The 112,261-nt window shown below is 58.0% G+C and carries 113 protein-coding genes (1 of these 113 only partly in view); 47 read left to right on the forward strand and 66 right to left on the reverse strand.

Annotation, left to right across the window (positions count from 1 at the left end; translation table 11 throughout):
- On the reverse strand, positions 1-1,148 hold a 1,148-nt coding region (locus GO007_RS29235), incomplete at its 3' end, for a sugar-binding domain-containing protein (protein ID WP_286141860.1).
- A 221-nt stretch (positions 1,149-1,369) separates the two neighbouring features.
- Between GO007_RS29235 and GO007_RS20860 the strand changes: the two genes are divergently transcribed.
- A complete protein-coding gene (locus tag GO007_RS20860) occupies positions 1,370-2,434 on the forward strand; it encodes a LacI family DNA-binding transcriptional regulator (RefSeq protein ID WP_095103298.1) in 1,065 nt (354 codons plus the stop codon).
- Positions 2,435-2,789: 355 nt separating this feature from the next.
- Here GO007_RS20860 and GO007_RS20865 read toward each other — a convergent pair whose 3' ends face one another.
- Positions 2,790-2,990, reverse strand: coding sequence for a hypothetical protein (locus tag GO007_RS20865; protein WP_095103300.1), 201 nt, complete (start codon positions 2,988-2,990; stop codon positions 2,790-2,792).
- A gap of 211 nt (positions 2,991-3,201) precedes the next feature.
- On the opposite strand from GO007_RS20865, the gene GO007_RS20870 reads away from it, so the two are divergent.
- Positions 3,202-3,420 (forward strand): ParD-like family protein, encoded by a 219-nt coding sequence (locus GO007_RS20870; protein WP_095103302.1) that lies wholly within the window; start codon positions 3,202-3,204, stop codon positions 3,418-3,420.
- Positions 3,401-4,180 (forward strand): type I methionyl aminopeptidase, encoded by a 780-nt coding sequence (gene map, locus GO007_RS20875; protein WP_095103304.1) that lies wholly within the window; start codon positions 3,401-3,403, stop codon positions 4,178-4,180. The genes GO007_RS20870 and map overlap by 20 nt, the downstream gene beginning before the upstream one ends.
- 64 nt (positions 4,181-4,244) lie before the next feature.
- Here map and GO007_RS20880 read toward each other — a convergent pair whose 3' ends face one another.
- The gene (locus GO007_RS20880; RefSeq protein ID WP_095103307.1) at positions 4,245-4,577 is read right to left on the reverse strand and encodes a winged helix-turn-helix transcriptional regulator; all 333 of its coding nucleotides are present in this window, start codon (positions 4,575-4,577) and stop codon (positions 4,245-4,247) included.
- A 111-nt stretch (positions 4,578-4,688) separates the two neighbouring features.
- Here GO007_RS20880 and gstA point away from each other — a divergent pair, with 111 nt between their 5' ends.
- Positions 4,689-5,333, forward strand: coding sequence for a glutathione transferase GstA (gene gstA, locus GO007_RS20885; RefSeq protein ID WP_095103309.1), 645 nt, complete (start codon positions 4,689-4,691; stop codon positions 5,331-5,333).
- A gap of 57 nt (positions 5,334-5,390) precedes the next feature.
- Positions 5,391-5,600 (forward strand): hypothetical protein, encoded by a 210-nt coding sequence (locus GO007_RS20890; protein WP_095103311.1) that lies wholly within the window; start codon positions 5,391-5,393, stop codon positions 5,598-5,600.
- A gap of 186 nt (positions 5,601-5,786) precedes the next feature.
- On the opposite strand, the gene GO007_RS20895 is transcribed toward GO007_RS20890, so the two are convergent.
- The gene (locus GO007_RS20895; RefSeq protein WP_095103313.1) at positions 5,787-7,202 is read right to left on the reverse strand and encodes an aminotransferase-like domain-containing protein; all 1,416 of its coding nucleotides are present in this window, start codon (positions 7,200-7,202) and stop codon (positions 5,787-5,789) included.
- 98 nt (positions 7,203-7,300) lie between these two features.
- Here GO007_RS20895 and GO007_RS20900 point away from each other — a divergent pair, with 98 nt between their 5' ends.
- Entirely contained in the window at positions 7,301-8,104 is an 804-nt protein-coding gene (locus GO007_RS20900; RefSeq protein ID WP_095103315.1) for an arylamine N-acetyltransferase family protein, read from the forward strand.
- Positions 8,105-8,206: 102 nt separating this feature from the next.
- Here GO007_RS20900 and GO007_RS20905 read toward each other — a convergent pair whose 3' ends face one another.
- The gene (locus GO007_RS20905) at positions 8,207-9,454 is read right to left on the reverse strand and encodes a diguanylate phosphodiesterase (RefSeq protein WP_095103317.1); all 1,248 of its coding nucleotides are present in this window, start codon (positions 9,452-9,454) and stop codon (positions 8,207-8,209) included.
- Positions 9,455-9,745: 291 nt separating this feature from the next.
- On the opposite strand from GO007_RS20905, the gene GO007_RS20910 reads away from it, so the two are divergent.
- On the forward strand, positions 9,746-10,354 hold the full coding sequence (locus GO007_RS20910) for a glutathione S-transferase (RefSeq protein ID WP_095103319.1): 609 nt from the start codon (positions 9,746-9,748) through the stop codon (positions 10,352-10,354).
- A gap of 128 nt (positions 10,355-10,482) precedes the next feature.
- Here the strand turns inward: GO007_RS20910 and GO007_RS20915 are convergent, their stop codons facing one another.
- A complete protein-coding gene (locus GO007_RS20915; RefSeq protein WP_095103320.1) occupies positions 10,483-10,944 on the reverse strand; it encodes a GNAT family N-acetyltransferase in 462 nt (153 codons plus the stop codon).
- A 146-nt stretch (positions 10,945-11,090) separates the two neighbouring features.
- Here GO007_RS20915 and pdxR point away from each other — a divergent pair, with 146 nt between their 5' ends.
- Positions 11,091-12,560, forward strand: a complete 1,470-nt coding sequence (pdxR, locus tag GO007_RS20920; protein WP_095103321.1) for a MocR-like pyridoxine biosynthesis transcription factor PdxR — start codon at positions 11,091-11,093, stop codon at positions 12,558-12,560.
- Between the two features lie 142 nt (positions 12,561-12,702).
- Here pdxR and GO007_RS20925 read toward each other — a convergent pair whose 3' ends face one another.
- Positions 12,703-13,491 carry a MipA/OmpV family protein gene (locus GO007_RS20925; protein WP_095103322.1) on the reverse strand — a complete coding sequence of 263 codons (789 nt, stop codon included), beginning with the start codon at positions 13,489-13,491 and terminating at the stop codon, positions 12,703-12,705.
- 124 nt (positions 13,492-13,615) lie between these two features.
- Between GO007_RS20925 and GO007_RS20930 the strand changes: the two genes are divergently transcribed.
- The 4 genes from GO007_RS20930 to GO007_RS20945 all read left to right on the forward strand — a co-directional run bounded on the left by GO007_RS20930 (position 13,616) and on the right by GO007_RS20945 (position 19,830).
- Complete coding sequence (locus GO007_RS20930) at positions 13,616-14,311, forward strand: response regulator (RefSeq protein WP_095103324.1); 696 nt, start codon at positions 13,616-13,618, stop codon at positions 14,309-14,311.
- Entirely contained in the window at positions 14,308-15,495 is a 1,188-nt protein-coding gene (locus tag GO007_RS20935; protein WP_095103325.1) for a sensor histidine kinase, read from the forward strand. Before GO007_RS20930 ends, GO007_RS20935 begins: the two co-directional genes overlap by 4 nt.
- Positions 15,496-15,583: 88 nt before the next feature.
- On the forward strand, positions 15,584-16,732 hold the full coding sequence (locus GO007_RS20940) for an efflux RND transporter periplasmic adaptor subunit (protein WP_095103327.1): 1,149 nt from the start codon (positions 15,584-15,586) through the stop codon (positions 16,730-16,732).
- Between the two features lie 8 nt (positions 16,733-16,740).
- The gene (locus tag GO007_RS20945) at positions 16,741-19,830 is read left to right on the forward strand and encodes an efflux RND transporter permease subunit (RefSeq protein ID WP_095103329.1); all 3,090 of its coding nucleotides are present in this window, start codon (positions 16,741-16,743) and stop codon (positions 19,828-19,830) included.
- 110 nt (positions 19,831-19,940) lie between these two features.
- On the opposite strand, the gene GO007_RS20950 is transcribed toward GO007_RS20945, so the two are convergent.
- A complete protein-coding gene (locus GO007_RS20950; RefSeq protein WP_095103331.1) occupies positions 19,941-23,063 on the reverse strand; it encodes a multidrug efflux RND transporter permease subunit in 3,123 nt (1,040 codons plus the stop codon).
- 78 nt (positions 23,064-23,141) lie between these two features.
- Positions 23,142-23,537, reverse strand: a complete 396-nt coding sequence (locus tag GO007_RS20955; protein ID WP_143350192.1) for a transporter — start codon at positions 23,535-23,537, stop codon at positions 23,142-23,144.
- Between the two features lie 514 nt (positions 23,538-24,051).
- Here GO007_RS20955 and GO007_RS20960 point away from each other — a divergent pair.
- Positions 24,052-24,756 carry a response regulator gene (locus GO007_RS20960; protein WP_095103335.1) on the forward strand — a complete coding sequence of 235 codons (705 nt, stop codon included), beginning with the start codon at positions 24,052-24,054 and terminating at the stop codon, positions 24,754-24,756.
- Positions 24,753-25,826 (forward strand): ATP-binding protein, encoded by a 1,074-nt coding sequence (locus GO007_RS20965; RefSeq protein WP_095103337.1) that lies wholly within the window; start codon positions 24,753-24,755, stop codon positions 25,824-25,826. The genes GO007_RS20960 and GO007_RS20965 overlap by 4 nt, the downstream gene beginning before the upstream one ends.
- 47 nt (positions 25,827-25,873) lie before the next feature.
- Here GO007_RS20965 and GO007_RS20970 read toward each other — a convergent pair whose 3' ends face one another.
- The 5 genes from GO007_RS20970 to GO007_RS20990 form a co-directional block, all read right to left on the reverse strand.
- A complete protein-coding gene (locus GO007_RS20970; RefSeq protein ID WP_095103339.1) occupies positions 25,874-26,758 on the reverse strand; it encodes an ATP-grasp fold amidoligase family protein in 885 nt (294 codons plus the stop codon).
- Between the two features lie 196 nt (positions 26,759-26,954).
- A complete protein-coding gene (locus GO007_RS20975; protein WP_095103341.1) occupies positions 26,955-27,623 on the reverse strand; it encodes an ATP-dependent Clp protease proteolytic subunit in 669 nt (222 codons plus the stop codon).
- Between the two features lie 427 nt (positions 27,624-28,050).
- Positions 28,051-28,590, reverse strand: a complete 540-nt coding sequence (locus GO007_RS20980; protein WP_095103343.1) for a GNAT family N-acetyltransferase — start codon at positions 28,588-28,590, stop codon at positions 28,051-28,053.
- 288 nt (positions 28,591-28,878) lie between these two features.
- Positions 28,879-29,085, reverse strand: a complete 207-nt coding sequence (locus GO007_RS20985; RefSeq protein WP_095103345.1) for a YdgH/BhsA/McbA family protein — start codon at positions 29,083-29,085, stop codon at positions 28,879-28,881.
- A 29-nt stretch (positions 29,086-29,114) separates the two neighbouring features.
- Positions 29,115-30,044: an aromatic alcohol reductase gene (locus GO007_RS20990; protein ID WP_095103347.1), complete on the reverse strand. Its 930-nt coding sequence runs from the start codon at positions 30,042-30,044 to the stop codon at positions 29,115-29,117.
- A 143-nt stretch (positions 30,045-30,187) separates the two neighbouring features.
- Here GO007_RS20990 and GO007_RS20995 point away from each other — a divergent pair, with 143 nt between their 5' ends.
- The gene (locus GO007_RS20995) at positions 30,188-31,090 is read left to right on the forward strand and encodes a LysR family transcriptional regulator (RefSeq protein ID WP_095103349.1); all 903 of its coding nucleotides are present in this window, start codon (positions 30,188-30,190) and stop codon (positions 31,088-31,090) included.
- A 27-nt stretch (positions 31,091-31,117) separates the two neighbouring features.
- On the opposite strand, the gene GO007_RS21000 is transcribed toward GO007_RS20995, so the two are convergent.
- Complete coding sequence (locus GO007_RS21000; protein ID WP_095103351.1) at positions 31,118-31,759, reverse strand: HD domain-containing protein; 642 nt, start codon at positions 31,757-31,759, stop codon at positions 31,118-31,120.
- A gap of 118 nt (positions 31,760-31,877) precedes the next feature.
- On the opposite strand from GO007_RS21000, the gene GO007_RS21005 reads away from it, so the two are divergent.
- Positions 31,878-32,837, forward strand: a complete 960-nt coding sequence (locus GO007_RS21005) for a GlxA family transcriptional regulator (protein WP_370525582.1) — start codon at positions 31,878-31,880, stop codon at positions 32,835-32,837.
- An 83-nt stretch (positions 32,838-32,920) separates the two neighbouring features.
- Here GO007_RS21005 and GO007_RS29240 read toward each other — a convergent pair whose 3' ends face one another.
- The 3 genes from GO007_RS29240 to GO007_RS21015 all read right to left on the reverse strand — a co-directional run bounded on the left by GO007_RS29240 (position 32,921) and on the right by GO007_RS21015 (position 34,137).
- Positions 32,921-33,130 carry a DUF6434 domain-containing protein gene (locus tag GO007_RS29240; protein WP_095103355.1) on the reverse strand — a complete coding sequence of 70 codons (210 nt, stop codon included), beginning with the start codon at positions 33,128-33,130 and terminating at the stop codon, positions 32,921-32,923.
- Positions 33,131-33,252: 122 nt separating this feature from the next.
- Positions 33,253-33,468, reverse strand: a complete 216-nt coding sequence (locus tag GO007_RS21010) for a DUF6500 family protein (protein ID WP_095103356.1) — start codon at positions 33,466-33,468, stop codon at positions 33,253-33,255.
- Between the two features lie 9 nt (positions 33,469-33,477).
- Positions 33,478-34,137: an epoxyqueuosine reductase QueH gene (locus GO007_RS21015; RefSeq protein ID WP_095103357.1), complete on the reverse strand. Its 660-nt coding sequence runs from the start codon at positions 34,135-34,137 to the stop codon at positions 33,478-33,480.
- Positions 34,138-34,584: 447 nt separating this feature from the next.
- Here GO007_RS21015 and GO007_RS21020 point away from each other — a divergent pair, with 447 nt between their 5' ends.
- Positions 34,585-35,670 carry a sensor domain-containing diguanylate cyclase gene (locus GO007_RS21020; protein ID WP_095103359.1) on the forward strand — a complete coding sequence of 362 codons (1,086 nt, stop codon included), beginning with the start codon at positions 34,585-34,587 and terminating at the stop codon, positions 35,668-35,670.
- A 330-nt stretch (positions 35,671-36,000) separates the two neighbouring features.
- Complete coding sequence (locus GO007_RS21025; protein ID WP_095103360.1) at positions 36,001-36,693, forward strand: EAL domain-containing protein; 693 nt, start codon at positions 36,001-36,003, stop codon at positions 36,691-36,693.
- A 645-nt stretch (positions 36,694-37,338) separates the two neighbouring features.
- Here GO007_RS21025 and GO007_RS21030 read toward each other — a convergent pair.
- The 4 genes from GO007_RS21030 to ftrA form a co-directional block, all read right to left on the reverse strand.
- The gene (locus GO007_RS21030; RefSeq protein ID WP_095103362.1) at positions 37,339-38,319 is read right to left on the reverse strand and encodes a GlxA family transcriptional regulator; all 981 of its coding nucleotides are present in this window, start codon (positions 38,317-38,319) and stop codon (positions 37,339-37,341) included.
- Positions 38,320-38,616: 297 nt separating this feature from the next.
- On the reverse strand, positions 38,617-38,712 hold the full coding sequence (gene mgtS / locus GO007_RS21035) for a protein MgtS (protein WP_004102377.1): 96 nt from the start codon (positions 38,710-38,712) through the stop codon (positions 38,617-38,619).
- Between the two features lie 169 nt (positions 38,713-38,881).
- On the reverse strand, positions 38,882-39,097 hold the full coding sequence (locus GO007_RS21040; RefSeq protein ID WP_095103364.1) for a DUF4177 domain-containing protein: 216 nt from the start codon (positions 39,095-39,097) through the stop codon (positions 38,882-38,884).
- 53 nt (positions 39,098-39,150) lie between these two features.
- Positions 39,151-40,164, reverse strand: a complete 1,014-nt coding sequence (ftrA, locus tag GO007_RS21045; protein WP_095103366.1) for a transcriptional regulator FtrA — start codon at positions 40,162-40,164, stop codon at positions 39,151-39,153.
- Between the two features lie 68 nt (positions 40,165-40,232).
- Here ftrA and GO007_RS21050 point away from each other — a divergent pair, with 68 nt between their 5' ends.
- From GO007_RS21050 to urtE, 7 genes are all read left to right on the forward strand, one after another.
- Positions 40,233-40,625, forward strand: coding sequence for a rhodanese-like domain-containing protein (locus tag GO007_RS21050; protein WP_095103367.1), 393 nt, complete (start codon positions 40,233-40,235; stop codon positions 40,623-40,625).
- Positions 40,626-40,820: 195 nt separating this feature from the next.
- Positions 40,821-41,924, forward strand: coding sequence for a cobalamin-independent methionine synthase II family protein (locus GO007_RS21055; protein WP_095103369.1), 1,104 nt, complete (start codon positions 40,821-40,823; stop codon positions 41,922-41,924).
- 174 nt (positions 41,925-42,098) lie between these two features.
- On the forward strand, positions 42,099-43,370 hold the full coding sequence (gene urtA, locus GO007_RS21060) for an urea ABC transporter substrate-binding protein (RefSeq protein WP_095103371.1): 1,272 nt from the start codon (positions 42,099-42,101) through the stop codon (positions 43,368-43,370).
- A gap of 98 nt (positions 43,371-43,468) precedes the next feature.
- A complete protein-coding gene (gene urtB / locus GO007_RS21065) occupies positions 43,469-45,034 on the forward strand; it encodes an urea ABC transporter permease subunit UrtB (protein ID WP_095103373.1) in 1,566 nt (521 codons plus the stop codon).
- Complete coding sequence (gene urtC / locus GO007_RS21070) at positions 45,034-46,107, forward strand: urea ABC transporter permease subunit UrtC (RefSeq protein WP_095103375.1); 1,074 nt, start codon at positions 45,034-45,036, stop codon at positions 46,105-46,107. Before urtB ends, urtC begins: the two co-directional genes overlap by 1 nt.
- Positions 46,107-46,904, forward strand: coding sequence for an urea ABC transporter ATP-binding protein UrtD (gene urtD / locus GO007_RS21075; RefSeq protein WP_095103377.1), 798 nt, complete (start codon positions 46,107-46,109; stop codon positions 46,902-46,904). The genes urtC and urtD overlap by 1 nt, the downstream gene beginning before the upstream one ends.
- Positions 46,905-46,913: 9 nt before the next feature.
- Positions 46,914-47,612 (forward strand): urea ABC transporter ATP-binding subunit UrtE, encoded by a 699-nt coding sequence (gene urtE, locus GO007_RS21080; protein WP_095103379.1) that lies wholly within the window; start codon positions 46,914-46,916, stop codon positions 47,610-47,612.
- 48 nt (positions 47,613-47,660) lie between these two features.
- On the opposite strand, the gene GO007_RS21085 is transcribed toward urtE, so the two are convergent.
- Together GO007_RS21085 and ydeE are read right to left on the reverse strand one after the other, a co-directional pair.
- Complete coding sequence (locus tag GO007_RS21085) at positions 47,661-48,131, reverse strand: helix-turn-helix domain-containing protein (RefSeq protein ID WP_095103579.1); 471 nt, start codon at positions 48,129-48,131, stop codon at positions 47,661-47,663.
- A gap of 116 nt (positions 48,132-48,247) precedes the next feature.
- Positions 48,248-49,444: an efflux MFS transporter YdeE gene (gene ydeE / locus GO007_RS21090; protein WP_095103383.1), complete on the reverse strand. Its 1,197-nt coding sequence runs from the start codon at positions 49,442-49,444 to the stop codon at positions 48,248-48,250.
- 193 nt (positions 49,445-49,637) lie between these two features.
- Between ydeE and eamA the strand changes: the two genes are divergently transcribed.
- Entirely contained in the window at positions 49,638-50,537 is a 900-nt protein-coding gene (gene eamA, locus GO007_RS21095) for an O-acetylserine/cysteine exporter (RefSeq protein WP_095103386.1), read from the forward strand.
- Positions 50,538-50,581: 44 nt separating this feature from the next.
- On the opposite strand, the gene marB is transcribed toward eamA, so the two are convergent.
- From marB to marR, 3 genes are read right to left on the reverse strand one after another with little or no spacing between them, the layout of a single operon-like run.
- Positions 50,582-50,788, reverse strand: a complete 207-nt coding sequence (gene marB / locus GO007_RS21100) for a multiple antibiotic resistance protein MarB (protein WP_095103387.1) — start codon at positions 50,786-50,788, stop codon at positions 50,582-50,584.
- Positions 50,789-50,818: 30 nt separating this feature from the next.
- Positions 50,819-51,199 carry an MDR efflux pump AcrAB transcriptional activator MarA gene (marA, locus tag GO007_RS21105; protein ID WP_004862191.1) on the reverse strand — a complete coding sequence of 127 codons (381 nt, stop codon included), beginning with the start codon at positions 51,197-51,199 and terminating at the stop codon, positions 50,819-50,821.
- Between the two features lie 17 nt (positions 51,200-51,216).
- Positions 51,217-51,651 (reverse strand): multiple antibiotic resistance transcriptional regulator MarR, encoded by a 435-nt coding sequence (gene marR, locus GO007_RS21110; RefSeq protein WP_041145638.1) that lies wholly within the window; start codon positions 51,649-51,651, stop codon positions 51,217-51,219.
- Positions 51,652-51,866: 215 nt separating this feature from the next.
- On the opposite strand from marR, the gene GO007_RS21115 reads away from it, so the two are divergent.
- Positions 51,867-52,535 (forward strand): MarC family NAAT transporter, encoded by a 669-nt coding sequence (locus GO007_RS21115; RefSeq protein WP_095103389.1) that lies wholly within the window; start codon positions 51,867-51,869, stop codon positions 52,533-52,535.
- Between the two features lie 61 nt (positions 52,536-52,596).
- Here the strand turns inward: GO007_RS21115 and GO007_RS21120 are convergent, their stop codons facing one another.
- The gene (locus GO007_RS21120) at positions 52,597-53,793 is read right to left on the reverse strand and encodes a sugar transporter (RefSeq protein ID WP_095103394.1); all 1,197 of its coding nucleotides are present in this window, start codon (positions 53,791-53,793) and stop codon (positions 52,597-52,599) included.
- Between the two features lie 201 nt (positions 53,794-53,994).
- Between GO007_RS21120 and GO007_RS21125 the strand changes: the two genes are divergently transcribed.
- Positions 53,995-54,786 carry a PhzF family phenazine biosynthesis protein gene (locus tag GO007_RS21125; RefSeq protein WP_095103401.1) on the forward strand — a complete coding sequence of 264 codons (792 nt, stop codon included), beginning with the start codon at positions 53,995-53,997 and terminating at the stop codon, positions 54,784-54,786.
- Between the two features lie 104 nt (positions 54,787-54,890).
- Here the strand turns inward: GO007_RS21125 and GO007_RS21130 are convergent, their stop codons facing one another.
- On the reverse strand, positions 54,891-55,835 hold the full coding sequence (locus GO007_RS21130; RefSeq protein ID WP_095103404.1) for an L-lactate dehydrogenase: 945 nt from the start codon (positions 55,833-55,835) through the stop codon (positions 54,891-54,893).
- Between the two features lie 145 nt (positions 55,836-55,980).
- On the opposite strand from GO007_RS21130, the gene GO007_RS21135 reads away from it, so the two are divergent.
- Positions 55,981-56,463, forward strand: a complete 483-nt coding sequence (locus tag GO007_RS21135; protein ID WP_095103405.1) for a GNAT family N-acetyltransferase — start codon at positions 55,981-55,983, stop codon at positions 56,461-56,463.
- Here GO007_RS21135 and ptrR read toward each other — a convergent pair.
- On the reverse strand, positions 56,417-57,295 hold the full coding sequence (gene ptrR, locus GO007_RS21140; RefSeq protein ID WP_095103407.1) for a putrescine utilization regulator PtrR: 879 nt from the start codon (positions 57,293-57,295) through the stop codon (positions 56,417-56,419). The two genes, GO007_RS21135 and ptrR, sit on opposite strands and share 47 nt — an antisense overlap.
- Before the next feature lie 118 nt (positions 57,296-57,413).
- Between ptrR and sad the strand changes: the two genes are divergently transcribed.
- The 7 genes from sad (at position 57,414) to GO007_RS21175 (ending at position 65,215) form a co-directional block, all read left to right on the forward strand.
- On the forward strand, positions 57,414-58,799 hold the full coding sequence (gene sad, locus GO007_RS21145) for a succinate-semialdehyde dehydrogenase (protein ID WP_095103409.1): 1,386 nt from the start codon (positions 57,414-57,416) through the stop codon (positions 58,797-58,799).
- 79 nt (positions 58,800-58,878) lie between these two features.
- Entirely contained in the window at positions 58,879-59,805 is a 927-nt protein-coding gene (gene glsB / locus GO007_RS21150; protein ID WP_095103411.1) for a glutaminase B, read from the forward strand.
- Positions 59,805-60,170: a DUF4186 domain-containing protein gene (locus GO007_RS21155; RefSeq protein ID WP_095103413.1), complete on the forward strand. Its 366-nt coding sequence runs from the start codon at positions 59,805-59,807 to the stop codon at positions 60,168-60,170. The genes glsB and GO007_RS21155 overlap by 1 nt, the downstream gene beginning before the upstream one ends.
- A 115-nt stretch (positions 60,171-60,285) precedes the next feature.
- Positions 60,286-61,698, forward strand: a complete 1,413-nt coding sequence (locus GO007_RS21160; protein WP_157349308.1) for a GGDEF domain-containing protein — start codon at positions 60,286-60,288, stop codon at positions 61,696-61,698.
- Between the two features lie 90 nt (positions 61,699-61,788).
- Complete coding sequence (locus GO007_RS21165) at positions 61,789-62,319, forward strand: GNAT family N-acetyltransferase (RefSeq protein WP_095103417.1); 531 nt, start codon at positions 61,789-61,791, stop codon at positions 62,317-62,319.
- Between the two features lie 103 nt (positions 62,320-62,422).
- Positions 62,423-63,874 (forward strand): tagaturonate reductase, encoded by a 1,452-nt coding sequence (locus GO007_RS21170; protein ID WP_095103419.1) that lies wholly within the window; start codon positions 62,423-62,425, stop codon positions 63,872-63,874.
- A gap of 282 nt (positions 63,875-64,156) precedes the next feature.
- Entirely contained in the window at positions 64,157-65,215 is a 1,059-nt protein-coding gene (locus GO007_RS21175) for an alpha/beta hydrolase family protein (RefSeq protein ID WP_463351421.1), read from the forward strand.
- Here GO007_RS21175 and GO007_RS21180 read toward each other — a convergent pair.
- Both GO007_RS21180 and GO007_RS21185 read right to left on the reverse strand, forming a co-directional pair.
- Complete coding sequence (locus GO007_RS21180; protein ID WP_095103422.1) at positions 65,154-66,179, reverse strand: helix-turn-helix domain-containing protein; 1,026 nt, start codon at positions 66,177-66,179, stop codon at positions 65,154-65,156. The genes GO007_RS21175 and GO007_RS21180 overlap by 62 nt on opposite strands.
- A 104-nt stretch (positions 66,180-66,283) precedes the next feature.
- The gene (locus GO007_RS21185; RefSeq protein WP_095103581.1) at positions 66,284-67,294 is read right to left on the reverse strand and encodes a LacI family DNA-binding transcriptional regulator; all 1,011 of its coding nucleotides are present in this window, start codon (positions 67,292-67,294) and stop codon (positions 66,284-66,286) included.
- Between the two features lie 246 nt (positions 67,295-67,540).
- On the opposite strand from GO007_RS21185, the gene GO007_RS21190 reads away from it, so the two are divergent.
- A complete protein-coding gene (locus tag GO007_RS21190) occupies positions 67,541-67,981 on the forward strand; it encodes a GNAT family N-acetyltransferase (protein ID WP_095103426.1) in 441 nt (146 codons plus the stop codon).
- 216 nt (positions 67,982-68,197) lie between these two features.
- Here GO007_RS21190 and GO007_RS21200 read toward each other — a convergent pair whose 3' ends face one another.
- The 5 genes from GO007_RS21200 to GO007_RS21220 all read right to left on the reverse strand — a co-directional run bounded on the left by GO007_RS21200 (position 68,198) and on the right by GO007_RS21220 (position 71,652).
- Positions 68,198-68,578: a tautomerase family protein gene (locus tag GO007_RS21200; protein ID WP_095103429.1), complete on the reverse strand. Its 381-nt coding sequence runs from the start codon at positions 68,576-68,578 to the stop codon at positions 68,198-68,200.
- Positions 68,569-68,883 (reverse strand): carboxymuconolactone decarboxylase family protein, encoded by a 315-nt coding sequence (locus tag GO007_RS21205; protein WP_095103430.1) that lies wholly within the window; start codon positions 68,881-68,883, stop codon positions 68,569-68,571. Before GO007_RS21205 ends, GO007_RS21200 begins: the two co-directional genes overlap by 10 nt.
- 153 nt (positions 68,884-69,036) lie before the next feature.
- Positions 69,037-69,801, reverse strand: coding sequence for a trans-aconitate 2-methyltransferase (tam, locus tag GO007_RS21210; RefSeq protein ID WP_095103432.1), 765 nt, complete (start codon positions 69,799-69,801; stop codon positions 69,037-69,039).
- Between the two features lie 141 nt (positions 69,802-69,942).
- Positions 69,943-70,233: a hypothetical protein gene (locus GO007_RS21215; RefSeq protein ID WP_095103433.1), complete on the reverse strand. Its 291-nt coding sequence runs from the start codon at positions 70,231-70,233 to the stop codon at positions 69,943-69,945.
- Between the two features lie 228 nt (positions 70,234-70,461).
- Positions 70,462-71,652: an MFS transporter gene (locus GO007_RS21220; RefSeq protein ID WP_095103434.1), complete on the reverse strand. Its 1,191-nt coding sequence runs from the start codon at positions 71,650-71,652 to the stop codon at positions 70,462-70,464.
- Positions 71,653-71,975: 323 nt separating this feature from the next.
- On the opposite strand from GO007_RS21220, the gene GO007_RS21225 reads away from it, so the two are divergent.
- Complete coding sequence (locus tag GO007_RS21225) at positions 71,976-72,413, forward strand: VOC family protein (RefSeq protein ID WP_095103436.1); 438 nt, start codon at positions 71,976-71,978, stop codon at positions 72,411-72,413.
- Positions 72,414-72,748: 335 nt separating this feature from the next.
- Complete coding sequence (locus GO007_RS21230) at positions 72,749-73,858, forward strand: YbfB/YjiJ family MFS transporter (protein ID WP_095103582.1); 1,110 nt, start codon at positions 72,749-72,751, stop codon at positions 73,856-73,858.
- Here the strand turns inward: GO007_RS21230 and GO007_RS21235 are convergent.
- The gene (locus tag GO007_RS21235; protein WP_095103438.1) at positions 73,855-74,697 is read right to left on the reverse strand and encodes a LysR family transcriptional regulator; all 843 of its coding nucleotides are present in this window, start codon (positions 74,695-74,697) and stop codon (positions 73,855-73,857) included. The genes GO007_RS21230 and GO007_RS21235 overlap by 4 nt on opposite strands.
- 92 nt (positions 74,698-74,789) lie before the next feature.
- On the opposite strand from GO007_RS21235, the gene GO007_RS21240 reads away from it, so the two are divergent.
- The gene (locus GO007_RS21240) at positions 74,790-75,848 is read left to right on the forward strand and encodes an NAD(P)H-dependent flavin oxidoreductase (RefSeq protein ID WP_095103440.1); all 1,059 of its coding nucleotides are present in this window, start codon (positions 74,790-74,792) and stop codon (positions 75,846-75,848) included.
- Positions 75,849-75,892: 44 nt separating this feature from the next.
- Here the strand turns inward: GO007_RS21240 and GO007_RS21245 are convergent, their stop codons facing one another.
- Genes GO007_RS21245 through GO007_RS21260 form a run of 4 tightly spaced genes read right to left on the reverse strand, consistent with a single transcriptional unit; the run spans position 75,893 to position 79,195 of the window.
- Complete coding sequence (locus tag GO007_RS21245; RefSeq protein ID WP_166646187.1) at positions 75,893-76,552, reverse strand: methionine ABC transporter permease; 660 nt, start codon at positions 76,550-76,552, stop codon at positions 75,893-75,895.
- On the reverse strand, positions 76,549-77,340 hold the full coding sequence (locus tag GO007_RS21250) for a methionine ABC transporter ATP-binding protein (protein ID WP_095103444.1): 792 nt from the start codon (positions 77,338-77,340) through the stop codon (positions 76,549-76,551). Before GO007_RS21250 ends, GO007_RS21245 begins: the two co-directional genes overlap by 4 nt.
- Entirely contained in the window at positions 77,337-78,143 is an 807-nt protein-coding gene (locus GO007_RS21255; protein WP_095103446.1) for a MetQ/NlpA family ABC transporter substrate-binding protein, read from the reverse strand. The genes GO007_RS21250 and GO007_RS21255 overlap by 4 nt, the downstream gene beginning before the upstream one ends.
- Before the next feature lie 23 nt (positions 78,144-78,166).
- Complete coding sequence (locus GO007_RS21260) at positions 78,167-79,195, reverse strand: isopenicillin N synthase family dioxygenase (protein WP_095103448.1); 1,029 nt, start codon at positions 79,193-79,195, stop codon at positions 78,167-78,169.
- Between the two features lie 289 nt (positions 79,196-79,484).
- Between GO007_RS21260 and GO007_RS21265 the strand changes: the two genes are divergently transcribed.
- On the forward strand, positions 79,485-79,772 hold the full coding sequence (locus tag GO007_RS21265; RefSeq protein ID WP_095103584.1) for a VF530 family protein: 288 nt from the start codon (positions 79,485-79,487) through the stop codon (positions 79,770-79,772).
- Between the two features lie 6 nt (positions 79,773-79,778).
- Here GO007_RS21265 and GO007_RS21270 read toward each other — a convergent pair whose 3' ends face one another.
- Both GO007_RS21270 and GO007_RS21275 read right to left on the reverse strand, forming a co-directional pair.
- On the reverse strand, positions 79,779-80,204 hold the full coding sequence (locus GO007_RS21270; protein WP_095103450.1) for a hypothetical protein: 426 nt from the start codon (positions 80,202-80,204) through the stop codon (positions 79,779-79,781).
- A 122-nt stretch (positions 80,205-80,326) separates the two neighbouring features.
- Positions 80,327-81,283, reverse strand: coding sequence for an AraC family transcriptional regulator (locus tag GO007_RS21275; RefSeq protein WP_095103452.1), 957 nt, complete (start codon positions 81,281-81,283; stop codon positions 80,327-80,329).
- Between the two features lie 109 nt (positions 81,284-81,392).
- On the opposite strand from GO007_RS21275, the gene GO007_RS21280 reads away from it, so the two are divergent.
- On the forward strand, positions 81,393-82,592 hold the full coding sequence (locus GO007_RS21280) for an MFS transporter (RefSeq protein WP_095103454.1): 1,200 nt from the start codon (positions 81,393-81,395) through the stop codon (positions 82,590-82,592).
- A 35-nt stretch (positions 82,593-82,627) separates the two neighbouring features.
- Here the strand turns inward: GO007_RS21280 and GO007_RS21285 are convergent, their stop codons facing one another.
- The gene (locus tag GO007_RS21285; protein ID WP_095103456.1) at positions 82,628-83,077 is read right to left on the reverse strand and encodes a helix-turn-helix domain-containing protein; all 450 of its coding nucleotides are present in this window, start codon (positions 83,075-83,077) and stop codon (positions 82,628-82,630) included.
- A gap of 69 nt (positions 83,078-83,146) precedes the next feature.
- On the opposite strand from GO007_RS21285, the gene GO007_RS21290 reads away from it, so the two are divergent.
- Entirely contained in the window at positions 83,147-84,373 is a 1,227-nt protein-coding gene (locus GO007_RS21290; protein WP_223261807.1) for an MFS transporter, read from the forward strand.
- A 15-nt stretch (positions 84,374-84,388) separates the two neighbouring features.
- Here GO007_RS21290 and GO007_RS21295 read toward each other — a convergent pair whose 3' ends face one another.
- Together GO007_RS21295 and GO007_RS21300 are read right to left on the reverse strand one after the other, a co-directional pair.
- Complete coding sequence (locus GO007_RS21295; RefSeq protein WP_095103460.1) at positions 84,389-85,282, reverse strand: dihydrodipicolinate synthase family protein; 894 nt, start codon at positions 85,280-85,282, stop codon at positions 84,389-84,391.
- A gap of 50 nt (positions 85,283-85,332) precedes the next feature.
- On the reverse strand, positions 85,333-86,223 hold the full coding sequence (locus GO007_RS21300) for a DMT family transporter (protein ID WP_095103462.1): 891 nt from the start codon (positions 86,221-86,223) through the stop codon (positions 85,333-85,335).
- A 104-nt stretch (positions 86,224-86,327) separates the two neighbouring features.
- Between GO007_RS21300 and GO007_RS21305 the strand changes: the two genes are divergently transcribed.
- Entirely contained in the window at positions 86,328-87,662 is a 1,335-nt protein-coding gene (locus GO007_RS21305; RefSeq protein ID WP_095103464.1) for an aminotransferase-like domain-containing protein, read from the forward strand.
- Positions 87,663-87,749: 87 nt separating this feature from the next.
- On the opposite strand, the gene GO007_RS21310 is transcribed toward GO007_RS21305, so the two are convergent.
- From GO007_RS21310 to nifL, 4 genes are all read right to left on the reverse strand, one after another.
- Positions 87,750-88,253, reverse strand: coding sequence for a nitrogen fixation protein NifQ (locus GO007_RS21310; protein WP_095103466.1), 504 nt, complete (start codon positions 88,251-88,253; stop codon positions 87,750-87,752).
- On the reverse strand, positions 88,253-89,659 hold the full coding sequence (gene nifB, locus GO007_RS21315; protein WP_095103468.1) for a nitrogenase cofactor biosynthesis protein NifB: 1,407 nt from the start codon (positions 89,657-89,659) through the stop codon (positions 88,253-88,255). Before nifB ends, GO007_RS21310 begins: the two co-directional genes overlap by 1 nt.
- 154 nt (positions 89,660-89,813) lie before the next feature.
- Positions 89,814-91,388 (reverse strand): nif-specific transcriptional activator NifA, encoded by a 1,575-nt coding sequence (nifA, locus tag GO007_RS21320; protein WP_095103470.1) that lies wholly within the window; start codon positions 91,386-91,388, stop codon positions 89,814-89,816.
- On the reverse strand, positions 91,385-92,872 hold the full coding sequence (nifL, locus tag GO007_RS21325; protein WP_095103472.1) for a nitrogen fixation negative regulator NifL: 1,488 nt from the start codon (positions 92,870-92,872) through the stop codon (positions 91,385-91,387). Before nifL ends, nifA begins: the two co-directional genes overlap by 4 nt.
- A 322-nt stretch (positions 92,873-93,194) precedes the next feature.
- Here nifL and GO007_RS21330 point away from each other — a divergent pair, with 322 nt between their 5' ends.
- Complete coding sequence (locus tag GO007_RS21330; RefSeq protein ID WP_095103474.1) at positions 93,195-93,725, forward strand: flavodoxin; 531 nt, start codon at positions 93,195-93,197, stop codon at positions 93,723-93,725.
- A 23-nt stretch (positions 93,726-93,748) separates the two neighbouring features.
- On the opposite strand, the gene nifM is transcribed toward GO007_RS21330, so the two are convergent.
- The 14 genes from nifM to nifH all read right to left on the reverse strand — a co-directional run bounded on the left by nifM (position 93,749) and on the right by nifH (position 106,971).
- On the reverse strand, positions 93,749-94,549 hold the full coding sequence (gene nifM / locus GO007_RS21335) for a nitrogen fixation protein NifM (RefSeq protein WP_095103476.1): 801 nt from the start codon (positions 94,547-94,549) through the stop codon (positions 93,749-93,751).
- 2 nt (positions 94,550-94,551) lie between these two features.
- Positions 94,552-94,992, reverse strand: a complete 441-nt coding sequence (locus GO007_RS21340) for a nitrogen fixation protein NifZ (RefSeq protein WP_095103478.1) — start codon at positions 94,990-94,992, stop codon at positions 94,552-94,554.
- A complete protein-coding gene (locus GO007_RS21345) occupies positions 94,989-95,249 on the reverse strand; it encodes a nitrogenase-stabilizing/protective protein NifW (protein ID WP_095103586.1) in 261 nt (86 codons plus the stop codon). The genes GO007_RS21340 and GO007_RS21345 overlap by 4 nt, the downstream gene beginning before the upstream one ends.
- Positions 95,249-96,391, reverse strand: coding sequence for a homocitrate synthase (gene nifV / locus GO007_RS21350; protein ID WP_095103480.1), 1,143 nt, complete (start codon positions 96,389-96,391; stop codon positions 95,249-95,251). The genes GO007_RS21345 and nifV overlap by 1 nt, the downstream gene beginning before the upstream one ends.
- Before the next feature lie 13 nt (positions 96,392-96,404).
- Positions 96,405-97,607, reverse strand: coding sequence for a cysteine desulfurase NifS (gene nifS, locus GO007_RS21355; RefSeq protein ID WP_095103481.1), 1,203 nt, complete (start codon positions 97,605-97,607; stop codon positions 96,405-96,407).
- Between the two features lie 30 nt (positions 97,608-97,637).
- Positions 97,638-98,462 (reverse strand): Fe-S cluster assembly protein NifU, encoded by an 825-nt coding sequence (nifU, locus tag GO007_RS21360; protein ID WP_095103482.1) that lies wholly within the window; start codon positions 98,460-98,462, stop codon positions 97,638-97,640.
- 195 nt (positions 98,463-98,657) lie between these two features.
- Positions 98,658-99,128, reverse strand: coding sequence for a NifB/NifX family molybdenum-iron cluster-binding protein (locus GO007_RS21365; protein WP_095103484.1), 471 nt, complete (start codon positions 99,126-99,128; stop codon positions 98,658-98,660).
- Positions 99,115-100,500 (reverse strand): nitrogenase iron-molybdenum cofactor biosynthesis protein NifN, encoded by a 1,386-nt coding sequence (gene nifN, locus GO007_RS21370; RefSeq protein ID WP_095103486.1) that lies wholly within the window; start codon positions 100,498-100,500, stop codon positions 99,115-99,117. The genes GO007_RS21365 and nifN overlap by 14 nt, the downstream gene beginning before the upstream one ends.
- 10 nt (positions 100,501-100,510) lie before the next feature.
- The gene (gene nifE, locus GO007_RS21375) at positions 100,511-101,884 is read right to left on the reverse strand and encodes a nitrogenase iron-molybdenum cofactor biosynthesis protein NifE (protein ID WP_095103488.1); all 1,374 of its coding nucleotides are present in this window, start codon (positions 101,882-101,884) and stop codon (positions 100,511-100,513) included.
- A gap of 192 nt (positions 101,885-102,076) precedes the next feature.
- Complete coding sequence (locus GO007_RS21380; protein ID WP_095103489.1) at positions 102,077-102,739, reverse strand: NifB/NifX family molybdenum-iron cluster-binding protein; 663 nt, start codon at positions 102,737-102,739, stop codon at positions 102,077-102,079.
- 10 nt (positions 102,740-102,749) lie between these two features.
- Positions 102,750-102,968, reverse strand: a complete 219-nt coding sequence (nifT, locus tag GO007_RS21385) for a putative nitrogen fixation protein NifT (RefSeq protein WP_095103491.1) — start codon at positions 102,966-102,968, stop codon at positions 102,750-102,752.
- Positions 102,969-103,006: 38 nt separating this feature from the next.
- Positions 103,007-104,569 carry a nitrogenase molybdenum-iron protein subunit beta gene (gene nifK / locus GO007_RS21390; RefSeq protein ID WP_095103492.1) on the reverse strand — a complete coding sequence of 521 codons (1,563 nt, stop codon included), beginning with the start codon at positions 104,567-104,569 and terminating at the stop codon, positions 103,007-103,009.
- Positions 104,570-104,624: 55 nt separating this feature from the next.
- On the reverse strand, positions 104,625-106,073 hold the full coding sequence (gene nifD / locus GO007_RS21395; RefSeq protein WP_095103493.1) for a nitrogenase molybdenum-iron protein alpha chain: 1,449 nt from the start codon (positions 106,071-106,073) through the stop codon (positions 104,625-104,627).
- 16 nt (positions 106,074-106,089) lie between these two features.
- Positions 106,090-106,971: a nitrogenase iron protein gene (nifH, locus tag GO007_RS21400; protein WP_095103495.1), complete on the reverse strand. Its 882-nt coding sequence runs from the start codon at positions 106,969-106,971 to the stop codon at positions 106,090-106,092.
- A gap of 403 nt (positions 106,972-107,374) precedes the next feature.
- Between nifH and nifJ the strand changes: the two genes are divergently transcribed.
- Positions 107,375-110,890 (forward strand): pyruvate:ferredoxin (flavodoxin) oxidoreductase, encoded by a 3,516-nt coding sequence (gene nifJ / locus GO007_RS21405; RefSeq protein WP_095103496.1) that lies wholly within the window; start codon positions 107,375-107,377, stop codon positions 110,888-110,890.
- Positions 110,891-110,990: 100 nt separating this feature from the next.
- Positions 110,991-111,614, forward strand: a complete 624-nt coding sequence (locus GO007_RS21410; RefSeq protein ID WP_095103497.1) for a riboflavin synthase subunit alpha — start codon at positions 110,991-110,993, stop codon at positions 111,612-111,614.
- A 242-nt stretch (positions 111,615-111,856) separates the two neighbouring features.
- Here the strand turns inward: GO007_RS21410 and GO007_RS21415 are convergent, their stop codons facing one another.
- On the reverse strand, positions 111,857-112,261 hold the 3' end of the coding sequence (locus GO007_RS21415; protein ID WP_095103498.1) for an ABC transporter ATP-binding protein/permease. It continues 1,257 nt past the right edge of the window; 405 of the gene's 1,662 nt are visible here — the last part of the coding sequence; its start codon lies off the right edge, out of view; its stop codon occupies positions 111,857-111,859.

Below are 112,261 nucleotides of genomic sequence, written 5' to 3' on the forward strand. Positions count from 1 at the left end.
TCCTGCAGCATATCCTCTTCGGTCACCACCTGGCCGCGCTGATGATGGTGCTCATGGCGGTTAACGCCGCGGATCAGCAGCGGTTTGCCGTTAAGCAGCAAAAGCCCGTTGTCGATCTCGACCCGGCGAAAACCGATGTCCCAGGCTTCAGCCTCAATCAGCCGATCGCCGTGCCACAGCGAGACGACCGCGCGGTAGCAGTGCGGCGTTTCGGCGCTCCACAGCGACGGGCGCTCGACCGCCAGGGTCAGGCTGGCCCGTTCGGCATAGTTACCGCGTTCGTCGATGGCCGGCGAGCCGGGGCGCTGGCGGATGTTGGCAACCTGTTTATCTCCTTCCCACAGGCTGACTTCGGCGATCAGCGCCTCGAGCTCCCCGGCAGGCGCGGCAATGGTCAGATCCACGGCCAGCTCGCCGTCGCGGTACAGCGCGTCCAGCCGTGGGGTCAGCTGGACGTCGCTCAGGTGCTGATGGGGCTTGTTGAGCAGCCACACCGAACGGAAAATGCCGCTCATGCGCCACATATCCTGATCTTCCAGCCAGCTTCCGGCGCTCCAGCGCATCACCATCACGCACAGGCGGTTATCGCCGGGCCGCAGGTGCGGCGAGAGGTCAAAAGCGGCAGGAAGACGGCTGTCCTGGGAGTAGCCGACCCACGCGCCGTTGCACCACAGGTGGAAGGCCGAGTTGACGCCGTCGAAGATCGCCTGGGTCTGGCCTTCCGCTAGCCACTGCGGATCAACGGTAAAGGTCAGCGAGTAGCAGCCCGTCGGGTTGTCTTCCGGCACGCGCGGTGGTGTGGTGTCGATAGGATAGCGGACGTTGGTATAGATCGGCGCGTCGTAGCCTTCCATTTGCCAGTTTGAGGGAACCGGGGTGCTGCGGCTGTCCGGCAGATCGTCGTCGATCCAGCTGGCGTCAACGGCAAACGGGCTGCGGGCGTAGGAAAACTGCCACCGTCCGTCCAGCAGACGACGGCGATCGCCGGGCAGGTTATCGCGCGCGTCGGCGATGCTTCGCCAGCTGGCAAACGTCGGGTGAGCCGCTAAGCGGTTAAGCTGAGTAATGGTCTGGTTTTGCCAATCTTCACGGGCCAGCACTTCGTGGAACAGCGGAGAGCGGGCGGCGGTTGAGTCGTGTTGTTGCATACGCATACCTGACGGATAAGTGAAGGAAATGTCATTCGCTAGACAAGAATGAACGTGTTATCAGATATTTTTTCTTATGCCGCAATATTGTTGGAAATGAAACCCATTAACGATCACGAAATGCCGGAATTAGAGCTGATTTTTGTCGTGAATTAGACATAAAATGTTAGCGTAAGACATTTAACATATTCGGACTCAATTTTGGCGACCAGGAGATGAGCATGCAGCGGCGTTCGGCAACCTTAGATGATGTGGCTAAAGAGGCCGGGGTGTCTCAGCAGACGGTTTCCCGGGTGCTGAATAATCCGGACGTGGTCTCTGAACGCACCCGCGATAAGGTGATTCGCGCGATGCAGGCGCTGCACTATGTGCCTAACCGCTCCGCCCAGCTGCTGGCGGGGAAGGCGGCGCCGTCCATAGGGCTGATCACCGCGTCGTTGACGCTGCATGCGCCATCGCAAATTGCCGCGGCGGTGAAGCGTCATGCCGGAATGCACCGGCTGGAGGTGTCGATCGCGATGCCGGAGCAGACCGACTATTCGTCGCTGCAGGCGCGGCTGGATGAGTTCCGCGCCCAGCATATTCGCGGGGCCATCGTGAGCCTGCCGCTGGAGAGCAGCACCGCCGAGCGCCTGGCCGCCGAGAATCCCGATATCTCCTGCCTGTTTCTCGACGTCTCTCCTGAAACGGACGTTTCCTGCGTGCGGTTCGATCATCGCGATGGCTGCGGCGCCTGCGTGCGTCATCTTTGGGAATCAGGGCATCGGGAATTTGGCCTGCTGGCGGGGCCGGAAAGCTCTGTTTCTGCGCGCATGCGCCTCGGCAGCTGGCGCGAGGCGCTGCATCGTCTGGGCATCAGCAGGGCGGTGACGGTCTTCGGCGACTGGAGCGCGGCCAGCGGCTGGCAAAAGACTTTTGAGCTGCTGCATCTTCAGCCGCGGATCAGCGCCATTGTGGTGGCCAACGATCAGATGGCGCTGGGGGTGCTCAGCGCGCTGGCGCAGCTTAACCGCACCGGCAGCAGCGCCATCTCGGTGACCGGCTACGACGATACCGCCGATAGCCTCTACTTCCAGCCGCCGCTAACCACCGTCGCGCAGGATTTCGATCTGCTGGGTAAAAGGGCCGTGGAGCTGCTGGCTGAGCAGATGGCGGCGCCGCAGCTGCGCATTCGTGAACTCCTGCCGACCACGCTGATTGTACGCCAGTCGACCTGGGCGTACGGCGCAGAGCCCGCCCGCGATCCGCTGATCGCGGAGCTAAAAACGCTGGTGGAAAAGCTTTAAGCCGGGTTGGTTTAATCTTCATTGAAGTAGGGGATGCTAAAGTGCGCGGCAGGCGTAAAGAAAGATGGACTCTTACTTTGCGTACAATGCAAAACACAATCTATCCATGCAAGCATTTATTTACCGCCATTTCACTGGCGGTTTTTTTTTGCCTGCGTTTTGTCCATCTCGCCGGGCCGTATTTTATTTAACTCTGCTGATTGAGCGTTTATTATCCTGTTTCTGGAATAAATGCTCTGTTTCTGGAGGGGGCGGTGCGCCGACCTTCCCGGGCCATAGTTTTTAACCCAGCATAAAATGCTGTGGAGACGACGGTCAGGCGGACGGTCGCGGCCGCAGAGGCCGGAGCTTCCGGTTATCGTAAAATATTGACGCGCTTGACCAGGGGATTTATGCGCCCGACTGCGCCATGCTGTTTGCTCAGGCAGGTCAGCATCACGCTATCGGACCACTGGCATTGACTGCGCCCGCGATGGGATGACGAAGAGTTAAACAAAGCGCTGACGATAAGCCCCACGAAAAGGGTCAGCAGCGGGAACGCGAGCGAGGTCTTCACTTTATGGCTATCCTGGCGGTCAATTCAATTTTTAGTACCCTACACTAAAAATGTGACAGTTATCCCATTTATGTTTTGTATGGTTTATGCAGTGGCGGGGGATGTCGGTCTTCCGTCCGACCGTTTTCGACGTTGACGGCAGCGCCGTACCGCGTGACTTCAGGCGCCAGAAAGTATACGATGCGTATATGTTTTATAACGGTATATATATATGGGGATCGTAAAAATTTCAGATCTGCTGCATGACGATATCCGCGATGCCAGCCGGGCCATGTCGCGGTCGGTGAACGCCCAGGCCGAATATTGGATCCGCGTGGGTATGCTGAGCGAGCTCTATCCCGAGCTGAACCACCAACAGATTAAGCTGCTGATGCTTAAGTCAGGGTCCGATCGTCTGCTGGAGGTGATTAATGCAATCAATTCCCATTAAAACCGCCGAAGAGCTCGCCCTGCAGCGCCATGCCGGCGAACTGCTAGCCGCCGTTTTTGCGATGCTGGACGAGTTTATTCAGCCGGGCGTGACCACAATGGAGATTAACAATCGCGCCGAGGATTTCATCGTCAACCAGCTGCATTCCCGCCCGGCCAGCAAGGGACAATATGATTTTCCCTATGTGCTGAATACGTCCATCAATGAGGTCGTGTGCCACGGGATGCCGAAGGAGACGGAGCACCTGAAATCGGGGGCGATTGTTAACGTCGATATTACCCTTGAGAAGGGCGGGCTGATCGCGGACTCCAGCAAAATGTACCTGATCGGCGACGTTTCTCCGCTGGCCCGCCGGCTGGTGAAAACGACCTATGAAGCGATGTGGAAGGGAATCAAGGTCGTGAAGCCCGGCGCCACGCTGGGCGATATCGGCCATGCGATTCAATCCCATGTGGAAAAAAATGGCTACAGCGTCGTCAGGGAGTACTGCGGCCACGGCGTGGGCAAAGAGATGCATGAGGACCCGCAGGTGCTGCACTATGGTAAACCCGGCGAAGGGGTCGTTTTGCGCGAGGGAATGGTCTTTACCATCGAGCCGATGGTCAATCAGGGCGGCAGCAAAACTAAGCTCAAGAAAGATGGCTGGACGGTGGTGACCCGCGACAAGAAGCTTTCGGCGCAGTGGGAACACACCATTGCGGTGACCGACACCGGCTTTGAAGTTCTGACGCTGCGTCAGGGAGAAGAGCAGCTGCTTTGACAGAAGCGCTGCGCCGGCCATCTCTTATCGATGAGGAGGGGGGCCGGCGATGAAAACGAGCCCGTCAGCTATGCGCGGAACCCTGCTTCTGTTTCAGCCACAGCCCCAGCTCCTGAACGACCTCGACAACTTTAACCAGCCTGAGACCGTCCTCCGTCAGATTGTAAACAACCTTAACCGGCACTTCGGGATAAACGGTACGCTGCACGACGCCCGCCTCTTCTAACGCCCTGAGATCCATGGTGAGCATCCGCTGAGAGATTGCGGGTATATCCCGACGGAGGTCGCTGAATCTTTTCGGCCTTTCCAGCAGGTACGACACAATAAGCAAACGCCAGCGGCCGCCGATAAGGTTCATCGCGACTTCGACGGAACAGCCGGAGATAACGTCCTTCATTTTAATTCTCAGTATAATTTATGTACCTACCCTACAATAATGTGCCTTCTTTAAAGTATCAACCAACTTTGTTAACCTCCCGACATACTTAAACGGCGAGGGTATTACAGAATGAAACTATATTATTCCCCGGGCAGCTGCTCTCTTTCTCCCCATATTGCTTTGCGTGAAGCTGGCCTTGATTTTGAACTTATCCGCGTCGATACCAAAACGCATACCTACGGCGGCGGACAAAACTATTATGATATTAATCCGCTGGGCTATGTCCCGGTATTAGAGACCGCGCAGGGTGACATATTCCGCGAGGGCGTCACGCTCATTCAATATATCGCTGATTTAGCGCCCGAGGCCGGGCTGGCTCCCGCCAGCGGAACTATCGCACGCTATCGTCTTGAGGAGTGGCTGGTTTTTTTCAATAGCGAAATTCATAAAGCGTTTATTCCACTCTTTTATACCGAGCTCGGCGGAGCTTATATCGATATTGCGCGACAGAAATTACTTTCTCGTTTTGCGTGGATCAACCAGCAGCTGGCGGATAAAAAATATATTACCGGAGCGCGCTTCTCCATTGCCGATGGGTATTTGTTTGCGCTGGTCGGCTGGGCGAAAGCGGACTGGCTGATATCGGTTTATAACCTCGATATTAACCTGACGGAATATAAAAATATTGCCGCCTGGTACCGGCGGGTGCTTGCGCGACCGGCGGTGCGGCAATCTTTAAAGGAGGAGGGCATCGACTTCCTGCCGTTCATATAATGCCGCCGGTTTCCTGTGCTATTATGGGGCTCCACAAACGCTCATAGGGATGAAAGGATGTTAGAAGAATATTTTGGTAATGATGCCACGGCAGAAGAGAAGAAACGACTCCTTGCCGTCCAGGCCGCCTTAGAAATCTCGAAAGCAGCCGTCTCTTCATCAACCGCGAATGCAGGGATCCGCAGCCAGATGGATCTGCGCAACGTGGCGCAGGAGGTTTCCTCCTTAGCTGACGCTATTCAGGATGCTCTCGAAGAGAGCGAGTAAACCGGCATCGGGTTAATCTTTTAGCCCTCCGGCAGTAAGCCCCTTGATGTAGCGGCAGCAGGGGGCGTTCTGAACAGCAGGCTGCCTGTCTACGGGTAACCGCGATGGCTGGAGTGAACGCCTTTTTTGCTCAACGCCCGGCATCAAATATTTTGCATCACGGCCTATAAATGCCGCCCCCAACCGCTATTGATTTTTATTCTCCGCATGCCGACAAATTGCGCCAAGCTCTATTACCGCCGCCAGCAGCTGCGGCGTCGGTTCGCAGGCACAATTCAGCCGGAGACAATGGGCCATATCCTGCCGTGGTGAAAAAAGCTGTCCCGGACTCACGCCAATTCCGGCTTCGAGCGCGGCGCGGTGCACGTCGAGCGCATTAATTGTTTTAGGCAGCTCCAGCCACATCAGAAATCCGGCCTGAGGGATAACGACCCGGGTCGGTTCGGGAAAGTGAGCCGCGACCGTGCGGGATATGATATCGACGCTTTTTTGGATCCGGCTCTTCAGCCGTAAAAGGTGGCGATCGTAGTCCCCTCGGGACATAAAATCGCTTACCGCCGCCTCCGTTAGCGGCGAGCCCGCCCAGTCGCTTGCCAGCCGAATTTTCATCACCTCTTCATAGTAGTGGCCCGGCGCAATCCAACCGGTGCGCCAGCCTGGCGTCAGGGCTTTCGACACCGAGGAGCAGTAGAGAACGGAGCCGCTGCGATCAAATGCCTTACAGGCCGGCGGACGAACGGCATCCCCGGCCAGATCGCCGTAGACGTCATCTTCAATCAGCGGGACGTCGTGTCTCTCCAGCATCGCGACCAGCTCCCTTTTGGCCGCTACCGGCATCACGGCGCCCGTGGGATTCTGTGCGCTGGGGGAGACCAGCACCGCCGCTGGACGATACTTTATGATGGCCTCATTCAGCGCCGTAAGGGAGATGCCTTCCTGAGGATCGGTGGTGATTTCCAGCGCTTTGAGGCCCATTGACTCCAGAAGAAGTAGTGCGCCAAACCAGGCAGGACGTTCAATCGCCACAACATCGCCGGCAACGCAGACGGCCTGCAGCGCCAGACGTACGGCCTGGGTGGCGCCGGCGGTCACGATCAGTTCGTCGGGGCCAAAGGTCGCGCCCCACTGAACGGCCCTGCGGGCTATCTGATAACGCAGATCGGACCTTCCCGGCGGCATGCTGTAGGTCTGTCCGTAGGCTTCCAGGCGCCGGCTTGCGGACTGCAGGACCCGCTGCAGCCTGGCCGCCGGCAGCCAGGCCGGATCGGGCTGCGCGGCGCCCGGCGGAATAAGGCGGCTCTCCTGGCGGCTAAACAGCGTTCTGGCCAGGGTCGACATATCCACCGAGACCGGAGCGGCGTTGGGGACGGCGCTGGAAGAGGCCACGGGCGGGGCGAGGCTGACATAGTACCCGGAGCGCGGGCGGGCGACGATCAGGCCTTCGGCTTCCAGAAAACGCAAGGCTTCCTGAGCCGTAGGGATGCTGACCTGTTCACGTTCAGCCAGCTTGCGTACCGAAAGCAGACGGTCGCCGGGATGCAGCGCGCCGGCAATAATGGCCTGTCGAAGCGAAAGAGCAATGCGCTGATAGCGGGGAAGCATGGGATCTGTACAGGCTGGTTTTCAATAAATCTGAATATATCCGCTTAGCGCCCGCAACGCTATTCTCGGCTGCAGATGACGAAGACACGGAGATTGCTATGAAAGCTAAAAATTTTGACCTCGCCGCCTATTTTCAGCGTATTGATTATCACGGTTCGCCGGCAGCGGATGCCGCCACGCTGTATGAAATAATGCAGAAACAGCTGTTTTCAATCCCGTTTGAGAATATTGACGTGCGGGACGGGAAAGGCGTCTCGCTGGTCCCGGAAGATATTGTAGAAAAACTGATCGGCCGGCAGCGGGGCGGATATTGTTACGAAGTCAACGCGCTGTTTGCTATGGCGCTTGACGCGCTGGGGGTTCCCTACCAGTTTGCCGCCGCGCGCCCTATGTTCTATCCAGCCCGTCGGCCGCGGACGCATATGGTGGTGATTGCTTTTGTCGGCGGCAGGCGCTGGCTGTGCGATCTCGGGTTTGGCCATTATGGCATCCGGGCGCCCGTCGACCTCGCTATTCTTGATACTGAGCAGCGGCAGAGCCCGGATACCTTCCGTCTCAGCCTCGATTCTGCCGGCGTGTATACGCTGCAGGCGCGGGTGGATAACGGCTGGCACAGCCAATATAGCTTCGATCTCTCCCGCCACGAGCTGATCGATTTTGAGCCCGCCAACTATCTGAATTCAACCCATCCGGAGACCATATTCGTCAGGCAGTTAGTGGTCGTATTACACCACCCTGACGGCAGAAGCATTCTCTCCGGCCGCGCGCTTAAGACGATCCGCGGCCAGGAGACGCGGCAGCGGATGCTCTCCGGGGACGAGATCCCGCAGGTATTACGCGACACGTTCAGGGTGACCGCTCCCGAGCCTGCCATATTCCGCGCGGCGAAAGATCGCCCGTAGTGTGAGCCTTTTATCATCAGAAAAGAGGCAAGGGATTATCTTGCCTCCGTCGCTGAAAAAAGGCGCGCTGATGACGGCGCGAGAGCGGATGCTTCTCGCCGGTTATGGCGTCAGTTCGGCCGTTGGCAACCCTTTGCCGGGGAGTCTTACCGGCCAGCGGACTTCTCCTACGCCGTTCAGCTGGGGCCGCGAAAATAAAAAGCCCTGGAAAAGACGAATTCCGATGGCGTGCAGCCAGCACCACTCCGCAATGCTCTCCACGCCCTCGGCGACGACGGTGATCCCGAGGTCTTCGCAGCATCTGACAATGGACACCACAATCGCCTGCTTCGCTCCGCTCATATGAATATTGCGCACCAGTTCGGCATCGATCTTGATTTTATTCGGCTGGAAGCGGGTCAGGAGCGAGAGCCCGGAATAGCCGGCGCCAAAATCGTCAATGGCCAGGCTCATGCCGGCCACGCGGATATCCTTCAGCACCTGCTGAAACTCGGTAAAACCGGAGATAACCTCGGTTTCCGTGACTTCTATTATAATTTGCTCTGGCTTCAGCCCGGCGTCGCGGATTTTATCCAGTAAAAACGCCACCGAGCCCGAACGATTATATAGCGAGCCCGGCAGCAGATTAACCGCCAGCCGCTGCTCCCCGAGATTAATGCTGCCCGCAAGCGAAAAGGCGTAGGCCTTGGTTTCGAGGTCGAAATCGTAGCGCTTCTTTTCCGGGACGGAGGAGAACATCTCCACCGGCGAGCCGCCTGATGGACTGCGGATCAGCGCCTCAAACGATGAGATATGGCCGCTTTCCGGCTCTACAATCGGCTGAAGCGCAAACTGGCAGGGCTGGCCGGACGATAATCCCGGCGACGAGCAGCGCGAGGGCGCCCCCCGGCTTTCCATCGTCCACAGCGCGGGGTTTAATGCTTTCGGCAGGATATAGCGCCCGCCGTGAGCGATAAAGGCCTTGATAAACTTGAACATCCGGTCATCCGGAGAGAGAGCGTTTCGGAACTCGCCCAAATGGAGGATCTCTTCCGTCAACGCTCCCGGCTTCTTTAGCTGCAAATCAAACAGGTGCATACCGATATCGCGAAACCGCCGGTAGGCAGAGTAATCGCGCATCAGCTCCACCACGTCGGTGTGGCGCGGATCGTTGCGAATTTGGTCGAAAAGCGCATCGACCACCTGCTCATCTCCCTCCAGAACCTGAAAAAACTGGGAACCACTAAAAATCAGGATACCCGTGACGTGGAGGTTTGTGTTTTTCTGTCGTGCCCGGCTGACAAGATTGCTCAGGCCGTTCGGCCGCCAGGTGGGAGCTAACTGACTCCGGTAGATCAGTGTGGTCAGCATATATTTCCTTGTTGGATCGGACTAATGGGTACCAGTCTGCGCGAGGGAATAAATCCTGGCCCGAGGTCCTCTGACCTTAGCGGGTACGGTGTTCATGCCTTTGCCAATCATCAGGCCGTGAAGCCCGGCATTTGAGACTGCCGCTATCACACTGAGAGTCGCTTACTTTACCCTGAACGGAGCGGTATTCCATGTTTATCTTAGTTCCGGCTGGCGTTTGAGGGAAACTCTCCGGGCACGCGCGTCCGCTGCCGCGCAACGTATGCACCCACAAATTAATGAGGAGTCGTAATGAAGCTAATTGGCATGTTGGATTCACCCTATGTACGGCGCGTGGCGATATCGCTGGCGGCTTACGGTCTGGCTTTTGAACACCAGCCGCTCTCCGTGTTTAGCGACTATGCGGCCTTTGCCGAGCTGAATCCGGCGGTTAAGGCCCCGACGCTGCTGCTGGACGATGGCACGGTGTTAATGGATTCCACGCTGATATTGCACTATCTCGAAGCGCAGGTGGATGACGCTTCCAGGCTGCTGCCCGCGGATATTGCGGCGCTGGCGGAGGATAGCCGCCTGCTCGGGCTGGCCCTGGCGGCGAGTGAGAAAGCGGTGCAGCACGTCTACGAGCATCGGCTGCGGCCGGAGGAAAAAAGGCACCAGCCGTGGATAGATCGCATCACCCGGCAGCTGCTGGCGGATTGCGCCGCATGGGAGGCCGGATGGCGGCATCGTCAGGTCAACGCGGCAAAGCTGGACCAGGTCGCCATTACCGGCGCCGTGGTGTGGGGGTTCATTCAGATGATGATTCCAGAGGTGGTCAATGCCAGCGGCTATCCCCGCCTGCAGGCGATTTCCCGGGAGCTTGAGGGGTTGCCGCAGTTTGCGAAATATCCCGCCCGGTAGCAGAGGCGGACAATCGTTTGTGGTTCGCGGCGAAGGTGCTGCGCTCACTCTCTGCCCGGCGTGCCGCCGGGCTTTAATGATGGGGTTTCCGGCCGAGCTGAAGCCACCGCCGCTAATTCCGCCCGGCGCTAGCGGATTGGCATACGGTATTCGATCATCCCGCTTTTGTTGGCGATCCAGTCGTAAAGCCGCTGCCCGCGCAGGTTCGTTTCATGAGTGTGCCAGTAAAGGTGGGCGCAGTGCCGCTTTCGCGCCTGCCGCTGAACGTACTCGATCAGCCGTTTGCCGATCTGTTGGCCGCGCACGTCGGCGCTGACAAACAGGTCTTCCAGATAGCAGTAATCCGTGTCGGCCCAGGTCGAGCGGTGAAACAGGTAGTGTACCAGCCCGACAACGGTTCCGTTCTCTTTGGCGACGGCGCAGTACACCGGCTCGATGGGATTGAAGAAACGGTTCCACGTCAGTCGGGTCGTACTTTCCGGGATATCGACGCGATAGAACGTCTGATAGTTTTTCCATAACGGGAGCCACTGCGGGTAATCATCTTCGGCGACGATGGCGACAGTGATATTGTCTGAATCGCGGCTCATTTCTGCTCTATGCATCTCTTTTCCTTATTGTTTCATGACCTGATTGTCTCTACGTCGCTGATGTTAGGTGGAATTTTGGTTCCAGGTAAGACACACTTTTTGTATATTTACAGGAACCACTTTTACTGCAAAGGTCGCGGGCACCTGTGAAAAAAGCCGTTTCTCCTCTGTTTCAGGAGCTGTTGTTGCATAGCGGGACCATCAAGGATCAGGTCTATCATGCTATCCGCCGCGCCATCCTCGACGGCCGCCTGCCGGCGGGCGCAAAAATCCCCTCCAGCCGCGCGTTGGCCGAAGTGATGGGGATCGCGCGTAACTCGGTCATTGCCGGCTTTGAGCGGCTGAGCGATGAGGGCTATCTGGTCACGCGGGAGGGGGCGGGGACGTTTGTCGTCACGCATATCCCCGACTGGCTCATCCATACGGACAGCGCGGGCGCCGGGCGGGATGACGATCCGCCGTCGGTCGGGGCGCTTAATCCGGACATCACCGCGCTGCGGCCTCTGTGGTCAGAAAGTCAGGCCGGGGGCGCAGCAAACCGCCTTTTTGCCGTGGGGGTCGGCTGCACCGACCTCTTCCCCTATGATTTATGGGGCCGCCTGCTGGGGCGGGTCTGGCGGCAGTCGCGCCGCGAGATCGGCCTCCATGCCAGCCCCAATGGTTATCAACCTCTGCGGCGGGTGATATGCCAGTATATTCAGTCGACGCGAGGGGTTAACTGCAGCGAAGATCGCGTGATTATCGTCAACGGTATCCAGCAGGCGCTGGATATCACCGCGCGTTCGCTGCTTTCACGCGGGGATGAGGTGTGGCTCGACGATCCCGGCTATAACGGCGCGCGCGGCGCTTTCGCCTCGGTAGGGGCAACGATCAGGCCGGTGAGAGTCGATAGTCAGGGAATGGATGTTGACGACGGAATAACGCATTATCCCCATGCCCGGCTGGCCTATACCGCTCCCTCGCACCAGTTTCCGCTGTGCGGAACCCTTAGCCTCGCGCGCAGGCTCGCCCTGCTGGAGTGGGCCGAGTCCCGGCAGGCGTGGATCTTCGAAGACGATTACAATAGCGAATTTCGCTACGCCGCGCGTTCATTGCAGGCCCTGCAGGGGCTGGATAAGCATAACCGGGTCATCTATGCCGGAACGTTCTCGAAGATGATGTACCCGGAGTTTCGCCTCGGTTTCCTGGTCGTTCCGGGCCATTTACGCGAACAGTTTGCCACGACTAAATACTTCTCCGATCTGTGCAGCGGCTATCTTGAACAGGCGGTCCTGGCCCGTTTTATCGAGGAGGGCCACTACGCCAGCCACGTTCGCCGGGTGCGTAAAGCCTGCTATGAACGTAAGCTGGCGCTGGCCTCCGCCGTTGAACGCTATTTGCCGGAGAAAATGACCGTTCATCCGACGGATTCTGGCGTGCATCTGGTGTGCTGGCTGCACGGCGGCCTGACGGCGAAGTACGTGGTGGATAAAGCCCGCCAGCTAGGAATGGGGGTGCAGACGTTTGCGCGCTACTGCCAGCGGCCGATGCAGCGGGAGGGGGTTTTGCTGGGGTTTGCCAACCATTCGCCCGAGACCCTCGAGGAGGGAATTCGCCGTCTGGCGCAGGCGCTTTAAGGCTTGCCGTTCTGGTGTGCTCAAACCGCCCTGGCTGGAGCCGCGCTATTCCGCGCGATAATAAGCCGGAAGAGATATCCGCGCTTATTATGCTGCCGGGTCGAAGAGTTGGCGGTTATTGTTCACTCCGCGGGCAAGATAGTTAAAATGTCCAGCTGACGGCCATAGTCGCAGAACCTTCATTGCGGCGTAGGACTATCGGGCTAGCGGTAGCATGGTCGCCAAGCCAGCTATACCCTGCGCTAAGCGCCGTTCCCCAATGTTCATCAAATTGATGGCTCCACGTCAGGCTGCTGTCAATGCCATAAAATCCGCCGGGCGCCGAAAAACGCGGGTACCCGGAGCGCAGGCTCTGCTGCTGACTGACGCCATAAAAGGTATTCATATATCGATTATCGCCAAACAGGGCGGCAGACTGAAAAGCAACGACATCCTGTGAGTTCTGGAGGGGAATGAGCATAACCGACGTTTGATATTTTACCCCCTGGCTCCCGGTGAGCGGGAGCGCTGCTTTCGTCTCTAACACCAGCCATGATGTGGCCGCCCAGCCGACGGCAAATGCGGTATTGAGAGTCGCATCAATGTTCCCCATGCCTTTCAGATTGTTGGCACCGTCCCGCCAGCCGGAGTTTTTTTCCGCGCGCCCTGGATCGTAGCTAAGCGTATGCTCCAGATACAGGCCGTCCTCGTTTTGCAGGTCGTAGCCGATCCCTTTTTGGCTATCAACAAAGAAGGCCCCCTTGCGCCCCTGGAGTACCGGCACCGGGTGCCACACCTGTTTGTTCGAGCCGCTGTATCGGGGGCTAAACTGACCGCCCAGCCCGACGGTTAGCGAGTCAGGCGGGGCTGCTGCATCGTCAGCGATGGCATGCGTTGATATCGCCCCCAATAGCGAAATTGCCACATACAGCGTAGATTCCGTCGATATCATACTGTCTCCTCATTAATGACGGGCACCGCCCGGTTCACGTTGTGCCGTGATTTGCGCCCGGAGTATGATTCGGTCGTATCAATGAACGGTCGGGATATTGTTAAGAAACGGTCAAGGTGAGCTGATGTTATCCAGAAGAGTGCTGGTGGTTGAAGATGATGCCGATGCAGCGGGCGTGCTTGAGGCCTATTTGCGCCGCGAAAATTACGAAGTTATCGTTGCCGGGGACGGTCTGGCGGGGCTGGAAATCGCGCAGCGCTGGAAACCGGATCTGATCCTGCTTGATGTGATGCTGCCGGGACTCAACGGTACCGAGGTTTTGGCAAGACTGCGCCGCCTGAGCGATGTTCCGGTGATCATGGTGACTGCTATGGGCGATACGCCAGATCGCATCGGCGCGCTGCGCTACGGCGCTGATGATTACGTGGTGAAGCCGTATCATCCGGGCGAAGTGGTGGCTCGCGTGCAGGCGGTACTGCGGCGTAGCAATAAAACGGAAATGCGTGAGGAAGTATTGCGCTGGCAGGCGCTCGAGGTCGACGTCACCGCCATCACGGCGACCATCACCGGGCAGGGCGCGTCGCCCCGATATCTCGATTTTACCCCGACGGAATTTTCGCTGCTGACGACTCTGATGCGGCATCCCACGCGGCCTTTTTCCCGACAACATCTGCTGGAGAATTGCCTGCCGGAGAGCGAAGCGCTTGAGAGAGTCGTTGATACGCACGTTTATAATCTGCGCCGGAAGCTGGAGGTGGCCGGGGTATCCGGAGTGCTGGTCAACGTGCGCGGCATTGGTTACAGGTTCAGACAGCCATGATAAATAAGCGATACTCATCTCTCTGGCGCTGGATTTGCGGACGTATCCTCGCGCTGGCCATCGGTAGTGTCGTGGTCATTGCGGCATGTATGTGGCTGCGTTATGCGGTGCAAAACTACTGGATACTCCATAAGATGCCCTCCGCCGTGCGCCAGGAGTTTGTTACGCTCAGCCAGGCTCCGCAGATCAATCCGGGGCGCTTTCATGACATTGTGGATACCTGGTGGGGGCTGAGCTATTCAACGCCCTCCATCGCTTCGGCCGACTGGGCCACCGTCGCGCTTCTGGTGCTGGTGATGATCCCTTTTATTGTTCTGATGGGACTCAAATACGCCCGGCCTTTATCCATGCAGTTCGGCCATCTGCGCGATGCGGCGCAGGACGTGACCCAGGGGCAGTTCGGGCGTCAGGCGGAACTGATCAAGGACGCTCCCGCCGAAATGATCCGTTTCGCCGCTGACTTCAACACCATGACCCGCCAGCTGGCTCGATATGATAAGGAGATCCGCGCATCCCATGTGGCGATGGCGCATGAGCTACGCTCTCCGTTAACCGCCGCTATCGGCCGCTTACAGGGGATGCTGGATGGCGTTTTCGAGGCCAGCCCGCAGCAGCTGACGATGGTGATGAAACAGCTTCAGCATCTGAACCGCCTGACGGACGAACTCCATCTTCTATCCCTCGCCGATGCCGGAAATCTGGTCCTGGATGACCAGCAGTTTTGTCTGCTTGAGCTGCTGCAGGAAAGGGCTGCATGGATGATACCGCAGTCAGACGTGCACGGTATGACGGTACGCGTTCACGGCCATCAGCCGTGCCCGTTTCGCGGGGATGCCTTTCGGCTGGGGCAGGTTTTCACCGTGTTGATGGAAAACGCGCTGCGATACGGACGAGAGGGCGGACATCTTGATATCACCCTGCAAAACCGTGACGGAAATTATGTGCTGGAGTTTCTTGATGATGGGCCCGGCGTGGCGGTTCAGTTTTTACCGGAGATGTTTGAGCGTTTTACTCGCGAGGAGGCGTCGCGAGCAAGGCATTCCGGAGGAAGCGGTCTGGGATTATCGATCGCCCGCGCGATATGCGTCGCGCACGGTGGCGGCATCAGCGCCGCGCTTCCGCCTGGCGGCGGCCTGCTGATTCAGATCCTCCTGCCGTACCAGCCCTGCGCTGCGCAAAATTAAAACGTCTTGATAAACTCTTGACACAACGTCGAGTGAATCTCGATTAATGCACTATTTAATGACGCCATTCCCTATCTGGAGTGGCGTCATGTCAAACGAGTTTATTTTATCCCTCCGTCAGTGCCTGCACCATCTGTCCGGCGCAGCGCGCAATATCCCCTTATTGTCCTTCATCCCGCTGGTCATAATGGTATTCGCCATTAGCCTGCTTACCGGCTGCGGTGAAAAAACCGTCAATACGCCGAAGCCGGCGCGCCCGGTTCGCTACCTTGTCATCGCCTCCCCGACGTCGTTTGCCGATCTGCAGCGAACCGGCGAAATCCATGCCCATGATGAGACCGCCCTGAGCTTCCGCCTGGACGGCCGGATACTGAGCCGCAGGGTTGATATAGGCGATCGGGTTAAAGCGGGGCAGCGGCTGGCCACCCTTGATGATGTCAGCGTAAAGAACCGGCTGGCAGCCGCGCAGGCTGATGTTGAGAGCGCAAAAGCATCTGCGCAGGCGGCGGGGCTGAACCTGAGCCGGATGCAGAAGCTGATGCCAACCGGCGCCATCGCGCGGGCTCAGTTAGACAGCGTCCGTGCAGACTGGCTGGTGGCAAACGCCAGGCTGAAAAGCAGCGTCGCGGCACGGCGTGACGCCGAGGAAAATCTTAGCTGGGCCCGGCTGGTCGCACCCGCCGATGGCGTCATCACCGGCGTAAGCGCATCGGCGGGAGAGGTGGTCAACGCGGGGCAGACGGTCCTTACGCTAGCGGCCGGTGACGCCCGCGACGCGGTGTTTGCTACGACCGAACCGGCGCAGCTTCTGGCGCAAAAAGGTGCGGCCTTCAGGGTCTATTTACTCGATGATCCCGCAGTCAGCACTACGGGAATATTGCGCGATATCAGCCCTCAGGCCGATCCCCTGACGCGGACCTGGCGTGTCAGGGTGTCTCTTCCGCAGCCGCCAGCCGCGATGGCGCTGGGCGCGAGCGTTACGGTCGCGCTGCCGGTTCCACGTGCATCGGGTTACGTCATACCGGCTTCAGCCTTGAGCCGCTCGGGAGACCGTCCGGCGGTATTTGTTATTGACTCGCGGATGCAGGCGCAGCTGCGGCAAGTCGTGCCGGCGGGCTACACCGCGTCATCAATTATTATCTCCTCCGGCCTGCACCCTGGCGACAGGGTCATCACCGCCGGCGTGAGCAAGCTCCGCAGCGGAGAAAACGTGATCGCCGGGGAGAGACAGCCGTGAACGAGAGGATGCCGGGAGATAAATTCAACCTTTCAGCGTGGGCCCTCGAACATCAGCAGATGGTGAGTTTTTTTATGCTGCTGATTATCGCCGCCGGCGCGTTTTGTTATGAGCGGTTGCCGCAAAATGAAGATCCTGATTTCACCATTAAAACGGCCGTCGTCTCCGCACAATGGCCCGGCGCATCGGTGAAAGACACGACGAATCTGGTGACCGATGTGCTGGAGAAAAAGCTGCAGGAAACGCCCTGGCTGGATTATATCGAAAGCGAAACGCAGGCTGGCCGGTCGGTTATCTATGTGAATTTACGTGACGACACTCCGCCGCATAAGGTGGCGGATATCTGGTATCAAATTCGCAAGAAAATGCAGGATATTGCGCCATCGCTACCTGAAGGTGCGCGGGGACCGGTCGTGAATGACGAGTTTGATGACACTTTTGGGACGATTTACGGATTTATTCCTGAGGGATATACGCTTCGCGAGGTTCGCGACCGCGTGGAGAAGATACGTCTCAATCTGATGTCACTACCTGATGTCGGCAAAATTACGCTGCTTGGCGAGCCGCAGGAGCAGATCGTTATCGCCTTTTCACCACCGCAGCTGGCAGGCATGGGGCTCGATATTCAGCAGGTCGCGGATGCCCTCAAAGCGCAGAACGCGGTTGTGCCCGCGGGGATCATGCGCACCCGGCAGGAAAATATGGCGATAAGGGTAAGCGGGGCGCTATCGTCGCTGGAGAGCTTACGCGCAACCACCTTACACATTAATGACCGATACGTTCCGCTAACGGATATCGCAACGGTTGAGCGCAAGGTCTCAGAGCCACCGGCACCGACGTTTCGCGTCAACGGCCGGCCGGCTATCGGACTGGCGATATCAATGGCGTCGACGGGAAATATGGCGCGGTTTGGCGCCGCGCTGAATGGCAAAATCGACGTCCTGAAAACCGAGCTGCCGCAAGGTATTGAGGTGGTGAAGGTTGCAGATCAGCCCGCGGTAGTCAGGGAGGCGGTCAGCGGATTTGTCCGGGTGCTGATTGAGGCGATACTTATTGTCCTCGCGGTCTCTTTTGTATCGCTAGGGCTACGGGCGGGACTGGTTGTGGCGGCGGCAATCCCGCTGGTGCTGGCGATGACCTTCGCCGGAATGCTGCTGGCCGGCATTGGTCTGCAGCGCATTTCACTCGGCGCGCTGATTATTGCGCTGGGCCTGTTGGTCGATGACGCCATGATCGCCGTTGAAACGATGGTCTCCAGGCTTGAAGCCGGTGAAACCCGCCGCCGGGCGGCCAGCTACGCTTTCAGAACCACGGCATTCCCAATGCTGACCGGAACGCTGGTGATGATTGCCGGTTTTATTCCCGTGGGCTTTGCTGCCTCCAGCGCCGGGGAATACTGTTACTCATTGTTTGCCGTCGTATTTATTGCGCTACTCTGCTCGTGGGTTGTGGCGATCCTGTTTTCACCTCTGACCGGAACCTGGCTGTTATCTGAGGCGATGAACCGACGCGCTGCGGGCCGAGGAAAAATCGGACGGCTTTATAGCCGGCTCTTGCATCTGGCGCTTCGTCACCGGCTGTTCACCCTCGGTATTGCGGTGGCCGCCTTAGGCTTAGCGGTTTTTGGCACAAGATATATGCCGGGCGAATTTTTCCCGTCCTCCGACCGGCCTGAGCTGCTGGTAAGTTTAACGCTTCCGGCCAACGCGGCGCAGCCAGAAACGGAAAGACAGACCCAGCGGCTGGAGAAAGTCCTTGCCGGGAATGAAAACGTCGAACGCTACTCTGCCTACGTGGGCTCGGGCGCCGTACGATTTTATCTGCCGATGGACGTTCTACGCGAAAACGAAAACACGGCGCAGATCGTTGTGGTGGCCAAGGATCTTGCGGCGCGAGATCGCCTGCGACAGCAGTTAAATACGCTGCTGGCGGCTCAATTTAGCGACCTGACTTCGCGCGTATCGCCGCTGGAGCTGGGGCCACCGGTAGGCTGGCCGGTAAAATACAGGGTCAGCGGGCCGGATTATGAGCGCGTACGCGAGTATGCGAACCGTCTGGCCGAGGTGATAGGGCGCTCGCCGCTGTCCCGGGAGGTTAATCAGACGGCGGGGGAGCCTGAGAGGGTGATGACGCTAAAGGTCAATCAGACCGCCGCGCGAGCGGCGGGGATCTCATCCGAGAGCCTGGCGCAGACGCTTAATACCATCTGGTCCGGCAGCATCATAACGACTGTACGGGACGGCGATCGGCTGGTGGATGTGGTTCTGCGCGCTAAAGACCAGGACCGGCTGAATATCGCCACCTTATCCTCACTGATGCTGACCGGAAATAGTGGGCGAAAAATCCCCCTCAGCGCCGTGGCGACGCCCGTTTGGGGCGTCGATGATCCGGTGGTGTGGCGTCGTCAGCGGCAGCCGTTTATCACCGTTCAGACCGATCTTGCGCCAGGGCTGCGGGCAGCTGAGTTATCTTCCGGGCTGAGTCCGGCGATTGAAAAACTGCGCGCCTCGCTAGCCAGCGGCTACAGCATCGAGGAGGGCGGCGCGGTAGAGGAGTCCGACAAGGGGAACGGCTCCGTTTACGCGACGTTACCGATCGCGATCGTCATCATGTTGCTATTGCTGATGCTCCAGCTTCGGCGCTACTCGCGTATGTTCCTCGCCCTGCTTATGGCGCCTTTTGGCCTGCCGGGCGTGGTGATGGCGATGCTTCCCGGGGGGACTCCGCTGGGATTTGTCGCTTTGCTGGGGGTGATAGCGCTGGCAGGTATGATTATCCGCAATGCCGTGATCCTGATTAGTGAAGTGGACAGTAATCTGGCGCTCGGTATGGCGCAGGAGGCCGCTATCATTGCCGCCGCGGAGCACCGGGCCAGGCCCATATTCCTGACGGCCTGCGCAGCCATTCTCGGAATGCTTCCCATCGCGCACCAGGTTTTCTGGGGACCGATGGCGTACGCCATTATCGGTGGGCTTGTTGTGGCCACGCTGGTGACGCTTACGGTACTGCCCGCATCCTTTAGCCTTTTGCTTCAGGCGAGCGCCAGGTTCGTTCCTGCGGGCGGCGTTCGACAGAAGATTCACTCAGACAGGAGCTAAATAGCGGGTTCAGAAAGAGATGTCATTAACGGAATCGATAAGCGATCCCGTTATTTGAAGCTTAGTCTGGCGCGATGCGCAGCCGGCTGGCGGCCGTAAAAGACGTAAACTTACTGCATTTTGGCGCGCGTCTTTTTATCGCCTGTTTTCGCAACGACCCGCGTGACGGTAATAAAAAAGAGGGGCACAAAGAAGACCGCCAGCAGGGTGCCGCCGATCATACCACCGAAAACCCCCGTGCCAATGGCATGCTGCGTTTTGTCACTGGCTCCGCTGGCCAGCATTAATGGGACAACCCCTAACGTAAAGGCCAGCGAGGTCATCAGAATAGGGCGAAGCCGCTGCCTTGCCGCCAGTAACGTGGCGGCCATCGTCTCCATGCCCTGAGTGCGCAGCTGGCGAGCAAATTCGATAATCAGGATCGCGTTCTTGGCTGAAAGGCCAATGATGGTGATTAAGCCTACTCTGAAAAAGACATCATTCGTCATGTCTGCGACTATGACCGCTAAGACGGCCCCCAGCAGACCCAACGGCACCACCAGCATCACCGCAAGGGGAATGGACCAGCTTTCATAAAGCGCCGCCAGCACCATAAATACCACCAGCACGGAAAGCGCAATGAGCCCGGCAAGCTGGGAAGCGGACGCCTTTTCCTGCAGCGAGCTACCGGCCCACTCGGCTTTGAAACCGTGCGGCAACCCGCCGGCCAGCTGCTCCATTTCAGTCATGGCCGAGCCGCTTGAATATCCTGGCGCCGCGCTCCCGGTGATTCGGATGGCCGGATAGCCCTGATAACGGTTCAGCTGCTGCGGAGCCTGAGTCCAGGAGGCGGTCATAAAAGCGGAGAGCGGCACCATCTCGCCGACTCTGTTTTTGACCGAGATGTTCATCAGGTCATCGGGCTGCATGCGATATGGGGCATCGGCCTGCACGATCGCCTGTTGAACCCGGCCGTCGTCACTGTAGTCATTGACGTAATTTGAGCCGGAAGAGGCGGAAAGCGTCTGGTTAATTTCATCGAACGAGACGGCCATCGCTTCGGCCTTTTCTCTGTCGACGTTCAGCGAGAGGCTTACCCCTTCAGGCAATCCGTCTATCGTTACATCGGAGAGGAGCGGGCTGCGCTTCGCGCGGGAAACCAGACTATCGGCAGCCTGCTTCAGGGCGCGATACCCTTTACCGGCCCTGTCTTCGAGATAGAGGGTAAAGCCGGAAGATGTCCCCATGTCGGAGATCGCCGGAGGTAACAGGCTCATGGTCACGGCATCGGCGACGGGCTCCATTCCGGCTTGTATAATATTGGCCTCCTCCTGCGCAGTGGCTCCGTTGCGCAGCCGCCACTCTTTTAACGTGGTAAAGGACATTGCCGTATTCGGCCCCGAGCCCGAAAAGTTAAACCCGAGGATCATCACATTACTCTTGATGGCTTCGCGAGCGGCGATCTGCTCCTCAAACTGTTTCACCACCTGCAGCGTTCGCGTCATTGTTGCATCTGAAGGGAGGTGAATCGAAGACATGAAATATCCCTGGTCTTCTTCAGGTAGAAACGATGACGGCAGTTTGGTCAGGGCGATGAACAGCGCCCCGCAAATCGCGACATACAGCAACATCATCCTGGCGCCACGCTTCAGCACATACGTCAGACCTGACTCATAACGGCAGGAAAAACGATGGAAATGACGGTTAAACCAGGCGGAAAACCCGCCGGCGGCCTTGCCGTTTTTGTCGTGCGCTTTCAGCAGGGATGCGCACAGAGCGGGGGTCAGCGTCAGGGCCAGAAATGCCGAAAACAGTATGGAGACGGCCATCGACAGGCTGAACTGGCGGTAAATAACGCCAACCGAACCGTTTGCGAAACCCATCGGTATGAATACCGCGGTCAGTACCAGCGTAATGCCAATTATCGCCGGCGTGATTTCCCGCATTGCCTCATGGGTCGCCTCGCGCGGCGGCAGACCCTTTTCTTCCATCAAACGCTCAACGTTTTCAACCACCACGATCGCATCATCGACGATGATACCGATCGCCAACACCATGCCGAACATGGTCAGAACGTTGACGGAGTAACCGCAAAGCAGCATCACCGTAAAGGTGCCGAGCAGGGCGACGGGCGCCACGATCGCCGGGATAAGCGTGCAGCGTATTTTATGCAGAAATAGCAGCATTACGAGAAACACCAGCACCATTGCCTCTATAAAAGTCTGGATAACTTTCATAATCGACAGCTTCACGAAAGGGGCGGTATCAAAGGGAACCGAGAACGCCATACCATCAGGAAGTACCGTTGTAAGCTCAGCAAGACGTGCGTGAATACCGGCCGCTGTGCTGATGGCGTTAGCGCCGGGAGATAGCTGGATCGCCGCCGCCGTGGCCGGCAGGCCATTCTCGCGGATGGCAAATGCATAGCTCTGCAGGCCAGACTCTACGCGGGCGATATCCGCCAGCTTTAAACGGGCTCCGCTGGTGTTGGCTTTAATGGTTATATTGCGAAACTCTTCCACCGTCGCAAGCTGCCCTTTGACCATCAACGGATAGGTAACCTGCTGGCCGACGATGGCGGGCTCATCCCCGGTGCGGCCCGGTGAAACCAGAACGTTCTGCTGACCGATCGCGCTAATGACGTCTCCCACGGAGAGCCGATAGTCATGCATCCTGGCGGGATTTAGCCAGATGCGCATCGCCTTTTCTGCGCCAAACAGCTGTACCTTTCCCACGCCAGGAACGCGACGCAGCTCATCGGTCACGTTCCGGGCAAAATAATCGCTAAGGTCCGCCTCCTGATAGCCGTCCGTTCTGGACTTCAGCCCAACCATCATCAGAAAGCCTGAGTTTGCGGCCTCGACGCTGATGCCATTTTGCCTCACCGGCTGCGGCAGGCGCGGCTCGACAATTTTAATGTGATTTTGGATATCCATCTGCGCGAGCTTGATATCCGTGCCGGGCTTAAACGTCACCGTTATCGAGGCCATTCCGGAAGTGTCGCTGGACGACTCGAAATAGAGCAGATCGTCAACGCCGGAAATTTCACGCTCGAGCAGTGAAATCACGGATGTATTCATTATTTCCGGCGTAGCTCCTGGGTAGCTGGCGGTGATAATGATACCCGGCGGGGCGACGGCCGGATATTGCGCCACCGGCAATTGAGGGATCGCCAGCAGCCCCCCTAATACGATAAATAGCGCGATTACCCAGGCAAACACGGGGCGGGCAATAAAAAATAGGGCATCAGTTATATCCAGTATGCGAGCGGTGTATTAATCAGCTTAACGAGAGAAATTGGAAAAATGGGGGCTAAATCTTGTCTGGCAGCATTAAAGTAATCTGAACAGCAGATATAATGGTGAAATCCCTAAATTAACAATCAAAAAGCATTCGTAGTAAAAGGTCACATCAAAAATATCCAGTGGTAAAGAGAGCAGGACGTGAAAAATAATAACCAGGTAGGTAAACGTCAGCATCAGCATCAGCGTTATGATGTTTAACTCGCGCAATGCCCCCGGCTTCTTTTGAAATAAAAGGAGCAGGCTCGTCAGCACGATGCTGGCATACGTAAAGGGCGACGCCACTATGGTGAAACGCACTTTTTCTGCAATTGCATGTACCAGCGCCAGCCATCCATAGAGCATCACCCAGGTATAAACAAGAAATAGTGCCACTGAAGTTATCTTTGCCGTACTGAATACCGGCGTATTGTTGATGTTTGCCATAATCATTCAACCCCGGAGTATGACGCGCAAGAATCGGTAAAGTTCGTTGATATAATATTCATCCTGACGGCCCACGCTAAATATTTCTGTTGCTAAGGGCCATGAGTGCTGGCCTACCCATATTGACTGCAGATTAGTTGCTTATCGATAATATGGCATATCATTATGGAGTGCTGATTACTCTAATGTGGAGAGAGTATGTAGCGTGGAGTGTTCTACGGGGCATTGAGAATACTCAGGGTATTATTTTGTTAGCGATGCAACTTCCGCAGGAACACCCTGTCTTAATCTCGCGGATTAACTTCATCCCGAGCGACAAGACCGCCACAATAGATGCAGGACCGAGTAAAATGTAAGCATAACAAGCAACGATGTAGCAAATGACCAGGCTATATTCCTGGAGTGATTTTTTTTTGTGTAGCGCGCTTAAGATTAATGAGGGCAGGATCAGTGCTTTTCTCATGCCAACCCACCGTAGAGACTTTCGTCAGAACATACCGGGAACGGAGTCATCATGAATGATAAACCGCTTATTCTTGTGGCCGAAGATGATGACGAAATAGCCGACATACTAATGAGTTACGTTCACCGTTCAGGGATGAATACCGTCCGGGCGGCGGACGGCGAGCAGGCGATTAATACATTCGGCCTGCGCAAGCCCGATCTGGTTCTGCTGGATATACAGCTTCCCATTATTGACGGCTGGAATGTGCTTTCGACCTTAAGAAAAGAGAGCAACGTCCCCGTGATAATGGTGACCGCGCTCGATCAGGACGTCGATAAATTGATGGGGCTGCGGCTGGGTGCCGATGATTATGTAGTGAAACCTTTTAATCCGTCTGAGGTTGTGGCACGCATAGAAGCGGTACTGCGGCGGACTAAAGCCGGTAGCGAGCAAAGCTATCGCAAACCGATCCGCACGCCAAAGTTAACGATTTATCCGGACGACTTTTTTGTGGAGATTACCGTTGGAGATGACATGGTCACCCCGGTACTGACTACGACGGAATTCAAACTATTGACCTGTCTGGCCAGAAATCCCCGAAAAGTATTCTCCCGCGACGAACTGTTAAACTCTTGCCTGCCGGAAGGCGATACTCTCGACAGAACGGTTGACAGCCACATGAGCAAGCTTCGTAAGAAGCTGGAAAACTGTGGATTAAAAGGCGTTCCTGAGAGTATCCGCGGCATAGGTTACCGGCTCGGAGAACACAAATGAACAGAGACCAGGCGTTAAGCCGGCAGATCCTACGATTTATGATATCGCTAACGCTTATTGTTATTGCTATTTCAGTGATCGGCTCATATCTGTTCTATGCGTTCATCATTGATTATATTCCCGGAGGCTCGGCCGCCGGGAATGAAGACAGCGTGACTTATCTCGACTGGCTGTGGATTATGGTCATTTCCGCCACCGGGTTAATTATCTCACTCTTCTTCGCCGTCAGGCTTTCCGCGAGAATACTCACTCCATTAAGCTCGGTGGCCACCAGCCTGCGCCGGGTTGCCCAGGGCGATTTAGGCGCCCGGGCGTTTTGCACCAGCTCGCGTCTCGGGGAGCTTAACAACCTGGTTAATGACTTCAACGAGATGGCGGAAAAATTGCAGGCGCTGGATTCACAGCGTAAATCCTGGAATGCCGCTATTGCGCATGAGCTACGAACCCCGGTAACCATTATCCGAGGAAGGCTGCAAGGGCTGGTTGACGGGGTGTTTGAACCTACGCCGCCGTTATTCAACAATCTGCTGAAACAAACTGAAGGGCTATCCAGCCTGATTGACGATCTGCGGATGGTGAGCTCGTCCACGGCGGCTGAATTTACCTTAACCCTGGCCCGGGTTAATCTGCAGGAGACTATTCAGAGTGCGCTTGAGGCTTTTTCACTTGAATTCAGACGCAGCGGCTTCGAGGTTGTAACCGAGCTCCAGCGTCTGGAGTCGGTGTGCGATCCTTTACGTATTATTCAGTGCCTTACCGTCCTTTTTGATAATGCGATAAAATACTCGACCTCCAGAACGATGCTGGTTAAAAATGGCATCGCCGGCAACCGCTTTTATATTGTGGTTGAGGACTATGGCCCCGGCATTGCGCAAGAGTTTCAAAAGTTTCTCTTCCAGCCTTTCCAGCGCGGATCGGCCGCAAGAAATATCAATCCTAAGGGATGCGGCCTCGGGCTGTCCGTTGTTAAAGCGATTATGGACGCCCATGACGGGGAGGTCACCTATACGCTGTCGGCGAGTCATCATTCGATTTTTACGCTGTCATGGCCGCTACCATGCGATATTTAACCGCGGCGGTTAGCAGGCCTGCCGAGGCCTGTTTTCTCCGCCGCGGGCTACCACATTTGACCCAGTTTGATATCCCACTCGGCAGGATATATCTGCAGCTTACCGCGTCGGGGACTAAGCGTAATTTCACTAAAATAGATATCATCGCGCTGCAACATTAAATCCACCCGGCAATAGTCCAGATCTCTTGATAGCTCCTGGGCTGCGGTTATGGCCTGGTGTAATAAATCGGGCGGTGGGATCCTGGCTGGCGTATTTGGATATTCCATCAGAAAGGGCTGGAGCCGCCAGGCTCTGTCGTAAACATTGATGTAATCATTTCCCCGCTCATCGGTGAAGTCGGCTTCGATCACCCCAGTAATGCCATGAAAACAGTGGATACGCAACATTTCCGGCGTGGTATTCTTGTCTCTGCCGGTAAATAGATCAATATATTCCTCGCATAGAATTACCGGCGGTATATTTTTGTACTGCCACTCTCGGGTGCTGTAATACATGTTTTTCTTGAGCGCCAGACTCAACGAGCTCAGGGCTCTGGCCGTATTAAATTTCTGCTTGTCGGTACATATTACGCTACTGCCGCTATCATGATTACATTTCAGGACAAACCTGTCCGGCAAACTGTTCAGGTCAATATTCTGAATATCGCTATAGACGCCAACCAGCGCGGCCAGTTTTAATTTGTCGGTTTTGTTATAAATATACTCGCGGACCGCAAGCTTATCGGCCAGCAGGGTGTAAAACGGATTGTGGTCATAGATCATGCGGTGACATATTTTCTCACTCAGCGTCACCGGGTGCACTAAATCTGGTTTCCTTCCGGATATTTTTTGTAATCTCCTGGTGTGAAATTCTTTGTCATTTAAAAGGTGAGTTCTTAATATCTTGACGAGATATTCGCTATACCGTAGAAAATAATTCAGTCTGTTCATTGTTCCTCCTGAGAACTCTGAACATTGTGAAAGAGTTTTATTGCTTGCTTTTGCGCAAGTTGTGGAGTCAGTGTGGAGAGCGGCGTTTAACGGTTCGCAGGAGCAGGCGGTAATAGCCTGATGGCAGTATCCTCAGTCAAGGATACTGCCTGGGACGGCAAACGGACTTTAGGGGAATATTATCCAGCCGACTTTCTTAACCCTCACCGTCGGTAACGTAGTAGGTTACCGGATAGCTATGGCTCTCTTTGAGGCCACGGGTGATCAGACCGGCTTTGGCGGCCTCATCGACTTTATAAAATACGCGGCCGGTTTCCGATGACGTTATTTTGTTCAGTTCATCGGCGGAGATTTTTGTGCAGGTCGAATAGATAGTGCGGAACAGAACGTTGTAGCTTTCAGCATCTTCCAGAATGCGCCTCGCCTGATCGGGTTTCAAATACTCGGCTTTGTCGTTCCACGCTGCGGCAGGATGAAGCATAAACCTGGCAAGCGGCATGGCGTAGCGTTCATCCGATCCGCAGTAAACCATAGTTGCCGCTGAGGCTATTACTGAAGCATCGATCATATTCAGTTTGACTGGACTCTTACGCAGCGCTTCGTAGGCCACGTACCCCGCATCCATATCTCCGCCCTCGCTGTTAAGATATATGTCGACATTTTTGATATTACGGTAGTTACCCTCTATTTCTGCCAGCGAAGATAATAGCCAGGTAACGGTCCGGTTGTTGATCGCGCCATTAAAGTAGATGGCGACTTCGCTAACGTTGGTATTCTTGACTGTGTCGGCTTTGATAAAATAAACGTTGGCCTGTGTGCTCAAGGGGAGTATGAGGGCCAGCAGGGGGAGCAACCGCTTATTCATGGTTAGAATCGTCCTTGTATTAGGAAAAATTTAAGATATTGATGTCAGGCGCCCAATCAGCCACAACCAGGCAGGATAAAGCATATGCATAATTCCGCCAGCTGCGAAATGTAATAGCATAAGGTGGATCGGATATGGCCGATCTGCATCAGTTCTTGCGTGGTCCGTTGAACGCGTGATGGCGTTGGTTAACAAAGTGCGCCGCTCTGCGGTTTCACTATTTCGCCGCCGCGTCGCGTTGCCCCGCGCAAGCGAACAAATAGTATTGCCAATGGCGCAATGAGGCCGTGTAGCAGAAAGGTATGGCTATAGCCCCACTTCTCAACAACGGCTCCCGCGACGACGCTGCTATGGGGGGCGCCAATAATCTGCACGGTTAATATGTTCCTTCGGTCCTGGGGCAGAGAGTTTTTAGAATCAGCTCAGACTATTTATCGCGCCACTCTTTGGCCAGGACAGCAAACACCAGCGTGCTTTCGTAGATCACGGTTTCATCGTCCGTGATAAAAGAGACGTGTTCCTTAAAACATCCCTCCAGGCGCATACCGAGGTGGCGGCAAAGGTTTTGTGAAGGTTCATTATAATCAGCGACATAGGCATATATTCTTCTGGCGTTCTTATGATTAAACAGGTAGTCGAAAAATGCGTGTGCCGCTTCGCGGGCGAACCCCATGCCTTCATATTTTTTATTCAGAAGCCAACCCACACAGTATGTATCAGGGTCAGGTTCTCCGCTGTTATCCGCAAAGAGCTCGCCTATCAGCGCCCCGGTTTCCTTCAGGCTAATCGCATAGTAGTGTTCTTCTTTTTGCCGGCGCGCAATTTCGTTAACAGCTTCATCACAGGAGTGAAGTTTTTCATCCATAAAACAGGCTACGCGTGGGTTTGATAAATATTCGAACAAGCCCGCGGCATCATTATCCTGAAAAGACCTGATGATTAGCCGGGGAGATTCAGTATATTTCATGAGGTCACTCATCGGTGTATAAGCTTTCGTCGATTTTATCTCTAATTGTATTGGATTGCCTATGAGATTGTGTATCGCAATGCAATATTTTATGCCTGACGGCAGCCTTAGCGACGATGTCTGTAAAGGCGTCGATTTTTATGGCGCGCAGCGGGCATGGCAGGGCGTCAGATGGCGGCGGCAGGGTGAACAGCGCTAAGCGCAAGCTGCCTTGCCCCTGATTCCATCTTTGGCGTGGCGGTATAAGAAAATAAATACACCGAGGGGCCGCTGCCCCTCTGATTTTTTTCAGGGTTTTATTTCTGCCGTAATATGTACTTTATTGCCCATCCTCGCCTCGATTATTTTATACTCTTTTGCCCCTTGTTGTTTCGTGATTTGGCGGATTTTGTTTTCAGCATTTTCCAGCGTATCGCCGGTGGCGGTTACCGTTTTGGCGAATACCGAAAATGGCAGAATTAAATAGATAAATAAAACGGAAATTAAGGTTTTCATCGAGAATGTTGCTCCTTAGAACCAGGGAATTAAATAAATGCCTTCAGCCAGTCTTCAACGTTTTGCGTGCTGATATTATTTCTCGCATTAAACGTTTCGCTCATTGGCCACCACATGCCGGCTCCACGTGCAAATGCGGTACGGTAGCGCAGCATTTGTTCATCCGGATCAGCGCGGAGCTCATCAAGCAGCGCAGGCAGGGTCAATACGCTTTTTCTAAACGTTTGTTCCGTCACGCGTTCTACCGTCGAAGCGAGCTGCCCGTAGGAGATCGTGTCGCCTGCAACAAACACCACTTCATTCTTGATTCGGGGCTGGTGCAAATAAATGGCGGTAGTCAGACGCCCAATATCTGCGGGTGAGGTGACCGTGACCCGAGTATCCCAGCTCCCGAGGGCGTTAATTGTTTTTTCGGCGAGGTTCACGACATTAAATGCCGGCTCAAAAAGAAAGCTGGTAAACATTCCGGTTGAAACAATGACCCATTCCGTTGCGTTTTGTGCGCGTAGCAGGCTTCTGACATCATACTGCTCATCCCACACCGGCTGTCCGCTTCCTTTACCCACCACATCGTAGTTAACGCCGAACTGCCAGGGAAAATAACGCTTCACCTCGGCGGCCAGCGCTGCCTTCGTGATCTTCACCTGTGTGCCAGGGCCAGCGACAAAGCCCATGCAGTTTATGATGGTGTCATACCTTTTGAATGTTTCTCGCAGCGACTCTGCCGCGGCGCCGGCCATATCAAGCGGAATAAATTTAGCCCCCGCAGCTGCGTGTTTTTGATGACCTGCAGAACGAAGGTGGCCCTCTGCATCCCATGATTCAGGAGAAACGATGACGGTGACCGAACCATGAAGCTGCGCCACCGCAGGTACCAGCGCGCTTAGTATGGCATCGCCAAGTTGTCCCGCTCCTAGCACCAATACGTTTTCTGGAGAAGTGAGTTTACGATCTTGCATTTTGATTCCTCAGCCTATAAAGCAGCGAATTTACTGCGATGAGGGCAAGTTTACTGGCGCTAAGGTCATTCGATAAGTATACGAATACAGGTTAAACTGTTAGCGAAAATGGGATAGTCGCTTCTCAGGCTGCAGGTGAAATGATGGATAAGCTGGATTCAATGCAGGTATATGTCCACGTGGTGGATACGCACAGTTTCGCGAGGGCGGCGGAAGTTCTGGGCCTGCCGCGATCGACCGTGTCTCGCGTCATAAAGGAGATGGAAACTTATCTCGGGCTTCAGCTTTTACAGCGAACCACGCGCAAGCTGAGCGTCACGGCCGACGGACGCAGATACTACGAAGAGTGCAAAAGGATCCTGGCAGATATTGCTACGGTTGAATCTTCTTTTCCCGGCAGGGCTGGCCAGCCGCGAGGGCGCTTTAAGGTGGGTATGCCTCAGTCCCTTGCGAGGTCCAGCTTTATTCCCAGGGTGGATGAATTTTTGCAGCTGTATCCCGAGCTGGAGATGATCCTTTGCTCAAGCGACAATATTGAGGATCTGGTGCAGGAAGGGTATGACTGCGCGATCAGAGCGGGAAGAGTCGAGGATTCGACGACCCTGGTTGCCCGCCCGCTCGCAAACTTCAAATGGGCAGTGATGGCCTCGCCGAAATATATCGGGGCGCATGGCAGGCCTGAATCGCTGGACGATCTGGAGAACCACCGGGCGGTTGGGTTCCTGAATCATCGAACCGGGCGTACCACGGAGTGGCTATTTACCCTGGATGGCGAAGAGAGGGCGGTGCGTATGCAAGAAACCTTCGTCGTTGATGATACTGATGCCTATATACAGGCCGGTATTGAGGGGATTGGATTAATTAGGGTAGCGAGCTATCTGGTTGCTCCCTATCTAAAAAATGAAACGCTGGTTGCCTGCCTGAATGATCTCTCCTTCGATTTACCGCTGTCTTTGATCTACCCGCAGAACAGGTATCTTCCCCCAGCGGTGCGCTCGTTCTATGAATGGAGCAAATCGGTTCTTAATACGCCGGGCAATAGTTAATACTGCCCGGGTAGCGCCGGAGGAAGATTAGCCTTTCCAGGGCGACTGACGAATGATGCGACAGAAATCGAACGGCGCAAAGGCGGGGTCTTTGTCTTTCAGGACATCCCCCTTCACGTTGCCAAACGTCGTTTCAGGGCGGTGTTTGATACCGTCGTAGAAGGCCTGAATAATCTCCTCCTTGAAGTTGTCAGGGCGCGGATGCTGGCTAACGACGGCCATTCTCTCCTCATCGCCGAACGTATCGTAGCCTATTCCCAAAACGTCCATTTCCACCCCGGCGGTGACAAGCGCAATTTCCGGGGCCATAAACTCCGGGATGCCCGGCGTGGTGTGCAGGGCGATAGCGGTCCACACTTTATCCATATCCTCCTGCTTCAGCGCATAGCTTTGCATAAACTCGCGGGCCGCATTTGCGCCATCCACCTCGAAGCGTTTGTCACAGCTGCAGTGCTCATGCGTTAAACCAATATCGTGGAACATGCATCCCACGTATAAAAGCTCATGATCGACTTTTGCGTCACGCCTGCGGGCCGCCAGGGCCGCCCAGTAGTAGACTCTGCTGGAGTGGTTGAAGAGTAAATCCGATTCGGTATCACGGATGAATGCCGTGGCGTCACGGGCCATCTGCGTGTCGGGTATACGGATACCCTGTACGGTAAACTGCATGATTAATCTCCTTTGGAACGTTTCGCCACCATTCTAAGCAATCGCGCTTATGTCTATAATGGTCATTTTCATGCAATTTAGGACATCCGGTTAAATTCGGACCTGGAGAGAAAGAATAGTGCACAGTATCGTCATTTTGGCCGTTCCAGGAGTACAGCTGCTCGACGTCGCGGGGCCGCTGGATGCCTTCGCTGAGGTAAACCGCATTCTCCGTCGGCAAATATACCATTCGGTCGTCATATCGATTGATGGGGAGACTATTCACGCGTCTTCCGGGGTTACCCTCAGCGCGAACGGCTCTCTTTCTGACTATGCCGTCAACGGGCCGACGTCGTTTCTTATCGCCGGATCGCCGGATATGGCCGATCGCGAGCTCTCTGAAAAACAGAGCCAGGCAATAACGGCGCTTTGCCGGCTCAGCCGTCGGTACGGTTCAGTGTGTACCGGCGCGCTATTGTTGGCGCAAACCGGGTTAATCAACCACCGTCAGGTCACCACCCACTGGTCCGTCGCCGGGGAGCTTGCCAGACGTCATCCGGAAATTCAGGTTAATGCCGATGCCCTGTACGTTGCTGATGGCCCGGTGAGAACGGCCGCCGGAGTCACTTCGGGTATGGATCTGGCGCTGAGATTTATTGAAGAAGACGTGGGGCGCGAAATCGCGTTAGATGTCGCGGCGAACCTGGTGATGTTTTTTCGCCGTCCCGGCGGACAGGGCCATTTCACGCGCAAGCAGCAGGTGTCGACCACCGGGCGGGCGGCTCTGCAGGATTTACAGCGCTGGGTGCTGACGAATCTGGATACAACGGCTACCGTCGCGGAGATGGCAAATCATATCAACCTCAGCGTTCGCCATCTGAACAGGGTGTTTCAACAGGAAATGGGCGTGAGTACGGGAGAGTGGCTGGAGCAGGCGAGAATATCCCGCGCCAGGGAGCTGCTTAGCGAACGGCAACCGATCAAGTCAGTCGCCGTAATGTGTGGATACAGCAGCAGCGACGTCATGCGCAGGGCGTTTATCAAAGTGACGGGAATGAGCCCGGCGATGTACCAAAAAATTTATGCCGCCGGCAAATAAAAACGTGTCCGGGATGCGCCAGCGCCTTTTGCGCGCATTCGCACGATCGTAAAAGCGGTCAGCGAAGCACGGGCGCTCGCTTTCTAGCGTAAATGCCTGCGCTTCCACTCATCGACAGCGTCACCCAAATTTTTGGGGATATCGTTACGGATCCAGGCCATGAATTCACGGTTAAATCGAAAGTCCTTCCCACACTCCGCGAGCATAAAGCGACGAACGTTTTGCGTGTTTTTATAGTCTTTATCAATAACGGTAGTACGTGTGAGTAATGCGCTATGCCAGTCAATTTTCAATTTTTCCGCCTTTTTCCGCTCCCGCGATGAAGCATCGATACAACGCCGCTCGACAACTTAGCCTGACCCGGTGAAATGTTGAAAGGGCGACAAACGGCCTCAGCCAGAGCCGGAATCGTTCGTCACATCTCTACAACGAGGGATTTTATCTTTTCCGCCTTTTCAAAATGATCCAGCTTCATCTCCATAATCCACCAGCGCGCAACCTCCATCAGCAGTTCGGGATCGTCATTTTTATTGGCAAAAAAGGCATAGAACGAAAGCCCTACGCTACTGCCCTTAGCCACGATTTTCGCCTCACAGGTTCTGATGATTTTTTCCTTCATTTCTGCCCGCACGCTCTCTCCTTATTCAGTTTCGTTATCGCCATAAAATACCTTGCCAAGCTTAATCAGTGGCCTTCCCTGCGATTTACGATGCATATTCGAGTCACGTAGTGAATAAACACACCCGCAGTATTCTTGCTGATAGAAACGTTCGCGTTTACTGATTTCTATCATCCGAGCAGACCCTCCTTGCTTGCGCCAGTTATAATCCCAGTACAGCATATCGGGGTAGGGATTTACGGCTCGATGCCCGCAGTCGTTAATCTGTTGCATATTTTTCCATCGTGAAATGCCCAACGAACTGCTGATCGCGCTGAATCCATTTTCCCATGCATAAAGCGCGGTGCGTTCAAAACGCATATCAAAGCACATGGTGCAGCGTATGCCTCGCTCAGGTTCCCACTCCATTCCTTTGGCGCGTTCAAACCAGTTATCGGTGTCATAGTCGGCGTCAACGAAAGGTACCCCATGCTTTTCAGCAAAGCGGATGTTTTCCTCTTTGCGTAACAAATACTCTTTCTGCGGGTGGATATTCGGGTTGTAAAAGAAAATCGTGTAGTCAATGCCGGATGCCTGAATCGCTTCCATCACTTCACCTGAGCAGGGAGCACAGCAGGAGTGCAGTAAAAGTCTGGATGCGTTTTCAGGTAAGACGAGCTTTTGGCGTAGTAAATCAGTCATTATTGGCCTGGAATATATTGAAGGTCATACGCAAGTATACCCTGAGGGACTCGTTTGGGTAGCGCCGAAATGGCATTACTTCTGGGGGATCATCAGCTGAAGATAAGTACAGTTCTGCAAGTGCAAAAGCCGTAGTTGGTTAGATTTAGTTAACACATCCGATTTCCCTACCAATTTTAATAGGGGTGGTTCGGGCTGGCGAAATTTAATTTCGGCTTGATTGTATAACTAAGCGTATAATTCTGGCAGGTTGCTGGCTTACCGGGGAACTATCATGGACGAGCAGACCCTCACTTAAGAAAAAAACATGAATAACACTATTTTTATAAAACTTGTAAAAGTGATGTCCACACTATAATTTTAAAATATGCAAGCACTGCGCTTGTCCTGCGGGGGATACATCCTTAACGGCAAAGCGTGGGCGAAGTTATTCAAAAAGGATTTACTATGATAAATAAAATGCCTGATGAAAAATACCTTTCCGAAAGGAATGTATCATTTATTAAACGAGTTTATTTATTACGCCAGGCGGGAGTCATTCTGTGCTTTATCCCTGTATATTCAGTTTTGGATGAGCAGCTGTCAAGTAAATATACAATTGCATTGCTGATTTTAAACGCTTTAATTTGGCCGTCAGTTGCTTATCTGGCCAGTGCCTGTGGTCGCGATATGCTAAATGCCGAAAAAAGGAACATGATACTTGATTCATTCTGGGCCGGTATTTGGATAGCTGTCATACAGGTTAGCCCGCTGCCGTCTATATTCATAGTTTCAATACAGATAGCCGATCGCTACGCAGCTGGTGGTTGGCGAGTTTTAAAACCCGCATTGCTATGTATGGCTTTAACTTTTTTATTCGTATGGGCATTGAATAACTTCAATTATGTCACCGGGTTTAGTGAGAAAACGGTGTGGCTTTCTTTGCCCCTGGCAACGTGTTATCCCATTTTGTTGAGTATTGTTTCGAGACGTCTGTCTCTAAAATTGAGAAAACGGAGAGAGTTGCTTGAAAAACAAGCTCTTATGGACCCTGGATTAGACCTCCCAAACCGACGTTTTTTCGAGCAAAAGATGGAAAGTGCATATCGGGCAACCCGCAATAAACGTACTTTGGCCTATCTTATGCTAATTGATATCGATGATTTCAAATACATCAATGATACTTACGGTCATGAGGTTGGCGATGCGGTATTGTCGCGGATATCTACGATATTAAAAGAGTGCGTCGGCGAGCAGGATATTCCTGCAAGGTTCGGTGGGGATGAACTGGCCGTTATTGTTAATAATAGTAATGACCAGCTGGTGGTTGAGATGGTCCGGACAATTCAGCACAAGTTAAAAAATCTTTCATTACCTTCCTGTGACGGCATTTGTTGCACCGTCAGTATCGGTATCGCCGGGGCTAAAAATAAAGAATCGATGACAAGTTGGATAGGCGTTGCAGATAAAATGCTTTATAACGTGAAGAGAAATGGGAAAAATGGATACTGTATGGAGAACAATAATAATGTCTGGCGAGCAGCATCGGCATAATCTTTTGAATGATTAATATAAATTAAAAGGTCAGAGAGCGTAAGGAACATAAAGCCAAAATTTCTTCACTAAAACACTTCCAACGCAAAGGGCATTCAGTTTACATAATTAAGATGATTTAATTTAACCTGTTGATTTTGAATCTAAAACAAACCAAGTCAATGTTCGCACTCCCTGGTGCCTCAATCAATCGATTCGTCTAATCGATCGATATAGATCTTGTGATAGGTTTTGCCTATCAAATGATCTTTATCGATCATTTTAAACTATTTCTTTTTGGTTTTTATTTATGTGATGATTAGGATTAATCCTACTCACGGTGTTTTGTTAATGATAAAGAATAGTGAGGAAATTGATTATTACAGTTTTGTTTTAGAGCCATCATTCAAGAGTGATGGTTCTGTACATTCATGGGAAATATTGACCAGGAATGTATGTAAAAAGAATTCTAATAATGAGTTTTCCAATGAAAAACTATTGCCTTTCTACTTGTTAAATGAGCAGGAGAGGATAGATGTTTTCAATAAACAGTTATTGATAATCCCTACGCTGGATCCTTCGAGGACAGAAGGTAAGCCAATTTCAATAAATGTTGATAGCTTGATTAGTGATTACATACTGTGTGACAGATATCTGTGTGATTACATTAAGCAACATAGCAATATTACTGTTGAGATTAATGAGGGATTTCATGAATTCAAAAAATGTAGCAGTATGGTAGAGTTAAATTCGCTTTCAAAATTGTGTCCGGTGTGGTTGGATGATTTTGGTCGCGGATTTACAAGTGTTAAATTACTTGAATCATTCAGGTTTGGGTGTATCAAGATCGATAAGGATTATTTTTGGGAAATTGAGAATGATTTTGATTTCTCTGAAAAACTAAAAAAAATAAAAAGCTATAGCGACTTCGTCATAGTGGAAGGAGTTGAAAAAATAGAGCAAAAAAAGAAGGTTTTCTCTGTTGATGAGATCGCATGTCAAGGGCGACTATGGGAAAGTCATTACTACTATATTAAGTGTTAATATAAATCATGCACAACGATAAGAAATGTCCATTGTGTGGCGCTGGTTTAATCAATGAAAATCACTGCCACAGTTGTAACGCTTTATTGTCAGCCTCGCACAGCGGGGCTTTTTTCGCTTAATTTCAGAGGGTACTGGCATAAAAAAGAATATCGCCAGTCATGCCGCCAGTACGCCTTGGCTCTTAGCCTGCTAACCATGCGCTGAGTGATGCTGAGGTGCAACTGATGTATGGCGGGTATCTGCAGGGATACTTCGCCCGAAGAGGGCTACCAGCTGCTCTGACCTCTGAAATAAACCTCGTAGAACTGAGATTTTTCTTAGATGATGCGTAGTGCGCGAAGACGCACACAGCAATAATATCAATCAGTATTTTCCCCCGGTGTGCCTCCGGGGGAGTTTTTTGGTTTTAATCAGTCTCTATTGTTCCGTATGCAGGCGTGGCGCCAAATGCCGCCAGTATTTACAGTTAAACGGTGAAACAGGTTCATAACCAACGGTAAACGCTACGGCAGCACCGCGGTATCCCTCAATACGGCCAAAACCGTTAATACCGACCTTTACCATGATCAACTCCTTATCTGTTGTCTCTGAAGCTAATGTAGGCCGGTCACCAGTTGGCGTAAATGACAAAAAAGGATCACTTTACGCCATTTTACGACAGTGAAAGCGCTGGCGATATTCACCAGGCGTGATGTGAAGCTGTTTTTCAAACAGCCGTCGCAGGTTAATGCTGCTGCCAAATCCCGTTTGTTCGGCGATACGATCCAGCGTCTCGTTGGTCTGCTCCAGACGCTGCCGGGCAGCGGCCAGACGTGCTTCGGCGACGTAGCGCGCCGGCGAAGCGCCGGTTTCCCGGGTAAACACGCGGGTGAAATTACGTGGGCTCATGGCGACTTTTTCCGCCAGTTTATCCACACTGAGGTCGGCGGTAAGGTTCTCGAGCAACCAGGCCTGCAGATCGCTAATGGGGCCCAGGGTGCTGGTCTGCTGCAGGTTGTAGCGGCTAAACTGCAGCTGGCCCCCGGGACGGCGCAGGAACATGACGAAGTCCTGGGCGATGTCGCGCGCCAGATTGAAGCCGTAGTCCTCTTCAACCAGCGCCAGCGTCAGGTCAAAGCCGGAACTGACCCCGCCTGAGGTCCAGATGCGTTCGTCCTGAACGTACAGCGGACCGCCTTCGACGCGCACCTGAGGAAATTCTGCCTGCATGGTTTCCAGCAGCTTCCAGTGGGTGGTGGCTCGTCTGCCGTCCAGCAGCCCGGTTTGCGCCAGCAGCATCGCACCGCCGCAAATGGATGCAATGCGGCGGGCATGGGGAGCGGCAAGGCGCAGCCAGTCAACCACTGCAATCCCTTCCTGCGGGTTTTGACCTCTGCCGGTGATAATGATGGTATCGAGTGGCTCGCGTGGGTCTATTTCATGCAGGCGATGATCTGCCAGTAGATTTAAGCCGGACTGACCATGAATCACCTGATGCGGCTGGGTTGTCGCTAACTGAACCTGGTAACAGATATCCAAAGCGCCTTCCGGGTGCAGGCGGTTGGCCTGCATCAGAATGTCGGCAATACCGGCGGATTCAAACAGCATGCCGCCGTCGGGGACAATGATGAGTATTTTCTTCATGTCCTGAAAAGTAATCTTTTTGCAGAGTAAGTCAACAGAAGATACGCAGACGGAAAAAGTCTTATCCCTGCCGTAGCGACAGTACCGCTTCTGGCTGATGGTTTGATGTGGAGTTGCCTGCCAATGTCCGTCATTTGTTTAGCGCGTCCGCCAGCGCGGCTCTGATGCGCAGGCTAAATAACGCAACGCTGAATTTTTCGTGATGAGTGTAACGCTATGATCGGGAAGCAAAAAGCAGAACGCCCCTTGATGCATAAGCAGCAAGGGGCGTTTAAGGGTGGGGATTATCGCCGTTCATCAGTCATCCCATTTGTGGCTTAGATACGCGGCAAGAAAACCAAAGAACAGGATTGTTCCCAGTACTGCCATAAATACATGCATATTTCCCAGCATGATTAACCTCCATAAAGTTTCGATTTGCGCTAAGTTGTCCTTATTGAACAGGGTGTACGGTTGTTGAGCATAGAGTAGCCGGCGAAACTTCAACCGGATGTTAACAAAAGGTATTATTTACGATCTAAATACATAGCCCGCGCCAGCGGCGGGCGGGCGAAGAGAGGGATCAGAGGGCGCGTTCAGGTACGAAAAGATAGGCTTCCCGCGACCAGAAAAGGCCGGTACGGCGCCTTTCCACGGACATCGTTTTCACTTCCCAGCCCTGCATGGTGTACTCATTCAGGAAACGGCTCATTTTATCGGGGTCCGCTTTTGCCTCACCGAAAAACATACTTCCCAGTATCCCTTCCTTATAAAGAACCACGCGACACTCTTTTTTCATCGGGGCAAGCTCCTTGCGCTAGCTATATAAAGTTAAGCCATTGTGCTCTGTCGCTACGGTTTTACAACCGCGGGGGGAGAAAACTTCTTGCGGTACTGCAGCGGGCTGAGGGCAAACTGCTGGCGAAAGTGATGGCGCAGGGCGCCGGCATTGGCGAAGCCGCAAAGCTCGGCGATCTTCTCCACGCTAAGCCGGGTATCGACGAGATGCTGCGTGGCGCGCTGCAAACGTTCATCCAGCAGCCAGCGCGCGGGGGTTTTGCCGGTTGCCGCCTCAAAGCGGCGTAAAAAGGTGCGCGGGCTCATGCCGACGCGCTGCGCCAGCGAGGCGACGCTATGGCTGACCGCCAGCTGCTGATGCAGGAAGTCGAACAGCAGGCCCAGGCGCTGGCTTTCCCGCGCTTTCGCCACCGGGCGGACAACCTGCTGGGCCTGGGCGCCGTCGCGGTGCGGCGAGATAACCAGCCGGCGGGCAACCGTATTCGCCGCATCAATGCCGTAGTCTTCGCGCACCAGATGCAAACATAGATCGATGCCCGCGGCGCTGCCTGCCGATGTCATCACGTTCTCGTCGCCCACGTACAGCACATCGTCGATGACCTCCACCTGCGGGTAGCGCTGGCGCAGCTGGTCGGTATAGCGCCAGTGGGTTGTCGCCCGGCGGCCGTTAAGCAGGCCGGCGGCGGCGAGCACGAACACGCCGGAACAAATCGAGATGATGCGACAGCCGCGGGCGCGGGCGGCAACCAGCGCCGCGCAGAGCTCTGCGGGAACCGGGGCATCAATCCCGCGCCAGCCGGGTACCACAATGGTCTGCGCCGTGTTGAGTAAATCCATGCCGCCATCGGCCACCAGCCGTATACCGCCGGTCGCGCGAAGCTCGCCGCTGTCGACGGCCGCTACCGCAAACTGATACCAGCCGGCGCCCATTTCCGGGCGCGGCAGGCCGAAGATCTCTACCGCCACGCCAAATTCAAAGGTACAGAGGCCATCGTAGGCCAGCGCAACCACCCGATGGCGTGACAACGTCACGGTGGAGATTGGCATGATTTCAGCGTTTTCTGTCATGGTTGCCAGCGGATAACAAAGAGAAGGTGTCATTAAATTAGTGGTATCACAGACAAGGAGAATACGCCATGAGTGTTGTTACCGAATTTACCCCTGCCGCACCCGCCGAAGCCGCCGCCTGGTTCCGCAAAAAGCTGGGTCTTGAAACCGATTGTGCTGACGTCTACCGGGCGATGAGCGAAGGCGAAGCCGATTTTGTCCTGCTGCACGTCGTCGGCAGCGCGGAAGCTTTTGCCCGCCGCCATCTTCCCGGCGCGCTGCATATCCCGCATCGACAAATTGATGCCGCCAGAATGAGCGAATGGCCGGCGGAGACGCTGTTCGTGGTTTACTGCGCCGGCCCGCACTGCAACGGCGCGGACGTCGCGGCGCTGCGGCTGGCGCTACTAGGGAGGCCGGTGAAGCTGATGATCGGCGGCCTGACCGGCTGGCAGGACGAAGGGCTGCCTTTCGCGGATTGAGGCGAGCGGCGGTCAGCCTGCGGAGGTAAGGCTGACCGCTGGATGAAATTATTTCATCAGCCATGAAATTTTCTCGTTTGCCGATCGCCATGCCGCGTGCCAGTATTTGGACATATAGCCATCCAGAAGTCTATAAATTCAAATAATGAACTATCACGGTGGGCAACTAAACCGGCCCGCCGCTAAGGAGACACCATGCAACGTTCACAGGCCCCGTTCCGCGCTGATATCGTCGGCAGCTTCTTACGTCCGAATGCGATCAAGCTGGCGCGCCAGCAGTTTGCCGAAGGCGCCATTGATAGCGGGCAGCTGCGGCGGGTGGAAGATGAAGCGATTCGCCAGCTGGTACAGCAGCAGTGTGACTGCGGCCTGCACGTGGTGACCGACGGGGAGTTTCGTCGCGCGTGGTGGCACTTTGATTTCTTTGACGGCCTGCAGGGCGTCGAGCGCTACGATTCGGATCACGGCATCCAGTTCAACGGCGTGCAGACCAGGGCGCACGGTATCCGGGTGACCGATAAGCTGGGGTTTGGCGAACATCCGATGCTGGAAGACTTTCGTTTTCTGCAAAGCATCAGCGGCGACGCGCAGCCAAAAATGACCATTCCCAGCCCGAGCGTGCTGCATTTCCGCGGCGGGCGTAAAGATATTGATTCCACCGTCTATCCGGACCTCGCCGACTATTTTGCGGACCTGGCGATCACCTGGCGCGATGCGATTCGCGCGTTTTATGACGCGGGCTGCCGCTATCTGCAGCTGGATGATACCGTCTGGGCCTACCTGTGCTCCGACGAACAGCGCCAGCAGGTACGCGACCGTGGGGAGGACCCGGACGAGCTGGCGCGGATCTATGCCAGGGTGCTGAATCAGGCCCTGGAAGGCAAGCCGGATGATTTAACCATCGGCCTGCACGTCTGCCGCGGCAACTTCCGCTCCACCTGGATCTCCGAAGGCGGCTACGAGCCGGTAGCGGAAGTGCTGTTTGGCAGCGTGAATGTCGACGCGTTCTTCCTTGAGTACGATAACGACCGCTCCGGCGACTTTGCGCCGCTGCGCTTTATCCGCCCGGGCCATCAGCAGGTAGTGCTGGGGCTGATTACCACCAAAAATGGCGAGCTGGAAAATCCCGAAGGGGTTAAGGCGCGGCTGGCGGAGGCGGCGCAGTACGTTTCTCTGCAGCAGATTTGCCTCAGCCCGCAGTGCGGCTTTGCCTCGACCGAGGAGGGAAATGCGCTGACCGAGTCGCAGCAGTGGGATAAAGTCCGCCTCGTCACCGGGGTGGCCGCTCAGGTCTGGTAATCTCTCTTCTTAGCGCAGCGTTGCACTATTTTGAGGCAACGCTGCGCCTCCAGTTTTACGCTCCCGCCGCGCGCCGCGCCTTCAGGTTGTTCAGCAACCTGGCATCTTTTTTGCCTTATCACTTCCGGTTAGTCGTTAATTCATTTTTTGTTTTTGCGATATTCAGGAGTGAACATGCAGCGTCGAACACTATTAAAAGCTTTTGCACTCTCCGCCTCTGTCATCAGCATGGGCTACACGTTTCCGGCTTTCGCCGCCGACACCATTAAGGTCGGCATTATGCATTCGCTCTCCGGGACGATGGCCATTTCCGAAACGCCGCTAAAAGACGTCGCGCTGATGGCGATCGACGATATTAACGCCAAAGGCGGCGTGCTGGGCAAAAAGCTCGAACCGGTGGTGGTGGACCCGGCCTCGAACTGGCCGCTGTTTGCGGAAAAAGCCCGCCAGCTGCTGACTCAGGACAAGGTTGCGGCGGTCTTTGGCTGCTGGACCTCGGTGTCGCGTAAATCGGTTCTGCCGGTATTCGAAGAGCTCAACGGGCTGCTGTTCTACCCGGTACAGTACGAGGGCGAAGAGATGTCGCCGAACGTCTTCTATACCGGCGCGGCGCCAAACCAGCAGGCTATCCCGGCGGTGGAATACCTGTTAAGCGAGGACGGCGGCGGCGCGAAGCGTTTCTTCCTGCTCGGGACGGACTACGTCTATCCGCGCACCACCAACAAGATCCTGCGCGCCTTCCTGCACGCCAAAGGGATTCAGGATAAGGACATCGAAGAGGTCTACACCCCGTTCGGCTACAGCGATTACCAGACGATTGTCGCCAATATTAAGAAATTCTCGGCGGGCGGAAAAACCGCGGTGGTCTCAACCATCAACGGTGACTCCAACGTTCCGTTCTATAAGGAGCTGGCGAATCAGGGACTGAAGGCCACCGATGTCCCGGTCGTCGCGTTCTCGGTAGGGGAAGAGGAGCTGCGCGGCATCGATACCAAACCGCTGGTCGGCAACCTCGCGGCGTGGAACTACTTTGAGTCGGTCGATAACCCGACCAATAAGCAGTTTGTGGCCGACTACCGCGCCTATGCCAAGGCCCATAAGCTGCCGAACGCCGATACCGTCGTCACCAACGATCCGATGGAAGCCACCTGGGTCGGGCTGCATATGTGGGCTCAGGCGGTGACCAAGGCCGGCACGACCGATGTTGATAAGGTTCGCGCGGCGATGGCCGGGCAAACGTTTAAAGCGCCGTCCGGCTTTACCTTGACCATGGATGCTACCAACCATCATCTGCATAAGCCGGTGATGATCGGTGAAATCGAAGGCAACGGTCAGTTCAACGTCGTCTGGCAGACCGACGATGCGGTGCGCGCCCAGCCGTGGAGCCCGTGGATCGCCGGTAACGATAAGAAGCCCGATCATCCGGTAAAAACCGCCAGTAACTAAGCGTCACTCAGCGTCACCTTCCCGGGCTACGGCCCGGGAAGGTGGAACGTGCTTTAACGAGCGTACGGGCGACCCGGAACGCCACAAGGAGAGCAATCATGAAGGCGCTGCGCATCATGGGTTACTACTTCGCGCTGCTGGTGATGATTTTGCCGTGGCGCGCGCAGGCGGCGGACGCGGATGATTTCGTGACGGCCAATCGCAGCCAGCAGGCGCGGTTGCTTGAGCAGTGGGCCGCGGCCCCGCAGGCGCAGCGTCTGCCGCTGCTGCGCGCATTAGCGGCGGAAACGCTGCAGGTTGACAACAGCGGCCACGCCTTCAGCAATCAGCAGGCGCTAGGCGCGGCGGCGGAACCTTCTGGAACCCCCAAACCGGTGCGGCTCACTAACCGCCTGCGCAATTTGGCTGCCGGCGCGCTGGCCACGCATCTGCTGGTGAGTGACAGTGTCACCGAAAGGGCGGCGGCGGTGAAGATACTGCAGCGCGAAGCGACGCCCGAAATGAGCGGGCTGCTGCAACAGCGGCTGGCGGCAGAAACGGATGATGGCATCAAGACGCAGCTGGAGATGGCGCTTGCTCGCCTTCAGTTGAGCAGCGCAGACGGCGAACAGCGGCTGGCGGCCGTTGAGCGGCTGGGGCGCTCCTCCGACCCTGAAACTCAGGCGCTGCTGATGCCGTTTACCGATGCGCAGCATGAACCTGATGTTCGCGTACGCAGCGCGGCGGCCGGGAGTCTGAGCCAGATCAAACAGCGGCTGCTGCTCGGCGAAATCCTCGGCCAGGCCTTTATGGGGCTGTCGCTCGGTTCGGTACTGCTGCTGGCGGCGCTGGGGCTGGCGATCACCTACGGGCTGCTGGGGGTCATCAATATGGCCCACGGCGAAATGTTGATGATAGGGGCCTACAGCTGCTGGCTGGTGCAGCAGGCTTTGTCCCAGTTCGCCCCGCAGTGGCTGGCGCTCTATCCGCTGATTGCGCTGCCGGTGGCCTTTCTGGTCACCGCCGGGATCGGCATGGCGCTGGAGCGTACCATTATTCGCCATCTCTACGGACGCCCGCTGGAAACGCTGCTGGCGACCTGGGGGATCAGCCTGATGCTCATCCAGCTGACGCGCATGCTGTTTGGCGCGCAAAACGTCGAGGTGGCGAACCCGGCGTGGCTATCCGGCGGCATGCAGGTACTGCCCAATCTGATCCTGCCGTGGAACCGGCTGGCGGTCCTCGGCTTTGTGATCCTCGTCCTGTTCTTTACCTGGCTGATCCTGAATAAAACCCGTCTGGGCATGAACGTGCGGGCGGTCACGCAGAACCGGGCAATGGCCGCCTGCTGCGGCGTACCGACCGGCCGGGTGGATATGCTGGCGTTTGGCCTCGGCTCCGGGATCGCGGGCTTAGGCGGCGTCGCGCTGTCGCAGCTCGGCAACGTCGGGCCGGAGCTCGGTCAGGGCTATATCATCGACTCGTTTCTGGTGGTGGTGCTGGGCGGCGTCGGTCAGCTGGCGGGAAGCGTGGTGGCGGCATTTGGCCTCGGGATCTTTAACAAAATCCTCGAACCGCAGCTGGGGGCGGTGCTGGGCAAAATTCTGATCCTGGTGCTGATTATTTTGTTTATCCAGAAACGCCCGCAGGGGCTGTTCGCGTTAAAAGGCAGGGTGATTGACTGATGAGCCAACCGATGACCTTACGACTTGCGCGCAAAGCGCCCCGGCCTCTGCAGTGGCTTGGGCTGCTGGTGCTAATCGCGCTGCTGAGCATGCCATTTCTGGCGCTGCTGCCTCAGTCACACCCGCTGGCGGTGCCTACGTGGCTGCTGACCCTGACCGGTAAGATCCTCTGCTACGCCGTTGTCGCGGTGGCATTGGATCTGGTGTGGGGCTATGCCGGCATGCTGTCGCTGGGCCATGGCATCTTCTTTGCGCTGGGCGGCTATGCGATGGGCATGTATCTGATGCGCCAGGCGGCCGGCGACGGTCTGCCGGCGTTTATGTCATTCCTGTCGTGGACCGAGCTGCCGTGGTTCTGGTGGGGAACCCAGCACTTTGCCTGGGCGATGCTGCTGGTGGTGCTGGTTCCCGGGCTGCTGGCGCTGGTTTTCGGCTGGTTTGCCTTTCGCTCCAAAATCAAAGGGGTCTACTTTTCGATAATGACCCAGGCGCTGACCTACGCCGGAATGCTGCTCTTTTTCCGCAACGAGACCGGCTTCGGCGGCAACAACGGTTTTACCGGTTTCACCACGCTGCTCGGCTTTTCCGTCACCGCCACCGGCACCCGTGCGGCGCTGTTTATGGCGACGGTACTGCTGCTGCTGTTAACGCTGTGGATAGGCTTTCGCCTCGCCACCAGCAAGTTCGGCCGCATTCTGACCGCGGTGCGCGACGCCGAAAACCGGCTGATGTTCTGCGGCTACGATCCGCGCGGCTTTAAGCTGCTGGTGTGGACGCTCTCGGCCGTGTTGTGCGGGCTGGCGGGGGCGCTGTACGTCCCGCAGGTGGGGATTATTAACCCTGGCGAAATGTCGCCGACCAACTCGATTGAGGCCGCTATCTGGGTGGCGCTCGGCGGCCGCGGAACCTTAGTCGGCCCGGTGCTGGGCGCAGGGCTGGTCAACGGCGCGAAAAGCTACTTCACGATGGCGATCCCGGAGTACTGGCAGCTGTTTCTTGGACTGATTTTTATCATCGTCACGCTCTTTTTACCGCGTGGGGTGATTGGCCTGCTGCGTAAAGGAGATCGCTGATGCAACCGGATGAAGGCCTGTTTACCCGCCAGCAGCCGACGGATCGTTTTCGTGAGCAAACCGATCCGGTGCTGCAGCTGGAAAAGATTAACGTCAATTTTGACGGCTTCCAGGCGCTGACCGACCTCTCGCTGCAGATTGGCGTTGGCGAACTGCGCTGTATTATCGGGCCCAACGGCGCCGGGAAAACCACCCTGATGGACGTGATTACCGGCAAAACCCGGCCGCAGAGCGGCAGGGCGCTGTACGATCAGTCCATCGACCTGATGTCCCTTGACCCGATCGCCATTGCCCGTCAGGGGATTGGGCGCAAGTTTCAAAAGCCGACGGTCTTTGAAGCGCTGACGGTGGCTGAAAATCTTGAGCTGGCGCTGAAAAGCGATAAATCGGTCTGGGCCAGCCTGCGCGGGCGGCTGAACTCGGAGCAGGAGGACCGCATCAGCGATACCCTGCGCCTGCTGCGTCTGGACGCCGAACGCGGCCGGCAGGCGGGGCTGCTGTCGCATGGACAGAAGCAGTTCCTTGAGATCGGCATGCTGCTGGTGCAGGAGCCGCATCTGCTGCTGCTGGATGAGCCCGCCGCTGGTATGACCGACGCCGAAACCGAATATACCGCCGAGCTGTTCCGCACCCTCGCCGGGGAGCATTCGCTGATGGTGGTCGAGCATGATATGGGATTTGTTGAAACGATTGCCGACCGGGTGACCGTTTTGCATCAGGGACAGGTGCTGGCGGAAGGCTCTCTGCGCGAGGTGCAGGCCAACGAACAGGTGATTGAAGTTTATCTTGGACGCTAAGGAGCGCCGATGCTGCAGGTTAACCAGTTACATCAATACTATGGCGGCAGCCATATTCTGCGCGGCGTCGATTTTGCTGCCCGACCGGGAGAGATTACCTGCCTGCTGGGGCGCAACGGCGTAGGTAAAACCACACTGCTGAAGTGCCTGATGGGGCTGGTCCCGGCGCGCAGCGGCGAAGTGATATGGCAGGATAAGACCATCACGGCGCGCAAACCCCATCAGCGCGTACAGGCGGGGATCGCCTATGTCCCGCAGGGGCGGGAGATTTTTCCGCGCCTCACCGTTGAAGAGAACCTGCTGATGGGCCTTTCTCGCTTTGCCGCCCGCGATGCGCGTCAGGTTCCGGAGGAGATCTATCAGCTGTTTCCGGTGTTAAAAACGATGAAGCAGCGGCGCGGGGGCGATCTCTCCGGCGGTCAGCAGCAGCAGCTGGCGATTGGCCGCGCGCTGGCCAGCCGGCCGCAGCTGCTGATCCTCGATGAGCCGACGGAAGGTATTCAGCCCTCGGTGATTAAGGAGATCGGCGAAGTTATCCGCCAGCTGGCGAACCGTGGCGATATGGCGATCCTGCTGGTCGAGCAGTTCTATGATTTTGCCGCAGCTCTTGCCGACCGCTACCTGGTGATGTCGCGAGGAGTGATTATTCAGCAAGGAAAGGGCGCGGATATGGAAGCCGAGGGCGTGCGCGGAATGGTGGCTATCTAGGCCGCAATAGCCGTTAAGCGCGGCGCCGGGCGTCGCGCTTAACGGAGTCTACTTACGCAACAATCGCTGCAGCCGCGCCTGGCGCCAGCTGCGGGTCAATCCGCCGAAAACAAACAGCCGTGCCGCTCTCACCAGCAGCAGCGCGCCCCAGATAGCGGCTACCCATGCGGACCAGTAGTTTTCGGGGCTGGTGACCCGGTTTAGCACCGCCAGCAGAACGCAAACCACCACCGCCACCGACAGCGAGCGGAAGAAGCGGCTCTCCTGATGGACCCGCTCTTTGGCTTCCTCAATACGTAAATCAAGGGATTCTTCGTGCCCGACGGGGGCGTCGCCGCTCAGTTCGGCTACGTTAACCTCAAACACGGCGGCGAGGGCGCTGAGCGTTTCCAGGGCCGGCCGATCGCCGTTTTCGATGCGCTGAATGGTGCGCACGCTGACGCCGGCCAGTTCGGCCAGCTGCTCCTGAGACCATGCGCGCTGCAGACGTAACTGTTTAACCTGATTAATGCTGTTCATCATATCTATCTCCGGGTGAAACCTGAGATGCAGCGTGATGCTTTCCGCCGTCGGCCGCCACGATCTCCTGCCGACAGTAACCCGACACCGACCCGACAGCCGCATGACGGCAGGCTTCAGGCGCTGGCGACCGGATAACCTTTTTGCCGGGGAGGATTGTTCATGCCGCGGAAAATCATCAGCCATGCGGCGATAATCGCCACCATCAGCACCACAAACAGCGACCAGTGCGGCATGTGGGTCAGGATCGCCCCGGTGATCATCGGGTTAAACGCGGCGCCAAGCCAGCCTAACGACTGGGCGGAAAAATAGCTGGCCTTCATGCCCGCCGGCGCAATGTTGTCGATCAGCATATATTCCCCGGGAGCATAAATAATTTCCCCCAGGGTAAAGACCGCCGCCGACACGCCCCACAGCAGCAGGCTGCTGCCGGAAAGAATAAACCCGCCCAGCCCGATGACAAAGCATAGCGTGCCAAAGGTCATCAGCGGGCGGATATTGCGCGCGTTCAGCCTGCGCCCGACGGCGTACTGCAGCGCCACCACCACGGCGGCGTTAACCGGTAAAACCACCGCCACCACTTTTTCAGCAAAGTCGCTATCGGCGACCACCAGTACATACTGGGAAATACAGGAGGCGAAAGAGCCGCCGACAAACGACGCCAGCAGCCCGGAGAGCGTAAACCACATTAGTGCCCGGTCGCGCAGCAGAACCGAGGGCGACCACTGGCTGCCAGTATCCGCAGCGATAGCCGCCGATGTCCGCTGGACGAAGAGCTGGATAAACACCAGCGGAAACGCAGCGCAGGCCGCGGCCAGCCAGAACGGCAGGTTAATGCTGTGCATCACCAGCAGGGTGCCAAGCGGGGGGCCAACGGTCCAGCCGATATTGAGGAAGGTATAGTTGAGCGAGAAGATCCGCGCCTTTTTTTCCGGCGACAGAACGTCGGCAAACCACGCCTTTAGCACGGTGGAGAAGACGGAATAGGCGCAGTTGATCAGAGCGAAGAAAAAGACCACCAGAGAGACGCTGTTCACCAGCGGGATTGCCACAAAGCCGCAGATAAAGGCCGTAACGGCAATCAGCATATAACGCTTTTTATCGAACTTATCGGCCAGAATGCCGAACCCCATGCTGAACACCACGCCGACCGTCAGGGCGATAGACATGGCATAGCCGATTTTATCTACCTCCAGCTGATACTGGCGGGTAAGAAAGATGGTCATAAAAGGAAGCGTCGCGCCGCGGCCGATGGTGAGCAGCAGCGATGAGGCCAGCAGCGCTATCGTTGAGCGCCTGAGGGTCGGTATCATTTTTTCCTTGCCTGATAAATGTTATTTTTTGTGGTGCTATTCACAAATAACATGGTCTTTCAGGCTTGTATAGCATTCCCCTATGTCGGAAGGGGCATTACGACCCTGCTAAAAATAATGATCTATCCGGATGACGATTTTTTCGTTACTTTGATTTCATTGATAAAAATTAGCGTAGTAACCGAGGCGGGGTATGACACGTAAAGACGGGCTGCTGGCACTGCTGGTGGTGGTCGTTTGGGGGCTTAATTTTGTGGTTATTAAGCTCGGGCTTCACAATATGCCGCCGCTGATGCTGGCGGGGCTGCGTTTTTTACTGGTCGCCTTCCCGGCGCTGCTGTTTGTGGCGCGGCCAAAAATTCCCCTGCGCCTGCTGCTGGGCTACGGCCTGACGATCAGCTTTGGGCAGTTCGCCTTTCTGTTCTGCGCCATCGGCCTCGGCATGCCCGCCGGGCTGGCTTCGCTGGTGCTGCAGGCGCAGGCTTTCTTCACCATCATCCTCGGGGTGTTTACCTTTGGCGAACGTCTGCAGGGCAAGCAGCTGGCCGGCATCGCGCTGGCGATTTTCGGCGTGCTGGTGCTGATAGAGGCGAGCCTCGGCCCGCAGCATGTGCCGGTGGTTGGGTTTATGCTGACCCTCGCGGCGGCGCTGAGCTGGGCCTGCGGGAATATCTTCAATAAAAAAATCATGTCCCGGCAGGAGAAGCCGCAGATCATGTCGCTGGTGGTGTGGAGCGCGCTGATCCCGGTGCTGCCGTTTATGCTGGCCTCATACCTGCTCGATGGCCCGCAAAAAATGGTCGCCAGCCTGCTGCAGATCGATCTGCTGACCGTGCTTTCGCTGCTCTATCTGGCGTTTATCGCCACGATTGTCGGCTACGGGATTTGGGGTTCGCTGCTCGGGCGCTATGAGACCTGGCGGGTGGCGCCGCTCTCGCTGCTGGTGCCGGTGGTCGGGATGGCCAGCGCCGCGCTGCTGCTTGGCGAAACCTTGAGCGGACTGCAGCTCGTCGGGGCGGTGCTGATTATGGCCGGGCTGTATATTAACGTGTTTGGCCTGCGGCGCATTCGCGTCGGCGCGGCGCGGGGATAAAAAAAAGCCCCGAATATCGGGGCTAAAAAACCGGAGTCGTGCGGTTAGTTGTAGTAGGGCACGCCTAGCTCATCTGACTTGTCGCTACCGGCAGCCATATGATTGAAATCAAACGGCGAATCGTTATGTTCGGAAGGCATTATCATCGCATCGCGGTGGTTATGACGAACCGGAGTAGTGGTTTGCTCCGCATAGCTCTGACCAGAGGTCAGCGCTACCAGCACAAGGGCGGCGGAAGCGAATAGTTTCATGATTTCCTCAATACGTCTTTTTGCAGGCGATTAACAACAGTTGTTCAGTGGCATCAGATAGCGGGATTCACCCGGCATATTTGTCATGCGATATTTATGCGGCGGAACGTCGAAATAGTTTTTAAAGGTTCGGGTCAGCGTTTGCTGTGATTCAAAACCGTAGCGCTCCGCCAGATAGAGGATCGGCTCGTTGCTCTGCTTGAGCTTCTGCGCGATCTCGGTCAGCTTGCGGCTGCGGATGTACTGGCCTAGGGAGTGACCGGTCTCTTTCTTGAACATTCTTTGCAGGTGCCATTTAGAGTAACCTGAGCGCTCAGACACTTTTTCCAGCGACAGCGGCGATTCCAGGTTATCTTCAATCCACGACAAAATACTATGGATAGTGATGGCGTCGTTATTGCGTCTGGACATCATCTTACCTCTTCTTATTACGGCAGGACTTTCTTGAGTAAATACTCAAGGGTGACCACTTCATCCGCCGACAGATTTTTTGTTAACTCCTGGTGCAATTTCTGACCCACAACCTGATGACATTGCTCACATAGCGCCGCGCCGTCTGGCGTTAGCTGCACCAGCACGCCGCGTTTGTCAGTGGGGTTGGGTAACCGTTCAATCCAGCCTTTACAGACCAGGCGATCGAGCATGCGCGTCATTGCGCCTGGGTCGACCGAGAGCACGGTTTTCAGCTCAACGGGGGTAATGCATACTTCGCAACGAATGGAACAGAGCACCCGGAACTGGGTGGAAGTGATATCCATCGGTGAGAGGTACTCGTTGAGCAGGCGATCTTTTTTCTGGTTAACCATCTGGATCAAGCGACCGAGGGGGATCATTTCGTTAAACAGGTCACTTGTGCTTTTCACAATGGTTGCCCAGGCAATTATTTAATTGCTGTGGATATTATTGCCCAGGCAACAATAAGTCAACCTGATGGATTCGGCGATGACACGATTTGCTAAAGCACGCCCGCGCAGGGGCTGCGAGGAAAATATCAGCGCTGGTATGATACCGACGACCAACGTTATACTCAGAGAGTAAAATTTTTAATTGTTTAATATTAACAGGGGCTTAATTAATCATGATGGAACTTTTTAAAGCGATAAGTCTGGGGCTGGTGGTGATTTTGCCGCTGGCAAACCCGCTCACGACCGTCGCATTGTTCCTCGGGCTGGCGGGCAACATGAACAACGCCGAGCGTAACCGACAATCGCTGATGGCCTCGGTATATGTCTTTATCATTCTGGCGGTGGCGTGGTATGCCGGCCAGGTGGTGATGAATACCTTCGGTATCTCAATCCCCGGTCTGCGTATCGCCGGCGGGCTGATCGTGGCCTTTATTGGTTTCCGGATGCTGTTTCCGCAGCAGAAGGCGCATGACTCCGTGGAAGCCAAAATGAAATCGGAAGAGCTGCAGGACGAACCGACGGCCAATATCGCCTTTGTCCCGCTGGCTATGCCGAGTACCGCCGGGCCGGGTACCATCGCGATGATCATCAGTACGGCGTCGACGGTGAAACACGGCGTTGAGTTTCCGGAATGGGTGGTGCTGGCGGCGCCGCCGATCACCTTTGCGCTGGTGGCGCTGATTCTGTGGGTCAGCCTGCGCAGCTCCGGGGCGATTATGCGCATGGTCGGGAAGGGCGGCATCGAGGCGATCTCCCGCCTGATGGGCTTCCTGCTGGTGTGCATGGGCGTGCAGTTTATTATTAACGGGGTGCTGGAGATCATTACCACCTATCATGTCTGACCGGTGAATGGATAAAAAAAGCCGGGCAGCGTGGCGCTGCCCGGCTTTTTTATGGTGGCTATCAGGAGTGGTGAGGCCGCTCTTCCAGCGACACCGGCCAGCGGCGGAAGATCATCACCGACCAGACCAGCGCCACCAGCGCCGGAATGGCTCCGACGTAGCCGATGGAGGCCATTGACATATGGGTGCTCACCTGGCTGCCGACCAGCGCGCCGGCGCCGATGCCAATATTAAAGATCCCCGAGAATAGCGACATGGCCACGTCGGTAGCATCCGGCGCCAGCGCCAGTACCTTAACCTGCATTCCCAGGCCGATTATCATAATCGCCACGCCCCAGAAGATGCTCAGCAGCATCAGGTGGTTGGCATTTTGCGATGCCGGCAGCAGCAGCAGCAGACAGGCCAGCAGCAGGCCAATCGCGACATTAATCAGGCCCGAAGCGTGCTGATTGCCCAGTTTACCGAACAGCACGCTGCCGATAATCCCCGCGCCGCCGAGCACCAGCAGCAGCACGGTGGCGAAATTACCGCTCAGACCGGCCACCGTCTGCACAAACGGTTCGATGTAGCTATAGGCGGTGTAGTGCGCCGTCACCACGATAGCGGTCAGCAGATAGATGCTGAGCAGCGCCGGGCGGCGAAACAGCAGCGGCAGGCTTTTCAGCGAACCGGAGTGCTCGCTGGGCAGCTTCGGCAGCAGCTTGTAGAGACACACCAGCGTCACCAGCGCGCCGAGGCCGATGACCAGGAAGGTCGTGCGCCAGCCGAAATACTGGCCAACGATGCGGCCGATTGGAATACCGAAGACCATAGCCAGCGCGGTGCCGGTAGCAATCAGGCTCAGCGCCTGGGCGCGTTTTCCCGCTGGCGCCATGCGGATCGCCAGCGCCGAGGTAATGGACCAGAACACCGCGTGCGCAAAGGCGATACCGATACGGCTGATCACCAGCACGTTAAAGCTCCACGCAAAAAACGACAGCACGTGGCTGGCGATAAACAGAATAAACAGGCCAATCAGCAGGCGGCGGCGCTCCATCTGGCTGGTGAGCAGCATAAACGGCAGCGACATCAGGGCCACGACCCACGCGTAAATAGTCAGCATTATGCCGACCTGCGCGGTTTCCATGCCGAAGCTGTCGGCAATATCTGACAGCAGGCCGACCGGCGCGAATTCAGTGGTATTAAAGATAAAAGCGGCGATCGCCAGCGTGACTACCCGAAGCCACGCGACCTTGCGTGAAACCGTGTTTGTAATCATAGGTTCTGAACTGAGTGCTTAGAAGAAGAAGAGAAGGCGATCTTAAAACGATTGCTGCTGAAAATACAATCATTTTGTGATCTGCGTCTCATTATGCCGTCGCGGAAATAAAATGGCTAACAGATTAATTTTTATATAGATCGTGTGCATATCCCGCTTTTATGTCATGTTGAGGATAAGTAAAAAAAAAGGACTACGACAATGCAAAAAATTGATTTTTATCTGGTGGATGCTTTCAGCGATCGTAACTTTGGCGGCAACGCCGCGGCGGTATGCCCGTTAACCGAGTGGCTGCCGGACGAGACGCTGCTGAAAATGGCCCAGCAGCACAATCAGTCGGAGACCGCCTTTTTCGTGCGCACCGATGAAGGCTATGAGCTGCGCTGGTTCACGACGCAGTATGAGATAAACCTCTGCGGCCACGCCACCCTGGCGGCCTCGCACGTTATTTTTGAATATCTTGACTATCCCTCTACCACCATCGTTTTCAGCACCCGTTTTGTCGGCGAGCTGCGGGTTACGCGCAACGGCGACTGGCTGACCCTGGACTTTCCGGCGTGGTCAGCGGAGGAAGTCGCCGCGCCGCCCGCCGAGCTGTTTGCCGGGCTGGGAATCAGCCACGCGGTGGACGTGCGGGTTGGGCGCGACTACCTGGTGGTGCTGGCCGATCGCCAGCAGGTCGAAGCCGTCCGTCCGGATATGCACCAGCTCCAGCGGCTTGGCAAAATGGTCTGTATCAGCGCGGCGGATGAGGAATATGACTTTGTCAGCCGTTTCTTCTGTCCTGGCGAAGGGGTTGCCGAAGATCCGGTCACCGGCTCGGCTCACAGCATGCTGATCCCTTACTGGGGCGAAAGGCTTGGCAAAACGCAGATGCAGGCGCGTCAGGTATCGGCTCGCGGTGGCGATCTGCGCTGCCAGTGGCAGGGGGAGAGGGTGCTGATCGGCGGTCAGGCGATAATCTATCTGACTGGCACCATCACCCTACGCTAAGGAAAATCGTGAAAGAGGCTGCAATGTCTCCTGGCGGCAGGCTCTTTCTGCGCTGAGTGGCGTCGCGGGGGCCGCTCGCGACGCCTGTGGCGCCAGGCCATATCTTATTCGAGGCGGGCGATATTGGCTTTTATCACCGCCACTGAATGACGGAACTTCTCACTTTCCTCCGGCGCTAGCTGCAACTCTATAATCTGCTGCACGCCGTTTTGCGCCAGCACGGCCGGTACGCCGACCGCTGCGCCGCGAATACCGTACTCGCCATCGAGTATGCAGGAGATGGCCAGCGCGCGGTGGCTACCGGTAAAGATATTGCGGCAAATCTCGGCGATGGTTCCGGCGACGCCATATTCGGTGCAGCCTTTACCGGCATAGATCTCAAACCCGAGTTTGCGCACCCGGTCGGCGATTTGCTGACGGTCCAGCGCCTTACCGGTATGTTTTTGGTAAACCTCGGCAATCGGCGAGCCGTACACCGACGAGTGGGACCACACCGGAAACTGGGTATCGCCATGTTCGCCGAGAATAAAAGCATCGATACTCTGGGCGCCAATATCCAGCGCCTGCGCCAGCAGGCGGCGCAGGCGGGTGGTATCCAGCCAGACGCCGGTACCAATCACCTGGCCGCGCGGCAAGCCGGAAAGCTGCCACACCTGCCAGGTAATAATATCGCAGGGGTTGGTGGCAATCAGGAAGATACCGTTGAAACCGTTGTCCATCATCCGCGGGACAATGCCGCGGACGATTTTCGCCGTACGGGCCAGCTCGTCCAGGCGACTTTCGCCCTCTTTCAGCGCGCCACCGGAGACGGTGATCACCGCGATATCCACATCGGCGCAGTCGCTGGCATCGCGTACTGAAATGGCCATCATTCCCGGCATATAGGCGGCGGCGTCGCTAAGGTCCTGAGCGTGCGCCTGGGCCCGCGTTTTATCAAGATCGACGAGGATCAGCTCTTCGCAGATATTCTGGTTTAATAATGCATAGGCCGCCGAGGTGCCGACATTGCCTGCACCGATGATCATCACCTTGCGCGCTTTGCTATTCATGGTCCGCTCCTGATATCAACCGTCATGGCATAAAATTACTGCGGCTCAATTGGTTAGCGCAAGAGGATGCCGGAGGTATAAGTTAATGCTATGAGAAACGGGTGTACGCGTTGCGCTACAGTGGCTCAAAAAAAGGAGCTCGCCTATGTACACCATCGCCCCGACCTCGTTGTCCCATCCCGATCTCACCGCCCTTATTGCCCAACTGGACGCTTTCCAGGAGTCGCTCTATCCGGCGGAGAGTAACCACCTCGTTGACCTGAGCCAGCTAAAGGCGGAGTCGGTTATCGTGCTGCTTATCCGGGATGAAAACCAGCAGGCGGTGGGCTGCGGAGCTATCGTCCTCGGCGACGATGGCTTTGGCGAAATGAAGCGGGTGTTTATCGACCCCAGCCATCGCGGGCAGATGCTGGGTGAAAAGCTGCTGCAGGCGCTGGAAGAAGAGGCCCGCCGGCGCGATTGCCACACCGTGCGTCTTGAGACCGGCATCTATCAGCAGGCCGCCGTCAGGCTCTATACCCGCAGCGGCTATCAAACGCGCAGCGCTTTTGCTCCCTATCAGCCCGATCCGCTGAGCCTGTTTATGGAGAAACTGCTCGTTGCCGATCTTCGTTCAGCAGCGCTATAAACGCCTCCAGCTGGCGGGTTTTCGCCCCGCGGCGCCACACCAGCCAGGTGGTTAGCCAGCGCCACTCTTCGGCAAGCGGCCACGCGGAAACCTGCTGATGGCCGGGCATACTCTCCAGCATGCTGCGCGGGATCAGCGCCAGCCCGGCCCCGGCAATCACGCACGCCAGCATGCCATGATAGGACTCCATCTCATGGATCCGCCCGGGCGTGGCGCGATCGGCGTGAAACCAGCTTTCAAAATGCCGTCGGTAGGAGCAGTTGGCGCGAAACGCGTAAACGTTGACGCCGTTCACCTCGCTGGCGCGGGTAATGGGGGCGTGGCCCACGGGCGCGACGATCATCATCTCCTCCGGAAATACCGGCAGGCCTTCGAGGCCGGGGTGCACCAGCGGGCCGTCGATAAATGCCGCGCTCAGGGTGCCTTCGAGCACGCCGTCAATCATATTGCCGGAAGGGCCGGTCGAGAGCGCCAGATGGATTTTCGGATAGCGCTGGTTATAGAGCGCCAGCGCCGAGGGGATCCTTACCGCGGCGGTGCTCTCCAGCGACCCTAGCGAAAACAGCCCCTGCGGCTCATCGCCGGCAACCACCATTCTCGCCTCGTCGACCAGCGCCAGGATCTGCTGGCTGTAGCGCAGAAAGCTATGGCCGGCAGGAGAAAGGCGCAGGCGCTGGTTCTCGCGGATAAACAGCTCAACGCCGAGGTCGGCCTCCAGCTGGCGAATGCGGGTGGTGAGGTTAGAAGGGACGCGATGCACCTTCTGAGCGGCCTGGGTAATGCTGCCCGTCGCGGCGACGGCGTTAAACATCTCAAGCTGGGTCAGGTCCATAGTCTTCTTCTTTCGTGAACAGGTTGCTTAATATTATTCATTTTCAATGAATGGAAGCGTAAGCCAGAATGAGGTCAGTTCGCAATCAACATTCGCCATCAACACAGAGAGAATAACGATGAATTTATCTGCAACTCATGCGGTTTCCCTGAACCCGACCACCGGTGAAATTGTGTCGTCTCTGCCCTGGGCTACTGAACAGGAGGTCGATGCGGCTATTGCTCTCGCGGAGCTGGGCTATCGCCAGTGGCGCGCGACAGGCGTAGACCAGCGCGCCGCTGCGCTGCGTCAGGTCGGCAGCGTCCTGCGTAGCCGGGCGGAAGAGATGGCGCAGATGATAAGCCTGGAGATGGGTAAGCCGATTGCCCAGGCCCGCGGCGAAGTGACCAAATCGGCCAATCTCTGCGACTGGTATGCCGAGCACGGTCCGGCAATGCTGAAAACCGAAGCCACCCAGGTCGAAGATAATAAAGCCGTTATCGAATACCGCCCGCTGGGCGCCATTCTGGCGATTATGCCGTGGAACTTTCCCCTGTGGCAGGTACTGCGCGGCGCGGTACCGATCCTGCTGGCAGGCAACAGCTATCTGCTCAAGCATGCGCCGAACGTCATGGGCAGCGCGGCGCTGATCGGCGACATCTTCACGCAGGCGGGGCTGCCAGCCGGCGTATTCGGCTGGGTCAACGCCACCAATGAAGGCGTATCGCAGACCATTAACGATCCGCGCATAGCCGCCGTGACGGTGACCGGTAGCGTTCGCGCCGGGAAGGCGATTGGCGCCCAGGCCGGAGCCGCGCTGAAGAAGTGCGTCCTCGAACTGGGGGGATCGGACCCGTTTATCGTGCTGAATGATGCCAGCCTGGACGAGGCGGTGAAAGCGGCGGTGATCGGACGCTACCAGAACACCGGACAGGTGTGTGCGGCAGCGAAGCGCTTTATTGTCGAAGCCGGGATTGCCGATGCGTTCAGCAAAAAATTCGTTGCCGCCGTTGAGGCGCTGAAAATGGGCGACCCGCGCGACGAGGCCAACTATCTGGGGCCAATGGCGCGTTTTGACCTCCGTGACGAGCTCCATCAGCAGGTGGCGGCGACGCTGGCGGAAGGGGCGACCCTGCTGCTCGGCGGCGAAAAGGTTGCCGGCGCCGGTAACTACTATGCCCCGACGGTGCTGGGTAACGTGACCGCTGAAATGACCGGCTTCCGCCAGGAGCTGTTTGGTCCGGTCGCCACTATAACCGTGGCTCGCGACGCCGCGCATGCCCTGGAGCTGGCTAATGACAGCGAATTTGGCCTGTCGGCCACCGTCTTTACCGCCAGCGCCGAAGAGGCCGACCGCTTCTCCCGTCAGCTGGAGTGCGGCGGGGTCTTTATCAATGGCTACAGCGCCAGCGACGCGCGGGTGGCCTTTGGCGGCGTGAAAAAAAGCGGTTTCGGCCGCGAGCTCTCGCACTTTGGGTTGCATGAGTTCTGTAACGTGCAGACCGTATGGAAAGACCGCCGCTAATCGACGTTAGCGCCTGACGCCCGTCGCCGCGCTCTGCTATACTCGCAGCCCGAATTTGGATGTGGGCAAGGAGCCGGGCGTGGCGACGGTCATCAATAATGCAATGCTGGATGCGATTCTGGCAGAAATCAGGCCGCTGATTGGGCGCGGTAAGGTGGCGGACTATATTCCGGCGCTGGCCAGCGTGAGCGGCAATAAGCTTGGCATCGCGATCAGCACGGTTGACGGGCGGCACTATTTTGCCGGTGACGCCCATGAGCGTTTTTCCATTCAATCCATCTCTAAAGTGCTCAGCCTGGTGGTGGCGATGAACCACTATCAGGAAGACGAGATCTGGCAGCGGGTGGGGAAAGATCCCTCCGGCCAGCCGTTTAACTCGCTCCTGCAGCTGGAAATCGAGCAGGGAAAACCGCGCAACCCCTTCATTAATGCCGGGGCTCTGGTGGTTTGCGATATGCTGCAAAGCCGCCTCAGCGCGCCGCGCCAGCGGATGCTGGAAATTGTCCGGCGGCTGAGCGGAGTGGCGGATATCGCCTACGACCCGCTGGTGGCGCGTTCCGAGTTTGAGCATTCTGCGCGCAATGCGGCGATTGCCTGGCTGATGAAGTCCTTCGGCAATTTCCATAACGACGTCGCCACGGTGCTGCACAACTATTTCCACTACTGTTCGCTGGAGATGAGCTGCGTTGAGCTGGCGAGGACCTTTCTGTTCCTCGCCGATCGCGGTATCGCGCCGCACCTCGATACGCCGGTGATTGCGCCGATTCAGTCGCGTCAGGTGAATGCCCTGATGATGACCAGCGGAATGTATCAAAACGCCGGGGAGTTTGCCTGGCGCGTCGGGCTGCCGGCGAAATCGGGCGTTGGCGGAGGGATCGTGGCGATCGTTCCCCAGGAGATGGCTATTGCCGTATGGAGTCCGGAGCTGGATCAGGCCGGGAACTCGCTGGCCGGGGTTGCGGTGCTGGAAAAACTCACTCAGCAGGTGGGAAGGTCGGTATTCTGATGGTTAACATGAACAGTTTATTTAGCCGGCTGGAGCGTTCCGCGTTTCGCTCCCGTTTTAAGCTGGGAATTAAAGAGCGGCAATACTGTTTCGATAAAGGGGCGGAGACCATTGACCAGCACGCGGCGGATTTTATTGCCCGCCGCCTGGCGCCAGCGAATATCCCCAATGACGGCAAGCAAACGCCAATGCGCGGCCATCCGGTATTTATCGCCCAGCACGCCACCGCCACCTGCTGTCGCGGCTGCCTCGAAAAGTGGCACGCGATCCCTCCAGGCCGGGCGCTGAGCGCCGACGAGCAGCGGTACGTCGTGCAGGTTATTCACCATTGGCTGGTGCTGCAGATGAATTCTTCCGGCCATTGATAGTGAGCAACAATCAGGCATATGTATGCCTGATAAATATTCTCATGCTATGATAATCCGCTAACTAATTATTAACATAATAATTGCCTGAAACAATTAGACGGATAATTACTGAATGTCTTCACTGTCGATTCGGTCATTCACGCTGTTTCGTGAGGAGCAGCCCGTGCGTGATGCGCTGGTGTTATTCACGTTAACGCTGCTGCTTCATTTCTTTGGCGCCATGCTGCGTCTGGTGCAGGAACTCTCGTTTTTCTGGCCGCTTAATGCCGTGATGGCGGGGATCTTTGCGCGTTACGTCTGGCTAAACCGCAGCTATTTTTATGCGGTTTGTTTTGCCGCGATGCTGGTTTATGACGGCCTGACGTCGCGCTGGGGAATGGGCTTCGCTTCGCTGCTGATTAACTTCTCCAATATTGTTTTTATTGTGATCCTGGCGCAGCTGGTGCTGTGGGATAAGCGACGCGCTGATTCTATGCCGGGGCCAATTAATGCGCTGAACCTGTTTTGTTATTGCCTGCTGGCGGCGCTGCTGTGCGCTGCCGTCGGCGCGCTGGGGTCGGTGGACGTAGAGCGTGCCACCTTTATTCCTCAGCTGGCGGACTGGTTTAGCGAGCAGTTCTCGACCGCGGTGCTGATCCTGCCGTTTATTCTGACGCTGACGCTGCCTTCCGCGCTCGGCGCCTTTCGTTTCCGCCAGCTGCTGCCGGTTATCGCGCTGGTATTGTCGATTATTCTCGGGGTTAGCGTCGGCGGAGCGGGGAGCATCACTTTCCCGCTGCCGGCGCTGATTTGGTGCGCCATTCGCTATCCGCTGCCGCTGACCTGTCTGCTGACGTTTATTACCGGCATCAGCGAAATTCTGCTGGTAGCCAACTCGCTGATTCATCTCTCTCCCGACGCGCGGATGCAGCCGTGGCAGCTCTTCTCCACGCGTCTGGGGATCGCCGCGATGCTGATTAGCCCGGTGATTGTCGCCTCGAGCGTAGAAGCGATTAATAACCTGGTGAAACAGCTGGCGCTGCGCGCCGATTTTGATTTCCAGACCCGCGTTTACTCACGCTCCGGGCTCGGCGAGGCGCTCAAACGTCAGACGCTGGCTGAAGGGCAGCTGCTGACCGTGATGGTGCTGGATATTGACGGCTTTAAGCGGGTCAACGACAGCTGGGGGCATGAGTGCGGCGATTGCGTCCTGACGCAGTTTGCGCAACAGGTGCGCCAGCTGGCGGGCGAGCAGGGGCTGGTCGCGCGGATTGGCGGGGAGGAGTTTGCCGTGGCAACCCTGAGCTCGTCGATGCAGGAGAGTCAGGCGCTGGCGGAGAAAATCCGCCAGGGCGTCGAGGCGCAAACCTTTGTCTGGGGGCAGAACAAGATCCGCCTTACCGTGAGCATGGGGCTGGAGTCTCGTCCGGTGGGGAGCGAGCGGATAACCGAGCTCTTTAATCAGCTGCTGATGGCCGCTGACGACTATCTGGTGAGCGCCAAGAAAGCGGGACGCAATCGGGTTTGTACGCCCGGGCTGGTCTGAAAGCGGTAATAAGAAAATACGATAGTGATTTTGCTTGAGTTAAATTTAGGTTAAAAACATAGTGATGTGGTCAATTTTAAGGAACTGATCATGGCCACATCCTTTTCCCTGCGCACGCTCTCGCGTGAAGAAATCCTCGAACAGCTTCAGCCGTTAAGCGACATTTTGACCAGCTGCGTGAACGGCGGAGCGTCGGTCAGCTTTATGCTGCCGTTCTCACCGCAAACTGCCAGCGACTTCTGGAACCGTACGGCGCAGAGCGTTGCCGCGGGAGAGCGTATTGTGATGGTGGCAGAAAATGAACTCCATCAGATCGTCGGTACCGTCCAGCTCATTGTCAGCCAGCCGGAAAACCAGCCTCATCGCGCCGACGTGGCCAAACTTTTGGTTCACCAAAATGCCAGGCGTCAGGGGCTGGCTAACGCGCTGATGAACTATCTCGAAGAGGTCGCCCGCAACCAGGGCAAGTCCGTGCTGGTACTGGATACCGCGACAGGGAGCGGCGCGGAGCGCTTCTACGTTCAGTGTGGCTGGGAAAAAGCCGGGGAAATTCCGCGCTATGCGCTGATGCCGGACGGAAAGATGACCGCCACCTCGTTGTTCTATAAGTTCCTGCAATAACCGCCGATGGTTTGATCAAAACGGGGTTTTACTGGTAGAGAAAGCTGATAAGTTATTACACCAATTACTCAGGTTGTATGACTACTCTATGAGGGAACCCATTGTGAAAACACTCAACCGTCGCGATTTTCCCGGCGCGCAGTATCCTGAACGCATTATCCAGTTCGGTGAAGGCAACTTCTTACGCGCCTTTATCGACTGGCAGGTCGATCTGCTCAACGAGCACACAGACCTGAATGCCGGCGTAGTCATCGTGCGCCCCATTGAGAGCGAATTCCCGCCGTCGCTGAGCGTTCAGGACGGTCTCTATACCACGATTATTCGTGGGCTTAACGAGAAGGGCGATGCGGTTAGCGATGCGCGAATGATCCGCAGCGTCACCCGGGAAATCAGCGTCTATGCGGACTATGCTGAATACCTGCGCCTGGCGCACAACCCGGATATCCGCTTTGTGTTTTCTAATACCACCGAAGCGGGAATTAGCTACCACGCGGGAGATCGTTTTGACGATGCGCCGGCGGTGAGCTATCCGGCTAAGCTGACTCGCCTGCTGTTTGAGCGCTACAGCCGCTTCTCTGGCGCCAGCGATAAAGGCTGGGTGATCATTCCCTGCGAGCTTATCGACTATAACGGCGAAGCCCTGCGTGAACTGGTGCTGCGCTACGCTGAAGAGTGGGCGCTGCCGGAAGCCTTTACCGCGTGGCTGAATGAGGCGAATACCTTCTGCTCGACGCTGGTGGACCGTATCGTCACCGGCTATCCGCGCAATGAAGCGCTGCAAATCGAGCAGCAGCTCGGTTATAAAGACGCCTTCCTGGCCACCGCGGAACACTTCTATCTGTTCGTTATTCAGGGGCCTAAATCGCTGGCAGCGGAGCTGCGCCTCGATAAACTGCCGCTTAACGTCCTGATTGTCGACGATATTAAGCCTTACAAAGAGCGTAAAGTGGCGATTCTCAACGGCGCGCACACCGCGCTGGTGCCGGTTGCCTTCCTGGCCGGGCTGGATACCGTCGGTGAAGCTATGAACGATCGCGAGATCTGCTCTTTCGTCGAAAAAGCGATTTATGAGGAAATTATTCCGCAGCTGGATTTGCCGCGCGAAGAGCTGGAGACTTTCGCCCGCGCGGTTACCGGGCGCTTCCGCAATCCCTATATAAAGCATCAGCTTCTGTCGATTGCGCTTAACGGCATGACGAAATACCGCACCCGCATTCTGCCGCAGCTGCTGGCGGGGCAGGCGAAAAACGGTAAACTCGCGGCCAGGCTAACCTTTGCGCTGGCGGCCTTGATTGCGTTCTATCGCGGGGAGCGCAATGAGCAAAACTATCCGGTGCAGGACGATGCCGAATGGATGGAGCGCTATCGGGCCCTGTGGTCCGCGCATCGGGATGCGCAGTTGAGTACCAGTGAACTGGTGAAAGCCGTACTGTCGGTTGAGGCGCACTGGCAGCAGGATTTAACCAAAATCAGCGGTCTGGTGGAGCAGGTGACTCTCGACCTTGATGCCATACTGCTCGGCGGAATGCGCGCGGCGGTGAAGCCGCTCTGCTAATTCAAATTTGACCCGGCGCTTGCCGGGTTATTTATCCCACCTTGTTAGTTACAACATACTTTTGAACGATAGGTAAATAACCCTACCATGCCTGATGCTTCTTACCCGCTTCGTCATGCAGAACGGAGGGAGGCGCTTTCTGCCGAGGGCGCGCGGCATCCTGCGGATGACGAAAAACACTGAAAATGTGCGAATTTACGACCTCGATCGTGTTTTGGGACGCCCTGACGCCGCGGCTCATCTATAAATGAGCCTCAATTCAGCACCGCAGGAGCGATCATGATGTTCAGAAGAGGGTTTGTTTTATTATCGGCTTTACTGGTCTGTATACAGGTCCACGCATATCCGGGTTTTCGTCAGCTGGCGTTAAGCGACCCGCAGGGGGAAAAGCTGGATGTCGCCGTATGGTATCCAACGTCTGCAGAAGGAAAAACGGAAAATGTCGGCGCGAATCCCGCTTTCGAAGGGGTCACCGTTATTCGCAATGCGCCTCCGCGGCCCGGAGCGCACCCTCTGCTGGTTATCTCCCACGGCTATAACGGCAACTGGCGCAATTTGTCATGGATTGCGGCGGCCCTGGCCACGCAGGGATATATTGTCGCCGCCCCGGATCATCCCGGCACCACCACTTTTAATCAGAATCCGCTCGACGCTAAGCGCCTGTGGCGACGCCCGCAGGATCTTACCCAGGTGATTGATTTCACTCTGCGCTCCTCCGCTCTGCTCGGGGAAGTGGACGCAGGTCGAATTGCCGCTTTAGGGCACTCCCTCGGCGGATGGACGGTCATGTCTCTGGCTGGAGCGCGCTTCGATTCCGCCCGCATGCTGCGCGACTGCCGGCACCATGCGCAGCGGGGCGACTGCCGGCTAACGCACAAACTCGGCATCGATGGCGCCCGCTCGCAGGATGCGCGCTTTGCGGACCTGCGGGATGCCAGAGTCAAGGCGGTAGTCTCTCTGGATCTCGGCTTCGCCCCCGGCTTTACCCCGCAGAGCCTGCGCGCGGTCAGCGTTCCGACGCTGATTCTTGCGGCCCAGGCGGACAAGCTGGCGGATCTTGATGCGCAACAGGAATCCGGCTACCTTGCGGCCGGCATGAACAGGCAATACGAGGTCGTTGAAGGGGCCACCCATTTCAGCTTCATGCAGCTATGCAAGCCTGCCGGCGAGGCGCTTATTGAGGAGGAAACGCCCGGTGATGGCATCGTTTGCCAGGACGCAAGCGGAGGAAACCGCTCCGCTATTCACCAGGCGCTGATACCTAAGATCGGCATGTTTCTCAATTCGGCGCTGGATTATCACGCGCCTGCTGACGGAACGAGGTCGGCGACAGGCCGCTAATGCGCTGAAACTCGCGGTTAAAATTGGACCTGGTGGTAAATCCCGACTCGAACATGATTTCGGTAACGGGCAGCGGGGTGCTTCGCAGCAGCGCCTGCGCCCGTTCAATCCTTAAACCGTTAATCCACTGCGAGACATTACATTGACTGATAGCGTTGACCGCGCCTGAGAGCTGACGCGCGGGGATCCCCGTTTTTCGGGCAAGCAGGCTGAGCGTAAGGTCGGGATTGAGATAGATCTCCGTTTCCCGAACCAGCTTCTCCAGGGTGGCGTAAATTCCCGCCAGCTCTCCGGCAGGAAGCGCGGCCCGCGTCGGTGGCGCCTCCCGGCTATCAGACTGCGCAACCGCAGCCGGCCGCCCCGCGCAGACGATCGCCGCGCCAATAAGCGGAAGGAGCGCGGCCTGAAAACCCATCACGATCGCCGGAGCCAGCTTGCCGCCGGTTACGCTGAAGTCAAACGTCACCGCGAGATCGGTCAGCGCCGATATACAGAGAAAACAGCCGGCAAAAAAGGCCATTTTCGTCGTATGCGGCGACTCTGTGAGTCGGCTGAGGGTAAAGCGGTGCTCCCCGCGCCAGGCGAGCCGCAGCAGGCTGTATCCATAGCCGGCAAAAAGGAAAAAGAGGATCGAATCCGTCGCTGGCGGCCAGAGTATCCTGATAGCGATGGCGAGAACGGCGGGGGCGAACAGCAGCATCAGGTGACGCCGCCGGCTGATTTCAGTCAGCGAGATAAAACAGTGCCAGGCGATCGGCGGCAGCATTATGGCCAGCCCGGACTGGAGATTGCGCAACATGCTGGACTCATATTCCCAGCGCAGCGTGCTGACGGCAATAAGGACGATACAGGAAAGCAAAAAACGCAGGGTACCCGCGTGGCGCTGCTTGTGCGCAAACAGAGCCATTGCCAGCAGAAAAAGCAGGGCGGATAAGGTAATAAGCGGAAAAGGAACCGAAAGCATGTCAGCCGTACCACAACGAAAAGTTATCGGGAATATTTACACATATCCCGGCGCGCTGTCGCCTCTGACGTGACGTTCTGTAACGCTGGCCTTTATGAAGGGCTTTATTTCCGGCTGCTGGAGGATCTGACCTTTAGCCTACCGGCCAGCATAACGTGCGTCGCCGCATCTTCCTGATTGCACAGATACTCCACCGCCAGCCGCCCTAATTCACTGTAGGGCAGCTGAATGCTGGTGAGCGGCGGGGTGAGCTGTTCCGATATTTTCTGATCGTCGTATCCCGCCAGCAGAAGATCCTGCGGCAGCCGTATGCCGTTGACCGCCAGCGCCTGATAGCAGCCGATCGCCAGCCAGTCGCTGGCGCAAAAGATGGCGTCCGGGCGATCCTGCTGTTCCAGCAGAGAGCAGGTGGCCGTAAAGGACTCGCTGAACTGCCAGTTTGTCCGGCGCACCAGGCTCTCATCGTACGCCTGTCCGGCCTGCTCCAGCGCCGCCTGATATCCCGCCAGCCGCTGGCGGGTTGCCTCCATCCAGCTTTCGCCGGTGATGTGCGCGATGCGCCTGGCGCCCATGGAAATCAGATGACGGGTCACCTGAAACGCGTTGGCGTAGTCGTCGGGGACAAACGAAGGCAGCAGCGGCGAATCCGGGTCCCGCTGGTTGAGCAAAACCAGCGGCAGGCGGGTGCAGTCCTGAAAATCGGTCATATCCACAAGCGTGGTCACCGGGGAGGCGAGAATAATTCCGATGCAGTTACGCTGCTCCAGCTGACGGATAATATTGATCGCCAGCTCCACGTCGTCGCCGTAATCATATACGGTCAGCAGCACTTCATTGCGCCAGGCCGCTTCTCGCGCCTGGCTGATAGCATCGATAAAGGGGTCGTAGCTTTGCAGCGTGCTGACCAGCAGCGCCACTTCTTCCTGATTCAGCGGAGCGTGAATCGCCGGAAGGCGGTCATAGCCGAGCTCAGTCGCAACGGCGATCACCCGCTGACGGGTCTCCTCGCTAAGCTTGATATTCCGGGATTGATTAAGGACCAACGATACCGTTGCCTGTGAGACGCCCGCCGTACGGGCGATATCGTTCATCGTTACTTTGTTTTTCCGCTTCATCATCCCTCTCCCCTTGAGAAGCCGCATTATACCTTAACGACCAGGCACATAGGCAGACTAAAGCGCTGTCGATCGCGTTTCCGGCTCGTTATCGGGCAAGGTTTGTGACCCTCATCGCTTTTAGCGGCCGTAGTAAGGGAAGCAATAGCCGTTAACCCTCCTGGGATGGCAAATTGCGTCGGTAGCGCTTGAAGTAATTTCCTTCCGGGAAAATAATGGCTTATTCGCATGAGGTGGGAGGGCACGATGGTCATCGATATACGCGAGCTGCATTCGCAGGACAAATCGCAGTGGCTGCAGCTGTGGGAGGGCTATACCAGTTTCTACGGCAGCCCGCAGCCTGACGATGTGACGGAATACACCTGGCAGCGCCTGCTGGACAGCGCCTCTCCCGTTATTGGCCGGGTTGCGGTGGTCGATAGCCGGGTGGTCGGGTTTGCGATTGGCGTTCTTCACGAAGGCACCTGGGTGAAAACGCCCGTTTGTTATCTGGAAGATCTGTTCGTCGACCCGCAAATGCGCGGGCGCGGAGTCGCCAGAGCGCTGGTGCAGGCCCTGTATTCGGAAGGTAAAGCGAAAGGGTGGTCGCGCTTATACTGGCATACGCGCGCTGATAATCCTGCTCGCAGGCTGTATGATGAATTTACCCCTGCGGATGATTACGTCCGCTATCGTGTGATGCTATAAGCCGTCAGAGATAAGAAGTTATTAAGATTTTCCCTGTCTAATAGCGGAAAACGACTCAGGAGAATCAAATATGGAAAAACGAATCGAGACAACCGTTAATCTGATCATCTTTCTTTCCCTGCTGGCTACCGCCTGGGATCTCTCCCTGGTGCACCATCTCCCCTGGTAAATCCGGCAGTACGGCGCCTGCTGTGGCGCCGTTAATTATCCCTTGAACTATCCCGGCAGCATCTCGCCGCGGCTAAAGCTCCAGTCCTCGGTATGATTAAACTGAATGACCACCATCACATCATCGGGGGCAATACCGAGCTCCGCCTGCAGCCGATCGCACAGTCGCCGGTAGAGGCGCTTTTTCTGCTGCGCGCTGCGGGCTTTGCCGGCAAAAATATGAAACAGCACAAAGTCGCCGCTGCGCCCGCCGCTGAGGTAGTGCGGATCGACGATGCGCCGGGCATCGGGCAGAGCGTCGATAAACTGAAATTTATCCGCCGGGGGAACCGCAAACTCGTCCACCAGCGTTTGATGGAATAGCGCTGAAAGCCGCGCAATCCATTCATCGTCATAGCCGGCGCGCAGCGTTATCCGGGTCAAAGGCATGCTGATCCCTCCGGAGGTATGCAGGAGAGCGCGGTGACGGCCGCCGGCCAGCCGGCATAAAAGGCCAGGTGGGTAAAAACCTCGGTTATTTCGGCGCGGGTCAGGCCGTTGTTAGCCGCAAACTCAATATGCCACGGCAGCTGTCGTTCTCTGCCAAGCGCCGTCAGGGCGGCAAGGGTTATCAAACTTCTTTCCCGGGGCGACAGCTCGCCTCGGGCCCAGATATCGCCGAAAAGCACGTCTTCAGTCAGCTGGGCGAGTTTTGGCGCGATCCCGGCCAGGTTATTGCGGGTAGGTGATGCCATCGTTCATATCTCCGGTTGCCATGAGAGAGGATGAACAGAGAGTGGCACAGGGAAATTCTTCTTAATATCGCAACATTTTGGATAGACCATCCTGAAAAACAGGATGGTCAGCGATAAAAGCCGGGCGACGTCCTGCGCGCCCGGCAAGCGCTATCAGGCTGCGATCTGGCGACGGGCGACGATAAACAGGCGAGGGAACAGCAGCAGCACCTTCCCGTTACACTGTAACGGATAGTGCGCCTGCAGTAGCGTCAGATAACGGCTGAGAAACGCGTCGCGCTGGCTGTCATCGAGTCGCTGCAGGTACGGACGCAATCCCGTGGACTGCAGCCAGTCAATAATTGCCTGATGGGAATCGAGCTGATGATAATAGGTGGTGCGCCAGATATCGACCTCGCAGCCGCTGGCCGTCAGGATATCGTAATACTGCCGGGCGGTGGGAAGCGGGTGGCGTCCGCTTTCCGCATGCCCAAGCTCCTGAGCTACCTGACGCATCAGGGTATGGGAAGGCTCCTGCCAGTTATCCGGCATCTGCACCGCCAGAATGCCGTTATCCGCCAGCCGTTCGACGAGCTGCGGGAACAGCGTCTGGTGCTCGGTAAGCCACTGCAGGGAGGCGTTTGCGTAGATCACATCCGCCGGACGTTCGGGCCGGTATTCCCGGATATCAGCGGCGACGAACCGGCATGCGGGCAGCGCCCGGGCCGCCTCTTCCAGCATCGCGGGCGAATTATCCACTCCGACAACCGTCGCCGCGGGCCAGGCATGATGCAGCAGCGCGGTACTGTTTCCCGGCCCGCAGCCAAGGTCAACGGCGAGCGTAACGGGATGATGGGCGATACGAGCGAGCAGTTCGGCGGCGGGGCGCGTACGCTCGGCGCCGAACTGTAGATACAGCGAGGGATTCCAGTCTGCCATTGGTGACTCCGGGTTAGATAAACTCGTTCATCAGCATAGATGGCATTGACCGCAGGTAAAATGGCTTTACGCATTTTATTAGTTACGTGACAGCGTCACGTAACGCAATATAGAGCGAAGGGTTCTCGCCAGTCCGCAGGCCTAATCGGCGTCCTTTAACGACTCCGCGCGTTTGGCGGTGGCATAGACAAAATCCAGCATCGGCTCAAGATCGGTATCGTATCCGGCCTGGATTATTTTCCCCCGCAGCCACTCAATTTCGCTGGTGATATCCGGATGGAAAATATTATTGTCCTGCGCTTTACGCAGCCATTTCAGCAGGAAGTTATTTTTTCCTCTGATCCCGCCCGCTTTCTTAGATTTTCCGTGTATTTTCAGCGCGACTAATATGCAGTAATAGAAATGAACCCGCTGATTAAAACTTTGATGCATGTATGTATTTCCCGCCAGAGTCAGGAATTCACCGTCCAGGCCAGTGATTCGGATTGGGCATGATAACGGGCACGGATCGTCTGTTATTCGATCTCTGATATATCACCCGTTTCGCCAGTACGCCCGTTGCCAGGCGCTGTTCGGATGGTGTCACGGATGCCGAATAACAGTCAATTCTTGATTACTTTTTTACCTTTTTCAGCGGGGCGGCCCGCGGAACACAATTCCTTACGCCCGCCGCAAACCGGCGCGTTGTTGCAGATATACGCGTAATATCAAGATAAACGCCATGACCACAACCGCCGCGGCCAGCAGATAAATAGTTCCCAAACTGTAATACCCGGCAACCCAGCCGGCAACGGGGCCGGTGAGCCCGAGAGCCAGATCGAGGAACGCGGAGTAGGTGCCCAGCGCGGTGCCCTGGTTTTGCTCCTCGACCTGTTTCACCGCCTCGACGCCCAGCGCCGGGAAGACCAGCGAGAAACCGGAACCGGTCAGGAACGCGCCGATGCCGGCAACCCACGCAGAAGAGGCCTGCCAGATAATCAGCAGGCCGATGCATTCGATAACAAAGCAGGCCAGCGATACCGGAACGCCGCCGTAGCGGGTGATGGTGTTGCCCAGTATCAGACGAATGCAGATGAAACCGACGCTGAACAGCGACAGCGTAAACGCCGCGCCCTGCCAGTCGTGGGCGGAAAAGTAGAGGGTAATGAAGGTTGCTATCACCCCGAAGCCCACCGTCCCCAGCGCCAGCCCCAGACCGTAAGGCCAGATTTTGCGCACCACCACGTGGAAGGGGGCGCGAACGCCGCCGCTGACGCTGACGTCCTGGCGGGTGCGGGCAAAAAGCAGGCCGATAAAGGCCACCAGCACCACCACGACGGCAAAACCGCTAATGCCAAAATAGCCGTTGAGCAGAACTCCCAGCGGGGCACCGACCGCCATCGCCACGTAGGTCGCCACGCCGTTCCAGGAGATCACCCGGGAGGTATGGATCGCGCCGACGGTTTTAATTCCCCACAGCGTCGCCCCGGTGGCGGTAAAGCTCTCGCCGACGCCAAGGAATATTCGGCCAATGAGCAGAGCGGCCACCGCCAGCAGCGGAACGGACTGCAGCAGCACCGCAGCCAGCGTAAAAACCCCGCTCAGCAGGCAGCAGACGATACCGAGGCTGACGACTCTTTTCGGCCCCCAGATATCGGCGTAGCGCCCCGCGTGCGGCCGGCTGAAGAGGGTGGCAATGTACTGCAGACTGATCACCACGCCAGCAACAAAGGTGCTATAGCCCAGCTGATAGTGAATATAGCCGGGTAAAACCGCCAGCGGCAGGCCGATCGACAGATAGCAAATGCAGGTGAATACAACGATCGAAATGATGCGCAGATTTAGCTGAGTCTGAGTGGCTGAAGGAGTCATAACGTCAGGTATTTAAAACAAAAGGGGGGGTTAGCATAGCGCAGACCCTGCGGCCAGCACGAGCGCGGGATGTGATTTCCGCACGTTTCACTTACTATGCCGGTAAGATGAAATCTATGCCGCTAGTTTTATTCAGAATCCGCGCTTTCGCAGTCAGGCAATGCCCGTCACCGCTTTTTTCATTTGCCGCACGGCTGCTGACGCTAGCCCCGGGTCTCGATCGGGCCGACGCTCGCATCCCTGATGGCCTGTGCAGAAGCGCCTGTTCGCGGTATAAGATTTATCTCGTCGCAGCATATTAACCATTAACGTCAGGAGGGAGTATGACAGCCGATTTAGCAGGGATTGAGGTTCTGTTCGTCGCCGGGTTTGGGCCGATAACCCGCAGTACCGAAAGTAGCCGGTCCTTTTACGCCGAGGCGCTGGGTTTGCCGTTGAAAGAGATGGCGGGTAACGCCGACTACCTGCTGACGGAGCAGGATGCGCTGGCCGGAGTTAAGCACTTTGCGCTGTGGCCGCTGGAGCAGGCGGCGCAATCATGTTTTGGCGTTGCCCGCTGGCCGGCGGATCTCCCGCAGCCTCAGGCGTGGATCGAGTTTGAGGTGCGTGATATTCAGGCGGCGAGCGACAGCCTGCTGGCGAAGGGCTACCGCTTGCTTATCGCGAACCGCGTGGAGCCGTGGGGTCAGACGGTGACGCGGCTGCTCAGTCCGGAAGGGCTGCTCACCGGCGTGACCATTACGCCGTGGCTGCGTGAGTAGATGTCGTCCGTTCCCCCTCTGCTGCCATCCGTCGGCTGCCGCCGCTTGTTGGCGGCAGCACCGGGGCCCCTCTTAATATCTGACATATTTCGTTAACCGACGAAGTATCCGCCTGCATTTCCTTCTAGTCTTCTCTGCTGACGATACCCGGCGCTGGCCCAATGCCGCTTGCCTGCCCGTTAATTTATAATCATACTAAATTGAGAATTTAAATTAACAATTATTCTTTATTTGAGATTTATAGTCTAAGAGGAGTGCGCAAGGTGACTGAATACAGGCCAGAACTTAAGGCTTTCCTGCTGGCGCTGGCCGGTTCGGTGGTGCTGATCGTCGGGATGGGATATGGGCGCTTTGCGTTCACCGGGATCCTGCCGCTGATGCTGGATGAGCACATTTTAACCCTGCGCGAAGGGAATCTCGCCGCGTCGGCGAACTACGCGGGCTACCTGCTGGGGGCGCTGATGCTGGCTAAGGCCAGGCCGGCCGATGCGAAATGGTTAAACCTCGCGTCGGTACTCTTAACCGTGCTCTGCCTGGCGGCGATTGCCTGGCTACGGTCGCCGCTGGCGATTATTGCGCTGAGAGGCATTGCCGGCGTGCTGAGCGCGGTCACCCTGATCGCCGCCTCGCTTTGGCTGCTGCAGCACATGAAGCATCATAACGGCGCGCCGATCCTCTATTCAGGGGTCGGGATGGGGATTTTTCTGTCGGCGGAGTTTATTTCGCTCGCCAAAAGCCATGCGTTTACCAGCCCGCAGATTTGGCTAATCTGCGCCGCCAGCGCCGGGCTCTTATTTGCGCTGGTTCTGCGCCTGCTGCTCAGCCCGTCTGATTACCTTATTGCCTATAAGCCGACGGTATCGGCTCAGGAGCAAGGCGCAGAAGGCCAGCGCGGGGATGCATGGAAGTTATTGATTATCTACGGCTTAGCCGGATTCGGCTATATCATCACCGCCACCTATTTGCCGCTGTTTCTCTCCGGCTCGCTCACCGGCATCGACCCGGTGCAGCTGTGGGCGCTGTTTGGCCTGGCGGCGGTACCGTCCTGTTTTGTCTGGCACAAGCTGGCGCTTAAGCTCGGCTACCGGCGAGCGTTTACCATCAACCTGATGGTGCAGGCGACAGGCGTGATCCTGCCCGCCTGGAGCCACTCGTTAGCGTTTTGCATGCTGAGCGCCCTGCTGGTTGGCTTCACCTTTATGGGCACCGTTACCCTTGCCCTTCCTGAAGGGAGGAGGCTGAATCATCTGGTGACATTCAACATGATCGCCGCCATGACCGCTACTTACGGCATAGGCCAGATTATTGGCCCGCTGGCGGCCGGCGTTCTGTACGGTCTGAGCGGATCTTTTAATGCCGCCCTCGGCGCCGCGGGCGGGGCGCTGTTTGTGGCCGCCGCACTGGTGACGATCGGCAAACCCGCCGGGCAACAGCGGGGGAGTTAACTATCGGCCGCCAGCAGCAGCTGCTGGCGCATGGCATCCAGCGCCGGCGAAACGTAGCCCTGGCGCCAGATAAGCTGGGTTATCGCCGTGCCGACCGGCTGCGAATCGCAGCCTTGCGGTAACGTCATTAGCGCCAGCACGCTCTGCGGGACGATCCCGGCATATCCGCCGGAGGCAATGCAGGCAATGACCGCGTGATACGAACCGATCTCCTGTATTTCAACGTTTTTCATTGCGGACAAAAATGATTCCGCCCGCTTGCGATAGCTGCAGCCCTGCGCAAACGCCGCCAGCCTGAACTCCTCCCGTCCCGCGGGGCTTATCAACATCAGCTCCTCGGCGAAGATCGGCAGGTACTCCAGCGCCTCGGGACACTCCGGCTGGCCGCTGGCGTTCAGCGGCAGGCTCACCAGCGCGCAGTCGAGCGCGGCGCTAAGTACGCGTTCGACCAGCTGCTGGGTAGGCATGGTTTGTAAGGTCAGGGCGACCGCCGGGCACTGCTGATGAAAGCGCGGCAGAATCGAGGTTAAGCGGCTGGCGGCGGCGGCCTCCATTGCCCCCATCCGCAGGCTTCCGGCGGGCTGCGTCGGATGCAGCGCCTGTTTCGCCTCTTCGGCCAGGCTCAGGATCCGCAGCGTGTAGTCAAGAAAGCGCTCCCCGGCGGCGGAGAGCACCATCTTTTTATTGCCGCGAACGAACAGCTCAACGCTGAGCTCTTCCTCAAGCTGCTGAATGCGCGTGGTGATGTTCGATTGCGCGCGGCCCAGCCTTTTTGCCGCCCGGGTGACGCTTTGCTCCTGCGCCACAATTTTAAAGATTTCCAGCGTGCTGTGGTTCATGTTTTTCTTCTAAATATGGAAATAATATTGATCTTAACATCTCAAAAAGAGATGTTAAGCACCGGATATCACAAATTTACGCAGGATCAATCATGATGAACCGCCTGACGCAGCAGCTTGATATTGTCTATCCCATTATACAGGCCCCGATGGCCGGCGTGTCCACGCCTGAACTGGCGGCGGCGGTTAGCAATGCCGGCGGCCTGGGTTCGTTGGGATTAGGCGCTTCCTCGGTGTCTCAGGCGCGGGCGCTGATCGGCAAAACGCGCCAGCTCACCGCCCGACCGTTTAACGTTAACCTTTTTTGCCACCTTCCGGCACGCAGAGATCCGCAGGTCGAAGCGCAGTGGATTGAGCGGCTACTCCCGGCGTTTGCCCAGGCGGGAAGCCAGCCGCCGCAGGCGCTGAGGGAGATTTATCAAACTTTCCTCGGGCACCAGCCGATGCTTGAGCTGCTGCTCGAACTGGCGCCGCCGGTGGTCAGTTTTCACTTCGGTATTCCGCCACGCAGCGTCATTCTGCGTCTGAAGGAGAGAGGCATTGTCACTATGGCCAGCGCGACCAGCGTTCAGGAGGCCCGGCAGATAGAGGCGCAGGGAGTGGATATCGTTATAGCTCAGGGCTACGAAGCGGGCGGCCATCGCGGGATCTATGACCCGCGCGGCGACGACCAGCAGCTGAGCACCTTTACGCTGGTCCAGAGGCTGAAGCGGACGGTGGGCCTGCCGATTATTGCCGCCGGCGGCATTATGGACGGCGCGGGAATTTGCAGCGCCATAAGCCTCGGCGCCGAGGGCGCGCAGCTGGGGACCGCATTTCTGCTGTGCCCGGAATCGGCAGCGGATAGCGGCTATCGGCGGGCGATTAAAAACAGTCCTGACCAGCAAACGGTGCTGACCGCGGCCATCTCCGGCCGTCCGGCGCGCTGCGTGCATAATGCCTGGAGCGCGCTGGCGCAAAAGGTTGACGCCTCGGCGATCCCGGCTTATCCGCTGGCCTATGATGTCGGTAAAGCACTGGCGACCGCGGCTAAGGCCCAGGGCGATGAGGGCTACGGCGCCCATTGGGCAGGACAGGGGGTTGGTCTGATCCGCGAGCTGTCGGCGACGGAGCTGATGCAGACCTTAATTCACGAGTGCGGCTTCCGCTAGCGGCGGGGAGAAAGGGCGATGGGGGATCATCGCCCTTGCTGAGTCTAACGGCGGTGCGCCAGGCGGCGAACCAGACGGTCTCCGGTCATCTGTACGCCCTGGACCATCGCCACCAGGATCAATACCGTGCCTACCATCACCTCGTTATTAAAGCGCTGATAGCCGTAGCGGATCGCCAGGTCGCCCAGTCCGCCGCCGCCAATCACTCCGGCCATCGACGAAAAGCCAATCAGCATAACGATCGTCAGCGTTACTCCGGCCAGCAGGGTCGGCAGCGCTTCCGGCAGCAGGGATTTAAAAATCACGTGCCAGATGTTGCCGCCCATCGATAAAATCGCCTCAATCCGCCCGTAGTCCACCTCGTCCAGCGCGTTTTCCGTCAGCCGGGCGAAGAAGGGAAAGGCGCCGATAGTCACCGGAACCACCGCGGCGGTGCTTCCCAGGGTGGTGCCGATAATCAGTCGGGTAAACGGGATCAGCGCAATCAGCAGCACAATAAACGGCAGCGAACGGCCGAAATTGATCGCCGCCCCCAGCAGCGCGTTGAGTTTTGGCATCGGCAGCAGGCCGTTTTTGCGCGAGATAAACAGGATAATCCCGGTCGGTAGCCCGAGCAGGACGGTAAAAAATGCCGCCAGCCCGACCATATAAAGGGTATCCAACGTGCCGCCCACCAGCAGCGGCCAGAGGTCTTCCCAGCTCATGCTACTCCGCATAAAGGCCTCCCGTGAAAGCCGTGACGCGCCAGAAAATCACGCTCCGTTTGCGGATCGTGCAGCAGCGACTGACGCAGTTTTGACCACGGCGCCACCAGCAGATCGGCAATTTTACCGCTTTCAACAATTTCTCCTTTTTCCAGCAGCGCGGCGTGATCGCACAGGGTTTTAACCACTTCAAGTTCGTGGGTGATCAGCACGATGGTCAGATGCAGGCGCTGATTGATATCCGCCAGCAGCGCCAGCACCGAGGCGGTGGTTTCCGGGTCCAGCGCGCTGGTTGCTTCATCGCACAGCAGCACGTCCGGCCTCGCGGCCAGCGCCCGGGCGATCCCTACGCGCTGCTTTTGCCCGCCCGAAAGCTGGGAGGGAAAGGCCTCGGCCTTATCGCTGAGCCCCACCAAATCGAGCAGTTCCTCCACCCGGGCCCGGCGGTCGGCCTTCGCCATGCCGGCGATTTCCAGCGGCACCGCAATGTTGTCGGCGACGCTGCGCGCATGGAGCAGATTAAAATGCTGGAAGATCATGCCGGTTCGCAGGCGATAGGCGCGCAGGGACGGTTTGTCCATTTGCGTAATATCATGCCCGTTCACAATAATGCGGCCCGTAGTGGGCCGCTCCAGCAGATTCAGACAGCGTATCAGCGTACTTTTGCCCGCGCCGCTGCGCCCGAGGATGCCGTACACGGCACCCTTAGGAACGTGCAGCGAGACATCGTTTAGCGCCGGTCGGCCCGTTCCGGCATAAGTTTTACTCAGCCCCTGCACCTCAATCATGACTGCGGCGCGACCGGTATCACCGAGCCGTTATACTGTTTGCGGATAAATTCCGCCACCTGCGGCGAAGTCAGATCCTTCGCCAGCTGCTTGATCCGCGGATCGTTAGCCAAAGAGGGGTTGGTGACGAGGATATTGGCGTAGGGGTTATGCTCCGCGCTTTCCAGGCCCAGCGCATCTTTTGCCGGAGTCAGCCCCGCTTCCAGCGCATAGTTGCCGTTAATCACCGCCAGGTCGACGTCGTCGAGCGAGCGGGGGATTTGCGGCGATTCAATCTCAAGAATTTTGAGATGCTTAGGATTCTCCACAATATCCTTTGGCGTTGCCAGAGTGGTGGCCGGATCGGTAAATTTCGCCGCCAGCTTGATCAGCCCCTGGCTCTGCAGCAGGAACAGCGCCCGGCTCAGGTTGGTGGTGTTGTTCGGCACCGCGACGGTGGCATTCTCCGGCAGGGATTTGAAGTCTTTATGTTTACGCGAATAAATACCCAGCGGTTCAATATGTACCGTTGCCGCGACGGTAAAGGTTTTACCCAGCGCTTTCTCCTGGTCTTTCAGGTAGGGAACGTGCTGGAAATAGTTGGCATCCACGTCGCCGTTAGCCAGCAGCTCGTTAGCGTTAACGCCGCTGGTCAGCTCCACGATCTTCAGATCGAGGCTCGGATCGATTTTCTTGATGTAATTCAATATCTCCGCATGCGGAACCGGGTCAGCGGCGACGCGCAGCGCGGCGGCCTGCGCCGACGTCCATGCCAGAGAAAGAGACAGTGCTACCCCTGCCAGTTTAAAAGCGGCATTTTTCATGGTGTTTTCCTTTATTGTTATGTTTAAACGATCAGTTGTTCGGCGCGTTCGCGAAACACATCCTGGTAGTAGCGTTCGGCAACGTCCGGATGCGAGCGCAGGCGCCCCTTCAGGTAGTTCCAGCCCACCTCCCGCAGCAGCGGATTCTGCGGATCGCTATCCGGCCCGAGCGCCTCCTGCGCCAGTTCAGGCGGCAGGGTGTAGACCGGAACGACGGCATCCAGCTGCGCGCCGAGGAAGAAGGCAATCGAGAGACGCTGCTGGCTTGCCGGCGGCGACACGACGCGATGCACCGTAGCGCGCAGATAGCCATTGGTCGCCAGCTCAAGAAGTTCGCCGATATTGACGACAAAGCTGCCGGCCAGCGGGGTCGCATCGATCCAGCGGCCGGGGGAAACCTCAACCTGCAGCCCTTTTTGCTCATCCTGGAGTAAAAAGCTGAGGAACCCCGAGTCTTTGTGGGCGCCAACGCCCTGGGTGCTCTGCGTCTCCTGCTGGCCGGGGTAGCGGATCAGTTTGATATGCTCATTGGGCTGCTGGCCGTACAGGGTATCAAAGGCGTCATTGGGCAAATTCAAGGCTTCGGCAAACGCGCGCAGCACGGTAATACCGACCTGCGTCATCGCGCTTTGCCAGCTCAGCAGCGTCGGTTTCAGGTCAGGTAATGCTTCCGGCCACAGGTTAGGCCCCTGCAGGCGCTGCCAGCGCGGCGCATCGTCACTCAGCGTCAGAGCGGGGCGCTCGGCGCCAATATCGAACTGTTCGCGCCAGTCCGGCTGCCCACGGGTGAGCTCAGACGCGGCGCGGTTATAGCCGCGAAAGTGCGGAGAGTGGATCATGGCGACCGGCTGTTTTTGCTCATCGGCCAGCGCGAAGAAGCGGCGGGAGAGCTGCTGCACGCTGCGCTGCAGTTCGTCATCCACTCCATGATTGATCAGATAAAAGAAGCCGATATCGCGCGCGGCGTGGCGCAGGTCGGCGAGAAAAGCGGACTTTTCAGCGGGGTCCGCGTAGCGAGCAAGATCGAGAATCGGCAGCGTGGTTGCGTTCATTGTGTTCTCCGAAGGCGGTGTGCATATATTTTCGTGTATCCAGATTCAGGGTTCGGGGACAACAACAGCGCATAATCATTTCCTCAGTCAGGTGGTCAAACACAGCTTGCCCTAAGCGAAAATAATCAACCAATAACCTTCTTTTCTAATTTATGACCGTCGGGGGTTCAGTGCTTTTGCGAATAGTAGATAAGGGCGATAGCGCGCTAAGTCCGCCTCGCGAGTTGCGCGGGGCGAAAGGAGTCAGTATGGTGTGCGCAATTTCTCAGGTATTTCAGGACAGGACATTATGCAGCCTTCAAAAGATCCCCTGCACGGCGTAACTCTTGAGGCGTTACTCAACGCTCTGGTGGCGAAATATGGCTGGGCGGAGCTGGCAAAGCGCATCAATATTAACTGCTTTAAGAGCGATCCCAGCGTCAAATCCAGCCTCAAGTTTTTACGCCGGACGCCCTGGGCGCGTAAGGAAGTGGAAGAACTCTATATTGATAGCCTGGAAGATATTGCCGATGAACGGGAGGATATGCCCACCGACGGCCCGTGGGCAAACTGGCAAAGTAAGAAGGAACCGCGCTAGCGGCGGTTAAGGCGCCTGCCTGCGCATCTGCCGCCACTTCACGGTGTGATAAATAAAATAGCCGGCGGCTAAAGGCAGCGTCAGGGGCACTAATGCGAAGAGATACAGCGCGCCAAATCGGCCCATTCCCCCGCCGTTAATCGTTTCAAATGTGCGCTCCGACGTCAGGTGAAGAAGCGTGTCATCGGCCCCGCGTTTCGCAAAGGGGAACAGCAAAATAGAGAGCCAGCCGAGCGCAATAAGCGGCCAGCCGACCTCATCATAGAGGTCGTAAATAAGCAGGCCGAAAAGGAAAACGCCCCACGCCAGCTTACCGATAAAATCCGGACGCTTAATAAAAAGCACCGCCGGATGCACGATGCGGACCGCGCGCTGCCGCGGCCTGCGGCTTCCCGTTTTCCGCGATCGGCGGTGGCTGTTTTTTCTGCTCACTTCCTGTTAATTATCCTGCTTAGCCGGGACGCAATAGCGCATGCCCCATAGTGATATTAACCGGCGAATTGAGCAAATATAATTCAGCCGCACTGCCAAAAAACGGGAGGCGGATATTCTGCCTATATCTCTTCCCCGGGCGAAATAGCGCGCAGGGCGCCTGGCGCTTTGCCGGTAATACGCTTGAAAGCGCGGCTAAATGCGGCATGGGAGCTGTAGCCCAGCTTAAAGGCCACCTTTTCCAGAGCCTGGCCTTCATGGGAAATGTACTGAACGGCCAGACGCATGCGTAATTCGGTCAGGTAGCGCGCGGGCGTCGTGCCGGTCGCCGCCAGAAAGCGTTCGGCAAACACCGAACGCGAGGTGCCGGCCTCACGGGCCAAATCCTCAACCTTCCAGTTAACCCCCGGCTGCTGATGCATCACGTAGATAGCCCGCGCCAGCTTCGGGTCGCGCAGCACCTGCACCCAGCCGGTAGCATTGCCGCAGCCGCATTCCACCCAGCCGCGAACGATCAGCGCCGCCACCACGTCCGCCAGCCGCGCCAGGATACCCGCATAGCCCGCCTGGCGGGTGAGGGTTTCTCGCTCCATTGCCGCCAGAAGAGGCTGGATCTCAGGCCGGGTGTTCAGCAGGCTGCTCACCATCATCACCTCCGGCATCGCTTTTACCAGCGGCTGCATGCCGCCGAGCTCAAAGTCCATACAGCCGCTGAAAATAATGGCGTTGTCCTGCTCCGGCTGCGGACCCTTGTTTTTGATGCAGCACACCGTACTGCACACCGGTTCGGTGGGTAGCTGCCGGACGTTGACGATTTGCGCCTGCGCGTCGGACATCAGCACGTGGCCGTCGCCGTTGGGAATAAACAGCGCATCGCCGCTCTCCAGCCTGAGCTGCTGCCCGCTGGCCATGCGCAGCAGAACCGGGCCGCGGCTGACAAAATGGAACTGCGCCTTGCCCGGCACATAGCTGAACTCCACCCCGAACGGCCGGCCGGATTCAATGCGCCGGTAGTTGACGCCTGAAAGGCGCATGCCGCGCAGCAGTTCACTGGTGAGATCGAGGGCCTGATGAGTCATAACGCGAATCCCGGACGAATTATCAATAATGGCAGAGTATGCATCATAGATCGTCCGAAGAGAAGTTTCTAAGCTGTGTCGGATTGTTAACTGTTCTGGAGAGATGTATATGAGTTCCTGCATTGTAGCCGATGAGAGCCAGCTAAACGCAAAACCCGCATGGCGGGCCGTTTATGCGCTGGCGCTGGGCGTTTTCGGCCTGATTGTTGCAGAGTTTCTTCCCGCCAGTCTGTTAACGCCGATGGCGGCAAGCCTGGGCGTGAGTGAAGGAATGGCGGGGCAGGCGGTGACCGCCACGGCTCTGGTGGCGCTGGTTACCGGGCTGCTAATCACCCCGGCGACCAGAAATATCGACCGCCGCTGGGTGCTGATGTTTTTTTCGCTGCTGCAAATTATCTCCAGCATGATGGTCGCATTTGCGCCTTCGCTTGAGTTATTACTCCTCGGCCGTCTGCTGCTGGGGGTTGCGATCGGCGGGTTCTGGTCGATGTCCACCGCTACCGCAATGCGTCTGGTTCCCGCCGCGTATGTGCCAAAAGCGCTGGCCATCATTTTCTCCGCCGTATCGATAGCGACCGTCGTGGCCGCGCCGCTGGGCAGCTATTTAGGCGGCCTGATCGGCTGGCGCAACGTATTTATCATCTGCGCGCTGCCGAGCCTGGCGGCTCTGTTCTGGCAGCTGTGGGTTCTGCCCTCAATGCGCCCGGAAAGCGCAGGCAGCTTTGCGACGCTATTTAAGGTGCTGCGCCGGCCGGGGATGCTGGGCGGCATGCTGGCAACCATTTTGATCTTCAGCGGCCATTTCGCGTTCTTTACCTACCTGCGGCCGTTTCTGGAAACCGTCGCCCAGGCGAGCGTGGAAGGGGTTTCACTGATCCTGCTAGGCTTTGGGTTGGCGAACTTTGTCGGGACCTCCATTGCCGGGCATTTACTGGCCCGCAGCCTGCGCCTGACGCTGGCGCTGGTGCCGTTTGCGATGAGCATTCTGGCGCTGATGATGGTGACATTCGGACATCTGATGCTGCTTGATGGTCTGATGGTAGCCATGTGGGGCTTCGCCTTTGGCCTGGTGCCGGTGGGCTGGTCAACCTGGCTTGCCACCACGGTGCCGGATGAGGCCGAAAGCGCCGGCGGGCTGCTGGTTGCCTCCATACAGCTGGCCATCAGCGCCGGGGCAGCCGGCGGCGGGGCGGTGTTCGACATCACCGGCGCCAGCGGGGTCTTTACCGGCAGCGGGGTGCTGCTGCTCAGCGCGATGATCATTGTCCTGGTCGGCGTACGGGTAAAACCGGTGCCGAACGGAGAGTAAAGCAAGCGCCTGCGGGCGCTTTTTCCGTTTCGCCGTCAGCCGGCACGCTTCAGCGATCGGCCGGTCGGATCGTTTTTCCTGGCAGCCCTGGCGCCGCTTTTCCCCGCCAGCTCAACAAGACGCCTGAAGGTAGGGCACTCCATATGCGAAGGCGCCGGGCAGTCGGCAACGTGGCGAAGCGTATCGCGCAGGGCGGTTAGCTGCTGAATCTGGCGGTCAATGCGCTCGGCTTTCTGGTGCAGCTCCCCGCGCGGCAGCTCGGGCGTTCCCTGTTTGCCGAACATGCTCGCGATCTCATCGAGCGAAAAACCCGCCGCTTTGCCCATGGTGATGAGTTTAAGGTGCAAAAGCACGTCATGCGGAAACTGCCTGCGCAGCCCGTGCCGCGAAATAGAAGAAATCAGCCCGATCTCTTCGTAGTAGCGCAGCGCCGAGGGTTTGATCCCGCTCTGTGCCGAAACTTCGCCGATATCCAGAAATTTCATGCTTGACCTCAATTCGACTTGAAGTCGTAGCATGCTCCCGAACCAAATTTCCGGCAAGAGGGCAAAACAGTGGCGCAAGCAGAAATACCGATCCCGACAAACAAACCGGCGGCAGTAACGGCTGCGCTCGCGCTATGCATGCTGCTGGCCTCGCTGGGCACCAGCATCGCCAACATTGCGTTGCCCACTCTGGCGGCGGCCTTTTCCGCGCCTTTCTCGCAGGTCCAGGCCGTGGTGACCGTCTATCTGGCGGCGCTGACGATCTCGGTGCTTGTTGCCGGTCGTCTGGGCGATAAATGGGGGCTGAAGACGATGCTGATGGTCGGCCTCGGCCTGTTTATCGTGGCGTCGTTGCTCTGCGCCCTGGCCGCCAGCCTGTGGTTTTTGACCGCCGCGCGGGCGCTACAGGGAGCGGGCGCCGCTTTCCTGATGACGCTGAGTATGGCCCTTATGAGGCAGGCCGCCGGGAAGGAGCGTATCGGACGGGCGATGGGGCTGCTGGGTACCACTTCGGCGCTGGGAACGGCGCTCGGCCCCTCCTTCGGCGGGCTGCTGATAGCCTGGGCGGGATGGCGCGGCATTTTCTGGGCTCAGCTGCCGATCGCCTGCCTGGCGCTGTTGCTGATTTTTATCGTCTTACCCGCCGATTTACGCAGTCGTTCCGAGGTTCAGGTCGGCCAGCGGTCGGCGCTGGCCAGGCGTCTGGCGCCCTGGCTGCTGGTGAATCTTCTGGTGGCGGCGGTGATGATGACCACCCTGGTGGTTGGGCCGTTTTATCTGAGCATCGCGCTTGGCCTGAAGACCGCGGCAGTGGGCTTCGTGATGGCGATCGGCCCCGTGATCTCTATCTTTTGCGGCGTGCCTTCCGGCCGGTTGGTTGATGGCTGGGGCACCCGCCGCACGCTTAATATGGGACTGATCCTGTTAGCGGCAGGGGCCTTTATGCTGGCATACCTGCCGAACCAGATCGGCATTATCGGCTACGTGCTGTCCGTTATGGTTTTGACCCCCGGCTACCAGCTCTTTCAGGCCGCCAACAATACCGCCGCGCTGCTCGACGTGATGCCGGGCCAGCAGGGCACGGTATCCGGATTACTCAGCCTTGCGCGTAATATGGGGCTGATCGCGGGGGCCGCCGCGATGGGGAGCGTTTTTGCGTTTGGCGCCGGCACGGAAGACTTCGTCCATGCATCGGCGTCGGCTATCGCCGGCGCCATGCGGTACACCTTCCTGCTTGCTGGCGTAATGATGACCGGGGCGATCGCCATCGTGCTCGCCAGGCGCCTGAATGAGTGACGCTCCCGCTGCGGGTCAATCCAGGAACGGCAGCTGGCCGAGGATCTCCTGCAGATCGCGCCTTTCCTGACCGCCAAGCGTCTCGAGGGGGAACGGCAGGCACGGCGCCGGCGCGGCACCAAGGATCTCGGCCACGGTCGCAATTACCCGCAGACTCCCGTGGCGACGATAGAACGCCCACAGCGGCTCAAGGGCCGCGCTAAGCCGCTGCGCCTCGCCACTCTCTCCGCCTGAGGCCGCCTGGGTCAGGCTCCGGGAGTAGCGGGGAAACAGCCCTGCAAGGACGGAATACCAGACGTCGCAGCCGGCAATCAGGCCGGCCGCGGAGCGGGTGTCGCCGCTGATGCCGAGAGTGACCCGTTCGGCGATCCGGCCCTTCAGGGCGGCGATGCGTCGGCAGGCCGCGCTCCAGTCCGCCGGAAGGTCGCCGAGTTTTATCGACCGGACGTGGCTAAGATTCGACAGGGCGACTAACAGCTCGTCGGAAAAGACAAATCCGGTTGTTGCCGGATTGTCATAGATGCACAGCGGAACCGATAGCCCGGCGGTGACGCGCTCGTATAGGCGATACGCCTCGTCGGCGCTCAGTTTCTGATACGACAGCGGCGCCAGCAGCACGCCGCGGACGCCGGCTGTTTGCGCATCCTCCGCCAGCCTCATAACTTCGTCTGCGCTGATGCTGCTAATGCTGGTCATCACCGGGATACCCGACGCGGCGCTGACCGCCAGCGTTGTGACCCTCAGCCGCTGCTCCCGCGTCAGGTAGGCGTAACTGCCGGTAGACCCCAGCGCGCCTATCGAATCCACGCCGGCATCGACAAGGTTCTCAAGCAGTGAAACAAACGACTTTTCGTCGATCTCTGCGCCGGCCAGCGGGGTGAGAGGGAATGCGCTCAGGCCTGTAAACATCGTTGATTCCTCATAAGAAAATGGTGGCAATACGCAACGGCGATTGCGTTTTATCTGGCAAATTTTCTCGATCCGATAACGCACAGGATAACGCCCAACGTGACGAAAACCATCATCGGATTGACCGTTTCATGCAGCAGGATAGCCGACAGCGCAAGACCAAAAAATGGCTGCAGCAGCTGAAGCTGGCCGACGGCGGCAATCCCGCCGATAGCGAGCCCTTGGTACCAAAAAATAAAGCCGATCAGCATACTGAAAAGCGAAACGTACCCCAGCGCCGCCCAGGCCGACGGCCCAATGCCGCTGAAGGTCGCGGGCATGGTGATAAAGGATGCGATCAGCATCAGCGGCAGGGAGATAATCAACGCCCAGCTGATAACCTGCCAGCCTCCGATCGCCCGGGTGAGCTTTGCGCCCTCGGCGTAGCCCAGGCCGCAGACAATGACCGCGCCGAGCATCAGCAGATCGCCGGTCGGCGACGCCGAGGCGTTTTGCGAAAGCGCGAAGCCCACAACCAGCAGGCTGCCGATGACCGAGAAGATCCAGAAGGCCGTTTTCGGGCGTTCACCGCCGCGCACGACGCCGAAAATGGCCGTGGTGAGCGGCAGAAGGCCGAGAAAGACGATCGAGTGCGCGGAGGTGACATGCTGCAGCGCCAGGGCGGTCAGCAGAGGGAAACCAACGACAACGCCCAGCGCTACGACCATCAGCGGGACGATTTGCGAGGCGTGAGGGCGCCGTTGCCGTAAACAGCAAATCAGCATGCAGGCCACGATTCCGGCGATGGAGGCGCGCAGAAACGTCAGGAAGAAGGGAGGCATCTCAAGCACCGCCACGCGGGTGGCGGGTAAAGAACCGCTGAAAATAATGACGCCCAGCAGGCCGTTGAGCCAGCCAGAAATTGCGCCGGGATCGGCTTTGTGTACCGCTGAATTCTCCACTGTAACCTCATCTGTTGCTTAACGTTTGCGGACTTGAGCATTTGGTCAGCGGATGGTAGCCTCGCCAATCCGATACAATCAAATTATTGTCATGGATACATTTGATGAAAGCCCGCTACAAAGGCATTGTTGATAAATTTGCGGAGTGGATTCGAAACGGTGAGATGTCACCGGGAACCCGCCTGCCGACGCACCGCAGGCTCTCCTCGCAGGAGCATATTTCTTTGGCGACGGCAACGCGGGTCTATAGCGAGCTGGAGGCGATGGGGCTGGTCAGCGGCGAAACCGGGCGCGGCACCTTCGTCAGAGAGACATCGCTGCCCCCCGGTCATGGCGTCGATCAGCAAACGGTGGCGACGGACGTTATCGACCTGAACTTTAACTATCCGGCGTTGCCCGGGCAGGGAGAGCGGCTGCGGGACGCGCTGCGGCGGCTATCGACGGCCGGCGATATCGAGTCGCATCTGCGCTATCAGCCCCATGCCGGCAGGCTCAACGAGCGCGAGATTATGGCCGGGCATTTTTCCAGGCACGGATTTCGGCCGACGGCGGACAATCTGCTGATCGTCAACGGCACCCAGCATGGGCTGACCGTTACGGTCATGGGGCTGCTGAGACCGGGAGACGTTGTGGCCGTGGATGCGCTGACCTATTCGGGATTCAAAGCGCTGGCCGAGCTCTACCATCTTGAGCTTATCGCCATTCCATCCCTGGCCGATGGCCCCGATTTAGCGGCCCTCAGGCAGCTCTGTCAAAAAAGGCGCGTCCGGGCAGTATACGTTATGCCGACGTTGCACAATCCGCTGGGCTGGGTACTTAGCCGCGCCCAGCGCAAAGCGCTGGCAGAGATTGCCCGGGCTCACGATCTGCTGATCGTCGAAGACGGCGCCTATGCCTACCTGGCGCGTCGGCCGCCGCCGCCGATGGCGAGCTATGCGCCAGAGCGCACCGTTTATATCAGCGGATTTTCAAAAAACGTGGCGACCGGCCTGCGGGTCGGGGCGGTTATCTGCCCTGAAGCGTATCGTCCCGCGCTGGAAAGGGCGGTGCGCGCCACGACCTGGAATACCCCCTCCGTGATGACGGCCCTGGTCTGCGGCTGGATCCAGGATGGCACCGTCAGCCGCTTTGAAATGCTGAAAAGACGCGATGCGCGCCAGCGGCAGGTTCTGTTACGAGAGGCGCTAGGGGATCTCCCCTGCGTTAGCCATCCGGAATCCTATTTCGCCTGGCTTCCGCTGCCGGACGAGGCGAGGGCGGATCGGGTGGTCAAGGCGCTGATGGACAAGAATATTTCCGTTTCTACGGCGGAGCCTTTCAGTACCGCGCAAAGCGTCCCTCAGGCCATCAGGCTGGCGCTGGGGTCGGTCACGCTGGATAATTTGCGGCGCGCGCTCGTTCAGGTCCGTGAGGCGGTGGAAGCCGAACGGTACCGCTAGCGGATATCGCGACCATCAGGCGCTGCGTATGCAGGCCGCATGCATCAAGCCGCCGGCGACGCCGGCATAAACGGGCCATCCAGCCGGCTACTCAAAACAAACGCTGCGTTCCCGGCACTCGTCGCAGCTCGGTGAGCGGCAGGTGACTTCGCCCTGCTGAAGCAGGCAGCGCTGGCGATAGAAGAACTTTTTCCAGCGCATATTGTGTTCGTTCATCACCACCAGCTGCGGAAAGCAGTCGCTCATCAGCTGGCGCAGCTCGGCCCGCGACTCAAGGCCAAGATCCTCCCAGAGATGGTTATAGGCCAGAGAAACCTCGGCGACGATCTGCGCCATAGGTTCGGCCTCCTGCCGCATCCAGTCCGCCAGCCACACGCCGAGCTGCCTGCGCTCCTCTTCGCGGATGGCGTTCAGCTCTGCCATCAGGCGGCGGCGGGTTAGCGTCTCGCCGTCCAGCGGCGTTTCGACCTGAGCCAGACGCTGGCCTAATGCCTGCCAGTCGCTCTGGCTGAGCCCCATCCGCAGGGGAAAGCTGCCTTTCCCCGCGTGATACAGCAGCCACAGGCGGTTTAACCAGGCGCGCGGCGGCATCAGGCGACCCCCTGATGCGGCAGCGCGGCGGGCCAGCTGCCTCGGCGCTGCCGCCACCAGTCGGGGAGCACCTCGGAAACCGGTCGCCATGCGCCCTCGACGCAGGGCTCAATTCCCGCCTGCTCCAGCTTTTGCCACGGCGTATGGCCGATACGTACGCAGAATACGGCTTTAACGTCCGCCAGCAGCGCAAGGATCGCGGCGAACCTGGCGTCGTTATCCTGCGGTTCGCAGTCGTCGCTTCCGCGGCAATATTTCGGCGTAAACCGCTCATTGACCAGCACCATGCCGGCGGCCGACAGGCTGTAAATATAGAAACGGTCGGCGTGGCCAAAGTGGCTGTCAATGATGTCGCCGCGGCCTGACGCAACGGCAACCAGGCAGGCGTCGTCGGCCTCGGACTCGCCGCGGGTGGCGATGCTGGCATGAAGCTGGGCGCGCTGATGGAGAATGGGCAGCCAGGCCGGGAGGCTCGCCGCGGACGGCAGTTCGGTAAACTGCTGGCTGCGATCTTCCCCCAGCATACCGATAGCGTCGGCGCGGCACTGATGGCAGTGGGTCATCTGCGGCATCACTTCGCCGCAGCGGCTGCGGGTGGCGGCGAGCATTTCGGCATCCGGCTCCGGCTGGCCGTTAAGGCCGAATACCGTGCCGTGCTCCGGTCTGGCGATCAGCGGCATAATATTATGAATAAAAGCGCCGCTGGCCTGCAGCCGACGGCTGACGTCGGCCATGCCGCTGGCGTTAATCCCCGGGATCAGCACCGAATTTATCTTCACCAGCACCCCTTTGGCGGTTAGCCTGCTGACGCCCTCCAGCTGGCGGGCGATGAGGATCTCTCCGGCTTCGCGCCCGCTGTAGCGCTCGCCGTCCAGCCATAGCCAGGCATAAATTTGCGCGGCGACATCCGCATCCAGCGTATTAATGGTGACCGTGACGTGGTCAACGCCGACGTCCAGCAGGCGATCCACCGCGTCGGGCAGCATCAGGCCGTTCGTCGACAGGCAGAGCTTCAAATCCGGCAGCTGTTCACGTATCAGTTCGAGGGTACGGAAGGTGCGGGTGAGGTTGGCGAGCGGGTCGCCTGGACCGGCGATCCCGACCACTGAAAGCTGCGGGATAGCCTGGGCGACCTGGCGTACTTTGAGCACCGCTTGCTCGGGCGTCAGCAGCGTCGACGATACGCCGGGGCGGGATTCGTTGCTGCAGTCGAACTTGCGATTACAGTAGTTGCACTGCAAATTGCAGGCGGGCGCGACCGGCAGATGCATCCGCGCAAAACGGTGGTGCCCGCTGCGGGAATAGCAGGGGTGCGCGGCGACCTTATCGGCAACAAAAGACGTTAACGCGCCGTTGTCCGCAGCGTGACAGGCTTTACCGGCAGGGGAAGAGGAGCAGGAAGTCATGGTCGTACCTTCATGGTTGGGCGATACCTTCCTGCTGCAAATGCTGTACCAAACGTTTAATTGTCAAAGTACTGAAATTTAAAGATAATGTCCGGCGATAAATTGTCGCAATTCCGCCCCGGTGCTGACAATGTCCTGAACCTCACACGGCGGGTCAGATTCGCGGCATGGTGATGTCCATGATTTGGATCCGGTAAGCGACCTGGCGCGGCGTCATCCCGAGCAGGCGCGCCGCTTTAGCCTGAACCCAGCCCGCCTTTTCCAGCGCGGCAATCAGCCGCTGGCGCTCATCGAGCGTATTGTCGAGCCAGCCATCTTCTGACGGACCGCTGGCGGGCAACGCTTTCGGCATCGTGTCGTAATGATTGAACAAAATCACGTCCCGGTCGATCAGCCCGCTCTCCGACATCACCGCCGAACGTTCAAGGCAGTTTTCCAGTTCGCGCACGTTTCCCGGCCAGCTATACTCCATCAGCAGGCGGATCGCGCCGTCGCTGATCCGCAGCGTCCGGCCCTGGTTCTGGGCGATTTTGCGCACCAGAAAATGCGCCAGCTCGGCGATATCCTCCTGGCGTTCGCGCAGCGGGGGCAGGGCGATAGGCATCACGTTCAGGCGATAGTAGAGATCCTCGCGGAAATTCCCCAGCCGCACTTCCTCCTCCAGATGACGGTTGGTCGCCGCGATGATGCGCACGTTCACGCGCAGGGTTTCATCGCCGCCCACGCGCTCCATCTCTCCCTCCTGCAGGATACGCAGCAGCTTGGCCTGAAACGAGGCGCTGCTTTCGCCAATCTCATCGAGAAACAGGGTGCCGCCGTCCGCCAGCTCAAAGCGCCCCTTGCGCTGACGCACCGCCCCGGTAAACGCGCCTTTCTCATGGCCGAACAGCTCGCTCTCCAGCAGGGTGTCCGGCAGCGCCGCGCAGTTAAACTTTACGAACGCGGCGGCGGCGCGCGGCGAATTATGGTGAATGGCATTGGCAATCAGCTCTTTCCCGGTTCCGCTCTCACCGCGTACCAGTACCGTGGTATCCCAGCGGGAGACCTGACGAATAATCTCCATAATCTGGCGCATCGACGGGCTTTTGCCGACCATCGTCTCAAGGCCAAAACTGCGCGACGGCGCGCAGGTGCGCGGCCGCTCGGCCCTTGAGAGCGTCTGAGGCTGCTGCTGCCCGGGCGCCGGGAGGATCATCAGGCGAATGGTCTGGGCTATCAGGTTGGCGACGGTTTCGAGAAACCGCGTGCAGGCCGGGAGACGCTCATCCTGACGCACCATCGGCTGCGCCGACAGCACGCCGATGGGCTGAGAATTGGGCCCCATCAGCGGCACCGCGATAAACGGCAGATCGTAATCATACAGGCTGAGGCGATCGAGAAACCGCCGATCGTCGGCGACGCGCGGCAGCACCAGCGACTGGCCCCGGGCCAGCACGGTGCCGACTAATCCTTCCCCCGGCCGGTAGCGGATCTGCGTACTGCCCGGCAGCGTCTGATGCTCGGTTTGCTGTAGCGCTTCGATGCTGAGAATTTCCTGCTCGCTATCGTAAAGGCAGATCATGCCGTGCTGCATAAAAGCATCGTTGTATAACACGCTCAGCACCTCCTGGAGCGTCTTGCTGGCCTCGGTGGCGCGGCTCAGCACGACGCTGATGCGCTGCATGGCGGTGAACTGCTGAGAGAGATCAAAGCGCCTGACGGTGGTGTCTGAGTCGGGTTTGTGGGTCATAGCTCACCTCCGGTCAGGGTGTTGAAGAGGGGGAAACGCAGAACAAGACAGGTCCCCCCCTGCGGGCGGGAAGTTAGTTCGATGGCGCCACGATGATGGGCGACCAGGGTCTGGATTAACCGCAGCTCCATCCCTTTGCCGGGAGAGTTTAAGGCGTCCGGGGAGTGGGTATAGCGCACCTGCAGCAGCGGCACATTGTCATTAAGGTATAGCGAAAGCCAGCCCTCTTCTTCTTCGGCGTAGAGCTGCATCTCCAGCGCCACGGAGGGCAGCTCGGCGGCGAGCGCCAGCGTGCGGTCGAACCACAGGCTCAGGCAGGCCAGCAGCTGCGTGCGCTGGCCAAAGCCGATCAGGTGCGGGGAGGCCATATCGACCAGCAGCAGGCCGCGATCGTCGAAGCGGGTACGATAGAGCGCGCACAGATCGTCGAAGAAGGGCTGCAGCGGCCAGGCGGCGTTGCTTTCCAGCTCCAGGGAGGGCCGGCAGCGCTGCAGGCGGGCCATCGCCTCTTCACCTTCGCGCCACGCCGCCTCCAGCGCCACGTTACCGCCGCCTTCGCCGTTGAGCCGGCGGGCCGCTGCCAGCATGTTGATCGGACAGTTAAGCTGAATTAACGCCGCGTCCAGAGACTCGCGAATGGCGGCCAGCAGCTTACCGGCGGTCATCTGCTGTTTGAGCCGATCGAGGCGGCCCTGCTCCTGCTGCTGGCGCTGCTGCGAGCAGTCGGTAATGACGACCAGCGTCCGCGCCGGGGCGCTGTCGACAAAGTAGCGGCTGGCTTCTTCGCTCACGCCGGGCAGCGCCCAGCAGGTCACCGACAGCCAGCGCACCGCGCCGCGTACCGCCAGCGGCAGGATTTGCTCCGCGCCGGGCCCCATTTTACGCGGCGAAACCTGCAGTTCGACCAGCAGCTCTTTCCCGCCGCAGTCCGCGCAGAAAGTTTTGTAGGCGAGGTTATCCATCACCACCCGATCCTGCTCGTCGACCACCACCACGGCGGCGGGAATATTATTGAGCACGGCCTCCATCAGCGTCATGTGATTGCGCAGGCGCTGCTCCAGGGTGTAGCTGACGCTGATATCCCGCTGCATCGCCAGATAGTGCTCCAGCTCGCCCTGGGGATTCAGCACCGGCGTGATGTCGATATCCACCAGATACAGGCCGCCGTCGCGGCGCTGATTGATCAACTGGCCGCGCCAGGGCTGGCGCTGGAGCAGCGTTTGCCACATCTGCTGGTAGATCTCGCGCGGCGTCTGGCTGCTGGCCAGCAGCCGCGGGTTCTGGTTCAACAGCTGCGCCAGCGAATAGCCGGTCTGGCGGCAAAACGCCGGATTGGCGTAAATAATATTGGCTCTCGCATCGGTGAGTGAAATCGCCACCGACGCCTGTTCCACCATGGTAAAAAACAGCCCCGGATGTTGTTGAGTCAGCGCGCCGGCAATCGCCTCCGGCACGGCGTTATCGAGCATCATATTCAGGGTCATCGCAAACTCCTGTGTCGCAGTTATGACAATTTGTCCGACACCGCGACGCCAGCGCCGCGGTTTTATCCGCATGCGGATAACCATGCAAACCGTGCGCCCTTATCCAAACGACCTGATGAAACATTGATCCGACAGCGGGAAATCAGGCTATTTTGGCGTTTTTCAGGCCCGGACAGGCCCGGCTGCGGGCGCGAGAAGGGGCAATGAGCGATCGTTATGGGGCAGGCGTGAGCCGCGATAGTGCAAATAAACCTGGCACAGCCTTCGCAATACTCCTGGCGATAACTCGTGTTTTAAACACCTTTCCCGACAGGAGCGTAATATGGCGAACATTGGCATTTTCTTCGGCACCGATACCGGCAAAACGCGCAAAATTGCGAAGCTGATCCACAAGCAGTTGGGCGATGTAGCGGATGCCCCGGTAAACATTAACCGCGCGACGCTGGATGAGTTTATGGCCTATCCGGTACTGCTGCTGGGAACCCCGACGCTGGGCGACGGCCAGCTACCGGGCCTTGCGGCTGGCTGCGAGAGTGAATCATGGGGCGAATTTATCCATACGCTCGACGGCATCAGCCTGAGCGGTAAAACCGTGGCGCTGTTCGGCCTTGGCGATCAGCAGGGCTATCCCGACAACTTCGCCAGCGGAATGCGCCCGCTGTATGACGTCCTCGACGCCTGCGGGGCGCAGATTATCGGCAGCTGGCCGAATGAGGGATATGAATTTAGCGCCTCATCGGCGCTGGAGGGCGAGCGGTTTGTGGGACTGGTTCTCGACCAGGATAACCAGTTCGATCGCACCGAAGAGCGCCTGACTGCCTGGCTTGAAGAGATTAAACGCATCGTGCTGTGAGTTTTCGCGGGTAGCCGCAAAGGCTACCCGCACAGCCCCGGCTGGCGTGAAATCATCTGCTGCAGCCACTGGCGCTGATGGCGCTGCTGGCTTTGCTGCCACAGATAATCGCGGGCGCTCTCCAGCGCCTTATGCCGATCCATCGGCGCGGCGGGGCGAATCGCTTCACACCATAACAGGTGCCATCCCAGCTCGCTGGCGACGGGCGGGCTCAGCGCATTTTCCGCGAGCGCAAACAGCGCCGTCTCCAGCTGCGGATAGAGCAATCCCCGGCTAATCCAGCCTAAGCGCCCGCCCTCCAGCGCGCTCGGGCACTGAGAATAGCGCTGCGCCAGCGGCGCAAACGCATCGTGGGAGGCGCTGATTTGCTGGTGCAGCCCCTGGATTTGCTCATGAACCGCCTCGAGGTCGCCATCGACCGTCAGCAGCAGATGGCGGGTCAGGCGCTGTTCCGGGCGCATAAAATGCGCCTGATGGTGAAGATACCAGGCCTGCACCGTCGACGGGTCCGGCTGCGGCACCTGCTGCGCCAGTTCGGCAAACGCGATCTCCAGCCGGGTGTGATGAAGCACGATGGCCGCGCGCTCGTCGGGGGTAAAGCCTCCGTCGCTAAGCCAGATCCCGAGCGAAGCGGCAACGTTATCCCTCAGCTCCGGCGCAATATCGTGCGCGGGAACCAGGGCGACGATAGCCAGCTCGATCTCACGCTGGCGCTGCCAGGCCTGCTCAAAGGCCTGCGTATCGGCGGCATTCAATGCGGCCGGTTCACTGTTCCAGCGGCTGCGCGCCAGGCGCTGCCGGCCAAACCGTTCCCATGCGTTCATGATTATCTCTCCTCGACGAGGCTGATGGCCTGTACCGGCACGGTAAACCAGCGGCCGCTAAAGTCGACGGTATAGCTGTCGCCGCGTTCGCCCCGATCGGTTGCCTCAATGCGCCCCTGTTGGCCAACGTTAACCACCACCTCGCCGCCGACGGCCAGCGCCATCCGGCAGGTGACGGTATCTCCATACTGCAAGTTTCCGGCCAACCAGGGCTGGGCGAGGGGGATCAGCTCCTGCTCGCGGCAGCCGATGATCCGGTCGCTCTCCGGGAAGTGGATCTGGTAAATAATTTGATCCTGTAAAAAGACGCCCCAGTCGCGGACAAAGCCGGTGCTGCCGCGCCTGACCAGCAGCTCGCCGGGGGCGAAGCCCGCGAAGGTGCCATCGTTACGAATCGCGCGCACCACCCGCACCGCGTCGCTGAAGGTGAATTTTGGCCTCATCTGTCGTCCTCCTGAAACTGCTGCTGGTAGCTCTCCGCGAGCAGCCGCCGCGCCAGCAGCCACGAGGCGCGGGCGTTCTCTTCCAGCCGGTTCTGTAGCGGGACTTCGGCACGCAGCTTGCGGTGAAACGTCGCCAGCACCGGCAGGCAGCAGCGGCCAAGCCGTTCTGGCTGATAGGGCACGGAGAAAAACTGAAAGAACGATTCGGCGGAGCTAAGTTCGTCCACGCCGGGAATTTGATAAAACCACTCCATGATTATCCCCCTGCTCGCAGCGCGGCTGCGCCGCACAGCTCGTCATAAATCGCGACCAGCTCATAGTCCCGCGGGCTGCGCTTCCCGCTCTCGGCAAAGCGGCGGATGGCGGGCAGCAGTTGGTTAATTTGCGCTGAGCTGAGGTGATAGCCCATCCGATCGAAAATGCCGTTGACCGCCTGGCGCCCGGAGTGTTTTCCCAGCACCAGCCGGTAGCTGCGGCCGACCAGCGCCGGGTCGATCGCCTGATAGCTCTCGCGATCGCGCAGCAGCGCCGCCACGTGGACTCCCGATTCGTGGGTAAAGACCAGCTCGCCGACCAGCGGCTGCTGCGGGTCGATAGGGCGCTGCGCCGCCGCCGAAACTTTCTGACAGAGCGCCGGAAGCGCCGGGAAGTAAACGCCGGTCTCGACGCCGAGGCAGCGCTCCAGGCCCAGCGCCACGGTTTCCAGCGCCGCGTTGCCCGCGCGTTCGCCGAGGCCGAGGGTGGTGGTATTCACGCTGGAGGCTCCGGCGCGCACCGCCGCCAGCGTATTAGCGGCGGCGAGACCGAGATCGTTATGGGCATGCATCTCTATTTCACCAGCCCACGCTTCGCGCAGGGCCGAGATTTGCTCGAAGGTGGTAAACGGGTCGAGTATGCCGACCGTATCGGCGTAGCGCAGGCGGGACGCGCCGGACTGCTGCGCCACCCTGGCGATATCGCCCAGGTTCTGCCCGCCGGCGCGGGAGGCATCTTCGCAGCCAATGCACACCTGCAGGCCGAGGCTCCGGGCGAGCTGAATAAACGTCGCCAGCCGCTCCAGCAGCACCGCCAGCGGTTCGCGCAGCTTGTACTGCCGCAGCTTGTCCGAGGCCGGAATGGAGATATCCACCCAGTCGATGCCCAAATCGGCGCTCTGGCGAATCTCCAGCGCATTCATCCGACACCAGGTCATCAGCGTGGCCTGGGGAAGCTGGCGGCGCACCAGCTGGATCCGCGCGATCTCCTCATCCCCCATTGCCGGGGTGCCCACTTCCATCGCCGTAATCCCCGCCGCGTACAGCGCCTCGGCAATGGCCACCTTCTCGCTGGGGCGGAAGGCCACGCCGGGGCTCTGTTCGCCATCGCGCAGCGTGGTGTCGTTGATCAGCACGCGTTTCATCGTCGCCTCCGCCTTAGCCATAAACCGGGGTGAAGACGTCTGCCGCCGGATGCGGCCTGCCGTCCTGCCAGTAGGGCGACAGCGCCCGCAGCCGGTCAACGATCGGCGGCAGCATGGCAATGACGTAATCAATCTCTTTTTCCCGGGTGTAGCGCGAGAGGGAAAAACGGATGGTGCCGTGGGCCGCGGTGTAGGGAATATTCATCGCCCGCATCACGTGCGAGGGCTCCAGCGAACCTGAGGTGCAGGCGCTGCCGCTGGAGGCGGCAATCCCGACCTGATTCAGCAGCAGCAGGATCGCTTCCCCTTCAATAAACTCAAAGGCCAGATTCAGGGTGCCGGGCACGCGCGGCTGGCCGCCGCCCATCACCATGACCGCAGGGACGCAGGCCTGCAGGCGCCGTTCGAGGCGATCGCGCAGCTGGCCCGTTTGCTCCATTCCCGGCAGATGGATCTGCGCCAGCTCGCAGGCCGCGCCCATGCCGACGATCCCGGTGATGTTTTCCGTTCCGGCCCGCCGTCCGTACTCCTGATGGCCGCCGCGCAGCAGCGGGCGAAAGCGCGTTCCCCGGCGCAGATACAGGCAGCCGACGCCTTTCGGACCGTGAAACTTATGCGCCGAGCAGGAGAGCATATCGATGGCGGTCTTGCCGACCGCTATCGGCAGCTTGCCCGCCACCTGCACCGCGTCGCAGTGGAACAGCGCGCCCTGTTCATGAGCCAGCTCCGCCATCTCGACCACCGGGAAAATGACGCCGGTTTCGTTATTCGCCCACATCACGCTGACCAGCGCGACCCGCGGGCTGAGCGCCGCCCGGAACTGCGCCATATCCAGCGCGCCGTTGCCGTCTACCGCGATACGGTGGATCAGATAGCCCTGGCGCTCCAGGTGTTCGCACGCAGCCAGCGTCGCCGGATGTTCGACCGCGGTGGTTACGATCTCCCGGCGTTCCGGCAGCAGCGCCGTCGCCGAGGCGATGGCGGTGGCGGTGGCCTCGGTGGCGCAGGAGGTAAAAATTATCTCGCTGGGATACTCCGCCCCGAGCAGCGCCGCGGCCTGCTGATGAGCCCGCTCGAGGGCGGCCTGGGCCGGAATGCCAAAGTCATGGATGGACGAGGGATTGCCGTAAAAATCGGTCAAAAAGGGCATCATCGCTTCGAGGACCATCGGGTCTAAACGGGTGGTGGCGTTGTTATCGAGATAAACCTGTTTCATCTTGTCCCCCTTGGGTCAGTTAACCGCGGCCTATGCCGCCACCACTTCCATATAACAGCCGGTACGTTCCATCAGCTTCTGCTGCAGCCAGGCCAGGGTCATATCGGTCATCATGCAGCCGCTGCAGCTGCCGGAAAGGCTCACGGTGACCTGGTGGTTGGCGACGTTGAGAAGCGACATATCGCCGCCGTCGGCCTGAATATGCGGGCGCAGTTCGGCGATGGTGTCGACCACGCTCTGCCAGTGCGGATCTTTGCCGCTGGCGGCGGGAAGGGGGCTCGGCGGCTGCTGCGCGAGGATCTCCGCCAGCGCCAGCTCGATCTGCTCATGGCAGGAAGTGCAGCCGCCGCCCGCTTTGGTGTAGTTAATCACCTCTTCAAGGGTGGTCAGGCCGTTGTTGAGCACCGCGCGGCGGATATGCCCTTCATCGACGCCGAAGCATTTGCAAATCAGCCGGCCTTCTTCATGCTCCTCTTCGAGGCTCTCGCCGCGAAAGTTGGCGATAGCTGCCCGCAGCGCCTCCTGGCCCATCACCGAGCAGTGCATTTTTTGCGGCGGCAGTCCGTCGAGATAATCGGCGATCTGCTGGTTGGTAACCTCTCCGGCTTCGGTAAGCGTGCGGCCGACGATCAGCTCCGTCAGCGCGGAAGAGGAGGCGATCGCGCTGCCGCAGCCAAAGGTCTGGAATCCGGCCTCCTCGATTATTTCGCTTTGCGGGTCGACGCGCAGCATCAGGCGCAGCGCGTCGCCGCAGCTCAATGAACCCACATCGCCCACCGCGTTGGCGTTGTCCACCACGCGCGCGTTGCGGGGATTAAAAAAATGGTCTTTCACTTTCTCGGAGTAATTCCACATGCTGTCAGCTCCAGGGATGATGACGGAAAACGTCGGGGCGCGTTCCACCGCTAAAAGCGCGGTGGTGGTGATGAACAAGCAAATGCAATACCAATGCGTAAATACGTTTATTTTTAGAGGGTTAGGATTTTCCCCTGACAATACGGGCCGACAGTGTCGTTATTTGTTGTGGGGTTTGTCACAGAAACGACACGGTTAGCCGCGCGGGTCCCGCTCCTCCCGCCACTCCTGCTCCTCAAGCAGGCGGGTAAAGCGCTCAGGGTCGCGCCTGCGGGCGCTTTTGCGCTGCTCTTTGGCGTACCAGTAGAGCTGGATCTCCTGGAGTAAATCGACAATTTTGGTGTCGGCGGGCACGCGTTCGGCGCGGACGCCAACCTGCAGCAGCTGGCGAAATATCGCATCGCCGATTGCCACGCAGAACAGGGTGACGCAATCCTCAAGGGCATGGATGCGCTGACCAATCTTCTCCGCCTGATGGCCGCTTTCGACCGAGAAATCAACCACCCGGATCAGGGTGACCCGATCCTCCTTGACGCCATACACCACCAGCCGCGGCGTGGCGCCGAAGTGGCGGTCGACATGGCGATAGTCGGAGCTGGCAAAGGCGACCTTCATGGACCACTCATCGGAATGGACCATGTCAAACTGGCGGTTAATGGGCGGCATAAGCGGCTCCTGTGGTGAAGGGCGGTTCGGCATTCTGGCGCAGCGGCGAGCGGTAGAGGGCGACCTGGCGGTGACGCTCGCGCATCAGGTTTGCCAGTTCAAACAGCGTATCGCGCATACCGCCATAGCCTTGCCGCACCCGCCGGAACTCGCCGAGCCTGTCAAAGAGAGGGAAACCCGCGCGGATCAGCGGTAGCGCAAACTGTTCCGCGAGGTCGCAGGCGTGAGAATTGGCTACCAGCAGGTCGGCGGGCTGCGAGCAGAGCAGGTTTTGCAGATCCTCCAGATCCCCCGGCACGACGCGTTCGACCGGCAGCTGGCGCAGGCTGGGATGGCCGGTGGGGGCGACCAGCGGACCTGGCCGCATTCCCTGGCTGCTGGCAAAATCGCACCATGCCGCCAGCAGATCGCCTTCTGCCGCCATCGCCATGCGCTGGTCCTGGAGCCACGTGTGGCAGTCGATCATCGCATCCTGAAGCTGTCCACGCTGGCGTTCAATCCACTGCGGAACGCCGCGTCCGGAAATTTTCGCCAGCTGATGAATGAACGTATCGCAGTGCTCAAGGGTCATCAGGTGCGGAAGGGCGATCGCCTCGCCGTGGCTGCGCTGGGCCAGCAGGGACGACGCCCGACTCAGCGAGGCGCCGATGGCGAAGCTGCACAGGCTCTGCCCCATCTGCTCTATCAGGCGCAGCGGCGTCCCGCCCTGGGTCACCGGCGAAAAATCCCCTTGCGCGAGGTGCCCGTCCATCGATTGCGCCAGGTCCGGCAGGATCACCGGCTGCAGGCCAAAGGCTTCAACGTAGCGGCGCAGCAGCTCGATATCGCCGGGGGAGCAGAGGTGGCTGACCAGCAGATTGACCCGACGATTACGCTGGCCGGCGCGGGGCGTCGGCGCCACCCACTGCTCAATGACGCTCTCCAGCACGGCGCTGAAGCCGTTTTCCATAGAGCCATAAAAATCAGGGCTGTTGACCGTTAGTATCGCCACCCCTTTGTGCCGGGGATGCTCTTCGCGAAACTGGCGCACCACCCGGGACATATCGCTGCCCTGAGCCTCCGACAGCCCGGTGCTGAGCAGCACGATGGCCTGCGGAGCGTTGCGCTGGCACAGGGTATCGAGCGCGGCAAAGATATTGCCGTCCGCGCCCATAATCGTCGAGGTCGGGTCCATCGCCGTCGACTGTAAGGGCACCGGGTCGTGGAAGTGCTGAATAAAAAAGACCTTAGCGAAGGCGCTGCATCCCTGCGCGCCGTGGACCAGCGGGATGCAGTGTCCGATCCCGAGGCTGGCGAGGATTGCGCCGAGCGGTTGGCCGGTTTTGATCGGACTGACCGCCAGCGGTTTATCGGTGCGGAAAATTTCTGCCATGCTGTGCTCCTTAGTGCCAGGGGGCGCGGGAATGAGTTTGCGGCCAGATCGGGCTGTTGATGGTCTGGCAGATCTGGCGGGCGAGGGTGACGATGCCCTGATAGCCGGCGAAGGCGTGCTCGCGTTCCTGATTGATATCGAGAAACGGCAGCCGGGCCTTGTAGGCGGTGTACATATTGCGCCCGCCGGCGATCATCAGGTCGGCCTGATAGCGGTAGACCACGTCCAGCAGCGTGCGGGCGTTGCCTTCATCCAGCATGACCGCCTCTTCGCCCATCAGTTCGCGGATCCGCTGTTTATCTTCCTCGGTGGATTTGCGCGTGCCGGTCGCCACCACGCTCATCCCCAGATCCTGCAGCGCCGACACCACCGACCAGGATTTGACGCCGCCGGTGTAGAGCAGGGCTTTGCGTCCGCGAAGCTGTTCGCGCCACGGCCTGAGCGCCAGCTCCGCCGCCCGCTCTTCGCGCGCAATCAGCGCTTCGGTGCGGCGGCACAGATCGTCATCGCCCAGCAGGGCCGCCAGCTGACGCAGGGCGTCGGAGGTCGCGCGGATACCGTAAAAACTGCCTTCGAACCACGGCGTGCCGTAGCGCTGCTCCAGCGCCCTCGCGACGTTGATTAGCGCCCGCGAACAGACCAGCATATTGGCCTGCGCCCGGTGCATGGTCTGGATTTCGGCAAAGCGCCCGTCGCCGGAGAGGCTGCCGAGCACGCGGACCCCCAGCTCATCGAGCAGCGGCTGAATATGCCAGAACTCGCCGGCGATATTAAACTCGCCAATCAGGCCAACGTCATGGCGATGCTCCGGGGCGAACGGGGATGCCTCCGGCCAGGGGGCCGGTTCGCGCTGGCCGATGACCCGCTTGACCATCACCTCGCCGGCCAGCCGGTTGCCGAGGTTTTTGCTGCCGTAAAAACCGGCGGCGTCGATGGCGATAACCGGCACGCCGGTGGCGGTCTGCGCGGCCTGGCATACCGCTTCAAGATCGTCGCCCTCCATTGCCGGCACGCAAGTGTTGTAGATAAAGACCGCCGCCGGACGGTAGCGCGTAACGATATGGCGAACCGCGTGAAACAGGCGGCGCTCGCCGCGGCCCATAATCACATCCTGCTCGTTGAGATCGGTAGTGAACCCCAGCCGGTTAATGTTCGGCCCGGAGCTTATGCTGCCGCGGTTATCCCATGAGCTGCCGGCGCAGCCGATGGGGCCATGCACCAGGTGCGCCACGTCGGCGATGGGTAGCAGAGCGATCTGGGCGCCGTCGAACGCGCAGCCGCCGGCGGTGGCGCCGGGTTTTGGCGCGCTACAGCCGGACTTCTGTTTATGGTTATGTTCGCAGGCGGGCTCATCCAGCAGCGCCAGAATTTCATTTCCCTTCATAGTGACCTCGTAGAACGTGGGGGATGATGATGGAAATGCAATTCGCGCTCCACCCAGGGGCTATTGATTTTTAAAGGGAAAGCCTTGTCAGCTTTGCGACAAAGCCAACAATCGGACGGGAATATTGTGGGTTGTGGTCGGGGAAGAAAAAAGCCCGCGGGGTCAGCGGGCAACGGGCAAACAGCAGGGGGGCTAAAAGACGCGTTCCTGCAGCGGATTATCCCTGTTAAGCCGCTTCGCCAGCCACGGCGGCAAACGCCCGGCCAGCAGCGCGTTGATGGCCTCGCACTGGGCCTGAATCGCGGTGCCGGGCTGCGCTTTCATCGGATGGATCTGGTGGCGAATCAGTCGGGCGGCGGCGGGTCCGCCGATCTCCTGGCAGAACAGCAGCTGGCAATCATCAAGCAGCCGGGCGCGCGCTTCGCTGGCCTCCTGCTGGCCCGGCTCTGACGGATAGCGGCGCAGATCGTACAGCCAGCCGCCTTGCTCATCGAAGGCATAGATAAAAAACAGGCGTCCCTGGCCGAAATGGCCGTTAATGAGCAGGCCGTCCTGGGAGCAAAATGCGGCCAGCAGCTGCGGCGTCCGCTGATCGGGACGGGCAATGCGCAGATGAACGGGCAGCGCGCCCCGCAGGCTGGCCATCACCCGCGACCAGCGGGCCGGGGACATAACGGCCGTCGTTGACGGAAAGGCGGTGGCGAGCTGCGGCTGCGTTAAGGTGGCCAACCCCTCCGGGGTCAGGGTTTCGCCGCTTTCCTGCGCCAGCCAGTCTAGTATTTGCGCCGGCGGCAGATCCGGCAGCGTCTGGAATAGCGCCAGCAGGCGCCAGAAAAGGGTATCGTTGTCGGACATCTCCAGCTCCTTATATCAGCGTACTGCGGGTTGCCCGCAGGCTTATCGGGAAGGCGGGCCGCTCAGGCTGCGGGTTGACGTAGTAGCGCCCGCCGCCCTCCAGCGAAATCGCGCCACCCCAGCGGTCAACGTCGTTATGCTCAATCTGTATCACCCGTGCTTCCAGATCCTGTTTGGCGATATAGGCATACAGATCCGCGCCGCGCTCACGAAAAATCACGATAGGCATAGCCCCTCCAGGCCCCGCTTTCGCGGGGCGGCAAATGGTTAACGGACGAGGTCGAAGCTGTAATCGGTTTTGCCTAACTGGCCGGTGTCGTTATCCAGTTTCTCCAGCACGGCGTTCACCAGCGTCGTGACGATGTTCATGGCGCCTTCATAACCCCAGGTGGTCTGACGGTGCAGGTGGTGACGGTCGAACAGCGGAAAGCCGAGACGGATGAGCGGTACCTCAAAAGCTTTGCCCTTCGCCAGGGTATCGCGCTGGATAAATTTGCCGTAGGAGTTGCCTATCATAAAGTCCGGCTGGCGGGTGAACATCAGCGAACGGAAGTGCCACAAGTCGCAGTTGATGAACACTTCGCTGTCGCGACCGTAGGGCGAGGCCTCCAGCATTTTCTTCATCGCCTTCAGCCAGCGCTTGTTGGCGTTATGGCTCAGGATCACCGTCGGCTCGCAGCCGAGCTCCAGCAGGAAGCGGGTCAGCCCCATCACAAAGTCCGGGTCGCCGTACAGGCCAAATTTCTTGCCATGCAGCCAGGTGTGGGAGTCGAGCATCATGTCGACCAGCCGTCCGCGCTCAAGGGTGAGGGCGTCGGCAATCGGCCTGCCGCTGAGCTGGCTGACGGTCATCAGCAGCTCGTCGGTGGCGGCCAACCCCAGCGGGATCGCCACCTCGGTCGACGGCTGATTCCACATATCCTGCACCACTTTTTTACTTTTCAGCAGCTGCCACGGCTGCAGGAGCAGCGTATCGATGGCATCCGGGGCCTCCTTCATCTCCTGCTGGGTGGTGCCGCCCGCATACATCCGATAATGGCCGTCGGCGGGGGTATCAAGGACCTCCGACGGATCGGAGAGCAGGCTGCACGGCACCGCCATCTGCGCCATCATCCGCTTCAGCACGCGGAAGTTGCCGAGATAGGTCTCAAAGCCGGTGACCAGGTTGAGCTTTTGCAGTTTGCCCGGCTGCCCTTGATAGTCGGCGGTAAAGGTTTTGGCGAACCCTTCGAACATATTGTCCCAGCCGGTGACGTGGCTGCCGATAAAGCTTGGCGTATGGGCGTGCGGCACGGCAATGCTGCTATCGACAAAACCGTCTTTTTTGGCGTTGGCGATAAACGCCTGCAGATCGTCGCCGATAACCTCCGCCATGCAGGTGGTGGAGACCGCGATGATCTCCGGTTTGTACAGCGCGCTGGCGTTCCGCAGCCCGAGGTTCATATTGTTGTTGCCGCCGAAGACCGCCGCGTCTTCGGTCATCGAATCGGAAACGCAGGCGATCGGCTCTTTGAAATGGCGGTTAAAATAGGTACGAAAATAGGCCACGCATCCCTGGGAGCCGTGAACATAGGGCAGGGTGTTGGCAAACCCTAGCGAACATAGCACCGCGCCCAGCGGCTGGCAGGCTTTTGCCGGGTCAACGGTTAGCGCCTCGCGCTGAAAGTTCAGCGCTTCATACTCGGCGGTGGTGGTCCAGGCGAATACCTCCTGCACGCGCCGGGCGTCGTGGGCCTCTTCCAGCGTCCGCTTATTGCGGAACAGCTCCTGGTATTCATCCTGTTCAAATAGCGGATAACAGCTATTAATTTTGTCAATCGTTTGGCTCATGGTGTTCTCCTCCCGCGCCACAAATCGGTGAACAGACGGGACAATAAATGGGCAATCACGCAGACTTCAGCCACGGGGCGATCAGTTCGTTCCACGCCGGGTTGTTTAAGGTCATATCCATATCGCGGGCAAAAATGGCGAAACCATCGTAGCCGTGGTACGGGCCGGAGTAGTCCCACGAGTGCATCTGGCGGAACGGAACCCCCATTTTCTGGAAGATGTACTTTTCCTTGATCCCGGAGCCGATAAGGTCAGGCTTCAGCGCTTTGACAAACGCCTCCAGCTCATAGCTGCTGGCGTCATCGAACAGCAGGGTGCCTTCTTTCAGATCCGGCAGGGTGCGGTCGTAGTCATCGTTATGGGCAAACTCATAGCCGGCGGCGACGATCTCCATGCCGAGATCTTCATAGGCGCCGATAACGTGCCGTGGCCGCAGGCCGCCCATATAGAGCAGCACCTTGCGCCCCTCCAGCCGCGGGCGGTATTTGGCGATAATCGCCGCCGTTTGCCCCTGATATTTGGCGATCACCGCCTCGGCGTTGGCGCGAATGGCGTCGTCAAACTGGTCGGCAATTTTGCGCAGCGATTCGGCGATTTTGGTCGGACCGAAGAAGTTGTACTCCATCCACGGGATCTGATGCTTTTCTTCCATGTGCCGGGCGATGTAGTTCATCGAACGGTAGCAGTGGACCAGATTCAGCTTCACGAAAGGGGTGTTCTCCATCTCCACCAGGGTGCCGTCGCCGGACCACTGGGCGACCACCCGCAGCCCCATCTCTTCGAGCAGGATGCGCGAGGCCCAGGCATCGCCGCCGATGTTGTAATCGCCGATGATCGCCACATCGTAAGGGGTGGATACAAACGGCTGCCCCTCACGGTTATTGAGCACCCAGTCGCGAACCACGTCGTTGGCGATATGGTGCCCCAGCGACTGCGACACGCCGCGAAATCCTTCGCAACGCACCGGGATCACCGGTTTATCCAGCGCCTTGCTGCTGGCGTTGGCGACGGCGCTGATATCATCGCCGATGAGCCCGACCGGACACTCCGACTGGATGGTGATGCCCTTGGTGAGCGGGAACAATAGCTCCATCTCTTCAATCAGTTTGCTGAGCTTTTTATCACCGCCGAAGACGATGTCGCGCTCCTGAAAATCGGAGGTGAAGTTCAGGGTGCCGAAGCTGTCGACGCCGCTGACGCCGGTGAAGTAGTTGCGGCGCCCGGCGCGCGAGTACTGGCCGCAGCCGACCGGCCCGTGGGAGATATGGGCCATATCCTTAATCGGCCCGAATACCACTCCTTTGGAGCCGGCGTAGGCGCAGCCGCGCACGGTCATCACGCCGGGCTGCGATTTACGGTTCGAGATGATGCACTTGCCGACGCTCTCCATTTGCGGATCGCTGACCATCATGTGCTTTCTGCGCTCTTTACGCGCAGTTTCGGGAAAGACTTCCAGGACCTCCTGGATTAGCGCGAGATTACGCTCGCCTGTGGCGTTGGTCATGATGATTGTCCTGTGTTCAGGCCGCGTTTTCTTCGGCGGCGGTTTTACCGATGATGCTGGTGTCTTCTTCTTCCATGATGCCGAATTCCATCAGCAGCGATTCCAGCTCATCCATGGTGCAGGGCGTCGGTACCACCTTCATGGTGTTGTTGACGATCTTGGTTGCCAGAGTGCGGTACTCATTGGCCTGCTGGCAGTTCGGGTCGTACTCGATGACCGTCATCCGGCGGATTTCCGCGCGCTGGACGATGTTGTCGCGCGGCACGAAATGGATCATCTGGGTGCCGAGCTTCTCCGCCAGCGCCACGATCAGCTCATCTTCACGGTCGGTTTGACGCGAGTTACAAATCAGCCCGCCGAGACGCACCTTGCCGGATTTCGCGTATTTAACGATCCCCTTGGAGATATTGTTGGCGGCGTACATCGCCATCATCTCCCCGGAGCAGACGATATAGATCTCCTGGGCCTTATTTTCACGGATTGGCATCGCGAAGCCGCCGCAGACCACATCCCCGAGTACGTCATAGAACACGAAATCGAGATCGTCCTCGTAGGCGCCTTCCTCTTCGAGAAAGTTGATTGCGGTGATCACCCCGCGCCCCGCGCAGCCGACGCCCGGCTCCGGGCCGCCTGATTCGGCGCAGCGCACGTCGCCATAGCCGATTTGCAGGACATCTTCGAGCTCAAGGTCCTCCACCGAGCCCACTTCCGCGGCCATCTCCATAATGGTGTTCTGTGCTTTGGCGTGCAGGATCAGGCGGGTGGAGTCCGCCTTCGGATCGCAGCCGACGATCATCACTTTCTTACCCATCTCGGCCAGCGCGGCGACGAGGTTCTGCGTGGTGGTGGATTTGCCGATACCGCCTTTACCGTAGATAGCGCATTGACGCATGGTCATGGTGACTTCTCCTGTTGTTGAGTGTTTGCCACCAGAGAAGTGCAGGGAACATACCAGCCGGGCCATATCATTTAACTTGATGATAAATATGTAATTAAATTTCAACGACCGGTGCGTCCGTAAAACAAAACGGCACAATCAGGCCACCAAATGTGGGAAACAGAACAATTCTGCTCGCCAGGCCAGGAGCGACGCTTTGTCGGCAGTTCAACAGCTTGTCGCGGTCTGTGTCTTATTCCACGCAATCTCCTGGCGTCATGAGGCGCCCGCCGCTGCATAACCAGCTGAATTCACTCGAACTATTTAGCTACGCGAGAGCTGGCATGGGCTGTGCTTGAGGCACAGACAGGGTTTGCCGCCAGCCGATGCGGCGAAGATGCCTCTCACCTTCGAGGAATGAACAATGTCCGGAAAAATGAAAACAATGGATGGCAACGCCGCGGCGGCCTGGATCTCCTATGCCTTTACCGATGTCGCGGCTATCTATCCCATCACGCCTTCCACGCCGATGGCGGAAAACGTCGATGAATGGGCGGCGCAGGGGAAAAAGAATCTGTTTGGTCAGCCGGTACGCTTGATGGAGATGCAGTCAGAAGCCGGTGCGGCAGGCGCGGTACACGGCGCCCTGCAGGCCGGGGCGCTCACCACCACCTATACCGCGTCGCAGGGGCTGCTGCTGATGATCCCCAACCTCTACAAAATTGCCGGTGAACTGCTGCCGGGAGTCTTTCACGTCAGCGCCCGGGCGCTGGCGACAAACTCGCTGAATATTTTTGGCGATCATCAGGACGTGATGGCGGTGCGTCAGACCGGCTGCGCGATGCTGGTGGAGAACAACGTGCAGCAGGTGATGGACCTCTCCGCCGTGGCGCATCTGGCGGCGATAAAGGGCCGTATTCCGTTTATTAATTTCTTCGACGGCTTTCGCACCTCGCACGAAATTCAAAAAATTGAGGTGCTGGAGTATGAGCAGCTGGCAACGCTGCTGGACCGGCCCGCGCTGGACAGCTTTCGCCGTAACGCGCTGCATCCGGATCACCCGGTCATTCGCGGCACCGCGCAAAACCCGGATATCTACTTTCAGGAGCGGGAAGCGGGCAACCGCTTTTACCAGGCTCTCCCCGATCTTGTCGAAGGCTATATGGCGCAAATCAGCGCCATCACCGGACGTGAGTACCACCTGTTTAACTATACCGGCGCGGCGGATGCCGAACGGGCGATCGTCGCGATGGGGTCGGTATGCGACACCATCCAGGAGGTAGTGGAGACGCTGAATGCGGCGGGAGAGAAGGTCGGTTTGCTCAGCGTCCATCTGTTCCGCCCCTTTTCGCTGGCGCACTTCTTTGCCCGGTTGCCGAAAACCGTCCGGCGCATTGCCGTACTCGATCGCACTAAGGAGCCCGGGGCCCAGGCCGAGCCGCTGTGTCTGGACATTAAAAACGCCTTCTATCATCACGACGATCCGCCGCTGATTGTCGGCGGTCGCTACGCCCTGGGCGGGAAGGACGTTCTGCCCAACGATATCGCTGCCGTTTTTGACAATCTCAACAAGCCGCTGCCGATGGATGGATTTACGCTGGGGATTATCGATGATGTCACCTTTACCTCATTACCGCCGCGCCCGCAGACGCTGGAGGTTTCTCACGCGGGCATCACCGCCTGTAAATTCTGGGGGATGGGCTCGGACGGCACGGTAGGGGCCAATAAAAGCGCGATTAAGATTATCGGCGACAGGACCGATCTCTACGCGCAGGCCTATTTTTCCTACGACTCGAAAAAATCCGGCGGCATTACCGTTTCGCACCTGCGCTTCGGCGACCGGCCCATTACCTCGCCATACCTGATCCACCGGGCGGATTTTATCTCCTGTTCGCAGCAGTCCTATGTTGAACGCTATGAGCTGCTGGATGGGCTAAAGCCGGGAGGAACCTTTTTGCTCAACTGCAGCTGGTCCGATGCCGAACTTGAGCAGCACCTGCCCGCCGGCTTTAAGCGCTATCTGGCGCGGGAAAATATCCGCTTTTACACCCTCAACGCCGTTGATATTGCCCGCGAGCTGGGGCTTGGCGGGCGGTTTAATATGCTGATGCAGGCGGCGTTCTTTAAGCTGGCGGCGATTATCGATCCGCAGACCGCCGCGAACTATCTCAAACAGGCGGTCGAAAAAAGCTACGGCAGCAAAGGGGCCAGCGTCATTGAGATGAACCAGCGGGCGATTGACCTGGGCATGACGTCGCTGCATCAGGTGACGGTACCGCCCCATTGGGCGACGCAGGAGGAAGCCTCGCCGCAGCCTTCGCCCCTGATGCCGGATTTCATCCGCGATATCCTGCAGCCGATGAACCGCCAGCGCGGCGACCAGCTGCCGGTGAGCGCCTTTGTCGGGATGGAAGACGGTACCTTTCCTCCGGGAACCGCCGCGTGGGAGAAGCGCGGCATTGCGCTGGAAGTGCCGGTCTGGCATCCCGACGGCTGTACGCAGTGTAATCAGTGCGCGTTCATCTGCCCGCATGCGGCGATCCGCCCGGCGCTGCTGAGCCGGGACGAGCAGGATGCTGCTCCGGCCGCGCTGTTGAGCAAACCCGCGCAGGGGGCGAAGGAGTACCACTATCATCTGGCGATCTCGCCGCTGGACTGCTCCGGCTGCGGTAACTGCGTCGATAACTGTCCTTCACGCGGCAAGGCGCTGAAAATGCAGTCTCTCGATAGCCAGCGCCAGATGGCGCCGGTCTGGGACTACGCGCTGGCGCTGGCCCCGAAAAGCAATCCGTTTCGTAAAACGACGGTCAAAGGCAGCCAGTTTGAGACGCCGCTGCTGGAGTTTTCCGGCGCCTGCGCGGGCTGCGGAGAGACGCCCTATGCGCGTCTGATAACCCAGCTTTTTGGCGACCGGATGCTGATTGCCAACGCCACCGGCTGCTCCTCTATATGGGGCGCCAGCGCGCCATCAATCCCTTATACCACCAACCATCGCGGTCATGGCCCGGCGTGGGCGAACTCGCTGTTTGAAGATAATGCTGAATTTGGCCTCGGCATGATGCTGGGCGGGCAGGCGATCCGCAAACAGATCGCCGATGACATAGCCTCCGCGCTGGCGCTGCCGATAAACGAGGAGCTAAAAGAGGTGATGGGCCAGTGGTTGGCGCAGCAGGATGAGGGGGAGGGAACCCGCGATCGCGCGGACCGCTTAAGCGAACGACTGGCGCTGGAAAAAGAGGGCTCACCGCTGCTGGAGCAGCTCTGGCAGAACCGGGACTATTTTACCCGGCGCTCGCAGTGGATATTCGGCGGCGACGGCTGGGCATACGACATTGGTTTCGGCGGCCTCGATCACGTGCTGGCCAGCGGCGAGGACGTCAATATCCTGGTGTTTGATACCGAGGTCTATTCCAACACCGGCGGGCAGTCGTCGAAATCGACCCCGACGGCGGCCATCGCCAAATTTGCCGCTCAGGGCAAACGCACCGGTAAGAAAGACCTCGGGATGATGGCGATGAGCTACGGCAACGTTTATGTCGCGCAGATTGCAATGGGGGCCGATAAAGATCAGACCCTGCGGGCGATTGCGGAAGCCGAGGCCTGGCCTGGACCCTCGCTGGTGATTGCCTATGCCGCCTGCATTAACCACGGGCTGAAAGCCGGCATGAGCTGCAGCCAGCGGGAGGCGAAACGCGCGGTGGAGGCGGGATACTGGCATCTGTGGCGCTATCATCCGCAGCGCAAGGCGGAAGGCCGGACGCCGTTTGTTCTTGATTCCGAAGAGCCTGAAGAGAGCTTCCGCGACTTCCTGCTCGGCGAGGTGCGCTATGCCTCCCTGCACAAAAGCTCGCCACAGCTCGCGGACGCGCTTTTCGAAAGGACGGAGGAGGACGCCCGGGACAGGTTCAGGAAGTATCAGTCGCTGGCCGGCGACCAGTAACGCTTATTTTGCCAAGCCGCAGAGCAGGGCGGAAAGGAGAAAATGCAGAGGGATTTGCCCAATAATGACTTCACGTAGCGAATGTTGACAGGGGAACGATATGTTTACCGGTATTGTCCAGGGGATGGCGAAAGTGCTGTCCATTGAAGAAAAGAGCCATTTTCGCACCCACGCAATAGAGTTGCCCGCAGAGATGCTGGCGGGGCTCGAAGCCGGGAGTTCGGTGGCGAATAATGGCTGCTGTTTGACGGTCACGCGCATTGACGGGGCGCGGGTAAGCTTTGATTTAATGGACGAAACCCTGCGCGTCACCAACCTCGGGGCGATTAGGGCGGGTGATAGCGTCAACGTTGAGCGCGCCGCTAAATTCAATGATGAAATAGGCGGACACCTGATGTCTGGTCATATTATGACGACCGCCGAAGTGGTGCAAATCGTGGCGTCTGAGCATAACCGTCAGATGTGGTTTAAGCTGCAAAACCCGGCGGCCATGAAATATATTCTCTACAAAGGCTATATCGGCGTGGATGGGATCAGCCTGACCGTCGGTGAAGTTATGCCGCTGCGCTTTTGCGTCCATTTGATCCCGGAGACGCTGCAACGCACCACGCTTGGTGCGAAAAAGGTGGGGGACCAGGTGAATATTGAAATTGATCCGCAGACTCAGGCGACCATCGATACCGTGGAGCGCGTGCTGGCCGCCGTCGCCGAAGCGGGGCGGTAAACAGCCCCGTATGACGCCGCTAGCCCGTAATCCCCGATCGTGAAACCGGTGACGTTGTCACCTGCGCTACCGGCAGCTTCAAGGCCAGGTACCTGTTGGCGAGTTACATTCCAGCTTTAGCTTAGGTAACCCGGCCTCTTAGAATCTATTGACCGCACGGCATAACGCCAGGGAGGAGAGGCGCGCCGTGCTTTTTTTCGCCCAATGCTAAATCGCGAAGGAATATCGCGAAGGAATAATTTTTAACCATATTCTTCAATAAGATATTGCATATTCAGTGAATCTATAACCGCTCGTTGGTGGCTGACGACCATGATGATGCTGTGCGGGAGTTCGCTGCGGATCGCTCTTATCAGCTCGATGGCCGTCATATCGTCCAGGTGACTGGTTGATTCATCAAGGCAGATAAGATCCGGCTGATTCAACAGGATGCGGGCAAACGAAAGACGCTGCTGCTCGCCGCCGGAAAGGATACCGCTCCATGACTGGCGCTCATTCAGCTGCTGGCACAAATGCTGCAGCCCAACCCTCTTCAGACAGCTCTCCAGTCGTTCATTGCTGACTTTGGCTAAGCCAGGATACGTCAACGCGTGGGTCAGGAGATCGTCAGGCAGATACGGTTTTTGCGGGACGAACAGGCTTTTCCC

The sequence above is a fragment of the Klebsiella sp. 10-1 genome (genome assembly GCF_009758445.1).
Lineage (GTDB): Bacteria > Pseudomonadota > Gammaproteobacteria > Enterobacterales > Enterobacteriaceae > Klebsiella > Klebsiella scottii.

What these genes read in the sequence shown, in the direction of transcription:
- GO007_RS21055 (WP_095103369.1), top strand. Translation starts at nt 40,821, where the DNA reads ATGCAACGTTCACAGGCCCCGTTCCGCGCTGATATCGTCGGCAGCTTC.
- GO007_RS21015 (WP_095103357.1), bottom strand. Translation starts at nt 34,137, where the DNA reads ATGACTGATTTACTACGCCAAAAGCTCGTCTTACCTGAAAACGCATCC.
- GO007_RS21025 (WP_095103360.1), top strand. Translation starts at nt 36,001, where the DNA reads ATGATAAAGAATAGTGAGGAAATTGATTATTACAGTTTTGTTTTAGAG.
- GO007_RS21365 (WP_095103484.1), bottom strand. Translation starts at nt 99,128, where the DNA reads ATGCCGCCCATTAACCGCCAGTTTGACATGGTCCATTCCGATGAGTGG.
- GO007_RS21135 (WP_095103405.1), top strand. Translation starts at nt 55,981, where the DNA reads ATGTACACCATCGCCCCGACCTCGTTGTCCCATCCCGATCTCACCGCC.
- GO007_RS21220 (WP_095103434.1), bottom strand. Translation starts at nt 71,652, where the DNA reads ATGACTCCTTCAGCCACTCAGACTCAGCTAAATCTGCGCATCATTTCG.
- GO007_RS21330 (WP_095103474.1), top strand. Translation starts at nt 93,195, where the DNA reads ATGGCGAACATTGGCATTTTCTTCGGCACCGATACCGGCAAAACGCGC.
- nifH (WP_095103495.1), bottom strand. Translation starts at nt 106,971, where the DNA reads ATGACCATGCGTCAATGCGCTATCTACGGTAAAGGCGGTATCGGCAAA.
- GO007_RS21180 (WP_095103422.1), bottom strand. Translation starts at nt 66,179, where the DNA reads ATGCTTTCGGTTCCTTTTCCGCTTATTACCTTATCCGCCCTGCTTTTT.
- GO007_RS21240 (WP_095103440.1), top strand. Translation starts at nt 74,790, where the DNA reads ATGATGAACCGCCTGACGCAGCAGCTTGATATTGTCTATCCCATTATA.
- GO007_RS21260 (WP_095103448.1), bottom strand. Translation starts at nt 79,195, where the DNA reads ATGAACGCAACCACGCTGCCGATTCTCGATCTTGCTCGCTACGCGGAC.
- urtD (WP_095103377.1), top strand. Translation starts at nt 46,107, where the DNA reads ATGCAACCGGATGAAGGCCTGTTTACCCGCCAGCAGCCGACGGATCGT.
- nifV (WP_095103480.1), bottom strand. Translation starts at nt 96,391, where the DNA reads ATGAAACGCGTGCTGATCAACGACACCACGCTGCGCGATGGCGAACAG.
- GO007_RS21200 (WP_095103429.1), bottom strand. Translation starts at nt 68,578, where the DNA reads ATGCCTTTGACCCGGATAACGCTGCGCGCCGGCTATGACGATGAATGG.
- GO007_RS21115 (WP_095103389.1), top strand. Translation starts at nt 51,867, where the DNA reads ATGATGGAACTTTTTAAAGCGATAAGTCTGGGGCTGGTGGTGATTTTG.
- GO007_RS20935 (WP_095103325.1), top strand. Translation starts at nt 14,308, where the DNA reads ATGATAAATAAGCGATACTCATCTCTCTGGCGCTGGATTTGCGGACGT.
- GO007_RS21265 (WP_095103584.1), top strand. Translation starts at nt 79,485, where the DNA reads ATGCAGCCTTCAAAAGATCCCCTGCACGGCGTAACTCTTGAGGCGTTA.
- GO007_RS21165 (WP_095103417.1), top strand. Translation starts at nt 61,789, where the DNA reads ATGGCCACATCCTTTTCCCTGCGCACGCTCTCGCGTGAAGAAATCCTC.
- GO007_RS21160 (WP_157349308.1), top strand. Translation starts at nt 60,286, where the DNA reads ATGTCTTCACTGTCGATTCGGTCATTCACGCTGTTTCGTGAGGAGCAG.
- nifN (WP_095103486.1), bottom strand. Translation starts at nt 100,500, where the DNA reads ATGGCAGAAATTTTCCGCACCGATAAACCGCTGGCGGTCAGTCCGATC.
- GO007_RS21050 (WP_095103367.1), top strand. Translation starts at nt 40,233, where the DNA reads ATGAGTGTTGTTACCGAATTTACCCCTGCCGCACCCGCCGAAGCCGCC.
- GO007_RS20860 (WP_095103298.1), top strand. Translation starts at nt 1,370, where the DNA reads ATGCAGCGGCGTTCGGCAACCTTAGATGATGTGGCTAAAGAGGCCGGG.
- nifU (WP_095103482.1), bottom strand. Translation starts at nt 98,462, where the DNA reads ATGTGGAATTACTCCGAGAAAGTGAAAGACCATTTTTTTAATCCCCGC.
- nifM (WP_095103476.1), bottom strand. Translation starts at nt 94,549, where the DNA reads ATGAACGCATGGGAACGGTTTGGCCGGCAGCGCCTGGCGCGCAGCCGC.
- GO007_RS20890 (WP_095103311.1), top strand. Translation starts at nt 5,391, where the DNA reads ATGTTAGAAGAATATTTTGGTAATGATGCCACGGCAGAAGAGAAGAAA.
- GO007_RS21225 (WP_095103436.1), top strand. Translation starts at nt 71,976, where the DNA reads ATGACAGCCGATTTAGCAGGGATTGAGGTTCTGTTCGTCGCCGGGTTT.
- GO007_RS21130 (WP_095103404.1), bottom strand. Translation starts at nt 55,835, where the DNA reads ATGAATAGCAAAGCGCGCAAGGTGATGATCATCGGTGCAGGCAATGTC.
- GO007_RS20930 (WP_095103324.1), top strand. Translation starts at nt 13,616, where the DNA reads ATGTTATCCAGAAGAGTGCTGGTGGTTGAAGATGATGCCGATGCAGCG.
- nifD (WP_095103493.1), bottom strand. Translation starts at nt 106,073, where the DNA reads ATGACCAACGCCACAGGCGAGCGTAATCTCGCGCTAATCCAGGAGGTC.
- GO007_RS21120 (WP_095103394.1), bottom strand. Translation starts at nt 53,793, where the DNA reads ATGATTACAAACACGGTTTCACGCAAGGTCGCGTGGCTTCGGGTAGTC.
- GO007_RS21285 (WP_095103456.1), bottom strand. Translation starts at nt 83,077, where the DNA reads ATGAAATTTCTGGATATCGGCGAAGTTTCGGCACAGAGCGGGATCAAA.
- GO007_RS21340 (WP_095103478.1), bottom strand. Translation starts at nt 94,992, where the DNA reads ATGAGGCCAAAATTCACCTTCAGCGACGCGGTGCGGGTGGTGCGCGCG.
- GO007_RS20925 (WP_095103322.1), bottom strand. Translation starts at nt 13,491, where the DNA reads ATGATATCGACGGAATCTACGCTGTATGTGGCAATTTCGCTATTGGGG.
- nifS (WP_095103481.1), bottom strand. Translation starts at nt 97,607, where the DNA reads ATGAAACAGGTTTATCTCGATAACAACGCCACCACCCGTTTAGACCCG.
- tam (WP_095103432.1), bottom strand. Translation starts at nt 69,801, where the DNA reads ATGGCAGACTGGAATCCCTCGCTGTATCTACAGTTCGGCGCCGAGCGT.
- mgtS (WP_004102377.1), bottom strand. Translation starts at nt 38,712, where the DNA reads ATGCTGGGAAATATGCATGTATTTATGGCAGTACTGGGAACAATCCTG.
- GO007_RS21380 (WP_095103489.1), bottom strand. Translation starts at nt 102,739, where the DNA reads ATGTCCGACAACGATACCCTTTTCTGGCGCCTGCTGGCGCTATTCCAG.
- urtB (WP_095103373.1), top strand. Translation starts at nt 43,469, where the DNA reads ATGAAGGCGCTGCGCATCATGGGTTACTACTTCGCGCTGCTGGTGATG.
- GO007_RS20915 (WP_095103320.1), bottom strand. Translation starts at nt 10,944, where the DNA reads ATGAGCCGCGATTCAGACAATATCACTGTCGCCATCGTCGCCGAAGAT.
- nifE (WP_095103488.1), bottom strand. Translation starts at nt 101,884, where the DNA reads ATGAAGGGAAATGAAATTCTGGCGCTGCTGGATGAGCCCGCCTGCGAA.
- GO007_RS20910 (WP_095103319.1), top strand. Translation starts at nt 9,746, where the DNA reads ATGAAGCTAATTGGCATGTTGGATTCACCCTATGTACGGCGCGTGGCG.
- GO007_RS20880 (WP_095103307.1), bottom strand. Translation starts at nt 4,577, where the DNA reads ATGAAGGACGTTATCTCCGGCTGTTCCGTCGAAGTCGCGATGAACCTT.
- GO007_RS21215 (WP_095103433.1), bottom strand. Translation starts at nt 70,233, where the DNA reads ATGCATCAAAGTTTTAATCAGCGGGTTCATTTCTATTACTGCATATTA.
- nifT (WP_095103491.1), bottom strand. Translation starts at nt 102,968, where the DNA reads ATGCCTATCGTGATTTTTCGTGAGCGCGGCGCGGATCTGTATGCCTAT.
- ftrA (WP_095103366.1), bottom strand. Translation starts at nt 40,164, where the DNA reads ATGACAGAAAACGCTGAAATCATGCCAATCTCCACCGTGACGTTGTCA.
- GO007_RS21275 (WP_095103452.1), bottom strand. Translation starts at nt 81,283, where the DNA reads ATGACTCATCAGGCCCTCGATCTCACCAGTGAACTGCTGCGCGGCATG.
- GO007_RS20995 (WP_095103349.1), top strand. Translation starts at nt 30,188, where the DNA reads ATGGATAAGCTGGATTCAATGCAGGTATATGTCCACGTGGTGGATACG.
- GO007_RS20985 (WP_095103345.1), bottom strand. Translation starts at nt 29,085, where the DNA reads ATGAAAACCTTAATTTCCGTTTTATTTATCTATTTAATTCTGCCATTT.
- nifL (WP_095103472.1), bottom strand. Translation starts at nt 92,872, where the DNA reads ATGACCCTGAATATGATGCTCGATAACGCCGTGCCGGAGGCGATTGCC.
- marA (WP_004862191.1), bottom strand. Translation starts at nt 51,199, where the DNA reads ATGTCCAGACGCAATAACGACGCCATCACTATCCATAGTATTTTGTCG.
- GO007_RS20960 (WP_095103335.1), top strand. Translation starts at nt 24,052, where the DNA reads ATGAATGATAAACCGCTTATTCTTGTGGCCGAAGATGATGACGAAATA.
- GO007_RS21085 (WP_095103579.1), bottom strand. Translation starts at nt 48,131, where the DNA reads ATGAACAGCATTAATCAGGTTAAACAGTTACGTCTGCAGCGCGCATGG.
- GO007_RS21030 (WP_095103362.1), bottom strand. Translation starts at nt 38,319, where the DNA reads ATGAAGAAAATACTCATCATTGTCCCCGACGGCGGCATGCTGTTTGAA.
- urtA (WP_095103371.1), top strand. Translation starts at nt 42,099, where the DNA reads ATGCAGCGTCGAACACTATTAAAAGCTTTTGCACTCTCCGCCTCTGTC.
- GO007_RS21255 (WP_095103446.1), bottom strand. Translation starts at nt 78,143, where the DNA reads ATGAAAAATGCCGCTTTTAAACTGGCAGGGGTAGCACTGTCTCTTTCT.
- GO007_RS20905 (WP_095103317.1), bottom strand. Translation starts at nt 9,454, where the DNA reads ATGCTGACCACACTGATCTACCGGAGTCAGTTAGCTCCCACCTGGCGG.
- GO007_RS20870 (WP_095103302.1), top strand. Translation starts at nt 3,202, where the DNA reads ATGGGGATCGTAAAAATTTCAGATCTGCTGCATGACGATATCCGCGAT.
- GO007_RS21410 (WP_095103497.1), top strand. Translation starts at nt 110,991, where the DNA reads ATGTTTACCGGTATTGTCCAGGGGATGGCGAAAGTGCTGTCCATTGAA.
- marB (WP_095103387.1), bottom strand. Translation starts at nt 50,788, where the DNA reads ATGAAACTATTCGCTTCCGCCGCCCTTGTGCTGGTAGCGCTGACCTCT.
- GO007_RS21205 (WP_095103430.1), bottom strand. Translation starts at nt 68,883, where the DNA reads ATGGCATCACCTACCCGCAATAACCTGGCCGGGATCGCGCCAAAACTC.
- map (WP_095103304.1), top strand. Translation starts at nt 3,401, where the DNA reads ATGCAATCAATTCCCATTAAAACCGCCGAAGAGCTCGCCCTGCAGCGC.
- sad (WP_095103409.1), top strand. Translation starts at nt 57,414, where the DNA reads ATGAATTTATCTGCAACTCATGCGGTTTCCCTGAACCCGACCACCGGT.
- GO007_RS21295 (WP_095103460.1), bottom strand. Translation starts at nt 85,282, where the DNA reads ATGTTTACAGGCCTGAGCGCATTCCCTCTCACCCCGCTGGCCGGCGCA.
- GO007_RS20945 (WP_095103329.1), top strand. Translation starts at nt 16,741, where the DNA reads ATGCCGGGAGATAAATTCAACCTTTCAGCGTGGGCCCTCGAACATCAG.
- GO007_RS21020 (WP_095103359.1), top strand. Translation starts at nt 34,585, where the DNA reads ATGATAAATAAAATGCCTGATGAAAAATACCTTTCCGAAAGGAATGTA.
- GO007_RS20940 (WP_095103327.1), top strand. Translation starts at nt 15,584, where the DNA reads ATGTCAAACGAGTTTATTTTATCCCTCCGTCAGTGCCTGCACCATCTG.
- GO007_RS21310 (WP_095103466.1), bottom strand. Translation starts at nt 88,253, where the DNA reads ATGCCGCCGCGCGCCTGGTTAAACCGCCTGTGGCTGCTGTATCACGCG.
- GO007_RS21230 (WP_095103582.1), top strand. Translation starts at nt 72,749, where the DNA reads ATGGGATATGGGCGCTTTGCGTTCACCGGGATCCTGCCGCTGATGCTG.
- GO007_RS21190 (WP_095103426.1), top strand. Translation starts at nt 67,541, where the DNA reads ATGGTCATCGATATACGCGAGCTGCATTCGCAGGACAAATCGCAGTGG.
- GO007_RS21250 (WP_095103444.1), bottom strand. Translation starts at nt 77,340, where the DNA reads ATGATTGAGGTGCAGGGGCTGAGTAAAACTTATGCCGGAACGGGCCGA.
- urtC (WP_095103375.1), top strand. Translation starts at nt 45,034, where the DNA reads ATGAGCCAACCGATGACCTTACGACTTGCGCGCAAAGCGCCCCGGCCT.
- GO007_RS21245 (WP_166646187.1), bottom strand. Translation starts at nt 76,552, where the DNA reads ATGAGCTGGGAAGACCTCTGGCCGCTGCTGGTGGGCGGCACGTTGGAT.
- ptrR (WP_095103407.1), bottom strand. Translation starts at nt 57,295, where the DNA reads ATGGACCTGACCCAGCTTGAGATGTTTAACGCCGTCGCCGCGACGGGC.
- GO007_RS20980 (WP_095103343.1), bottom strand. Translation starts at nt 28,590, where the DNA reads ATGAAATATACTGAATCTCCCCGGCTAATCATCAGGTCTTTTCAGGAT.
- GO007_RS21185 (WP_095103581.1), bottom strand. Translation starts at nt 67,294, where the DNA reads ATGAAGCGGAAAAACAAAGTAACGATGAACGATATCGCCCGTACGGCG.
- GO007_RS21000 (WP_095103351.1), bottom strand. Translation starts at nt 31,759, where the DNA reads ATGCAGTTTACCGTACAGGGTATCCGTATACCCGACACGCAGATGGCC.
- GO007_RS20965 (WP_095103337.1), top strand. Translation starts at nt 24,753, where the DNA reads ATGAACAGAGACCAGGCGTTAAGCCGGCAGATCCTACGATTTATGATA.
- GO007_RS21040 (WP_095103364.1), bottom strand. Translation starts at nt 39,097, where the DNA reads ATGAAAAAAGAGTGTCGCGTGGTTCTTTATAAGGAAGGGATACTGGGA.
- GO007_RS20970 (WP_095103339.1), bottom strand. Translation starts at nt 26,758, where the DNA reads ATGAACAGACTGAATTATTTTCTACGGTATAGCGAATATCTCGTCAAG.
- GO007_RS21305 (WP_095103464.1), top strand. Translation starts at nt 86,328, where the DNA reads ATGAAAGCCCGCTACAAAGGCATTGTTGATAAATTTGCGGAGTGGATT.
- gstA (WP_095103309.1), top strand. Translation starts at nt 4,689, where the DNA reads ATGAAACTATATTATTCCCCGGGCAGCTGCTCTCTTTCTCCCCATATT.
- GO007_RS21280 (WP_095103454.1), top strand. Translation starts at nt 81,393, where the DNA reads ATGAGTTCCTGCATTGTAGCCGATGAGAGCCAGCTAAACGCAAAACCC.
- GO007_RS21125 (WP_095103401.1), top strand. Translation starts at nt 53,995, where the DNA reads ATGCAAAAAATTGATTTTTATCTGGTGGATGCTTTCAGCGATCGTAAC.
- GO007_RS21235 (WP_095103438.1), bottom strand. Translation starts at nt 74,697, where the DNA reads ATGAACCACAGCACGCTGGAAATCTTTAAAATTGTGGCGCAGGAGCAA.
- nifK (WP_095103492.1), bottom strand. Translation starts at nt 104,569, where the DNA reads ATGAGCCAAACGATTGACAAAATTAATAGCTGTTATCCGCTATTTGAA.
- nifA (WP_095103470.1), bottom strand. Translation starts at nt 91,388, where the DNA reads ATGACCCACAAACCCGACTCAGACACCACCGTCAGGCGCTTTGATCTC.
- nifB (WP_095103468.1), bottom strand. Translation starts at nt 89,659, where the DNA reads ATGACTTCCTGCTCCTCTTCCCCTGCCGGTAAAGCCTGTCACGCTGCG.
- GO007_RS20895 (WP_095103313.1), bottom strand. Translation starts at nt 7,202, where the DNA reads ATGCTTCCCCGCTATCAGCGCATTGCTCTTTCGCTTCGACAGGCCATT.
- GO007_RS20900 (WP_095103315.1), top strand. Translation starts at nt 7,301, where the DNA reads ATGAAAGCTAAAAATTTTGACCTCGCCGCCTATTTTCAGCGTATTGAT.
- eamA (WP_095103386.1), top strand. Translation starts at nt 49,638, where the DNA reads ATGACACGTAAAGACGGGCTGCTGGCACTGCTGGTGGTGGTCGTTTGG.
- GO007_RS20990 (WP_095103347.1), bottom strand. Translation starts at nt 30,044, where the DNA reads ATGCAAGATCGTAAACTCACTTCTCCAGAAAACGTATTGGTGCTAGGA.
- ydeE (WP_095103383.1), bottom strand. Translation starts at nt 49,444, where the DNA reads ATGATACCGACCCTCAGGCGCTCAACGATAGCGCTGCTGGCCTCATCG.
- GO007_RS21155 (WP_095103413.1), top strand. Translation starts at nt 59,805, where the DNA reads ATGGTTAACATGAACAGTTTATTTAGCCGGCTGGAGCGTTCCGCGTTT.
- GO007_RS20975 (WP_095103341.1), bottom strand. Translation starts at nt 27,623, where the DNA reads ATGAATAAGCGGTTGCTCCCCCTGCTGGCCCTCATACTCCCCTTGAGC.
- GO007_RS20955 (WP_143350192.1), bottom strand. Translation starts at nt 23,537, where the DNA reads ATGGCAAACATCAACAATACGCCGGTATTCAGTACGGCAAAGATAACT.
- urtE (WP_095103379.1), top strand. Translation starts at nt 46,914, where the DNA reads ATGCTGCAGGTTAACCAGTTACATCAATACTATGGCGGCAGCCATATT.
- nifJ (WP_095103496.1), top strand. Translation starts at nt 107,375, where the DNA reads ATGTCCGGAAAAATGAAAACAATGGATGGCAACGCCGCGGCGGCCTGG.
- GO007_RS21175 (WP_463351421.1), top strand. Translation starts at nt 64,157, where the DNA reads ATGTTCAGAAGAGGGTTTGTTTTATTATCGGCTTTACTGGTCTGTATA.